We start from the raw sequence: 108,506 nt of genomic DNA on the forward strand, positions 1-108,506 counted from the left end.
TCCATGTCGAAGAGGAAGGCGGAGAAGCTGCGCTCGAAGAGCGGACGGGCGGAAGAGGACAAGGCGAGGACCTGCTGACTGGGAGGGGAGAATGCAAAGCGCGGCGGGACGTTCCGATTACCCCCTCCCGGGAGCGCAGGCAACCATGCCATGCCGTTGCGGCGGCGGGATGGCCACCCCATCTTTCTGTTGTTCTCCGATTTATGCGCCGGCGGGTGATTCCCCTCGGCAAAAAAATGCTCTAGCTCTCAGCCCATGCCGCACAAGGTCTTTCTCTCCCGCCTCAAGCTCACGGATTTCCGCAATTATGCGGGCCTGTCGCTGCCGCTCGACGGCCGGCATGTCGTACTGACGGGACAGAACGGCGCGGGCAAGACCAATCTCATGGAGGCCGTGTCCTTCCTGTCGCCCGGCCGGGGTCTGCGCCGCGCCGCCTATGGCGATGTTCCCCGCGCCGGCAGCGAGGGCGGCTTTTCCGTCTTCGCCACCGTCGAGGGCATGATGGACGAAGTCGATATCGGCACCGGCACGGAAGGCGGCGACGAGGGCCAGGCGCGAAAGCTCCGGATCAACGGCACGCCGGCCCGCACCGTCGACGAGCTGCTCGATCACCTGCGCGTGCTCTGGCTCACGCCCTCGATGGACGGCCTCTTCACCGGCCCTTCCGCCGATCGCCGCCGCTTCCTCGACCGGCTGGTGCTGTCGCTCGATCCCGAGCACGGCCGCCGCGCGACGGATTTCGAGAAGGCGATGCGCGGACGCAACCGGCTGCTCTCCGAACCCCGGCCCGATCCCGCCTGGCTGACGGCGCTGGAAAAGCAGATGGCCGAGCTCGGCATCGCCATGGCCCATGCGCGCCACGAACTCGTCGGCCTGCTCTCTGGCCTCGTCGAGGCGGCGCGCGACGACGGGCCTTTCCCTTCGGCCACCATGCGGCTCTCCGGCTTCCTCGACGGGGAATGGCAGCGTCCGGCCTACGAGATCGAGGACATCTATCTCGAAATGCTGAGGGAAGGGCGCTACCGCGACTCTGCCGCCGGCCGCACGCTGGACGGGCCGCACCGCGCCGACCTCGTCATTCGCCACCGCGAGAAGGACATGGAGGCCGAGCGCTGCTCGACGGGCGAGCAGAAGGCGCTGCTCGTCGGCCTCATCCTTGCCCATGCCGGCCTCGTGGCGAGCATGACCGGCCATGCGCCCGTCCTGCTGCTCGACGAGATCGCCGCCCATCTCGACGAGGGTCGCCGTGCCGCGCTGTTCGACCGCGTCGACGCGCTCGGCGGCCAGGCCTTCATGACCGGCACCGACCGGGCGATGTTCGATGCGCTCGGCGAACGCGCGCAGTTTCTCACCGTCTCGAACGGAGGCATCGTGACATGACCGATCCCCTGAAGCCCGAAGAGATCGACCGCTACCGCCGCCATATCGTGCTTGCGGAAATCGGCGGGGCCGGCCAGCAGAAGCTGAAGGCGGCGCATGTGCTGGTCGTCGGCGCGGGCGGCCTCGGTGCGCCGGTCATCCAGTACCTCGCCGCCGCCGGCATCGGCCATATCGGCGTCCTCGACGACGACACGGTCTCGCTCTCCAATCTCCAGCGCCAAGTGATTCACGACACGGCGGGCATCGGCACGCCGAAGATCGCCAGCGCCGAGGCCGCCGTCGGGCGGCTCAATCCGCATGTGCTCTTTACCGGCATCGACGAACGGCTGACGCCGGAAAACGCGCCGCGCCTGCTGTCCGGATACGACCTGCTTGTGGACGGTTCGGACAATTTCGACACCCGCTACGCCTCCGCCGATGCCGCGGAGGCATCCCGCATCCCGCTCGTCACCGGCGCTGTCGGCCGTTTCGACGGGTCGCTGACCGTGCTGAAACCCTATGAGGCCGGGCCGGACGGCACGCTCAACCCCGGCTACCGCGACCTCTTCCCCGCCGCTCCGCCGCCGGGCGTCGTGCCAGCCTGCGCCGAGGCCGGCATCGTCGGCGCGCTGACGGGCGTCATCGGCACGATGATGGCAATGGAGGTCATCAAGCTGGTGACGGGCGCCGGCGACCCGCTGGTCGGCCGCCTGCTGCTCTACGACGGATTGGCGGCGCGCTTCGAGACACTGAAGTACAGGCGGCGGAAGGTCTAAACCCGGCTCGGCAGCACGCGGTCCGGCGGCCGGTGGCCGTCGAAGAAGGTGCGGATGTTGATCACCACCTTCTCGCCCATGTCCACGCGGCCCTCGATCGTCGCCGAGCTCATATGCGGCAGCAGCACGACCTTGCCTTCGGCGGCGAGCTTCAGCAGCTTCGGGCTGACCGCCGGCTCGTTCTCGAAGACGTCGAGCCCGGCGCCGGCGATCTTTCCCTCGCGCAGGCACTTGATCAGCGCGGTTTCATCGACGATGCCGCCGCGCGCCGTGTTGACGAGGTAGCTGGTCGGCTGCATCAGCTCGAGCCGGCGGGCCGAGAGCAGGTGGAAGGTGGCGGGCGTCGAGGGGCAGTTGACCGAGACGATGTCGACGCGGGCGAGCATCTGGTCGAGGCTGTCCCAGTAGGTCGCTTCCAGCGCGTCCTCCGTGTCCGGGCGCACGCGGTTCCGGTTGTGGTAGTGGATGGAGAGGCCGAAGGCCTTGGCGCGCTTGGCGACGGCGGTGCCGATGCGGCCCATGCCGACGATGCCGAGGCGCTTGCCCCAGATGCGCCGGCCGAGCATCCAGGTCGGCGACCAGCCGGCCCATTCGCCCTTGCGGTCCGTCAGGATCTGCGCGCCTTCCGCAAGCCGGCGCGGCGCGGCGAGGATCAGCGCCATCGTCATGTCGGCGGTGTCCTCGGTGAGGACATTGGGGGTATTGGTGACGGTGATGCCCTTCCTGGCCGCCGCCTCCACGTCCACATTGTCGACGCCGTTGGAAAAGCAGGCGATCAGCTTGAGCTGCGGCCCCGCCTGCTCGATCAGCGCGGCGTCGATCCGGTCGGTCAGGGTGGGGACGAGGACGTCGGCGCTTTTCACGGCGGCGACGAGTTCGGGTTGGGTGCGTGGGCTGTCGTCGATGTTGAGTTCGGCGTCGAACAGTTCGCGCATCCGGGTCTCCACCACCTCTGGCAGGCGGCGGGTGATATAGACCTTCGGTTTTTTCTTCTGCGTCATGGGAGGTTCCGGCGTCCTGTTGACGGGTCCTTAACCAAGTTGGGCAAGGATTGCTTCATCAGGGGCATTTTCTACCAGACCCGGTCGCGAAGACAATCCGCCCAGTAGGTGGTTCCCGCGATTTGCCACCGCTGACCGGCACGGCAGCCCGATGTCCTCTCCAGTTTGTGCGGATTTTTCCATGCGTAACCTTGTCGTGCGTTTCAGACTTGCCGCCCTAGCGGGCATCCTCGTTTCCCTCACCGGCGCCGGCTTCGCCCACGCCCAGGCGGCCAAGGGCCCGAGCGGCCTGCCGCTGCCGCGCTTCGTCAGCCTCAAGGCCAAGAGCGTCAACCTGCGGGTCGGCCCCAGTGTCGACTACGCCGTCGCCTGGCGCTACCTGAAGTCCGGCGTGCCGGTCGAGATAATCCAGGAATATGACAACTGGCGCCGCATCCGCGATGCTGATGGTACGGAAGGCTGGGTCAACCAGGCGCTGCTCTCCGGCGAGCGTACCGCCGTCACCGCGCCGTGGATGCGCGGCAAGGGCGAGGACATCTATGTCAACATGCGCCGCGAGGCGCTGCCCAACGCGACGCTCATCGCCAAGATCCAGCCCGGCGTCGTCATCAAGGTCGGCGAATGCAACGGCGACTGGTGCCGTGCCGAAGTGGACGGCACGGCCGGCTGGGTCTCGCAGAACGAGATCTGGGGCGCCTATCCGGGCGAGGCCTTCAAATAAGGCCGGCCTTTCGGCCTTCCTCCGCCAGCGACAGCAGCGGACGGGGACCGACCTGCTGGATGACGAGACCGGCGGCAAGGCTGCCGAGCCGGCCGCAATCGGCCAGCGAGCGGCCGGCCGTATAGCCGTAGAGGAAGCCGGCGGCATAGAGATCGCCGGCGCCCGTCGTGTCCACCACGCGCGGAATGCTGATCGCGTCCACCTTCGTGCGCTCGCCCTTCGTCAGCACGACGGAGCCTTCCTCGCTCATCGTCACGGCGGCGAGCCGGCAATCCTGCGCGATGCGGGTCAAGGCTTCCTCGAAATCCTCGGTCTCGTAGAGCGCCAGCGCCTCGGCCTTGTTGGCGAAGACGATGTCGATCGTGCCGGAGCGCATGAGGTCGAGGAATTCGCCGCGGTAGCGGTTGACGCAGAAACTGTCGGACAGCGTCATCGACATCTCGCGGCCATTGGCGTGCGCGATGCGGGCGCATTCGCGGATCGCGTCCTTGGCGCGCGGCGGATCCCACAGATAGCCTTCGAAATAGGTGACCTTGGCCTCGGCGACGACATTCTCCTCGACGTCTTCAGGCCCGAGCTCCACGCAGGCGCCGAGATAGGTGTTCATCGACCGCTCGCCGTCGGGCGTGACGAAGATCATCGAGCGGGCGGTCGGCGGGGTGGCGGCGAGCGGTTTCGTCTCGAAATGCACGCCCTGGGCGCGGATGTCGTGGATGAAGATCTCGCCGAGCTGGTCGTTCGCCACTTTGCCGAAATAGGCGGCTTTCCCGCCGAAGCTGGCAACGCCCGAGGCCGTGTTGCCGGCGCTGCCGCCGGAGGCTTCCAGCGCAGGGCCCATGCGGGAATAGAGCAGTTCCGCCCGCTCGGCGTCGATGAGGTTCATCGCGCCCTTGATGATGCCGTTGTCGGTGATGAAGTTCTCGTCGCAGCGCGCGATGATGTCGACGATGGCATTGCCGACCGTCAGCACGTCGAATTTGGTCATGCGGAATTCCCGTCTCGGTTTGATAGAGCCGGGGTTCGGTCTTAACGGATTTTCCGGAAGTTGAAAGAAAAAAGCCGCCCGGCCGTTTCCGGCGGGCGGCTTGCGGGTTGCCCTTGGGCAAATCAGTCCTTGGCGCGCTCGACGTAGGAACCGTCTTCCGTCGCGATGACGACGCGCGTGCCGGCCGTGATATGCGGCGGCACCAGCGTGCGGATGCCGTTCGAGAGGATCGCCGGCTTGTAGGAGGAAGAGGCCGTCTGGCCCTTCACGACCGGTTCCGTCTCGGTGATCTCAAGCGTGACGTGGCGCGGCAGGTCGATGGCGATGGCGACGCCCTCGTGCACCGACAGGATGACCGTCATGCCTTCCTGGAGGTAGGCCTTCAGGTCGCCGATGTCTTCGTGCGACATGGTAAGCTGGTCGTAGCTCTCCGGGTTCATGAAGTGGTAGCCGTCGCCGTCCTCGTAGAGGAAGTTGTGCTCGCGGTCCTCGACGAAGGCGCGCTCGACCTGCTCGGTCGTGCGGTAGCGTTCGGAGACCTTCACGCCGTCGGAGATGCGGCGCATGTCGACCTGGGTGACCGGCGTGCCCTTGCCCGGGTGGAAGTTCTGCGCCGTCAGCACGACATAGAGCTTGCCTTCGACCTCGAGGACATTGCCCTTGCGGACGGAAGAGGCGATGATCTTTACCATAAGTCTTCCTTGTAACTGGATGGTTCGCGTCGTAGAGGACCGCCGTAAGACGCCTTCCCGGACGCTGGAAAATGTGTTTTCGGGACCGCGACTATCCTATATTCCGGCAAAACACCAGTCTCACCGCCGGCAAGGCCGAAGAAACCTGTCACATGAGCGCCACAAACCTGAAGCCCTCGCCCTGGTGGACGCCCGACGTCCATGCCGACCGCCGGCCGTTTCTGCTCGCGCGAAACCGCATTCAGGCGGCGCTGCGGACGTGGTTCGCCGAGCGTGACTTCATCGAGGTGGACACCGCGACCTTGCAGGTCTCGCCCGGCAACGAGGCGCATCTGCATGCCTTCGTCACGGCCGCCATCGGCCATTCGGGCGAGGCGACGCCGCTCTACCTGCACACCTCGCCGGAATTCGCCTGCAAGAAGCTGCTGGCGGCGGGCGAGCGGCGCATTTCGTGCTTCGCTCATGTCTACCGCAACCGCGAGCGCGGTCCGCTGCACCATCCGGAATTCACCATGCTGGAATGGTACCGGGCGGGCGAAACCTACGACGTGCTGATGGCCGATTGCGGCGAAATGCTTGCACTTGCCGCTGCGGTGACGGGCGCTGCCGTACTCGGTTTCCGCGGCGCGACCTGCGACCCGGCACTTGCCCCGGAGCGGCTGACCGTCGCCGATGCCTTCCGGCGCCATGCCGGCATCGACCTGCTCGCGACAATCGACCCGGATGGCTCGACGGACCGGCAGCGCCTCGCGTCCGCCATGCGGGCCGCCGGCCTGCGCGTTGCCGAAGACGACACCTGGGCGGACCTCTTCAGCCGCGTGCTGGTGGAAAGGGTGGAACCGGAGCTCGGCTTCGGCCGGGCCACCATCCTTTGCGAATATCCGGTCGCCGAGGCCGCGCTCGCGCGCCCCGCGCAGCACGACCGCCGTGTTGCCGAACGCTTCGAGCTCTATGCCTGCGGTGTGGAACTTGCCAATGCCTTCGGCGAACTCACGGACGCCGCCGAGCAGCGCCGCCGTTTCGAGCTGGAAATGGCGGAGAAGGCCCGCGTCTATGGCGAGACCTATCCGCTCGACGAGGATTTTCTCGCAGCGCTCGCCGTCATGCCCGAGGCGAGCGGCATCGCGCTCGGCTTCGACCGCCTCGTCATGCTGGCGACCGGGGCCTCGCGCATCGACCAGGTGCTCTGGGCGCCCGTCGCGGAGACGGCGCCATGACGGCGGCGCGCAGCCTGACGACGATCGACGAGCTCGCCGAGGCGGGCCTTCTTGCCGAGGATGAGCGCAGCGGCGCGGCCGCCGTTGCCGAGCGATACGCCGTCGCCGTCACGCCCGCGCTCGCCGCACTGATCGACGCGGACGATCCGCTCGATCCGATCGCCCGCCAGTTCATCCCCGATGCGGCCGAGCTCCTGACCCTGCCGGAGGAACGCGCCGATCCGATCGGCGACCTCGCGCACAGCCCCGTCGAGGGCATCGTGCACCGCTATCCGGACCGCGTGCTGCTGAAGGCCGTGCATGTCTGCCCGGTCTATTGCCGCTTCTGCTTCCGCCGCGAAATGGTGGGTCCCGAAGGGCTGGGCACGCTTTCGGCCAAGGCTCTCGACGCCGCCATCGCCTATATCGCGGCCTGGCCGGAGATCTGGGAGGTCATCCTGACCGGCGGCGACCCGCTCGTCCTGTCGCCGCGCCGCCTGCAGGCCATCATGGAGCGGCTCGCGGCGATCCCGCATGTGAAGATCGTTCGCTTCCATTCCCGCGTGCCGGTGGTCGACCCGGCGCGGATCGACGACGCGCTCGTCGCGGCGCTGAAGGCTTCCGGCAAGACGACCTATGTGGCGCTCCACGCCAACCATCCGCGCGAATTCACAGGCGAGGCCCGCGCCGCCATCGCCCGCATCGTCGATGCCGGCATGGTGATGATCAGCCAGACGGTGCTGCTCAAGGGCGTCAACGACGACGCGGCGGTGCTGGCCGAGCTGATGCGCACCTTCGTCGAGAACCGGGTGAAGCCCTATTACCTGCACCACCCGGACCTTGCGCCCGGCACGGCGCATTTCCGCCTGACGCTCGCCGAGGGCAGGGCGCTGGTCGAAAGCCTGCGCGGTCGCGTCTCCGGCCTCTGCCAGCCGGCCTATATCCTCGACATTCCCGGTGGCCACGGCAAGGTGCGGGCCGATTCCATGGCCGTGGAGGAGGCGGACGACGGCTGTTTTCGCCTGCGCGATTTCCGCGGCGAGACGCATGCCTATCCGCCGCAGGAGGGCTGAGGCCGGGCTTCGGCTTTCAGGCGCGCCTCAAAACTCTTCCCAGTCCCCGTCGTTTCCCTTGTCCTGCCGGACGCCGAGGGCTCCGGCGAGCTTTTCGCTAAGTGCGAGCGCCGGCGAGGTGACGGGGCGCGAGGCCGGGTTGGCCGGCTTGATGTTCCACTGGCCGGGCGACTTGCGGGCGACCTTGGCTTCCGTGGCAGGCGCGACAGGTGGGGCCGGCGTGGTGGCTGGCACGATGTGAAGGTGCGGCGCATGCACGGTGCGGCCGGAGGCGAGCGAGCCGCCGACATTGAAGCGGCCGATCAGCGCGTTGAGCGCCTGCACTTCCGAGGCGAGGCCATGGCTCGCCGCCGTCGTCTCCTCGACCATGGCGGCGTTCTTCTGCGTGCCCTGGTCCATCGCGTTGACGGCGGTGTTGATCTCCTGAAGGCCGGCCGACTGCTCGCGCGCCGCCTCGACGATCGCCTCGACGTGGCTGTTGATCTCCTGCACTTCGGCGACGATCGTCTGCAGCGAGCGTCCGGTATCGCCGACGAGCGACACGCCGCTGCGCACCTGTTCGCCTGACGTGTTGATCAGCGTCTTGATCTCCTTGGCCGCCTTGGCCGAGCGCTGCGCGAGTTCGCGCACTTCCTGCGCGACGACCGCAAAGCCCTTGCCGGCTTCACCGGCGCGGGCGGCTTCCACGCCGGCATTCAGCGCCAGCAGGTTCGTCTGGAAGGCGATCTCGTCGATCACGCCGATGATGCTGGTGATCTCGCTGGAGGACTTTTCGATTTCCTGCATGGCCGCGACGGCGCGGCGCACGATCTCGCCGGATTTCTCAGCGCCCGAGCGGGTGCGGGCGACGAGCGCGCCGGCCTCTTCCGCCCGCTTCGTGGAATCTTTGACGGTCGTGGTGACCTCTTCGAGCGCGGCGGCGGTCTCCTCGACCGAGGCGGCCTGCTGCTCGGTGCGGCGCGACAGGTCGTCGGCGGCGGCGCGGATCTGGCTGGCGCCGGCATCGATCGCCCGCGCATTCTCGCCGACCTCGCGCAGCGCATCGGCAAGGCGCGAGACGGAGGCGTTGAAATCCTCGCGCAGGCGGTCGAGATCGCCGTCGAAGGGCTTTTCGATGCGGCAGGTCATGTCGCCGCCCGCGAGCTTTCCGAGCGCGTCGGCAAGGCTTGCGACGGCCTCCTGCACGCGGCCGCTGTCGCGGGTGCGCTCGGCCTCGCGGGCCTGGCGTTCGGCCTCGGTGCGCCGGCGGTCGTCCTCGCTCTGGCGTTCCAGGCGCTGGCGGTCGGCGGCATTGTCGCGGAAGACGGCGACGGTGCCGGCCATTTCGCCGATCTCGTCCGTGCGGCCGGCATGGGGGATGGTGACGGCCGTGTCGCCCGCCGCGAGGCGCTTCATCGCGCCGGCAAGGCCGTTGAGCGGCGTCACCACGCGGCGGTTGACGAGGAAGATGGCGGCGATGGCAAGGCCCATGGCCGCGGTGAGCGAGGCCCAGGTGAGCGCGAAGGCGGTGTCCTCCTCGCCCCGGGCGGCGAGGATCGTTTCGTCCGTGACTTTCTGGGTGCGGGCGACGAGGTCGTTCAGCGAGGCGGTGATCGCATCGGCGCTCGCCTGCATCGGGCCCTTGTAGACGTCGAGCGCCGGTCCCTTGGCCGCGATGGCCGAGAACTGGATGAGCTTTGCGGAGTCCTCGACATAGGTCTTCAGCGTCGCCTTGATGCCGTCGATCTCGGCAAGCGTTGCGGCGTCGCCGCCATTGGCGGCCGCATAGCTGTCCACCATGCCGGCAAAGGCGTCCGTCCGTTCCTTGATGCGGCCCTCGATGCGGCCGATCTCGTCCGGATCCATCGACAGCAGGTGCTCGGAATAGGTCGCGTTGAGCTCGGAGAAGGCATGGCTCAGTTGCAGGATGGTGTTCATCTGCGGCATGCGGTCCGTGCCGATGCGCTCGATATGGCCGGTCATCGCCGAGAGCGAGCGGAAGGCGATGGCGCCCTGCAGGGCGCCCAGAACGACCATGAGAACGAAGAGCGCAGGCAGGAGCCTGCTGATCCGGACATTACGCATGACGGTTCCCTGATTTTCTGGCGGCACGGCTTCGTGCGAGTGCGCGAAAGTCTAGGAGCGGTCGTTTAACGCGGGCTTAATGCGCGGTGCCGAGCTCCTGCCTTGCCGGGCGCTTTTCCACACCCTACATGCGAGGCGAACAGGAGTTTTCGATGATCCTCGACGCAGCCCGGCTTTCGCTCGCCAATCTCTTCGCACCCGAGACGCGCGGCGTCTTCTGGAAGGTCCTGGGGCTCACCCTCCTTGCCCTCGTCGTCATCTGGTTCGGCCTGCGCGAGAGTTTCGTCGCCTTCGCCTGGCCATGGCTCCAGGGGGCCGTGATGCCGGACCTGCCGGAATGGGCGGGCTGGCTCACCTTCGTCTTCGGCATTGTCGCCAGCCTCGGCCTGGCGCTCGGCCTCGCCCTCCTGCTGGCCCCGGTGACCGCGATCATCGCCGGGTTCTTCCTCGACGACGTCGCCGAGGTCATCGAGAAGCGCGATTATCCGGCGGAGCCGCCGGGCATGGCCCTGCCGCTCGGCCAGGCGATCGCGGGGTCGATCAAATTCCTCGGCGTCGTCATTCTCGGCAACCTGATCGCGCTGTTCCTGCTGTTCATTCCGGGCGTCAACCTCGTCGCCTTCTTCCTCGTCAACGGATACCTGCTCGGCCGGGAATTCTTCGAATTCGCGGCGATGCGCTATCGCAGCCCGGCGGAGGCCCGCCTGTTCCGGGCCAAGCATGCCTCCACCGTGCTGATCGCCGGCCTGCTGGTCGCGGCCTTCCTGGCGATCCCGGTCGTCAACCTGATGACGCCGCTCTTTGCCGCCGGCCTTATGGTGCACCTGCACAAGGCGCTGAGCCGCAGGGATGCGGGCTTCTCACTGCGGCAGGACGGACGCGTCGTATAGCGCCGCATAGTCGGCACTCGGCGGGATCGGCTTGATCACGTCGATCATCACGCCATTCGGATCGGCGGTGATGAAATGGCGCTGGCCGAAATCCTCGTCCCTGATGTCGCGCAGGATCGGCAGGCCGGCGGCGCGCACGGCGTCATAGACCGTGTCGACGTCTTCCACCTCGAAGTTCAGGAGCAGGCCGGAGACCTTGCCGCGGCCGACGGCCGGGATCGTCTCGTGGCTGCCGTCGAGGACGGCAAGCGTCACCTTCTCGTCCTCCTTCGACTGGAGATGGATGTACCAGTCGCTGGTGAAGAGGGCCTCGAACCGGAAATGCGTCTCGTAGAAGGCGGCGGTGCCGGCCACGTCGTCGGTCATGATCACGGGATAGTAGCTGGTCGTTTTCATCTCTTTCCCTTTCCTCGAAATAAACATACAATCTGTATGTTTCTATCAATTAACATACGTACAGTTTGTATGTAAAGAGGAAAAATGGCACGCAGCAACAAGGAACGCACGGAGGCAACGCGCCTCGCTTTGATCGAGGCGGCGCGGCGTCTGTTCGTGGAGAAGGGCTATGCGGAAACCGCGACGCCGGACATCGTGGCGGAAGCCGGGGTGACGCGCGGCGCCCTCTACCATCACTTCGAGGACAAGAAGGCGCTCTTCCGCGCCACGCTGGAGCGTGAGGCGAAGGCGGTGGCGGCACATATCGAAAGGGTTTCGCGGCCGGCCGGCTCGCCGCGCGCGGCGCTGCTGTCGGGCGCCTCGGCCTATTTCGACGCGATGGCCGAGCCCGGCCGCACCCGCCTGCTGCTGCTCGAGGCCCCGGCCGTGCTCGGTTTCGAGGGCGCCGGCAGGATCGACCGGGAGAACGCCGAGGACGCGCTGAAGACCGGCCTTTCGGACCTGCTCGGCCCCGATGTGCCGGCCGGAAGGCTCCAGGCGCTGACCGACCTCCTGTCCGCCGCCTTCGACCGCGCGGCCATCGCGATCGAGGCGGGTGCCGACCGCAAGGCCTATGAGGACGCGATCGCCGGCCTCCTCGACGGGCTGGTCAGGGCGTAGGGCCGAAGAGCTGCGGCGGAAGCTCCACCAGCGGGGCCGGCACGTCTGAGGTCTTTTCCGGCGACTTGCAGAGGTCGGCAATGACGCAGTGCTCGCATTCGGGCCTGCGCGCCTTGCAGCAATACCGTCCGTGCAGGATCAGCCAGTGATGGGCGTGGTAGAGATACTCGTCCGGGATGATGCGGATGAGCTTGTCCTCCACCTCGTCCGGCGTCTTTCCGGGCGCAAGACAGAGCCGGTTGGCGATGCGGAAGATATGCGTGTCGACCGCCATCGTCGCCTGTCCGAAGGCCATGGAGAGCACGACATTCGCCGTCTTGCGGCCGACGCCCGGCAGCATCACCAGCTCCTCGCGGGTGCGCGGCACCTGGCTGTCGAACCGGTCGACCAGCATCCGGCTGAGCGCGATGACGTTCCTGGCCTTGTTGCGGTAGAGGCCGATGGTCTTGATGTAGTCGCGGACCTTCTCCTCGCCGAGGTCGAGCATCTTTTCCGGCGTGTCGGCGACCTTGAAGAGCGCGCGCGTCGCCTTGTTGACGCCGGCATCGGTCGCCTGCGCGGAAAGCGCGACGGCGACGACCAGCGTGAAGGGATTGACGTGTTCGAGCTCGCCCTTCGGCTCCGGCCGCTGGATGGAGAAGCGCCGGAAAATCTCCTTCAGCTCGTCCTGCGAATAGAGGCTTTTCACCCGCGCGGGCGCCTTGCGGCGGGGCGATGCGGGGCTGATCTTCTTTTTGCTCTTTCCGTTTTCCATGCTGCTTCTATAGTCATGCGTCATGACACAAGGCAACGCCGACCTCTCGATGAACGACCTGCCGGTCTTTTCCGCCGAGCTGCACCCCTATCGCTCGCTCGGGCGGAACGGGCATCGCATCTTCTTCATCATCGCGGGCGCCCTCAGCTTCGCCCATATGGCGGTTTTCATGATTTCCGGCGCCTGGCCGGTCGTCCTGTTCTTCGGCCTCGATTTTCTAGTGCTCTTCGGCGCCTTCTGGCTGAACAACCGGGCGGCCAGGGCGCGCGAGGTCGTGTCGCTCTCGCGCACCAGCATCTCGATCCGCAAGATCAGCCCGTCGGGGAGCGAGACGGAGCATGTCTTCAATCCGTTCTGGGCGCGCTTTCTCGTCTCCCGCAAGGCGAAGATCGGCATCACCGCCATGCATGTGACCGGCAGCGGGCGGCAGACCGATGTCGGCACCTTCCTGCCGCTCGACGACCGCGAGCGCTTCGCCTCCGCCTTTTCCGGGGCGCTGGCGCGGGTGAAGCGCGGCTACTGAAGCAATTCCAGCAAAGGTGTGCAGCGGTTTTGCGTCCGGAATTGCGTGAAACACAAGCAAGCAGGAATCGGGTGGCGATCACACCGGAGGCGTGCTTTTCTGGCGGCACAGGAGAAGAACGATGAACATTGCCGCGACTTTGCAAACCGACATCACGCCCGCGGGCGACGACTATACGACCGTCCGCCGCGTCATCGAGATGATCACCGAGGACTATCGCGATCAGCCCGGCCTCGACGATATCGCCGGCCGGCTCGGCCAGTCGCCGACGCAGTTGCAGAAGACCTTCACCCGCTGGGCCGGCCTTTCGCCGAAGGCCTTCCTGCAGGCCGTCACGCTCGACCATGCCAAGCGCCTCCTGCGCCAGGAGGAACTGCCGCTACTTGAAACGAGTTTCGAGGTCGGCCTTTCCGGCCCCGGCCGTCTGCACGATCTCTTCGTCACGCATGAGGCCATGTCGCCCGGCGAATGGAAGGCGCGCGGCGCGGGCCTGACGATACGCTACGGCCTGCACCCGTCGCCCTTCGGCCAGGCGCTCGTCATGATCACCGACCGGGGCCTTGCCGGCCTTGCCTTCACCGACGAGGCGGACGGCATGGATGCCTTCGAGGACATGTCGTCCCGCTGGCCGAATGCCGATTATGTCGAGGACCGCGAGGCGACGGCATCCTACGCGCAACGCATCTTCGATCCGAAGCGCTGGGACCCGAAGGAGCCGCTGCGCATCGTGCTGATCGGCTCGGATTTCCAGGTGCGCGTCTGGGAGGCGCTGCTGCGCATTCCGCTCGGCTGCGCCGTCACCTATTCGTCCATCGCCGAAAAGCTCGGCCAGCCGACCGCCTCGCGCGCCGTCGGCGCCGCCGTCGGTCGCAACCCCATTTCCTTCGTGGTGCCCTGCCATCGCGCGCTCGGCAAGAGCGGCGCGCTGACCGGCTATCACTGGGGCTTGACGCGCAAGCGCGCCATGCTCGGCTGGGAAGCGGGCAAGGCCTGAAAATGCAAAAGGCCGGCGTTTTCGCCGGCCTTCGTCTTTTGTCGTCGGCAGCGCTCAGTGCGCGCCGGACATGTCCCCGAGCACGTCCTTCGACTTCACGGTCGAATCCGCGTTCAGCACGTAGACCATCGGCACGCCGGTCGCGAGATTCAGCTTCAGGATCTCTTCCTTGGAAAGCTTGTCGAGCACCATGACGAGCGAGCGCAGCGAATTGCCGTGCGCGGCGACGAGCACCTTCTCGCCGCGCAGCACGCGGGGCAGGATTTCCGTCAGGTAATAGGGCCACACGCGGGCGCCGGTGTCGCGCAGGCTTTCGCCGCCCGGCGGCGGCACGTCGTAGGAGCGGCGCCAGATATGGACCTGCTCCTCGCCCCACTTGGCGCGCGCGTCGTCCTTGTTGAGGCCGGACAGGTCGCCGTAGTCGCGCTCGTTCAGCGCCTGGTCGCGGATCGTCTCGAGGCCCTGCTGGCCGATCTCGTCGAGGATGAGCGTCAGCGTCTTCTGCGCGCGGGTGAGGTCGGAGGTGAATGCGACGTCGAACTTGATGCCCGTCTCGGCAAGCGCCTTGCCGCCCGTCTTGGCTTCCTCGATGCCGAGCTCCGTCAGGTCAGGGTCACGCCAGCCGGTGAAGAGGTTTTTCAGGTTCCATTCGCTCTGGCCGTGGCGAACGAGGACGAGGGTTCCGCTCATGGGGTCTGTCTCCGATGGTTAGAGCATCGTTCCGAAACGTGGATAGCCGTTTCGGAAAAACGATGCGGCAGGAAAGTCAATTGAGCCCGAGCACGTCGAGCATGGAATAGAGGCCGGGCTTCTTGTCGCGCGCCCAGAGCGCCGCCTTGACGGCGCCGCGGGCGAAGATCGTGCGGTCGGTCGCGCTGTGCGACAGCGTCACCGTCTCGCCCTCGCCGGCGATCACCACCGAATGTTCGCCGATGACCGAGCCGCCGCGCAGCGTGGCAAAGCCGATCGTGCCCAAAGGCCGCGGGCCGGTATGCCCGTCGCGCACGCGCACGGAATTCTCCGCCAGCGAAACGCCGCGGCCACTGGCGGCGGCATTGCCGAGCAGAAGCGCGGTGCCGGAGGGGGCGTCGACCTTGTGCTTGTGGTGCATTTCCAGCACTTCGATGTCCCAGTCGTCGGGACCGAGCGCGCGCGCGGCTGTTTCCGTCAGCACGCCCAGAAGGTTGACGCCGAGGCTCATATTGCCGGATTTCATGATGCGGGCATGGCGGGCGGCGGCCTTGATCTTCTCCTCGTCCTCGGCCGAGCAGCCGGTCGTGCCGATGACATGGACGATGCGCGCCTGGGCGGCGAGGCCGGCAAATTCGATCGTCGCGGCCGGTGCGGTGAAGTCGAGCACGCCCTCGCCCGCGACGAAGGCTTCGAGCGGCTTGTCGGTGATGGCAACGCCGATCGGGCCGAGGCCGGCGAGCTCCCCGGCATCGCGGCCGACGAAGGGCGAGCCCTCCCGTTCCACGGCGGCGAACACCTCGGCGCCCTCGATGGCGTGGATCGTGCGGATCAGCGTCTGGCCCATGCGGCCGGCGGCCCCGACGACGACCAGCTTCATTGCGTTGCCGCTCATATCTCGTTCCTGTCCGTTGTTATTTGCCCGTGCTGCCGGCGGGCGCCTGAAGATTGTGGAGGCGAGCGTAAAGGCCGTTCTCGCGGGCCGCAAGCGCCTCGTGCGTGCCCTCCTCGGCGACCATGCCGTCCTGCATCACGATGATCTTGTCGGCGCGCACGACGGTTGACAGCCGGTGCGCGATGACGACGACGGTACGCCCGCTCATCGCCTCGTCCAGCGCCTTCTGCACGGCCTGTTCGGATTCGGTGTCGAGCGCTGAGGTCGCCTCGTCGAGCAGCAGGATCGGCGCGTTGCGCACCAGGGCGCGGGCGATGGACAGCCGCTGGCGCTGGCCGCCGGACAGCGTCACGCCGTTCTCGCCGACGGGCGTGTCGTAGCCGAGCGGCTGGGCGAGGATGAAATCGTGCGCATAGGCATGGCGCGCCGCTTCCTCGATCTCGGCGTCGCTCGCCTCGGGCCGGCCGTAGCGGATGTTGTCGCGGATCGTGCCCTCGAAGAGATAGGGCTGCTGGGAAACGTAGGCGATGGCGTTGCGGAGCGACTGCTTGGTCACATGCGCGATGTCCTGCCCGTCGATTAAAATTTCGCCGTCCACCGGATCGTAGAAGCGCGGAATGAGGCTGATGACGGTGGACTTGCCGGCGCCGGAGGGGCCGACGAGCGCCGTCGTCCTGCCGCCCTCGGCGGTGAAGGACACGCCCTTGAGGATCGTCTCGTTCTCAGAATAGCCGAAGCGCACGTCCTTGAAGGTGATGCTGGCGTCGGAAATGGCGAGCGGCCTTGCATCGGCAAGGTCGGCTTGGCGGGGCTTCAGGTCGAGGATCTCGTAGATCATGCGCGCATTGACGGCCGCGCGCTCCAGCGAGACCTGCAGGCGGGCGAGGCGGCGCGCCGGATCGTAGGCCATCAGCAGCGCGGCGACGAAGGAGAAGAAGGCGCCCGGCATCACGCCGCTGTAGATCGAGCGATAGGCCGCATAGGCGAGCACGCCGGAGATGGCGAAGCCCGCGAAGGTCTCGGTCATCGGCGCGGTGCGCTCGGTCAGCCGCGCGATGCGGTTCGAACGGCTTTCGGCCTCGTCGATGATCGCCTCGACCTTGCCCTTGAGCTGTGCCTCCATGGTGAAGGCCTTGACGATGCTGATGCCCTGGATCGTCTCCTGCATGGCGCCGAGCACGTGGCTGTTCAGCTCCACCGCCTCGCGCGTCGCGCTGCGCAGGCGCTTGGAGACGTAGCGCAGGCCCAGCAGCAGCGGCGGCGCGACGACGAAGACGAGCAGCGTCAGCAGCCAGTCCTTGGAGATCATCACGCCGATGAGCGCGACCAGCGTCAGCACGTCGCGGGCAAGCGAGGTGACGGTCATGTTCAGCACGTCCCTGATGCCGGTGACGTTCTGGCTGATCTGGGCGGCAAGGTAGGCCGAGCGCGATTCGTTGAAGAAACCGACGCTGAGCGCCATCAGGTGCGAATAGAGCCGGCGCTGGTAGCGCGCGACGATGTTGTTGCCGATCTTGGAGAGGATGACCGCTTCGTAATAGGTGGCGAAGCCGCGCAGCACGAAGGCGGCGAAGATCGCGCCGCAGATGAGCATGACGAGGTCGGCGCGCTTGTTGGCAAAGGCCTCGTTGACCACCGCTTCCATGATCCAGGCGGTGAACGCCGTCGTCAGCGCGACCACCATGAGGCAGCCGATGGCGATGGCATAGCCACGCACATGCTCGCGGCCGTTTTCGGCGATGACACGCTTGAGCACGGTGGCGACGGTGTCGGAGCTGACGGGATGGCGCTCGGTTCGACTCTGATCGGCCAATAACTTGACTTTCCTGCACGGTCTCGACGACGGCCGGCCAAGACCGGTCCGCCCGCCGCTCTATAGGGTGTCAGTCTGTCTTTGGCGAGTCCGGGCGACGGCAAAGCCTGCCGGGACGTCTCACCTTTTCCAGTGGCGTCCCTCGGTTGCAACACCGAAGCGATCCGGCATGCGGGCGAAGGCGGCAAGGCCGGCAAGGGCGGCGACCGGATGGGTGACCACATAGGTCGGGATGGATTTCAGGAGCGCGCTGTGCGGCGCCTTGTCCTCGAAGGCGGCGCGGAATTCCGGGCCGCGCAGGGCCGGCAGGATCTTCTGCGAGATGCCGCCGGCGAGGAACACGCCGCCCTTGGCCATGAAGATCATCGCCATGTCGCCGGCCACGCGCCCGAGATAGGTGGAAAACAGTGCAACGGTTTCGATCGCCGCGCGGTCCTCCTGCGAAAGCGCCTTTCCGGTGACGTCGGCCGGCTTTTCCAGCGGCGCATCGACGCCGTCGGCGGCCGAGACGGCGCGGTAGATGTTCATGATGCCGCGCCCGCAAAGCAACTGCTCGGCGGAGATGCGCCCCTCGATCGGCTCCAGGAAAGGCCAGATCTGGTAGTCGCGCTCGCTGCGTGGACCGACATCGACATGGCCACCTTCGCCGGGAACGGGAATCCAGCTGTTGCGGGCGTGGACGAGGCCGGCGACGCCGAGGCCGGTGCCGGGGCCGAGCACGGCGCGCGAGGAGGCCGGGCGCTCGATGCCGGGCCCGATCTTCTCGCGGTCGCTATCGCCGAGCGAGGCGACGGCAAGCGCCTGCGCCTCGAAGTCGTTGACGAGCAGCACGTCGTCGAAGCCGAGATTGGCGATCATGTCGCGCGGGCGCACCACCCAGGGGCAGTTGGTCAGCGGCACCTCGTCGCCCTCGATAGGGCCGGCCAGCGCCAGGATGGCCGAGCGCGGCTGCACCGAGCTCTTGTCGAGGATGCACTGCTGGAGCGCGTCGTCGATGTTCGGGAAATCGGCCGTCTGGACGATCGGAAACTGTTTCGGCTCGGCGAAGGCGTCGACCAGCAGCGCGAAGCGCGCATTGGTTCCGCCGATATCGCCGACGAGGATGGGGAAGGGGAGGTTTATGTCGTCGTTCGGCCGTGCCATCAAGCTGTCCCGTTCTTTTGCGCGGATGGTGCGCCTTGGCTATTCCAAGACGAAGGTTGCCGTCAATCGGTCGCGAAGTCGAGCAGGTCTTCCGCCGTCGCGCGGTTCAGCGCCATCGGGATGTCGTAGACGATCGCCAGCCGCATCAGTGCCTTCACGTCCACGTCGTGCGGCATGGGGGTGAGCGGATCGACGAAGAAGATGAGGAGATCGACCTCGCCGGTCGCGATCAGCGCGCCGATCTGCTGGTCGCCGCCGAGCGGCCCGCTCTTGAGGCGCGTCACGTCAAGGCCGGGACAGGCTTCCAGCACGCGCCCGCCGGTCGTGCCGGTGGCGACGATCTTCGCCTGCGCCAGCACCTTCTCGTTCTGCTGCGCGAAGGTCGCCATGTCGTCCTTCTTCTCGTCATGCGCGATGAGCGCAATGCATTTCCGGCGCGACATGGGCGTTCCTCGTGGCTCGACGGGGTTATTTAAATCGATTTGAACGCCTTATACAAAAGCGGCGGGACCTTGAAAAGCCCCGCCGCCGGATCGGTTACTGGAACGGCCGCGTAATGGGGATCGGCCCGATGGCCGGCAGCATCGTATCGGCGGCGATCACCGATTCGATCGTGCGGCCCGCATCGCCGCCGTTGCCGGAGAAGGCGAGCGCGGTCGAGACGCCGCCATTGCCCTGCCAGGTCACTTCCTCTTCGGAAGCCGGCGAGGGGCCGGCGAGGACCGTGCGGCAGGCCTTCGGCAGATCGGACATCTTGACGTACCAGGGCTTTACGGGCTTGGCGTCCTTCTTCGGTTTCGGCTTGGCCCACGGCTCCTTGGTGAACCACCAGGCAAGCGAGGCATCGCAGCCGTCGCCGGCCGGCACCCTTGCCTGCGGCTTGCAGCCCGACGCGCCCTCCGGGCACTTGATGCGGATGTGGAAATGCTCGTCGTGGCCGTAGATCGGCCGCACCTTGCCGAGCAGCGAACGGTCGCCCTGCCAGGTCTCGCAGAGCTTCTTCTTGATCGCCGGATTGACGAAGACGCGGTCGACCTGCGGGTAGCTCGCCGCCTTCATGACGAGCCTTGCATGGGTGGCCGTCCAGCGTCGCGAATCGACCGTCAGGAACTTGCGCTTGTCGAGCATGGAAGTGAAGGGCAGCTTTTCGCGCTCGGCGGCCGAAAGCCGCTGGTCGGGCATCGGCGTGAACCAGATGTCGGCGTCGAGGCCGACCTGGTGCGAGGCATGGCCGGACAGCATCGGCCCGCCGCGCGGCTGCGAGATGTCGCCGAGCAGTAGCCCCGGCCAGCCGAGCTGCTGCGCGTCCTGCGAGAACCGCTCCAGAAGCGCGATCATGTCGGGATGGCCCCAGCGCCGGTTGCGCGACAGGCGCATCGCCTGCCAGGCCGGCCCGTCGGTCGGGATCGCCACCGCACCGGCAATGCAGCCCTTGGCGTAGGAGCCATAGGGGCTCGCGGCGAGCTGTGCCGGCAGGCGCTTGGCCCCGAACAGCTCCTTGGCGGGTCGTTCCTCGGCGGCAAGCGGGGAGGCGAGCGCGCCGAGCGCAAGGCCGGCGGCGATCAGGCAGGTGGTCAGTCGGGAAAGCATGGGATGCGCTGGCATTGTCCGTCTCGAAAGTCGCAATCGTTGCAAAAGGCTAAAGGATCATCCTTTCGCAGAAGTGAATCCGCGGCCGGAATAGGCGCGGTAAAAACCGCCGCTTTGATGGCAGGCCTGTCAATTGCCCGGATTTTGCCTATTCTCTCAGCCATGCTTCGGCAAAGGATACGAAAGGGAATTGGCATGCATGCAGCCTTCGGAAAAATGGTGTTCACCACGGCGCTCGCCCTCTCGCTGGCGGTCGCGGCCGGTGCGAAGGCCGAGGAGCCGGTCTGGCGCACCGGCATTTCCACCATCGGCGAATTGAAGCGTCCCGACGGCTTTGCGCATTTCGACTATGTCAATCCCGACGCGCCGAAAGGCGGCGAGCTGAAACTGTCCGAAACCGGTACCTACGACACGTTCAACCCCATCCTTTCCAAGGGCCAGCCGGCAACCGGCGTCGCATCCCTCGTCTTCGACACGCTGCTGAAATCCGCCGAGGACGAGATCACCGCCTCCTACGGCCTGCTGGCCGAAGGCGTTTCCTATCCTGACGACATCTCCTCCGCGACCTTCCGCCTGCGGGCAGAGGCGAAATGGGCGGACGGCCAGCCGGTGACGCCCGAGGACGTGATCTTCTCCTTCGAGAAGTCGAAGGAACACAATCCGCTCCTCGCCAACTATTACCGGCATGTCGTTTCGGCGGAAAAGACCGGCGAGCGCGACGTCACCTTCCGTTTCGACGAGAAGAACAACCAGGAGCTTCCCAACATTCTCGGCCAGTTCCAGATCGTGCCGAAGCATTGGTGGGAAGGGACGGATGCGAAGGGCAACAAGCGCGATATCGGCCGCACGACACTGGAGCCGGTCATGGGTTCCGGGCCGTACAGGATCGCGTCCTTCCAGGCGGGCGGCTCGATCCGCTTCGAGCGGCGTGACGACTACTGGGGCAAGGACCTCAACGTGAATGTCGGCCAGAACAATTTCGGTGCGATCACCTATACGTTCTTCGGCGACAGGAACGTGGAATTCGAGGCGTTCCGCGCCGGCAATGTCGATTTCTACCGCGACAACAGCTCCAGCCACTGGATGACGGCCTATGATTTCCCGGCCGCGAAGGACGGCCGCGTCGTGCGCGAGGAGATCGAGAACCCGCTGCGCGCCACCGGCATCATGCAGGCCTTCGTGCCGAACCTGCGCCGGGAGAAGTTCAAAGACCAGCGGGTGCGCGAGGCGCTGAACTACGCCTACGATTTCGAGAGCCTCAACCGCAATCTCTCCTTCGGCCGGCTCAACCGCATCGACAGCTACTTCTGGGGCACCGAGCTTGCCTCCTCAGGCCTGCCGGAGGGCCGCGAGAAGGAGATCCTGGAAGAGTTGAAGGACAAGGTTCCGCCCGCCGTCTTCACCACGCCCTACACCAATCCCGTGGCCGGCGATGCCAAGAAGGCGCGTGAGAACCTGCGCAAGGCCATGACGCTCTTCAAGGAAGCGGGCTACGAATTGAAGAACAGGAAGCTGGTCAACGTGAAGACCGGCGAGCCCTTCGGCATCGAGATCCTCCTGTCCAACCCGTCGCAGGAGCGCACGGTCCTGCCCTATATCAAGAGCCTGACCGATATCGGCATCGATGCCCGCATCCGCACGGTCGATGCCTCGCAATACACCAACCGCGTGCGCAGCTTCGACTATGACATGATCTACGGCATCTGGGCGCAGTCGCTGGTGCCGGGCAACGAGCAGATCGACTATTGGGGTTCCTCCTCGGTCGACCAGCAGGGCTCGCGCAACTATGCCGGCATCGCCGATCCGGCGATCGACGAACTGATCCGCAGGATCATCTTCGCCCCGAACCGCGATGAACTGGTGGCGACCACCCATGCGCTCGACCGCGTGCTGCTGGCCCATCACTATCTCGTGCCGATGTTCTATTCCAAGTCGGTGCAGGTCGCCTACTGGAAGCACCTCGCCCGCCCGCAGGAACTGCCCTATTACGGCCTCGGTTTCCCGGATGTCTGGTGGTCGAAGAACGCGGCCAAGTGACATTGGTCAAATGAGCCGGGGCTTGCGCCGTGCGGCGTCCTCGGCTCCATATAGCGGTGACGAATCACCGCCGCGCCATGGCGGCGGAACAACGGAAGGGTTGGGCTTGAGCGACGGGACTGCGCCAGAACGGGAAGACCGGCAACGGGCTGTGGCGGGTAGCTGCTGATGGGCGCCTATATCCTGCGCCGCATCCTGCTGATGATCCCGACGATCTTCGGCATCATGGCGATTTCCTTCGCGATCGTGCAGTTCGCGCCGGGCGGCCCGGTCGAGCAGGTCATTTCCGACCTCACCAGCCAGGGCGGCGGCGACCGGCTCTCGGGCGGCGGCGACATGCTGCAGGAGGTTGGGCAGGACAGCGCCTATCGCGGCGCGCGCGGCCTCGATCCGGAATTCATCGCCAAGCTGGAAAAGCAGTTCGGCTTCGACAAGCCGCCGCTCGAGCGCTTCTTCACGATGATGTGGGACTATATGCGCTTCGATTTCGGCGAGAGCTTCTTCCGCAACGTCTCCGTGGTCGATCTCATCGCCCAGAAGATGCCGGTCTCCATCTCGCTCGGCGTGTGGATCCTCGTCTTTTCCTACGCCATCTCCATCCCGCTCGGCATCCGCAAGGCGGTGCATGACGGCTCGGCCTTCGACGTGTGGACCTCCGGCGTCATCATCGTCGGCTACGCGGTGCCGAGCTTCCTCTTCGGCATCCTCCTGATCGTGCTCTTCGCCGGCGGGTCCTTCCTCGACTGGTTTCCGCTGCGCGGCATCGTCTCGGACAATTTCGACAGCCTCGCCTGGTGGCAGAAGCCGCTCGACTACATGTGGCACATGACGCTGCCGCTGATCACGCTGCTCCTGTCCGCCTTCGCCACCACGACGCTGCTCACGAAGAACTCCTTCATCGACGAGATCAAGAAGCAGTACGTCACCACCGCCCGCGCGAAGGGCCTCACCGAGACGCAGGTGCTCTACGGCCACGTCTTCCGCAACGCCATGCTGATCATCATCGCCGGCTTCCCCGGCGCCTTCATCTCCGCCTTCTTCACCGGCTCGCTGCTGATCGAATACATCTTCTCGCTCGATGGCCTCGGCCGCCTCGGCTATGATTCCATCGTGCGGCGCGACTATCCCATCGTCTTCGCGACGCTCTTCATCTTCTCGCTGATGGGCCTCGTCGTCTCCCTCGTCTCCGACCTCATCTACACCTGGGTCGATCCGCGCATCGACTTCGAGCGGAGGGACGTGTGATGAGCGCGGTCACGGATATCAAACCGGTCGCCCCGCCTCGCAAGGGCCTGCTCTCGCCGACCAACCTGCGGCGCTGGGAGAATTTCAAGGCGAACCGGCGCGGCTACTGGTCGCTCTGGATCTTCCTCGTCATCTTCGTGCTCAGCCTCTTTGCCGAATGCATCGCCAACGACCGGCCGATCCTCGCCTCCTACAAGGGCGAGCTGCTCTTCCCCGTCGTCATCGACTATCCGGAGGAGAAGTTCGGCGGGTTCCTCGCCGAGACCGACTACCGCTCCGATTTCATCACGGAGGAGATCGAGGCGAACGGCTGGATGATCTGGCCGCCAATCCGCTATTCCTACAGCTCGACCAATTCCAACATCCCGCATTCCGCCCCGACGAAACCCTTCTGGCTGATGTCCGGGGAGGAGCGCTGCGCCGGCTATCCGAACGGCGCGGCGGACCCCAACTGCAACTGGAGCAACCTCAACTGGCTCGGCACGGACGACCAGGCGCGCGACGTGCTCGCCCGCGTCATCTACGGTTTCCGCATCTCGGTGCTGTTCGGCCTGGCGCTCACCATCGCCTCTGCCGTCGTCGGCGTGACGGCGGGCGCCATCCAGGGCTATTTCGGCGGCTGGACCGATCTTCTGATGCAGCGTTTCATCGAGATCTGGTCCTCGATGCCGGTGCTCTACATCCTGCTCATCATCGCCGCCATCCTGCCGCCCGGCTTCTGGATCCTGCTTTCCATCATGCTGCTCTTCTCCTGGGTCGGCTTCGTCGGCGTGGTGCGCGCAGAATTCCTGCGCGCCCGCAATTTCGAATATGTCAGGGCGGCGCGCGCGCTCGGCGTCGGCAACGTCACGATCATGTACCGGCACCTCCTGCCGAACGCGATGGTCGCCACGCTCACCTTCCTGCCCTTCATCCTCTCCGGCTCGATCACCACGCTGACCTCGCTCGATTTCCTCGGCTTCGGCATGCCGCCCGGCTCGCCCTCGCTGGGTGAATTGATCGCGCAGGGCAAGGAGAACCTTCAGGCGCCGTGGCTCGGCCTCACCGCCTTCGCCGTCATGTCCCTCATGCTGTCACTGCTGATCTTCGTCGGCGAAGCGACGCGTGACGCCTTCGATCCGAGGAAGACCTTCCGGTGAGCGCTCCCGAAACCATCCTTTCCGTGCGCGACCTCTCGGTCGCCTTCCACCAGGGCGGCAACACGTCGCTGGCCGTCGATCGCGTCTCCTTCGACATCCGCCGCGGCGAGGTCGTCGCGCTCGTCGGCGAATCGGGCTCCGGCAAGTCGGTGACGGCGAACTCGATCCTGAAGCTCCTGCCCTATCCGGCGGCGAGCCATCCCTCGGGCGAAATCGTCTTCAACGGCAAGGACCTCCTGAAGGCGTCGGATGCGGACCTGCGCGCGGTGCGCGGCAACGACATCACCATGATCTTCCAGGAGCCGATGACCTCGCTCAACCCGCTGCACTCCATCGAGCGGCAGATCGGCGAGATCCTCAAGCTGCACCAGGATATCGAGGGCCCTGCCGCGCGCGCCAAAACCCTGGAACTGCTGAACCAGGTCGGCATCCGCGAGCCGGAAAAGCGCCTCGCGGCCTATCCGCACGAGCTGTCCGGCGGCCAGCGCCAGCGCGTCATGATCGCCATGGCGCTCGCCAACCGCCCGGAACTCCTGATCGCCGACGAGCCGACGACGGCGCTCGACGTCACCGTGCAGGCGCAGATCCTCGAACTGCTGAAGACCCTCAAGGAAGAGCACGGCATGTCCATGCTCTTCATCACCCACGACCTCGGCATCGTGCGCAAGTTCGCCGACCGGGTCTGCGTGATGACCAAGGGCAAGATCGTCGAGACCGGCCCGGTCGAGGCGATCTTCACCAACCCGCAGCACGCCTATACCCGCCACCTGCTCGCCTCCGAGCCGAAGGGCCGGCCGCGCCCGGCCGATGACAGCCAGCCCGTCGTCATGGAAGCCGAGGACGTCAAGGTCTGGTTCCCGATCAAGGCGGGGTTCCTGCGCCGCGTCGTCGATCATGTGAAGGCAGTCGACGGCATCGACCTGAAACTGCGCGCCGGCCACACGCTCGGCGTCGTCGGCGAATCCGGTTCGGGCAAGACGACGCTCGGCCTCGCGCTGACGCGGCTCATCTCCTCGAAAGGCCGCATCGCCTTCGTCGGGCAGGACATTGCCGGCCACAGCTTCGCCGAGATGCGGCCGCTACGCCGGCGCATGCAGATCGTCTTCCAGGATCCCTTCGGCTCGCTGTCGCCGCGCATGTCGGTGGCAGATATCGTCGCGGAAGGCCTGAAGATCCACGAGCCGTCGCTTTCCGACGCCGAGCGCGACCACCGCGTCGCCTCCGCGCTGGAGGAGACCGGCCTCGATCCGGCGACCCGCTGGCGCTACCCGCATGAATTTTCCGGCGGCCAGCGTCAGCGCATCGCGATCGCCCGCGCCATGGTGCTGAAACCCGAATTCGTCATGCTGGACGAGCCGACATCGGCGCTCGACATGAGCGTGCAGGCGCAGGTGGTCGAGCTCCTGCGCGACCTGCAGGCAAAGCACAATCTCGCCTATCTCTTCATCAGCCACGACCTCAAGGTCGTCCGGGCGCTGGCCAACGATATCATCGTCATGCGCGGAGGGCGCGTGGTCGAGAAGGGGCCGGCGAAGGATGTCATCGAGCGGCCGGGCGAGGCCTATACCAGGGCCCTGATGGCCGCCGCCTTCAATCTCGAAGCCGTTCGCAGCGAGACGATCAGCCAGTAACAGGAAACAGCATGTCGGCGAAAAGCCCCGTCATCATCGATCTGAAGTTCGACCAGGAGCAGGTCGCCGCCGCGCTCAAGGGCGCTTTCCCGGATCGCGAGGTGATCAACCTGCTGCATCCGGCGAGCCGCAATCGCGACCTCTCGGGCATCGACTATGCCGTGGTCTGGAAGCCGGGGGCGGACCTCTTCTCGCGGGCGAAGGACCTCAAGGTGGTCTTTTCCGGCGGTGCGGGCGTCGATCATGTGCTGACGCTGCCGGGCCTGCCGGACGTGCCGCTCGTCCGGTTCGTCGACCACACGCTGACGACGCGCATGAGCGAATGGGTGGTCATGCAGTGCCTCCTGCACCTGCGTCAGTACCACGCCTACGAGGCGCAGCGGCAAAAGCGCGTCTGGCGCGAACTCGACCAGCCGGAGGCCGCGGAACTCACAGTCGGCATCATGGGCTTCGGCGTGCTCGGGCAGGATTCGGCGGCAAAGCTCAGGACGCTCGGCTTCAACGTTATCGGCTGGTCGAAGAGCGGCCGCAAGGTCGAGGGTTTCGAGGTTTATGACGAAAAGGGCCTCGATGCCTTCCTCGGCAGGACCGACATCCTCGTCGGCCTCCTGCCGCTGACGCCCGATACGAGGGGCCTTTACAATACCGGCCTCTTCTCCCGCCTCAGCCGGAAGGGGCCGCTCGGCGCGCCCGTCTTCATCAATGCCGGCCGCGGCGGCAGCCAGGTGGAGGCCGATATTGTCGCCTCGATCAACGACGGCACGCTGCGCGGCGCCTCGCTCGATGTCTTCGAGCAGGAGCCGCTGCCGCTCGAAAGCCCGTTCTGGTCGATGGACAAGGTCTTCATGACGCCCCACGCCTCCGCCGCCTCCGATGTCGCCGCGCTCTTCCGCCACGTCGCCGGGCAGATCGAGCGGCTGGAAAGCGGCAAGCCGCTGGAGCATCTGGTGGACCGCGGCGCGGGCTATTGATCCGCATCGCTGCCGCAAGCGAAAGACCCGGATGCAGGGACATCCGGGCCTTCGGGGAGGTCAGTCGGGGGCGGCTTACTTGCAGACCTTGATCTTCTTGATCACGACATTGCCGTAGTAATCGTAGGACTTCACCTTCTTGATGAAGCAGTGCGGCTTGTAGCCGTAGCTGTAGTAGCCGGCCTGCGAGGGGGCTGCGAAGGAAAGGGCGGCGACGGCGGCGATGGCGGCGGAAATGATGAACTTGCGCATGGGTCTCTCCTGATCATTTGGTGGGGACGAGCCTCTCTCGTCCGGTGATCAGAAGGTCTCACATCGACCCGCCCGCCGCTGTTCCGCCGGGAACAGGCTCAGTGCAGGCCGCCGACGCCGAGCAGGGTTTCCACCGTCTGCTGGTCGGCGGCGAGCGCCGCGGGCGTGCCCGTCCAGGCGATGCGGCCGCGTTCGAGGATGATCACCTCGTCGGCGAAGTCGAGCGCGCTCTGGATGCGCTGCTCCACCAGCAGGATCGTCATCTCGCCTGAGGCGGCGAGCGTGCCGAAGGCGGCCATCAGCTCCTCGCAGATGACCGGGGCGAGGCCCTCCAGCGGCTCGTCGAGCAGCAGCACGGAGGGCTGGCCGAGAATGGTGCGCGCCGTCGTCAGCATCTGCTGTTCGCCGCCGGAAAGCTGCGAGCCGAGGTTCCTGCGCCGCTCCTTGAGGCGCGGGAACATGGCATAGGCTTCCTCGATCGACGCGCGCGGCCGCGCCTTCAACCCGACGAAGAGATTTTCCTCGACTGTCAGCGTCGGGAAGACGTCGCGCGACTGCGGCACGTAGCCGAGGCCCTTCAGCGCGCGCGAGGAGCTGTCGATGCCTTCGATCGCCGTGCCGCCGAGGCGGATCTCGCCGCCATAGCGTTTCGTCTGGCCGGCGAGCGTGGCGAACAGCGTGGACTTGCCCATGCCGTTGCGGCCGAGCACGGCAAGGCGCCGGCCGGCCCCGGCGGAAAATGAAATGTCCTCGAGCACGCGTGTCGGCCCGTAGCCGGCGCAAAGGCCGGAGATTTCAAGCGACGCTGCGGGCATCGGCATAGCTCCCGAGATAGGCCTGGCGGACGCGGTCGTCCCTGGTCACGGCATCAGGCGATCCGTCAAAGATGATCTCGCCCGCCGCCAGCACGATGACACGCTTGGCGAAGCGGAAGACGAGGTCCATGTCGTGCTCGATCATCAGCACGGCAAGGTCCGCCGGCAGGTCGGCGATGGCCTGCTCGATGCGCGCCGTGTCGCTCTGCGGCACGCCGGCCGCCGGCTCGTCGAGCAGCAGCACCTTCGGCTTGAGGGCGAGTGCCAAAGCCAGTTCCAGCAGGCGCTGCTGGCCATAGGCGATCTCGCTGACCCTGTGGCGGGCGAGCGACGCGATACCGAGCCGCGCCAGCAGCGCATGCCCCTCGTCCATCACGTCGGGCATGGCGCGGTGGCTAGAGAACATCTTCCCCGAGCGCCCCTCGCGCTGCAGGATGGCGAGCGCGACATGCTCCTCCGGCGTCATCTCGGAGAAGAGCCGCGTCACCTGGAAGGAGCGCACGAGGCCGCGGCGCACGCGCTCCATCGGCCCGAGACGCGTCACGTCCTCGCCGCCCAGCGTCACGCTGCCGGAATTCGGCATGATATTGCCGGTGACGAGGTTGACGAAGGTCGTCTTGCCGGCGCCGTTCGGGCCGATCAGCGCGACCCGGTCGCCGGGGGCCATGGAAAGCGAGACGTCGTTGGTGACGGCGAGGCCGCCGAACATCTTCTTGAGGTTGCGGACGTCGAAGATCGCGCTCATTTGCCCTTCCTTCCGCGGCGTTCGTAAAAGGCGGCGAGCGAGCCGTAGAGCCCTTTCGGCGCGAAGAGCACGACGGCGATCAGGAGCGCGCCGACGATGGTGAGCCAGTGGAACGGGTTGGCCGCCGAGACGACGTCCTCGAACCACAGGAAGGCGAGGGTGCCGATCAGCGCGCCGTAGAGCGAGCCGGTGCCGCCGAGCACCAGCATGACGAGGGCTTCGGCCGACAGCGTGAAGGACAGGCTGTCGAGGCCGACGACCTGCGTCGAGATGGCGTTGAGCGCTCCGCCCGCGCCGGCGACGGCGCCCGAGATCGCATACATCTTGATCAGCGTGCCCTGCACCGAGCCGCCCATCGCGCGGATGCGCACCGGATCCTGCTTGATGCCGCGGCAGAGCATGCCAAAGGGCGAACGCACGATCTGGCGCAGCACGACGAAGGCGGCGACGAGCAGCACGATGCCGAAGACATAGGCGGTGCGGCCCCACAGGTCGAACTGCCAGATGCCGAAGACGGCGTCCGGCATGATGCCGGCAAGGCCGTCGCTGCCGCCGGTCCAGCCGGAAGCCTTGTTGGCGGCTTCATGCGCGAGGTGGATGATGGCGATGGACAACACGAGTTGTGGCAGGCCGTGTGCGCGCAGCACGACGACGCCCGAAACGAGGCCGGCAAGCGCGCCTACTACGATGCCGACGGCGAGCATGGCGATCGGGTCGGTGATGCCGAAATGCGCCGCCGCAATGCCCGCGCCATAGGCCCCGGCGCCGAAGAGGGCTGCATGGCCGAGCGTCGCCACGCCGCAATAGCCGGTGACGAGGTCGAGCGAGAGCACCAGCAGCGCGATGGCGGTGATACGGGTGAGCAGCGCCAGATTGTTCGGGAAGAGGAAGTAACCGAGGGCCGCTGCGGCGAGTATGACGAGGACGCCGAGGGCGTCGCGCGTCAGCCGGGCGCGGCGGTCGCCGGCGGCAGAGATCGTTTCGGAATCGGTTGCGAGCGCCATCACTTGGCCCTTCCGGCAAGGCCGCGCGGAAAGATCCAGACGATGGCGATGACCGCGAGATAGAAGAAGAATTCGCCGAATTCCGGCATCAGGTAGCGTCCCGTCGTGTCGATGGCGCCGAGCAACAGGCAGGCGGCGAGCGCGCCGGGAATGGAGCCGGCCCCGCCGACGGAGACGACGACGAGGAAGGTCACCATGTAGCGCAATGCGTAATAGGGCTCGATCGGCAGCAGTTCGGCGCCGACGACGCCGCCGAAGGCGGCAAGGCCGACCGCGACGGCGAAGCTGACGGCGTAGACGACCTGCGTCTTCACGCCGAGGGCGGCGGCCATGGCCGCATTGTCGACGGCCGCGCGCAGCTTCACGCCGAAGGCGGTGCGCTCGATGAAGTACCAGAGGCCCAGCGCCACCGCGACTCCGCAGGCGATGACGAACAGCCGGTGCGCCGAGACGGTGCGGAAGCCGAGGCTGACGGACTGGCGCAGCGTCTCCGGCGTCGGAATGGTCTTCAGCGTCGGGCCGAAGACATAGTTGGCGATGCCGATGATGCAGAAGGTGATGCCGATGGTCATCAGCACCTGCGTCAGCTCCGGCTGGCCGTAGATGCGGCGGTAGAGGAAGCGTTCGACCGGAATGGCGATGAGGATCGTGCCGAAGATGGCGATGAGGACGGCGAGCGCATAGGCAAGGCCGAGGTCGCGCGCCGCATAGGAGGCGATGTAGCCGCCGATCATGGCGAAGGCGCCATGCGCCAGGTTGACGACCCGCATCAGCCCCATCGTCACCGAAAGGCCGATGGAGATGACAAAGAGCACCATGCCATAGGCAAGGGCATCGACACCGATGCTGAAGACCGTTTGCATGTTCCTGTCCTGTATCGCCGGGGCTTGCGGCCGTTCATTCGTGTGTGGCGTGCGGGTGAGTGGATCCTCGGGTCGAGCCCGAGGATGACGGAGGGGAGAAAAGTGCTTCCCGTCTATCGGCATGAGGTGCGGTCGCCGTGATCCACCCGCTCCCCGCTTCTTTCGTCATCCTCGGGCTCGACCCGAGGATCCACCCGCACGGCACGCCGCCGAAGAAAGCCGCCTTACTTCGCCGCCGCAAGGCCCGGATCGCCCTGCTTCTCGAAGGTCTGGATCTCCTTGTTGTAATAGGTCCCGTCCTCGGCCTTTGCCACTTCGCGCAGGTAGATGTTCTGCGTGATATGGCGGCTTTCCGGATCGATCGTGACGGGTCCGCGCGGGCTTTCCCAGGAAAGGCCCTTCACGGCCTCGACGGCCTTTGCCGCATCCTGCTCGCCGCCGGTCGCCTCGATCATCTTGTAGATGACATGCATGCCGTCATAGGCGCCGACCGACGGGAAGGAGAGTTCGGCCGGATTGCCGATCGCCTTGGCTGCGGCCTCGACGAATTTTTTGTTCTCCGCGGAATCATGCGAGACCGCATAGTGGAAGGTGGTCTGAAGGCCGAGCGCCGCCTCGCCGAGGGCCGGCAGGTCGGATTCCTGCGTCAGGTCGCCGGGCGCGAAGAACTTGATGCCGGCATCCTTGAGGCCGTTCTCGTTGAAGGCCTTGACGAAGCCGAGCGTCGTCGGGCCCGAGGGCAGGAAGGCGAAGACGCCTTCGGCGCTCGAATCCTTGATGCTCTGCATGATCGGCGAGAAGTCGTTGGTCTGGAGCGGCATGCGGATCGCCTCGACGATCTCGCCGCCGGCCGCCTCGAAGCCCGCCTTGAAGGCGGCTTCCGCATCGACGCCGGGGCCGTAGTCGCTGACGACGGAGATGACCTTCTTCGTGCCGCCGTCGAAGGCGACCTTGGCGATCGGCGTCGAGGTCTGCCAGGTGGTGAAGGAGGTGCGCACCACATAGGGGCTCTTGGTGACGATGGCCGAGGTCGCCGCGTTCATCACCACCATCGGCACGTTGGCCTGTTCGAGGAGCGGCGTTGCGGCCATGGCGTCGGGTGTGAAGTAGAAGCCGGCGAGATATTGCACGCCTTCCTTCACGACGAGTTCCTGCGAGAGCGCTTTGGACTGCGCCGGGTCGGCCGTCGGGATGTCGCGGTAGATGATCTCGATCGTGTCGTCGCCGACCGTGTTGCCGTTGAGCGCCATATAGGCGTCGATGCCCGCCTTGAAGTTCTTGCCCTGCAACGCGAAGGGGCCGGAGAACGGCCCGACGACGCCGACCTTGATCGTATCGGCATGGGCAGCGCCGGCCATCAGTGCGGCGGCAAAGGCCGCGATCGCAAATTTCTTCATGTCTTCCTCCCTGAAAGGCCGGTCTCCCGCCGGCGCCCGGTCTTCGTCCAGACTGGTGTTTTGTCAGATTGCCAGATGAAACGGTGATGTAAAATGAAAATATCGGCCACTTTCATAACTTAAGGATTATGTGAAATGGGTGAATCCGTGCCGAGCTGCTCTATGGAGGACAGCAGCATGCCGGCGAGGCGAAGCGCCGCGCCGCAGGCGACCACCATCTGCGGCAGGATCAGCCATTCCAGCGTCCAGGCGGTGCCGGAACGCTCCTGTTCGTGCACCGCCGCCTGCGCCAGCCCGCCGAGCTGCGCGGCGTTGAAGCGGGCGAGCGTCACCAGCGCTTCCGCCGCGACGGGGTTCTGCTTGTGCGGCATGGCCGAGGAGCCGCCGCCGCCGGAAAGCACGATCTCGCCGCCGCGGTCGGCCATCAGGGCGATGTCCTGGCCGATCTTGCCGAGGCTGCCGGTGACGGCGGCCAGAAGGCCTGCCAGTTCCATGATGCGGTCGCGCTGGCTGTGCCATTGCGGCGTATCGGCAAGGCCGAGTTCGTCGGCAAGCGCGGCGCGCACGGTCTCGGCCTTGCCGCCCAGCTTGTCCAGCGTGCCGGCCGCGCCGCCGAACTGCACGGCAAGACCCTCCAGCGTGAATATCTCCAACCGTTCGACATGGCGTTCCAAGGGCGAACGCCAGGAGAGGAGCCGGTCGGCCACCGTGATCGGGATTGCCGCCTGCATGCGCGTGCGCCCCACCAGCCGCCGGCCCTCGAAGCGGACCGAGAGACCCATCAGATAGCCGATCAGCCTTTCCAACCGGTCTTCGAGCATGGGCAATGCGCGGGAAAGACGGAGCATCAGGCCGCTGTCGATGACGTCCTGGCTGGTCGCGCCGAAATGCAGGTGCATGGCGTGCGGCTCGCCGACGGCCGCCCGCAGTTGGCGCACGAGGTCCGGCACCACCACGCCGTCGCGGGCCGTGGCTTCGCGCAGGCTTGCGACATCGGGCGAGAAACGATGTGCTGCGCTCTCGATGGCGCGAGCGGCGGCGGGCGGTATCAACCCCTCGATCGCTTCCGCCTTCGCCAGCGCCACCTCGAAGGCCAGCATGGCTTCGAGCTCGGCGGCGGCGGAAAACAGCGACGCCACCTCCTCGTCGCCGAGGAGGCCGGAGAGATAGGGATGATCGAAGGGCGAAACGGTCATGGGGCGCTCTTTCGCGGGGGCGGTGGTCTGGCGGGCGGAAAGCCCACTATAGGCCATCGCCGGACACGCTGCCTCAAATATCGAAGAACACCGTCTCCTTCTCGCCCTGCAAATGGATGTCGAAGCGATAGGTATCGCCATCCATGGGTGCGATCAGCGTCGGCACGCGCACGCGGTGCTCGATGCGCGCCAGCACCGGATCCTCCGCATTGGCGGCCTCCTCGTCGCCGAAATACATCCGCGTGTTGAGGCCGAGATTGATGCCGCGGGCGACGACCCAGAACGAGATGTGCGGCGCCATCGGCCGGCCGTCCCGGAAGGGCACACGGCCCGGCTTGATCGTCTCGAAACGGTATTCGCCGGTCTCGCCATGGGTGGGGCAGCGACCCCAGCCTAAAAAATTCGGATCGGCGCTGCCGCGCAGCTCCGAAGGGCTGTTGTAGAGGCCGGCCGCATCCGCCTGCCAGATTTCGATCAGCGCGTCCTTCAGCGGCGTGCCGGTGCCGTCGAGCACGCGGCCGGTGATCGTGATGCGCCGGCCGAGCGTCTTGTCGCCCACCATCGTCGCGCCAAGATCGCCGCCATAGACGCCGCCTATGCCGGAGAAATTCGGCGTCAGGCCGATATGGACGTAGGGACCCGCGGTCTGCGAGGCGCTTTCCTTGAGGTAACCGAGCGGCTGGACCATCAGTTGCCCTCCATCCGGTTTTCGAACAGCGTCGAGCGGCGGCCGCGCAGCACGATGTCGAACTTGTAGGCGCGCGCATCCATGGGGATCGTGTTGCCCCAGTCGAGCGCCGCGACCAGTTGCTCGATCGCCGCCTTGTCCGGGATCGTCTGCACGATGGGACATTTCCAGATCATCGGGTCGCCCTCGAAATACATCTGCGTGATCAGCCGCTGGGCAAAGCCGTGGCCGAAGACGGAGAAGTGGATATGCGCCGGGCGCCAGTCGTTGACGCCGTTCGACCAGGGATAGGGGCCTGGCTTGACGGTGCGGAACGCGTAGCAGCCGTCCTCGTCCGTGATGGTGCGCCCGCAGCCGCCGAAATTGGGATCGAGCGGGGCGAGGTAGCTTTCCTTCTTGTGGCGGTAGCGCCCGCCGGCATTGGCCTGCCAGAATTCGAGCAGCGCGCCCGGCACCGGCCGCGCCCGCTCGTCCAGCACGCGCCCATGCACGATGATGCGCTCGCCGATGGCGCTTTCGCCCGCTTTCGCGAAATTGTGGATCAGGTCGTTGTCGAGTTCGCCCAGGATGGAATGGCCGAAGACCGGGCCGGTGATCTCGGAAATGGTGCCGTCGAGCGACAGCAGCGCCTTTTGCGGCGAGCGCAGCACGGAGGTCTTGTAGCCGGGGGTAAGCCCCGGCGGGTGCCAGAGCCGGTCACGGGAGAAGAAGGCGCCCGTCTCGGGCTTCTTGTTGGAAAGGTCCGTCATTTCTGCCTCAGGCCGCCTGTTCCGCGTCCAGCTCCTCGAAAACATGCTTGGCGACCTTGATCGCCCGGTTGGCCGCCGGCACGCCCGCATAGATCGCCACATGCAAGAGCGCCTCGGCGATGTCCTCGCGGCTCGCGCCGGTATTGACGGTCGCGCGCACATGCATTGCCACCTCCTCGTCATGGCCGAGCGCGGCGAGCAGCGCGATCGTCACGATGGAGCGCTCGCGCTTCGTCCAGCCGGGCCGCGACCAGACCGTGCCCCAGGCGCCCTCGGTGATCAGCTCCTGGAAGGGCTGGTCGAAAGGGGTGGCGGTGGAGGAGGCGCGGTCGACATGGCTGTCGCCGAGCACCGCCCGGCGGGTCATCATGCCCTGGCGGTAGCGGTCGGAAAAGGTATGGGCATCAGCCATGGGGCTCGTCTCCGGCAGGTAGGGTGGCGATGAAGGCGCGGATCATCTCGGTGAGGATTTCCGGCTGCTCGACGCAGGGAATGTGCCCGGCATCCTTGATGACCTCGTAGCGCGCGCCGGCAATCAGCCTTGCCATGGAGAGCACGAGGTCGGGCGGCGTCGAGCCGTCCTGGTCGCCGACGACGCAGAGCGTCGGCACGGAAAGGCGCTTCGTCTCTTCGGTGAGGTCCGCATCGCGCAGCGCCGCGCAGGTCGCGGTATAGCCGACGGCGGACTGGCGCGTCAGCATGTTGCGGTAGCCGTGATAGGCGGCATTCTCCGGCCGACGGAAGGCCGGGGTGAACCAGCGCTCCATCACGGCGTCGGCAAGGCTCTCGATGCCCTTCGCCTCGATGCTCTCGATGCGGGCGTTCCACATCTCCGTGGTGCCGATCTTGTGCGCCGTGTCGCAGAGCACGAGCCCCTTCACGAGGTCCGGGCGCTTCGATGCCAGCCCCTGCGCAATCATGCCGCCGACCGAAAGGCCGCAGATGACCGCATCCTTCACGGCGAGCCGGTCGAGCAGGGCGGCGAGGTCGAGCACATGGTCGTCGATGGAATAGGGCACCTGGCCGAGATCGGAGAGGCCATGGCCGCGCTTGTCATAGGTTATGATCGGGAAATCGCCGGCAAGGCGCACGACGACGTCGCGCCAGATTCGGAAGTCGGTGCCGAGCGAATTGGCAAAGACGATCACCGGCCGGCCGGCCGGGCCGCCGATCAGTTGGTGATGCAGGATGACGTCGTTGACAGTTGCGAATTGCACGGCTCTCTCCTCCCGTCCTTGCAGATTGATCGTTTGATCTGGTTAGGTAAAATGATATTTCATGCCGTTTCGTTAACTTGAGGGTTATGAAAAGCCGTGATCGACAGCCGTATCAAGTTCCGCCATCTGCAAACCTTTGTCGAGGTGGCGCGCCAGAAGAGCGTGATGAAGGCGGCCGAGCTGCTGCATGTCAGCCAGCCGGCCGTGACCAAGACGATCCGCGAACTGGAGGAGGTACTGGGCGTCGCCGTCTTCGAGCGCGACGGCCGCGGCATCAGGATTACTCGCTACGGCGAGGTGTTCCTGAAACATGCCGGCGCGACGCTGACGGCGCTGCGCCAGGGTTTCGATTCCATCTCGCAGGCGCTCTCCGGCGATGCCCCGCCGATCCGCATCGGCGCCCTGCCGACCGTTTCCACGCGCATCATGCCGAGGGCGATGATGCTGTTTCTGCAAGAGGGCACCGGCGCGCGGATCAAGATCGTCACCGGGGAAAATGCCGTGCTGCTGGAGCAGCTGCGCGTCGGCGACCTCGACCTCGTCGTCGGGCGCCTCGCCGCGCCGGAGAAGATGGCGGGCTTCTCCTTCGAGCATCTCTATTCGGAAAAGGTCGTCTTCTGCGTGCGCGCCGGCCATCCGCTGCTCTCTGGCGGCTCGGCCTTTGCCGGGCTCGACGCCTATCCCGTGCTGATGCCGACGCGCGCCTCGATCATCCGCCCCTTCGTCGAGCGCTTCCTGATCACCAACGGCATTGCCGGCCTGCCGAACCAGATCGAGACCGTCTCCGACGCGTTCGGCCGCGCCTTCGTGCGCGAAAGCGATGCGATCTGGATCATCTCCGAAGGGGTCGTCGCGGCTGACATCATGGAGGGTAAGCTCGCCGCGCTTCCGGTCGATACGGGTGAGACGAAAGGCCCGGTCGGCCTCACCATGCGCACCGACGCCGTGCCCTCCATGCCGCTCGCCATCCTCATGCAGACGATCCGCGAGGTGGCCGGCAAGGTGTCTCCGGCGGCTTGAGTGCCGCCGGTCCTTTCGCTACGACAGGCCATGGCCAGCGAACCCGACCTTTCCCGTGCCGCGATTCTCGCCGTTCATCCCGAGCTTGCCGATGCCGCGTTCCGCCCGCTGCCGGGCGGCTGGCATTCGCGTGCCGTCGCGGTGGACGACCGTCTCGTCTTCAAGTTTCCGCAGGGCGAGGAGGCGGAGCAGGCCTTGCGCCGCGAGGCCTCCATCCTGGCCGCCGTCCGCCCGCATCTTTCGATGCGCGTTCCCGACCTTCGCCTGCATGACGGAACGCCGCTCTTTTCCGAACACGCGATCATCCCCGGCGAACATCTGGAAACGGCGCAGTATCAGGCATTGCCCGAGCCGGCGCGGCAGGCATTGGGCGCGGCCATGGCCCGCTTCCATGCGGAGCTTCATGCGCTTGACCGCACCGCGATGGCGCGGGCGGGTGCCCGGCCCGTCGAGCGCTGGCTGGGGGCCGATGATATCGCGGCAAAGGCCCTGCCGCTCCTGCCGGAAGAACTGCACGCCTTTGCCAGGAAGACCATTGCCGACTGGCGCGCTCTGCCGCCCGATCCGCATGGCGAGACCTACGGTTTCTTCGACGGCCACGGCTGGAACATGGCCTTCGACCATGCGGCAGGCCGCCTCAACGGCGTCTACGATTTCGCCGATTCCGGCTTCGGGCCGCTGCATCAGGATTTCATCTATTCCAACTTCATCGACCCGGACCTCACCGCGCGCATCGTCGACAGCTACGAGCAGCTGACCGGCCGCCCGCTCGACCGCGCCCGCATTCATCTCCTGACCGGCGTGCACCGCCTCTGGGAGCTGGCGGCGCTGGCCGATACGCCGGAGCACCATGCGACGATGATCGCCTCGGTCGCCGCCTGGGCGGGGCGTCAGTAGGGCAGGCCGACGTAGTTTTCCGCCAGCACCGTCTCGGCGGCGCGCGAATGGGTGAGATAGTCGAGCTCGGCCTCCTGGATCTTCTGGTCGAAATCGTCCGTGCCGGGGAAGCGGTGCAGCATGGTCGTCATCCACCAGGAAAAGCGCACCGCCTTCCAGACTCGGGCGAGCGCCCGGGCAGAATAGGCGTCGATGCCGGCATCCGAGCGGTCCTGGTAGTGCTCCATGAGACCGGCGAAAAGGTAGTGCACGTCGCTTGCCGCAAGGTTCAGTCCCTTGGCGCCGGTCGGCGGCACGATATGGGCGGCGTCGCCGACGAGGAACAGCCGGCCGAAGCGCATCGGCTCGGCGACGAAGGAGCGCAGCGGCGCGACGGATTTCTCGAAGCTCGGCCCCGTCACCATCGCCTCGGCATGGTGTGAGGGCAGCCGGCGGCGCAGCTCGTCCCAGAAGCGCGAATCCGACCAGTCCTCGATCTTCTCGTCAAGCGCGCACTGGATGTAGTAGCGGCTGCGGCTGTGCGAGCGCATGGAGCAGAGCGCAAAGCCGCGCGGATGGTTGGCATAGATCAGCTCGTCGCTGACGGGCGGCACCTCGGCGAGGACGCCGAGCCAGCCGAACGGATAGACCTTCTCGAAGGTACGGATCGCGCCGTCAGGCACGGCCTTGCGGCTCGCGCCATGGAAGCCGTCGCAGCCGGCGATGAAATCGCAGTCTATGCGGTGCGTCACACCATCCTTCTCGTAGGTGACATAGGGCGCCTGCCCGTCGAAGGCGTGCGGCGTCACATGCGACGCCTCGTAGATAGTTCGCCTTCCGTCTGTCTCGCGCTGCTCGATCAGGTCGCGCGTCAGCTCCGTCTGGCCGTAGACCATGACGCGCTTGCCGCCGGTGAGGTCGAAGAGGTCGATGCGGTGGTCGCGTCCGTCGAAGGCGAGCGAAAAGCCGTCATGCGGCAGGCCTTCCCGGTGCATGCGGCCCCCGACGCCGGCCTGGTCCATCAGCCGGGCCGTGCCTTCCTCCAGCACGCCGGCACGCACGCGGCCGAGGATGTGTGCGCGGCTCGACCGGTCGAGGATGACGGTCTCGATGCCGGCATTGCCGAGCAACTGGCCGAGCAGCAGCCCCGACGGACCCGAGCCGATGATGGCGACCTGAACACGCATGAAAAATCCTCCCCGAACTGGCATTTCGCAAATTGTCGGTGAGAACGGCCGTATCGGACAATGGACGAAACGGTCCACGGATTGTACAAATCGAACATTGCGAACCGATGGTGCCGAGATGACCAGAACCGTCCCGACCTACGAGCTTTACGGCGAGCGCACCGGGAATGCGCCGGATTTCTGGTTGCACTGCGAAACGATCCCGTCACGCAGCAGCCTGCACCGCTACGAGATCGGCGTGCACCGGCATGAAAGCTTTTTTCAGATCCTGTACATTTCCGCCGGATCGGGCGACGCCCTGTTCGGAAACGAGCGGCTGACGCTTTCGCCGAGCGCTGTCGTCACGGTGCCGCCGGCCCTCGGCCACGGCTTCCGTTTTTCACGGGATATCGACGGCTACGTCTTCACCATGCTCGCCTCGCACCTGCGCCTTGCCGGCGCGGCGCGGCGCTTTGCGGCGGAGCCGCGCGTGACGCCGCTCGATCCCGGCGATCCGGACGGCGCCTTCGTCCTCTCGACGCTCGAACGGCTCGCCGCCGAATGGACGGGCCGGCGCAGCGGGCGCACGGACCTGATGGAGGCCTATCTGGCCTGCGTGCTGGCGCTGACGGCGCGGCTGTGGAGCCGGAACGATCCGGCCGAGGGCGCCGGCGAGACGGCGCGGCGCATGGAGCACCTGAATGGCCTCATCCAGCAGCATTTCCGCAGCCAGAAGCCGGCGAACTTCTATGCGCAGGAACTCGGCATCTCGCCGACGCACCTCAACCGCATCGTCAAGGCGGCGACGGGCATGACGGCCCATGCCTATATCGGCCGAAAGCTGGTCGACGAGGCAAGACGCGAGCTGGTCTTCACCGAAACGCCGGCGCAGGAAATCGGCCTTCGCCTCGGCTTTGCCGATCCCGCCTATTTCTCGCGTTATTTCCTGCGCGAGACGGGCGAGACGCCGCGCGCCTTCCGGCTGGCCGAGCGGGCGCGGCTTGCCGCTCAGTCGTCGGAATAGCGTTCCTCCGCCCAAGGGTCACCGCGCATGTGGTAGCCGTTGCGCTCCCAGAAGCCCGCCTGGTCGCCGGGCAGGAAATCGATGCGCGTCAGCCACTTGGCGCTCTTCCAGAAGTAGAGATGGGGCACGACAAGCCGCATCGGCCCGCCATGTTCGGTGGAGAGCGGGCTGCCCTCCCAATGGGTGGCAAGGATGGCGTCCTCGGCGGCGAAATCGGAAAGCGGCAGGTTGGTCGTGTAGCCGTCATAGCTCGTCAGCATCACGAAGTTCGCTTCCGGCCGCGGCATCACGCGGTCGAGAAGGTCGCGGGTCGCAACGCCCTCCCAGTGGTTGTCGTAGCGCGACCAGGTGGTCACGCAATGGATGTCGCTGAGTTTCCGGCTCTGCGGCAGGGCGAGGAAGTCCGCCCAGCCGAAGGACATGGGATTTTCCGCGCCGCCCTTTACGTCGAGCCGCCAGTTTTCCGGGCGGATCACCGGCTGCTGGCCGAGATCGAGCACCGGCCAGTCCTTCACGAGATGCTGGCCGGGCGGCAGGCGGTCGGTCTCCGGCCGCGCAACGCGTCCCGTCAGGAATTTTCCTTCGTCCGCCCAGCGGCGTTTGGTGCGGGTGAGCTTGCTCTCGTCGTCGCGCATGGCGGCCTCCTGTTGCGGCGCAAAAGGTGGGGCTGCGACCTGCCGTCTGTCAAGGATCGCTCAGGCGAGCAGCGACCGCAGCGCCGCCTGCACCGCGCGCATTTCTGGCAGGTAGCGCGCCACCATCTCCTCGGCCGCCGCATGGGCGGCCGGCGCGCCGATATTGAGCGCGGCGACCACCCGGCCGCGCGCATTCTCCAGGGGAACGGCGATGGAGCGCAGGCCGATTTCCAGCTCCTGGTCGATCAGCGCATAACCCTGCCGGCGCACCTCACAAAACTCCGCCATCAGGGCCTCCGGGTCGGTCTTGGTGAAGGGCGTGTTGGCCTTGCGGTCTGAGGCTTCGACAATGGCGCGCGCCTCGGCTTCCGGCAGGGCCGCCAGCAGCACGCGGCCCATCGAGGCGCAATAGGCGGGCAGGCGCGAGCCGGGCATCAGGCTGATCGACATGACGCGTTTCTGCGCAGCGCGCGCCACATAGACGATCTCCGTCCCGTCGAGCACGGAAACCGACGCGCTTTGCCCGACCGTTTCGGAAAGCTGGTCGAGATAGGGTTGCACCACCAGCGGCAGGGGCGTTGCCGAGAGATAGGCGTGACCAAGCCTGAGGATCCTCGGCGTCAGCTCGAAGAACTTCCCATCATAGGCGGCATAGCCGAGTTCGGCGAGTGTCAGCAGGCAGCGCCGCGCCGTCGCCCGGTCGAGGCCGGTTTCTTTCGAGACATCGGTGATGGTGAGGCGCGGCTTCGTCTCACCGAACGCCTCGATGACCTTCAGCCCCTTGGCGAACCCGCCGATGAAGTCCGTTTCGCGCATGCATCCCTCTCCAGCTCGCGGTGCATTTTGTGCGAATATTGAACAAAAGTCAAATAACGCACAAACAGGATTGCCGCTTTCCCCCTTCGGATTTACCTCTAGGCCGACAACGGGAGATTTTGCATGGACAAGACCATCGAAAGCCTGGAGGCGGCCGTCTCCGGCATTGGAGACGGCGCGACGGTGATGATCGGCGGTTTCGGCGGCTCCGGCGCGCCGATCGAGCTGATCCACGCCCTGATCGACAAGGGTCCGAAGGACCTCACCGTCATCAACAACAATGCCGGCAACGGCCGCATCGGCATCGCCGCGATGATCGATGCCGGCATGGTCAGGAAGATGATCTGCTCCTTCCCACGCTCCACCGATCCGCGCGCCTTCACCGATCGCTACCTCGCCGGCGAGATCGAGCTGGAGCTGGTGCCGCAGGGCACGCTCGCCGAACGCATCCGCGCCGGCGGCGCCGGCATCCCGGCCTTCTACACGCCGACGAGTTTCGGCACGGAACTGGCGAAGGGAAAGCCGACGGCCGAATTCGACGGCCGCATGTATGTGCAGGAGCGCTGGCTGAAGGCGGATTTCGCGCTGATCAAGGCTGAAAAGGCCGATACGCATGGCAACCTCACCTACAACAAGGCGGCCCGCAATTTCGGCCCGCTGATGTGCATGGCGGCGACGAAGACCATCGTGCAGGTTTCGAAACTGGTGCAGCCGGGCGGCATCGACCCGGAACACGTCGTCACCCCCGGCATCTTCGTCGACGGCGTCGTGGAAGTCGCGGACGCAAGGCAGGAAGAAGATCTCATCCGCGCAGGAGTGGTTTACGCATGACCGTCGAACTGGACACCCGCGAAGACATCAAACTCTCCAACGGCCAGATCGCCTGGCGCGCGGCGCAGGACATCGCCGACGGCGCCTATGTGAACCTCGGTATCGGCTTTCCGGAAATGGTCGCGCGCTACCAGCCGGAGGGACGCGAGGCGATCTTCCACACGGAAAACGGCATTCTGGATTTCGGCGAGGCGCCGCCGGAAGGCGAGGAGGACTGGGACCTGATCAATGCCGGCAAGAAGGCCGTGACGCTGAAGCCGGGTTCTGCCTTCTTCCACCATGCCGACAGCTTCGCCATGGTGCGCGGCGGCCATCTCGATGTGGCGATCCTCGGCGCCTATCAGGTGGCCGAGAACGGCGACCTTGCCAACTGGCGTGTCGGCTCCAAGGGCGTGCCGGCCGTCGGCGGGGCGATGGACCTCGTGCATGGCGCCAAACAGGTGGTCGTCATCACCGAGCACGTCACCAAGAAGGGCGAGCCGAAGCTTGTCGAGTGCTGCACCTTCCCGCTGACCGGCGTCGGCTGCATCACGCGCATCTACACCAGCCATGCCGTCATCGACGTTGCCAACGGCCGCTTCGTTCTGCGCGAGAAGCTGCCGGGTATGACGATCGAGGAATTGCAGGCGATGACCGGTGCGAAGCTGCATGTCGAAGGCCCCGTCGCCGATCTCGTCGTGCCGGAACTTTAGAGGCCCCCATGTCCGAAGCCTATATCTGCGACTATATCCGCACGCCCATCGGCCGCTTCGGCGGGGCGCTTTCCTCCGTTCGCGCCGACGATCTCGGCGCAATCCCGCTGAAAGCGCTGATGGCGCGCAACGCCGGCATCGATTGGGAAGCGGTCGACGACGTCATCTTCGGCTGCGCCAACCAGGCGGGCGAGGACAATCGCAATGTCGCCCGCATGTCCTCGCTGCTCGCTGGTCTTCCCGTCTCGGTGTCGGGCACGACGATCAACCGTCTCTGCGGTTCCGGCATGGACGCCGTCATCGCCGCTGCCCGCGCCATCAAGGCCGGCGAGGCGGAATTGTTGATCGCCGGCGGCGTCGAAAGCATGAGCCGCGCACCTTTCGTTATGCCGAAGGCGGAGACGGCCTTCTCCCGCAATGCCGAGATCTACGACACCACCATCGGCTGGCGCTTCATAAATCCGCTGATGAAGAAGCAATATGGCGTCGATTCCATGCCGGAGACCGGCGAGAATGTCGCCGAAGATTTTTCCGTCTCGCGCGAGGATCAGGACGCCTTCGCCGTTCGCTCGCAGGCGAAAGCCGCCGCGGCGCAGGCGAACGGCCGGTTGGCGAAGGAGATCACGCCCGTCACCATTCCGCAAAGGAAGGGCGACCCGGTCGTGGTTGAGAAGGACGAGCATCCGCGCGCAACGACCATCGAAGCGCTCGCCAAGCTCGGCACGCCCTTCCGCAAGGAGGGCGGCACGGTGACGGCCGGCAATGCCTCCGGTGTCAACGACGGCGCGGCGGCGCTGGTCATCGCCTCGGAGGCGGCGGTGAAGAAATACGGCCTCACCCCCATCGCCCGCATCCTCGGCGGCGCCATGGCCGGCGTTCCGCCACGCATCATGGGCATCGGCCCCGTCGCGGCAACGCAGCGCCTGTGCGCCCGGCTCGGCCTGACGGCGGCCGATTTCGATGTGATCGAGCTCAATGAAGCTTTCGCCTCGCAGGGCCTGGCGACGCTGCGTGAACTCGGCATCGCCGAGGGCGCGGAGCACGTCAATCCGAACGGCGGCGCCATCGCACTCGGCCACCCCCTCGGCATGTCGGGCGCGCGCATCACCGGCACGGCGGCGCTGGAATTGCAGCTCACCGGCAAGAGGCGCTCGCTCTCGACCATGTGCATCGGCGTCGGGCAGGGTATTGCCGTTGCGCTCGAGAGGGTCTGAGCATTGCTCCCCGGGCGGTTGACAAGCCGCCCGACATTTCGCACCCATGCAGGCCGAGATCATCGCATTATCGACGGCCCGCCATGTCCAAGACCACCCGCGCCACCCAGGCCCTCGCAAAGGCCGGCGTTTCTTTCACCGTCCATACCTACGACTACGACCCGACCGCCGACCGCGTCGGCATCCAGGCCGCCGAGGCGCTTGGGGAGAATCCGGCGCGGGTGCTGAAAACGCTGATGGCGGAAGTGGACGGCAAGCCGGTCTGCGTCATCGTGCCGTCGGACCGCGAGGTCAGCATGAAGAAGCTGGCAGGTGCTTTCAAGGGCAAGTCCGCCAATATGATGAAGCCGGCGGATGCCGAGCGGCTGACCGGCTTCGTCGTCGGCGGCATCAGCCCCTTCGGCCAGAAGAAACAAGTGCCGACCGCCATTGAGGAACAGGCGCTGGCGCATGACGCCGTCTACATGAATGGCGGCCAGCGCGGGCTTCAGGTGCGGCTTTCCCCGCGCGACGTGGTGACGGCGCTGAAGGCGATTGCCGCGCCCGTCGTCGCCTGACCTTCTCATCGCCGCTTCGGCGCACTAAGTTTCCCTCATCGATTTCAGAAAGACAGGCATATCATGACCACTCCCGTTGATCCCCAGAAGCTCGAAAAACTCGCCGAGGTCGCCGTGCGCGTCGGCCTCCAGCTCCAGAAGGGGCAGGATCTCGTGATGACCGCGCCGATCGCCGCGCTGCCGCTCGTGCGCCTCATCACCAAGCATGCCTATATGGCCGGCGCCGGCCTCGTCAGCACCTTCTATGCCGACGAGGAGGCGACGCTCGCCCGCTACCGCCACGCGCCGGACGAAAGCTTCGACCGCGCGACGGACTGGCTCTGCGAGGGCATGGCCAAGGCCTATGCCAACGGCGCCGCGCGCCTTGCCATTGCCGGCGACAACCCGATGCTGCTGTCGGCCGAGGACCCGGCCAAGGTCGCCCGCGCCAACAAGGCCAATTCCACCGCCTACAAGCCGGCGCTGGAGAAGATCGCCAATTTCGACATCAACTGGAACATCGTCTCCTACCCCAATCCCTCCTGGGCAAGGCAGGTCTTCCCTGATGACCCGGAGAACGTCGCGGTCGAGAAGCTCGCCAATGCCATCTTCGCCGCCTCGCGCGTCGATGTTGCCGATCCGGTCGGTGCCTGGGCGGCGCACAATGCCAATCTCGCCAAGCGCTCGGCCTGGCTGAACGGCCAGCGCTTCGCCGCCCTCCATTTCAAGGGGCCTGGCACGGACCTCACGGTCGGCCTTGCCGACGGCCACGAATGGCACGGCGGTGCGTCCACGGCGAAAAACGGCATCACGTGCAATCCGAACATCCCGACGGAAGAGGTCTTCACCACGCCGCACGCGCTGCGCGTCGAGGGCCATGTCTCGTCCACCAAGCCGCTCTCCCACCAGGGCACGCTGATCGACGACATCCAGGTGCGTTTCGAGGGTGGCCGCATCGTCGAGGCGAAGGCGTCGAAGGGTGAGGCGGTGCTGAACAAGGTGCTGGACACGGACGAGGGTGCGCGCCGGCTCGGCGAAGTGGCGCTGGTGCCGCATTCCTCGCCCATCTCCGCGAGCGGCATCCTGTTCTACAATACCCTGTTCGACGAGAACGCCTCCTGCCACATCGCGCTCGGCCAGTGCTATTCCAAGTGCTTCCTCGACGGCGCGAGCTTGTCGCCGGAACAGATCCGCGCCCAGGGCGGCAATGAAAGCCTCATCCACATCGACTGGATGATCGGCTCCGACAAGGTGGACATCGACGGCATCCGCGCCGATGGAAGCCGCGCGCCGGTGATGCGCGCGGGCGAATGGGCGTAGTAATCGGCATGTGAAAACGACGGGCCGGCATCCATGGATGCCGGCCTTTGCTATCGTGCCGGACGCGGCAGCGCGCCGGTGGCAGCGGCAGGCGCGGACTGCGCCCGCTGGCTGAGCCAGACGCTGCCCAGCACCACCACCATGCCGGCGATCTGCAACGGGCTGAGATCCTGCGCCAGCAGCGCCCAGCCGAGCACGACGGCGACCAGCGGGCTGAGGAAGCCGAGCGGCGAGACCGTGGCCGGATCGAGCCGCGACAGGCCGCGGAACCAGACGATATAGGTGAGGGCCGCGCCGATCACGCCGAGATAGAGAAAGCCGAGGAGATTTGCCGCCGTCGGCGCCGGCAGCGCCGGCTCGAAGAACAGCGCAACGGGCACGAGCAGCAGGCCACCGGCCGTGAGCTGCCACGCGGTGAAGGTCAGCGGCGGCACCGGCGGCTGCCAATGGCGCGACAGCACGGTGCCGAAGGCCATGGAGACGGCGCCGGCAAGGCCGGCGGCAATGCCGATCGGGTCGAGGGTGGCGGCCGGCGTCAGCACCAGCAGCGCGACGCCGCCGATGCCGGCAAGGCCGGCCAGCACCGAGAGCGGCCGGATCGCCGTGCCCATGACGGCGCGCGACAGCCCCAGCACGATCAGCGGCTGGATGGCGCCGACGGTCGCCGCGACGCCGCCCGGCAGGCGATAGGCCGAAACGAACAGCATCGCCCAGAAGAAGGAGAAGTTCAGTGCGCCGAGCAGGAAGGTGCGCGGCCACCAGATGCCCTTGGGCAGTGCCCGCACGAAGAGGAGAAGCAGGAGGCCGGCCGGCAGCGCACGCAGCATGGCGACGCTCAGCGGATATCCGGCGGGCAGAAGCTGCGTGGTGACGATGTAGGTACTGCCCCAGATGGCGGGCGCGGTGGCGGTCAGGAGAATGTCTGACGTGCGGGACATGAAATTGTCTCCATCAAAAGAATCTTGATATCAAGATATATCATTTTATCTTGACGTCAAGATAATATCCGCCTTTAGTCCCCGTATGGATCATGTCGATAGAATTCTGGAACAATGGAGCCGCGAACGGCCGGACCTCGACATCGCGCCGATGGGCCTGCTCGGACGCATCGCGCGTCTGCGCACCCATCTCGCCCGCGAGATCGAGAGGACGCTTGCGGCGCATGGGCTCAACTCGGCCAGCTTCGACGTTCTGGCGACGCTCCGCCGCTCGGGCCCGCCCTATCGGCTGTCTCCCGGCGATCTCATCGCCACGACCATGGTCAGCTCCGGCACGATGACCAACCGGCTCGACCAGCTCGAAAAGGCCGGCCTCATCGAGCGCTCGCACAATCCCGAGGATCGCCGCGGCATCATCATCGCGCTGACGCCGAAAGGGTTTGCGCTGGTGAACGAGGCGGTGACGGCCCATGTCGAGAACGAGCACAGGCTCGTCGAAAGCCTGGATGCGGGGGAGCGTGCGGCGCTGGATATGCTGCTCAGAAAGTTTTTGAAGGAGTTCGAATAGGTAGCTGGGGACCCCCCTCTGCCCTGCCGGGCATCTCCCCCTCAAGGGGGGAGATCGGCAAGCGGCAAAAACCTTTTTCAGCAACGCTGGTGATGGACGAAACAGCGCCCCATCCAATCTCCCCCCCTTTGAGGGGGAGATGCCCGGCAGGGCAGAGGGGGGTAACCCGGTGCTGCCGCTGACAATCAAGCTCAAATCCGGTCGACGAGCTTTTCCACCCGCGCCAGATGCGCCTTGCGCCTGGCCTCGCTGGCGCGGTCCATGTCGTAGAGATTGGCCAGCTTGAAATCGAGCCCCTTGGCGCAGAACGCCGCGATGCCGCGTTTCAGCAGGCGCTTGACCGGATTGCCCATGTAGAGATGCACCACCCACCAGGGCGAACCGGTGGTGGTGAAGGCCCAGAACAGGTGGATGTTGCCGAGCCGCGGCTGGATGCGCCCGCCGGCCGGATCGTTCTCGAAGGCGACGCCCGGCGCGAAGACCCGATCGAAGAAGCCCTTCAGGATGGCCGGGAAGTTGAACCACCATTGCGGAAAGACCAGCACCAGCCCGTCCGCCTGCTTCAGGCGGGAAACGAAGGGCTCGGCCTCGGACGGATCGTATCCCGGCTCGAAGTAGCGCGCCCGTTCGGACGGCGTCAGCCGCGGGTCGAAGCCCTCGCGGTAGAGGTCAAGAAGATCGACCGTATGGCCGTTCGCAGTCAGCTTGCGGCGCACCGTCTCCGCGACGCTTGCGGCAAAGCTGTCCTCCAGCGGGTGGGCGAGCACGAGGAGAATGCGCATGGCGGCCTCAGAACAGCGAGCCCTGGCGGGATGCGGGCTTTTCCGCCTCCGGTTCCGCCTTCGCCGCCTTCCTGCGCGGCGCCCCGCCTCCCGAGCCGGTGACCGCATCGACCGTGCCGTCGGCGAACTCGATGGCGATGGCGCGGCCCGGCCCCAGGCTCGCCGCGCCCTTCACCGGCGCGCCCTCCTCGTCGCGCACCAGCGCATAGCCGCGTTTCAGCACGTTGCGGTAGGACAGCGATTGCAGCATGCGGTCCTGCGCCTGGAGCAGGGCGCGGCGGCGCGAAAGATCGGCGGAGAGCGCGCTTTCCGCCCTGAGCGCCAGCCCCCTCAGCCGGTCGCCGGAACGCTCCGTCTGCGCCTTGATGCGGGCGGGGGTGGCGCGCAAGGAAACGTCGAAGGCGGAGAGGCGGGCGCGCATCTGGTCCAGCCGGCGCTCGACGATGCGCTCGGCCCGCAGGAGGCGATCCGTGACGCGCTGGCGGCGCTCGGCGATGCGGGTGAGGAGCATGTCTGGCCGCAGATGCGCGGCCGTGCGCTCGAAAGCGCGGCGCTTGCCCACCGTGTTCATCTGCAACCCGCGGCCGAGGCCCGCCGCCGCCTCGTCGAACCGGCGGCGGGGCAGTGCCAGAAGCTGGTCGAGCGAGGGCAGGGCGCGGGCGAGCGCGCGCGCACCCTGCCGGCGGTTGTCCATCTGCCGGGCCATGGCGCCGCGCAGCCGCGCGGCGAGCGAAGCGATTTCCGCGTCGAGATCGGCCTTCACGGGTACCGCCATTTCGGCGGCCCCGGTGGGGGTCGGTGCACGCCGGTCGGCGGCGTGGTCGATCAGCGTCCAGTCCGTCTCGTGCCCGACGGCGGAGATCAGCGGGATCGTCGAGGCCGCCGCCGCGCGCACGACGATCTCGTCGTTGAAGCTCCAGAGGTCTTCGAGGCTGCCGCCGCCGCGCGCGACGATCAGAACGTCCGGCCGGGGGATCGGCCCGCCGGGTGCGAATGCGTTGAACCCTTCGATGGCGGCTGCCACCTCCTGGCCGGACCCCTCGCCCTGCACCTTGACCGGCCAGACGACGACATGGACGGGAAAGCGGTCGGAGATGCGGTGCAGGATGTCGCGGATGACCGCGCCGGTCGGCGAGGTGACGACGCCGATGACATGCGGCAGGAAGGGCAGGGGCTTCTTGCGCTCCGTGTCGAAGAGCCCTTCGGCGGCGAGCTTGCGGCGGCGTTCCTCCAGGAGCGCCATCAGCGCCCCGGCGCCGGCCGGCTCCAGTGTCTCGATGACGATCTGGTATTTCGAGGAGCCGGGGAAGGTGGTGATCTTGCCTGTGGCGATCACCTCCATGCCCTCTTCCGGCTTGAAGCGCAGGCGCGAGAAGCTGCCCTTCCAGACGACCGCGTCGATGCGCGCCTTGTCGTCCTTCAGCGAGAAATAGGCGTGCCCCGAGGAATGCGGGCCGCGATAGCCGGAGATTTCGCCGCGCACGCGCACCTGGTCGAAGGCCTGCTCGACCGTGCGCTTGATGGAGCCGGAAAGCTCCGAGACCGAATATTCGGCAAGGTTGGAGGGCGAATCAGTGTCGGAAAAGAAGCTCATGGCGAAAGTGTAGTGCGTTTCGCCCCCGATGACAGGGCGCGGCGCGCGGCATCCCCAGTCCGCTTGCCCTCGGCGCCTATTGCGGCCGCACCCGGTAGAGCCGCAGCGGGGCGTTTTCGGTTCCCGCGATGGGTTCCAGATAGGCGGGCACCCTGCCCTTGAGGAGGTCGGCATAGAGGCCGCCCGGTTCGGCCTTCGCGAGATTGCGCGCCTGGGTGTCGCTTTCGCAGAAGGCGAGCAGCGTCACATGCGCGCCGCGCAGGAAGGCTTCCGCCTGGTGCGGATTGGAAAGGCCGATATGCAGCTCCGTCAGCATGCCGCCCTGGTTGCGGTGATAGGGCGCCGAAAGCGCGCGGTGGCCGGTATAGCGCAGGATCGCCGCGCCGAGATCCGACGAGCCGGCAACGACGCCGACGGGCTCGTCCGCAAGCGGCGCGATGGAGGCCGGGGCGATGCAGGACGGGCGTTCCTCCGCCGAAAGCTCGGATTTCAAGGTGTCCTGCGATCGGCCGGGTATGAGAGCGCCGGCGATGGCCCAACTGGCGGGAACGGACGCGAGCGTCAGGCCGATGAAGGCGAGCGCCGTCCTGACGTTTTTCGGGTTCGCATTTGCCGCGCGCCGGAGGTCCGCGATGGCGAAGCCGAGAGGCAGCGCCGACAGCATGTTGGAGAAGACCGAGCCCCGGATCTGGAACAGTGCGATGGCGAAGGCGACGCCAAGAAGGCCGAGCACCACGGCATGCGCTTCGGCCGCCTGTCCGCGCCATAGGCGCCAGAGGCAGACGATGACGGCCAGAAGGCCCGGCGCATAGAAGATGCCGACCGATGTCGGGTCGAGCCTGAACTGCGCGATAACCGATTGTGCCTCGATGATGCCGGACAGCCAGAATGTCTTGAGGAGCGGGTCGAGCGCGTCGAGCGGGTTGGAAAGGCAGCCGGGCGCGATGAGGAGCACAGAGGCGGCGATCACCAGGCCGGCGCCGGCCAGTGCCATGAGCCGCCCGCGGAACGTCAGGGCGCTGGCGAGCGAAGCCGTCAGGAAGAGCACGCCGCCGCCGAGGGTAGCGAGCGCGTAGAAACCGTAGGAAAGGCTGTCGCAGGTGACCTGCGTATAGTGCGAGGGCGCGACGGTGGCGAAGAAGGACAGCGTGACGGTCAGCGCCAGCGCCAGCCCGAAGCCGGCGGCGGCCTCGCGGAAGGCCGGCCCGTGCCACACCCAGCGCAGGACAACGATGAGGCAGACGGCGCCGATCAGCGGCGTCGTCTCCACGCCGATGGCGATGGCAAGGCCGGCCAAAAGGCCGGCGACGGCATGGTCCCGCGCCCGGTTCTGCGGGTCGAGCAGCATGGCGGTGATGCCGGCGACGAGCGCGAGCTGGACATTGTGATGGTCGATGGAGCCCGGCTGGAAGCGGTTGAGCGAGACCACGAAAAGGCAGGTCAGAACGAGCGCCGCATGCATGGCCGCGGTGCCGCCCAGCCGGTAGCCGGCAAGCCCCATGCTGAACAGCACCGGCACGACGAGCGAGACCGGCCAGACGGTAAGCGCGATCGCCTCCGCCTGTTCACGGCCGAAGAACATCGAGAAGAAGCCGATGAGATTGGCGATCGGCAGGTCGATGAAGCGCGACCAGTGCATCGGCGTGCCGCCAATAAGGCCGAGGCGGTACTGCGTCGTATCGAACCAGCTCTGGCCGGACATCAGGTCGCGTACCATGACGAGCCGCATGACGTCGTCATTGTCGGCCCCGACATAGTCGGTCGAAAAGGGCAGCGACAGGGCGAGCAGCAGGGTGATCGCGACGAGGGAATAAAGGGCGAGCACGCCTGGAGTCATGCCCTTGCGGCGCGGCGGTGTTTCCGATTGCGCGAAGGGGAGCGCTGCAGGCATGGATTCCGACACGTTTCGCCCTTTCGTCCGCCGTTCGAAGCCAGCCGAAACCTAGCCTTAACCTTCTCAAGAAATAGTAAAACCGGAGGTCGCATGAAGGCGGCCCCGGACGGGAGTACGCGCCGCATGTCGGAAGCCTTGCTGGAAGATCTCGATATCGCCGTGCTGCTGCCCTGCTACAACGAGGCGCAGACGATCGGCGACGTCGTGTCCGCGTTCCGCGCCGTGCTGCCGTCGGCGCGCGTCTATGTCTACGACAACAATTCCACCGATTCGACCGCGCTGCGCGCCGCGCTTGCCGGCGCGACGGTCGTGCGCGAGCGCCGCCAGGGCAAGGGCAACGTGGTGCGCCGCATGTTCTCCGACATCGAGGCGGACATCTACATCATGGCCGACGGCGACGGCACCTATGCCGCCACGGATGCGCCCGAACTCATCCGCACGCTGATCACCGAGGGCGCCGACATGGTGGTCGGCACGCGCCGCGGCGTGCATGCGGACGCCGGCCGCCAGGGCCACGCCTTCGGCAACCGCATCTTCAACACGCTGTTCCGCTCGCTCTTCGGTAACGATTTCTCCGACATCTTCTCCGGCTACCGCGCCTTCTCGCGCCGCTTCGCCAAGAGCTTCCCGGCCGTTTCCGGCGGCTTCGAGATCGAGACGGAAATGTCGGTGCATGCCTCGCGCCTGCGCCTGCCCGTCGCCGAACTTGAACTCGACTACGGCCGCCGGCCGGAAGGCTCCCATTCCAAGCTCTCGACCTTCCGCGACGGCGGCAGGATCCTCTGGATGTTTGCCATGCTGATGAAGGAGACGAGGCCATTCACCTTCTTCGGGGCGATCAGCGCCGGCTTCATGCTGCTCAGCCTCACCTTCATGGCGCCGGTGCTGGGAGAATATTTCCGCACCGGCCTCGTCGAGCGCATGCCGACCTGGGTCTTCTCGCTGGTGCTGATGATGATGTCCTTCCTCGTCTTCTCCGCCGGCATGATCCTCGATTCGCTCGCCCGCGCCCGGGCCGAGCAGTTGCGCATCCACTATATGAACCTGCCCGCCGGCCGGCATGTCAGGTCCGCCCGCAAGGCGGCGGACAGCACCGCGCGCCATCTCGCCGCCTGAGCCCAATCGTTGAGACCAGCCACATGAACCGGGAAACCACAAACCGCATCCGCTTCGTGATCGAGGACGTGCTGCCGCCGATCCTGCGCGATTCCGCGCTGTTCAGACAGGCCGCCAGCCTCGTCTGGGGCAAGCACATCACCAAGCTGGCAAAATTCCGCGAGCGCGCGCCCTTCCTCACCGCCGGGGAATACGAGGATCTCTATCGCGAGCATCCGCGCGTCCATGCCGGCACGGACAATTCGCAGGCCTGCATCGACCGCATCGTCGCCTCCATCGCCGGGAAAAGCGTCTGCGACGTCGGCTGCGGCACCGGCGCGCTGCTGAGCCATATCAAGGCGGGCAATCCGGACTTGAAGCGGCTGACGGGCGTCGATTTCGTCGTGGAGGATGCGGCCAACCTCGACGGCGTCGAATATGTCGCGGCGATGATCGAATCCCTGCCCTTCGCGGACGGCGAGTTCGACACGGTCGTCTGCACCCATGTCATCGAGCATGTGCTGGAATACCGCCAGGCGATCGCCGAGCTGCGCCGCATCGCGCGCCGCCGGCTGATCATCGTCGTGCCGCGCGAGCGGGAATACCGCTACAGCTTCAACCCGCATTTCAACTTCTTCCCCTATACGCATTCCTTCCTGAGGGCCGTGCACCCCGTGCCGGCACGCCATGTCTGCGTCGATATCGGCCGCGACATCTTCTACATGGAAGACCGCTCGGAGCCGGACGCGTGACCACGGGCGGCTACAGCCCCGCCATATGGGCGGGCCTCGTCGGCACGCCGCTGATGATCGCGGCGGGGCAGGTGCTCTTCAAGCTGACGAGCGGCACGACGGGCGAGTTCGGTCTCAAGGGCCTCGCCGCCTTGATGCTCAACCCGCTGCTGCTGGCGGCGCTCGCCATCTACGGCGCGGGCACGATCGTCTGGATCTTCGTGCTGAAGGCGGTGCCGCTGACCATCGGCTACTCCTTCATGGCGCTGACCTTCTGCTTCGTTCCGGTGCTGGCCAGCGTCTTTCTCGGCGAGGCGCTGACGCTGCGCTACGCCCTCGGCGCCGTCCTCATCGTCGGCGGCATGTTCGTCATCAACGGCTGACCGCGCCCTCGAAATGCGCCCGCGTTTCGGCATCGGCCGGAAAGAAGCTCTCGATCAATACGCCCTGCACCAGCGCATCCTGCGCCGATCCGAAGGAGGTCAGCGTGGTAATCCAGTTGAAGCGTTTTACCCCGATCTTCATCTCGATGGGCAGGATCGGCAACCGGTCGGTTTCCGGAAAGGCTTCCAGCGCGGCCCTGATATCCGACGCTGCCGCCAGCCGCTCGATGCGCTTCAAGAGCGGGCTGCGCGGGCCCTGTAGCCAAGCCTCTGCGCGGATGCGGTGCACCAGGTCGGCGGCCGATTGCGCCCAGTTGACGACGATGGAGCGCAGCGGCGTCTCGCCGAGATAGGCGTCGAGGAAGTTATCGCCCGGCGAGACCGCGATGCCCGCCATGCCGGCAAGGCCGAGGAACGCCTGGTTGGCGGCCAACACGTTGTATTCGTGGTCGAAGACGACGCCCGGATAGGGATCGTGACGCGCGAGGATGAGGCCGATCGCCTCCGCCACCGCCGGCGGAAAGGCGGCAAGGCTTGCCGCCGGCGATGTCGCGAAACGCGGACGGAAGCCGGCGGCGGAAAACAGCGCGCCCTGGTCGCGCGCCGGTATGTCGAGCACGGCGGAAAGACGGAGGATCATGCCTTCGGAAGGGCGGGAGCGGCCGGTTTCCAGAAAGGAGAGATGCCGTGAGGAAATGCCGGCCTCCGTCGCGAGCTCCAACTGGCTCATGCGCCGATGGCCGCGCCATTCCTTCAGATGCTCGCCGAATTCCATGGTCGTCTCCTTCTGCTTCCCGCGCACTAAACAGGAGGCGCCGCATGATTTCCATTACCTCCAAGGTAATTGGTTTGCCTCCCGGTCGCCGGCAGGATTGGTCCATCGACAACGAAAGGAGCCTGTCCATGTTCGCCACCCTCAACCGCAATCTCCTGAAATCCGTCATGCTCGCCGATGGTGTCTTCTCGCTTGCCACCGCCGCGGCGCTCTTCGCCTTCTCCGGCCCGATCGGCATCCTTGTCGGCCCGCATGCGACGCCAGCCGTCGTCCACGGCTTTGCCGCCTTCTTCTTCCTCTGGGGCGCTTTCCACCTCGCCGTCGGCCGGCCGGCGCGTCCGTCGCCCGCTGCCGTGCGCCTCGCCATCGCCGGCGACGCGCTGTGGGTGCTCGGCAGCATTGCCGTTCTCCTCGCGGCAAGGGAGGGGCTGACGCTGGCCGGCATGGGCCTCGTCACCGTCGCCGCCGTGGCGGTCGCCGATATCCTGCTGCTCAAGCAGATCGGCCTCGGCCGGCAGCAGCGCGCGGTCCTGACCTGAACTGCCTTCACACCGCGCCTTTCGCCTCCGCGACGAGCGGGGGCGAAGGGCATTTCCCCGCTTGGGCGAGCCGATACCTACCCCGCGGGAGAGATTCCCCTTCCGCCGAAAATGCTCTACCGTCGCGCCCGAATGAAAACGGGGAGCCCTTCATGCGCGTTATCTTTTCCGAGGACCACAAGCTCAGGAATGCTCGCAGCGAGCTTTACGGCGGCGAGCTGGTGCCGCCCTTCGAGGCGCCGTTCCGCGCGGAATGGATTCTGGCGGCGGTCAAGGATGCCGGCTTTACCGACGTGTCCGCGCCGGAACGCCATGGCCTCGAAACCGCGCTGAAGGTGCACGATGCCGGCTATCTCTCCTTCCTCGAAACGGCCTGGGACCAGTGGAAGGCCGCCGGCTACAACGGCGAGGCCATCGCCACCTCCTTCCCGGTGCGCCGCACCTCGCCGCGCATCCCGACGCAGATCGACGGCCTGCTCGGCTACTATTGCAACGCCGCCGAGACGGCGATCTCGCCCGGCACGTGGCAGGCGGCCGTCTCCTCCATGCAAACGGCGCTGACGGCGGCCGATCTCGTCGCGGGCGGCGACAGGGCCGCCTTCGCGCTCTGCCGCCCGCCGGGCCATCATGCTGGCATCGACAGTTTCGGCGGCTACTGCTTCATCAACAACGCCGCCGTCGCCGCCCAGCGCTTCCTCGACAAGGGCGCGGAGAAGGTCGCCGTCCTCGATGTCGATTTCCACCACGGCAACGGCACGCAGGATATCTTCTACGAGCGTGGCGATGTCTTCTTCGCTTCGCTGCACGGCGATCCGGCGGAAGCCTTCCCGCATTTCCTCGGCTATGCGGAGGAGACCGGCAAGGGCGCCGGGGCGGGCACCACGCTCAATCACCCCATGCCGCCCGGCACACCCTATCCCGTCTGGGAGGCCGCCCTTCAAGACGCACTGAAGCGCATCGCCGAATTCGGCGCCGAGGTCATCGTGCTCTCGCTCGGCGTCGACACGTTTGAGCAGGACCCGATCTCCTTCTTCAAGCTTACCTCGCCGGACTACATCACGATGGGCCGGGCGGTGGCCGCGAGCGGCCTGCCGGTGCTCGTCGTCATGGAGGGCGGCTACGGCGTGCCGCAAATCGGCCTCAACGTCGCCAACACGCTGAGGGGCATCGCCGGCTGACCCAGCATCAATTTCGTTGAAGCAAGGCGTCACGATTATCCATTTGTCGCAAGGCAGACCCTCCTCTAGGACTGGGTGCCGGGAGGGTCTTTCATGGCGGATCAGCAAGTCATATCGCAGCCGAACAATGCCGGGCTCTGGGGCGGCGTGCTGCTCTGTTTCGGCTCCATGTCGAGCATCCAGTTCGGCTCGGCCTTTTCGGCGACGGCGATCGATGCCTACGGGCCGTCCACCACGACCTTTCTGCGCCTCGTCATCGCGGCGGCGGTGCTGGCGCTGATCGTGCGCCCGCCGATGCGCTCCTACAGCCGCGAGCAGTGGAAGAGCGCGCTCAGCCTAGGCGCCACCATGGCGGCGATGACGCTCTGCTTCTTCGCGGCCATCGACCGCATTCCGCTCGGCCTTGCGGTGGCTATCGAGTTTCTCGGCCCGCTCGCCGTCGCCACCTGGTCGCTCGGCGCGGGCTGGCGGCTGGTCTGGCCGCTCGCCGCCTTCATCGGCGTCGTGCTGCTTTCCCATGACGGCGAAGGCTGGATCGGCGATCCCATGGGCGTGCTGTTCGCCTGCGGCGCGGGCGTCGGCTGGGGCGTCTACATCATCCTGATGAAGAAGGCCGGCAAGGTCTTCTCGGGTCTCCAGGGCCTTTCCATGTCGCTGATCGTCGCCGCGCTGGTTGCCGCGCCCTTCAGCCTGCCGCGCGCCCACGAGGCGATGACGCTCGACGGCCTCGGCATGATGCTCGGCCTTGCCCTTCTCGTGCCGCTCGTTCCCTATGCGCTGGAGATGATCGCGCTCCGCCGCATGCCGATGTCCGCCTTCGGCATCCTGATGAGCCTCGAGCCGGCCCTCGGCGCGCTTGCCGGTTTCCTCGTGCTCAGCCAGCCGATGACGCCGCTGCAGATGCTCGGCACGGGGCTGGTGGTCGCTGCAAGCGCCGGCGTCACCTCCGGCGGAAACGGCGATCCGTGAGCGAAAGCGGCTGCCCTTTCATGTTCCTGCCGCAATCGCTAGGTTGAAGCAGAATCATCGAAGCCGCATTACCAAGTCTCCGGGGACCATCATGTACAAGAAAGTTGCGCTCGTCGCGCTGGCCGCGACCTATCTCTCCGCCTGCACGACGACCGATCCCTATACGGGCGAGCAGAAGGTTTCCAACACGGCGGGCGGCGCGGCCATCGGCGCGGGCATGGGCGCCGTCGCGGGCCTGCTCATCGGCAACAATCCCGTCCAGCGTCGCAATGCGGCCCTGATCGGCGCGGGCGTCGGCGCGCTCGCCGGCGGCGCCATCGGCAACTACATGGACACGCAGGAATCCGAACTGCGCGCCCAGCTTCAGGGCACCGGCGTTTCCGTCACGCGCATGGGCGACCGCATCATCCTCAACATGCCGTCGAACGTCACCTTCGCGACGGACCAGGACCAAGTCATTCCGCCTTTCTATCCGACGCTCGATTCGGTCGCGCTGGTGCTGCGCAAGTTCGAAAAGACGCTGATCGACGTCGACGGCCATACCGATTCGGTCGGTAATGCCGGCTACAACCAGGATCTTTCCGAACGCCGCGCCAATTCGGTCGCCAACTATCTTGCCTCGCGCGGCGTCGATCCGCGCCGCATGTCCGCCATGGGATACGGACTGGAGCGCCCGATCGCCTCCAACGCATCGGAATCCGGCCGCGCGCAGAACCGCCGTGTCGAGATCGCCATCTCGCCGCTGCGCCAGTAACAGGCGCCCATTTTCACTGCGACGTTGCGAAGGGCCGTTTTACGGCCCTTCTCTGTTCGGGGCCCATTCCAGCCGCTTGTAGTCGAACCCGTATTTCAGCGTCGGCTTGACGATCTCGAAATAGGGCGAAAGGTCGAAGTCACGCGGCGTGTAGAGCGAGTGGTGGCGGATGTGCAGGATCTCGTCGCGCGAATAGGTCGAGGTCGCAGCGGCATGGCCGGGCGCGCGCGTCACGTCGGGCAGGATCGGGTAGCGGATGGTCTCGAAGGCTTGCGCGATCAGCGTCGAGCAGATCGCCCGCGTCGGATCGCCCGAGCCGAAGGCGATCAGGCGGCGGCGCCAGCGCACCGGAACGGGCGGCGCCGGCAGGAAATAGCGCAGCATGTCCGTGATGTTCTTCATGTCGTATTTCAGCCCGAGGCGGGAGACCATGAAGGCGATGAGCGCATCCCGGTCCTCCGGCGTGAGGCCGACGGGGCGGCAGATGCGCGTATTGTAGGTGCGGTACTTGGTGAGCGGCACGGTGACGCAGCCCTCGCCGAGATTGACCTCGATAAGCTGCGGCCGCTCGACCGCGGGAAGCGCCGCCTGGTCGAGCGTCAGCGGGATCTCGTCGCCCACGAAAAGCGCGGCATGCGACCAGGTCGATTGCGTCAGGTACTTGATCGCCGCCGAAACCTTCTGGTTGCCTTCGACGAGCAGCACGTCGCCGGGCCGCAGCGTGCGCGCCAGCGTGTCGGGGTCGGAAGGCGTATAGGGCTCGTAGCCGGAGGTCTGGTTCTGCAGCCGGTCGGCAAGGCGGCGGCCGAGGCGGTCGAGCAGCGTGTCGCGGCTGGCGGAAAGCGGCTTCAGTCCAGCGGTCACGGCGCGTCCTTCACGAGTCTCATGCCGCGCCACTCTAGCCTCAGCCGTTGCATCCTGTCGAGCTTGACCGGCGGCATCGCATTCCTATATTTAGAATAATTCTAAACTGGATATTTGCAGATGTTCTCCCGCCTCCTTCGTCCCGGCAAACGCAGCCTCGAATCCCTCAGCGAGCAGGAAATCCTCGCCCTTGCCATATCGTCCGAGGAGGATGACGGGCGCATCTACCTCGCCTATGCCGATGCGCTGAGGGACGCCTATCCCAATTCCGCCCGCGTCTTCGAGGAGATGGCGCAGGAGGAGAGCCATCACCGCCAGATGCTGATCGACCGGCATGTCGCGCGCTTCGGCGACCGCATCCCGCTGGTCCGGCGCGAATATGTGCGCGACTTTCCGGACAGGAAGCCAGACTGGCTGATCGCGAACATGTCGATCGAGAAGATCCGCGAGCAGGCCGAGGCGATGGAGGAGGCGGCGCATCGCTTCTACCTGACGGCCGCCGCCCGCACGCAGGACGCGGCGACCCGCAAGCTGCTCGGCGATCTGGCGCTGGCGGAGAAGTCGCACGAATCGCTGGCAAGGAGGCTCGGCGAGGAGCACACGCCCGTCGACGTGAAGGCGGAGGAGGGCCAGACCGCCCGGCGGCAGTTCGTGCTGACCTATGTGCAGCCCGGCCTTGCCGGCCTGATGGATGGCTCGGTCTCGACGCTGGCGCCGATCTTCGCCGCCGCTTTCGCCACGCAGGATACCTGGCAGACCTTCCTCGTCGGCCTCTCGGCCTCCGTCGGCGCCGGCATCTCGATGGGCTTCACGGAAGCCGCCCATGACGACGGCAAGCTGTCCGGGCGCGGCTCGCCGGTCAAGCGCGGCCTCGCCTCGGGCATCATGACGGCGCTCGGCGGACTCGGCCACGCGCTGCCCTATCTCATCCCGAATTTCATGCTGGCGACGACCATCGCCGTCTTCATCGTGTTCGTGGAGCTCTGGGCGATTGCCTTCATCCAGAACCGCTACATGGAAACGCCGTTCCTGCGTGCCGCGATGCAGGTCGTGCTCGGTGGCAGCCTTGTGCTGGCGGCGGGGGTGCTGATCGGCAATGCTTGAGGAGACGCGTTCGCCTATCGCGTCGGCCGGTTCATGTCGCGCACGACCCAGCGGAAGAAGAGATAGACACCCACGCCCATGGCGGCGAGGGGCAGGAGATTGGCAATAGAATCCATTTCGACCTCAGTACCCTCCCGAGAGAGGGAATTAAGGTCCCGCTAAATAATCTTCAATGCGCGAAGCGGTTACGGTGCGTTCACAAAAAGGAAAGCGGGGCGTTATCGCCCCGCTCCGATATTCATCACGCCCGCAGCGTGCCGCCAGTGGTCTTGACCACGTTGCCGACGATCTTGGCGGTCAGCGCCTCGAAATCCTCGTCGGTCAGCGTCTTGTCGGTCGGCTGGATGACGACCTCGATGGCGATGGACTTCTTGCCCTCGCCGATCGAAGCGCCCTCGAACAGGTCGAAGACGTTGACGGCCGCGATCAGCTTGCGGTCGGCGCCGGTCGCCGCGCGCACGATGGCGCCGGCTTCCACCGTCTTGTCGACCACGAAGGCGAAATCGCGCTTGACCGCCTGGAAGGGCGACAGGTCCAGCGCCGGCTTGGTGCGGGTCGCCTTCTTCTTGGGTTCCGGCATGGCGTCGACGAAGATCTCGAAGCCGCAGAGCGCGCCGGACACGTCCAGCGCACCGAGCGCCTTCGGATGGAACTCGCCGAAATGGCCAAGGGTGATCTTCGGCCCCATCTTGATCGTGCCGGATCGGCCCGGATGGTACCAGCCGGGCGCGCCGGGCTCGATCTGCACATTGCCCATCGGCAGGCCGCAGGCCTCGATGACGGCGAGCGCGTCCGCCTTGGCGTCGTAGACGTCGACCGGCTTGCCGCCGCCCTTGGCGGCATTCGACCAGAGACGGCCGGCGCCGGACAGCGAGGCGGTGCCGCGGCGCACGCCGCCGGCAACCCGGCGCTGGCCCTCGGGCCGGTCGTTCTCGTAGGTGCCGGAGACCTCGAAGAGCGCGACGTCACTATAGCCCTTGTCGGCATTGCGCTGGGCGGCTGCGAGGAGCCCCGGCAGCAGCGAGGGCCGCATGTCGGACATGTCGGATGCGATCGGGTTCGACAGCGCGAGCGAAGCCGCGCCGCCGCCGAAGAGCTCGGCATGCGCTTTGGGGATGAACGACCAGGTAACGGCCTCCATCATGCCGCGCGCGGCAAGCGCGCGTCTGGCGAGGCGCGAGCGGATCTGCAGCGTGGTCAGGATGCGGCCGTTGACGGCGCCATGGCTTTCGAGCGGCGCCGGGCGGATATTGTCGACGCCGTGGATGCGCATGACCTCTTCTACGAGGTCCGCCTTGCCGTCGACATCGGGTCGCCAGGAGGGAACCGCGACCGAGACGCGCTCGCCCGAACCCGTCACGGTGAAGCCGAGGCGGGTCAGGATGTCGACGCTCTCCTCCCGGGAGACGTCGAGGCCCGTCAGGCGCTTGACCTCGGAGAACGGAAAATCGACGACCTTGGCCGTATGGCCCCTGTAGCCGACGACATCGGTCTTCGCCGGCGTGCCGCCGCAAAGCTCCAGCACCAGTTCCGTGGCGCGCTCGAGGCCCGGCACCATGTATTCCGGATCGACGCCGCGCTCGAAGCGGTAGCGCGCATCGGTGATGATGCCGTGCGAACGGCCGGTCTTGGCGACGTTCATCGGGTCCCAGAGCGCCGATTCGATCAGCACGTCGACGGTGTTCTCGTCGCAGCCCGAATGTTCGCCACCCATGATACCGCCGATGGATTCGACGCCGTTCTCGTCGGCGATGACCACATTCGACGGGTTCAGCGTATATTCGCGCGTATCGAGAGCCAGAACCGTCTCGCCTTCCGCCGCGCGGCGCACGACGAGATTTCCCTTCACCTTCGCCGCGTCGAAGACGTGCAGCGGACGGCCCTGGTCGAAGGTCATGTAGTTGGTGATGTCGACCAGCGCGTTGATCGGGCGCAGGCCGATGGCCAGCAGCCGCTGCTGCATCCAGCGCGGGCTCGGGCCGTTCTTCACGCCGCGCACGAGGCGGAGCGCGAAGCCCGGGCACAGGTGATCGTCGCCGCCGAGGTCCAGCTTCACCTTCACCGGCGTCTCGCCTTCAACAGTGAAGGACGGGGCTTTCACGGGCTTCAGCGTGCCGAGGCCTGCGGCGGCGAGATCGCGGGCAATGCCGTGGATGCTGGTGCAGTCCGGGCGGTTCGGCGTCAGGTTGATCTCGATCACCGGATCGTCGAGGCCGGCATAGGCGGCATAGCTGGTGCCGACGGGTGCATCGGCCGGAAGGTCGATGATGCCGTCATGGTTGTCGGAGATTTCCATCTCCTTCTCCGAGCACATCATGCCGCGGCTCTCGACGCCGCGGATGGTGCCGACGGCGAGCGTCACGTCGATGCCGGGCACATAGGTGCCGGGCGCGGCAAACGCGCCGACGAGGCCGGTGCGGGCGTTCGGCGCGCCGCAGACGACCTGGATCGGCTCGCCCTTGCCGGTATCGACCATCAGGACGCGCAGCTTGTCGGCATTCGGATGCTGCTCGGCCGAAACCACCTTGGCGATGACGAAGGGCTTGAACGCCGCCTTGTCATCGACCTCTTCCACTTCCAGCCCGATCGCCGTCAGCTTCGCGCAGATGTCTTTGAGCGAAGCGTCGGTGTCGAGGTGGTCCTTCAGCCAGGAGAGCGTGAATTTCATGATGTTTCTCCTTGGATGCCGGTTACGCGCTGAGGCCGCCGAACAGGGTCGGCATGTCGAGCGGGCGGAAGCCGTAGTGGCTGAGCCAGCGGACGTCGGCGTTGAAGAAGTCGCGCAGATCAGGCATGCCGTATTTCAGCATGGCGATGCGGTCGAGGCCCATGCCCCAGGCAAAGCCCTGATATTCGTCCGGATCGAGCCCGCCGGCGCGCAGCACGTTCGGGTGGACCATGCCGCAGCCGAGGATCTCCATCCAGTCCGTGCCCTCGCCGAACTTGACGATGGGTCCCGACGAGCGGTCGCACTGGATGTCGACCTCGAAGGAGGGCTCGGTAAACGGGAAGAAGGACGGGCGGAAGCGCATGGTGACGCTGTCGACCTCGAAGAAGGCCTTGCAGAACTCTTCCAGCACCCAGCGCATGTTGGCGACATTCGCCTTCTTGTCGACCACGAGGCCCTCGACCTGGTGGAACATCGGCGAATGCGTCGCGTCCGAATCCTGTCGGTAGGTCTTGCCGGGAATGATGATGCGGATCGGCGGCTTTTGCGCTTCCATGGTGCGCACCTGGACGGGCGAGGTGTGCGTGCGCAGCACCTTGCGCTCGCCGCTCTCGTCCGCGGGGAAGAAGAACGTGTCGTGCATCTCGCGGGCCGGATGGCCCTCGGGGAAATTCAGCGCCGTGAAATTGTAGTAGTCTGTCTCGACGTCAGGACCCTCGGCGATGGAAAAGCCCATGTCGCCGAAGATCGCGGTGATCTCGTCGACGATCTGGCTGATCGGATGGATGCGACCGCGCTCGGCCGGCGAGGAGCGGACCGGCAGGCTGACATCGACCGTTTCGGCCGCAAGGCGCGCCTCGATGGCGGCATCGCGCAGAGCCGTCTTGCGCGCGGTAATGGCGTCCGTCACGCGCGTCTTCAGCGCGTTGATCGCCGCGCCGCGTGTCTGACGCTCTTCCGGCGGCATGGCGCCGAGCGTCTTCAGAAGTTCCGAGACGGAGCCCTTCTTGCCAAGCGCGCCAACGCGCACGGCTTCGATCGCCGCTTCGTCGGAGGCCGCGTCAACGTCGGAAAGGAGCTGCTTTTCCAGTGTGTCGAGTTCAGTCATCTTTACCTGCTTTGCTTGCGTCGGCCGGGCGGGGAGGCAGAAGAGCCTCGGACAGATAGCGGGTTGCGGCGAGGAAGCGTCGCAGATCACTACCCATGTGCACGCGCCCGATCAATTGGGTTGGCGATAAAAACTTGCCGAGAAACCGGAGCATTGCCGCCAGTTCCGCCTCGGCGGCGGAAGGCGCGTTGGTGCGCCAGGCGGCATAGGCCTTGTCGGCCGTCGCCTTGCCGAGCCGGGCGCGGTCGGTGAGCTGCAGAAAGAGCAGCCAGAGGTCGCGCGCCTGGGCGGTGGCGAGCGGCATGGCGGCCTCCGGCTCCTCCTCGAAATCCATGAAGCCGATGCGCCGCTCGCCGGCCACGAAGAAATCGCGCGGGTGCGGTCGCCCGTGGCAGAGGCCCTTGCCGTGCAGCGCGCCGAGATGGGCGGCGCAGGCGACGAGCAGGGCGTCATGGCCGGCGGGATCGGTGTCGCGCAACATGTCGAGGCGGGCCGTCACGGTCGGCGCGACGTCGGACAGCACCAGCGCGCTGCCGGACGAATAGAGCACCTGCGGCACCGGCACGCCCTTCTCGGCGAAGGTCTCGATGCGGCGGATTTCCCGCGCGATCATGCCTTTGCTGTCGAGATAGGGGGAGGGACGCAGGAACGGCTGGCCGAACAGGCCGGCGAGCGCCGTCTGCGCCTTCGTCCAGACCGGCGGGCGCTCGGTGCCGTAGCGCTTGATCCACACGGCGCCGAAGGAGAGCTCCACCCGCTCGACCCGGCGCGTCTCGCGGGTCAGCGCGGCAAGCAGCGTCTCGATATCCCCGTCCGTCATGTTGGGGATCGTCTCGAGCGCGGTAAGCCTGCCGTCCATGGCCGAAATCCTGATGTTAAAACAAAAACCCGCACCGGTTCCCCGGCGCGGGTTTCACAACGAAGCGAAGATGGTTGTGAGCGCCGGTTAGTTGACGGCGGCCTCAAACTCGTTCTTCGTGCCGGCGTCCTTGAGGTATTCCAGAGCCTTCTTGGAGGCAGCGACGAGCGCGCCGAAAGCTTCGGTCTCATGGATCGCCATGTCGGACAGCACCTTGCGGTCGACTTCGATGCCGGCCTTGTTCAGACCGTCGATGAAGCGGCCGTAGGTCAGGCCATGCTCGCGGACGGCAGCGTTGATGCGCTGGATCCAGAGCGCGCGGAAATTGCGCTTGTTGACCTTGCGGTCGCGGTAGGCGAACTGCTTGGAACGATCAACCGCTGCCTTGGCGGCGCGGATGGTGTTCTTGCGGCGGCCGTAGAAACCCTTGGCTGCCTTCAGCGTCTTCTTGTGCTTGGCGTGGGAAGTAACGCCGCGTTTTACACGTGCCATGTCATGATCTCCTTAACGTATCAAATGCTCGAGAAGTCTCAGAGACCGTTCGGCAGGTAGTTCTTGATGACCTTCTTGCCATCGGGCTCGGCCAGCACCATGGTGCCGCGCGCGTCGCGAATGAACTTGTTGGTACGCTTGATCATGCCGTGGCGCTTGCCGGCAGCGGCAGCGACGACCTTGCCGGTCGCGGTGATCTTGAACCGCTTCTTGGCAGACGATTTCGTCTTCATCTTGGGCATTTTGCTACTCCATTCTTCTTGAATTCGAACCGCGTGACGATGCGCGGCTCCAGCGTAAAGAACGGCCACGGCATGCCCTGCCGGACCGTTCGGACGGCGGCTTGTAACCGAAGTCCCCGAAAAGCGCAACCGGAATCCGAAATTCCGGCGGCGGAAAGGAAAAGCCGCCCGGAAAAGGCGGCTTTGATCCGTTCGGCACGAAAGGTGCCAGGGACGAGGCTCACCGAGGGGCGAGCACCATCATCATCTGGCGCCCCTCGAGCTTCGGCTCGGCTTCGACCTTGGCGATGGTCTGGGTGTCTTCCTTGACCTGCAGCAGGAGCTTCATGCCGAGTTCCTGGTGGGCCATTTCGCGGCCGCGGAACTTCAGCGTCACCTTGACCTTGTCGCCTTCTTCGAAGAAGCGGTTCATGGCCTTCATCTTCACGTCATAGTCATGCGTGTCGATGTTCGGGCGCATCTTGATTTCCTTGATCTCGACGATCTTCTGCTTCTTGCGCGCTTCGGCCGCCTTCTTCTGGTTGGCGTATTTCAGCTTGCCGAGGTCAAGGATCTTGCAGACGGGCGGTTCGGAGTTCGGCGAGATCTCCACGAGATCGAGGCCGGCTTCTTCCGCCATGCGGAGTGCCTGATCGGTGGGGACGGTGCCGTGGTTGTTGCCGTCGGCATCGATAAGCTGGACGCGGGGAATCCGGATTTCCTTGTTGGAACGCGGGCCGTCTTTGACGGGGGCTTCCGCTTTGAAGGGTCTGCGAATGGTCGTGTTCTCCTCGAACTGTTTCGACTGGTATGAATCTGTGCGTCGACCGGGCCGTTTTTGCCCGCCTTGCGGCGTTTGTCGGCAATGTGTTGATCGCGCTTGCGAAGTCAATAGCATGCCGCACGGAAAAAATCACCACCTGTCCTTGCACGCGCGAATCTGGTCTAGCTCTCGGCCAAAGGCCGGCGGACAGGCAGTTTGCGGGGCCGGGCGCACGAGAAGGAGATAGGCATGACAGCGACGAACGACAACGCCACCGCGGCGGATTTCATCGAGGTCGGCGAGGGAGCGGATGCACGGCGGATCGCCGTCGCGCTGCAGCCGCCCGCCGCCGGCAATACGCTCGCCCATCTCGTCTGGCTCGGCGGCTACCGCTCCGACATGGCGGGCACCAAGGCCGTCGAACTGGCGGGCCTTGCCGCCCGTCTCGGCACCGGCTGCGTGCGCTTCGACTATTCCGGCCACGGCGCTTCGGGCGGCGCCTTCGTCGACGGCACGATCTCGCGCTGGCTGGAGGAATCGCTCGCCGTCATCGGTCATGCCGGAAAGACCCTCGGCACCCGCCGCGTCGTGCTCGTCGGTTCGTCCATGGGCGGCTGGATCGCGCTGCGCGCCGTCGCGGAACTTGCCAGCCGCCAGGACATCGAGATCGCCGGCCTCGTTCTCATCGCCCCTGCGCCGGATTTCACCGCCGAGCTGATCGAGCCCAACCTGACGGAGGCCGAGCGCACGGCGCTGGCCGAGCGCGGCCAGTTCGAGGAGCCGACTCCCTACGGACCCGACCCGAACATCTACACGCTGAAGCTCATCGAGGACGGCCGCGCGAACCGCGTGCTCACCGGCGTCATCGAGACCGGCTGCCCGGTGCATATCCTCCAGGGCATGGCCGATCCCGACGTACCTTACGCCCATGCGGTGCGCCTGATGGAGCACCTTTCGGGCGACGACGTGGTCCTGACGATGATCCGCGACGGCGACCACCGCCTGTCGCGGCCGCAGGACATCGCCAAGATCCTCGAGGCGGCGGAGGTTTTGGCCCACGGGCAATGACGGCGGCTGGCGCCGGCCGCGCATTTTAACCATAATACGGCATCACGAATTCTGATGATTGACGAGAGGCCCTCCTCACCGTTAACTCTTTGTTAACGATTAGGGGACGTTTCATGGCACGAATGATTGGTGCGAAGGCTGGGGTTGCGGCGTTTCTCGCTCTCCTCGTTTCTTCTTCCTCGGCTTTCACTGCACCGGCATCGGCGTCTTCCATGAAGACGGGCGGCGTCACCTCGCAGCCGATCGGCCATTACGAGTTCTGCCAGACCTACAAGTCCGAATGCCGCGCCGGCGCGCGCAGCCAGGCGCCTGCCAAGGTGACGGAGTTCGGCTGGTCGGTGGTCCGCCAGATCAATGCGGGCATCAACCGCGACATCACCCCGATGACCGACAAGGAACTGCACGGCCGGGACGAATACTGGTCCTATCCTGACGGCGCCGGCGACTGCGAGGACTTCGTCCTCCTCAAGCGCAAGAAGCTGATGCAGAAGGGCTTTGCCGCCGGCGATCTCCTGATCACCGTCGTGCGCAAGCCGGATGGCGAGGGCCATGCCGTGCTGACGCTGCGCACCACCCAGGGCGACTATGTCCTCGACAACCTCAACAACGAGGTGAAGCTCTGGACCGAGACGCCCTACCGCTATCTCAAACGCCAGGCCTCGTTCCATGCTGGCCGCTGGGTCTCGATCGAAAACGGCGATGCCGTCATGGTCTCGTCAGTCGGCCAGTAAGCAGGCCGCATCCTGTATTTGAAAAGGCCGCGGAGCGATCCGCGGCCTTTGGTTTGTCCGTGACCTTTCCGGCGCTGAAGCTCAAACCGCCTCCCAGCCGTCTTTCTCGCTGGCGCGGTAGATGGCGTCGATGAGCTTCTGGTTGTTAACAGAGCTTTCGAGCGTCACCACCTCCTCGTTCTCGCCGAGCGCCGCCCTGGTGAAGGCTTCGGCCTGGCGCTTGTACTGGCGTGCGTCCTGGAAACGGAAGAGCTGGCTCTCGCCATGGCTCTGGTTGGTCAGCTCGATTTCCTCCGCGCCGTAGCGGTCGGCGTTGAACGGCGACTTCACCTCGATGAAGCCCTTGTCGCCGTGGAACACCATGACCTGGCGCTGGGCAAGCTGGGTGGAGATGTAGAAGGACAGCTCGAAGTCGCCGAAATCGGCGCGCACGCTCGAATAGATGTCGGTGCCGAAATCCGGGTCGCGGTCGGTGCTCGCCTGCACGCGCACCGGCTCCCTGCCGGTGACAAAGCGCGTGGTGATCGTCGGGTAGACGCCGATATCCGGCAGGCCGCCGCCGCCGAGCGCCGGCACGTTGCGCATGTTGCCGGGATCGCGGTTGAAATAGGTGAAGGCGCCCTGCACATGGCGCAGCCGGCCGATCGCCCCTTCCGCCAGCAGCGCGCGGACCTTGCGCCAGACGGGGCTGTAGGTGACCATGTAGGCCTCGCAGATCAGCACCTTGTTGCGCTCGCGCGCTTCGATCAGCGCGCCGATCTCACCGGCATCGAGGGCGATCGGCTTTTCGCACAGCACATGCTTGCCGGCATCCGCCGCCTTGATCGACCATTCCACATGCTGCGAGGTCGGCAGCGGGATATAGACGGCGTCGATCGTGTCGGAGGCCAGCATCTCCTCGTAGGAGCCGAAGGCATGCGGCACGGAGAAGCGGTCCGCCATGGCGCGTGCCTTGGCACGGTCGCGGCTGGCGATTGCGGCGACGACGCAGTTTTCCGCGTCCTGGATGGCCGGCACGACGAGTTCGCGGCCGATCTTGGCCGTCGACAGGATTCCGAAACGCAGCATGGTGATGTCTCCCTGATTGCGGCGGGGAGACTAGTCCCGAGGTACGTTCCTCGCAAGCGCGGGGCTCCGTAAAAAATCGGCCGCGCCGCGTGCAAAGACCTCCCCTTCACCCTATGTTGGGCAAAACCCTTTTCAGCACGAACCCCTTGGAGGTCCCATGCAGCTCCGCTCCCTCGGCAAGACCGGCCTGTCGATCGCGCCGCTCGTCTTCGGCGGCAATGTCTTCGGCTGGACGGCCGACGAGAAGACCTCCTTCGATCTGCTGGACGCCTTCACAGGCGCCGGCTTCAACGCCATCGACACGGCGGACGTCTATTCCCGCTGGGCGCCGGGCAACGCTGGCGGCGAATCCGAGGCGATCATCGGCAGGTGGCTGAAGCGCTCGGGCATTGCGCGCGACAAGGTGGTGATCATCACCAAGGTCGGCTCCGACATGGGGCAGGGCCGGCGGGACCTCGGGAAGTCCTGGATCGTCGAGGCGGTCGAGGCCTCGCTGAAGCGCCTTGAGACCGATCATATCGACCTCTACCTCTCGCACTGGCCGGACGATGAAACGCCCTATGAGGAAACGCTGGAAGCCCATGCAAGCCTCGTCGCGGCCGGCAAGGTGCGCGCTTTCGGCGCTTCCAATCTCGATGCCGGCCAGTTGCAGGCCTCCTTCGAGGCCGCCGACAAGGCCGGGCTGCCGCGCTATGGCGCGCTCCAGCCGGAATACAATCTCTACGACCGCGCCGGCTTTGAGGGCGCGCTGGCCGATCTCTGCGAGAAGGAGGATATCGGCGTCATCACCTATTACAGCCTCGCCTCCGGGTTCCTGACCAGCAAATACCGCACGAAGGCCGACACCGAGGGCAGGGCGCGCGGCGAGGATGTCGCCCGTTACCTCGATGAGAAGGGCCAGCGCATCCTTGCGGCGCTCGATCGGGTCGCGCCCGAAACGGGCGCAAGGCCGGCGGAGATCGCGCTTGCCTGGCTGATGGCGAAACCCGCCGTGACGGCGCCCATCGCCAGCGCCACCAGCCTGGCCCAGCTCGCCAGCCTGACCAAGGCGGCGGCGCTGACGCTCTCCACCGAAGCGGTTGCCGCGCTCGACAAGGCGGGGGCGTGACCATGGCCCTCACCATCCGCGATGCGGTCGAGAGGGACGAGGCGGCCTTTCGCAGGCTCTGGGCCGGCTACCTCGCCTTCTACAAGACCGATGTGCCGGAGGAGGTCACGGCCTTCACCTGGGCCCGCATCCTCGATGCCGGCTCGCGTGTCTCGATGCGCGTTGCCGAGGAGGACGGGAAGGTGCTGGGCTTCGCCATCCACCACTATCACGAGTCCACCTGGGACATTGCGCCGGAGGGCTATCTCGAAGACCTGTTCGTCGACGAGACCGCGCGCGGCAAGGGCATCGGCCGCGCGCTGATCGACGATCTCGTCGCCATCTCGAAACGCCACGGCTGGCGCGGCATCTACTGGCACACCCGCCACGACAACGCCGGGGCCCGCAGGCTCTACGACAGTTATGTCGAGACGGACGGGCATATCCGCTATCGCCTGCAGACCTAACCTTTATAGCGGAAGAAATCGACGAAGGCGCGCAGCGCCGGGCGCATCTGGCGGCGTGTGGGATAGTAGATCGAGAAGCCGTCGAAGGCCGGGCACCAATCCTCCAGCACCGGGACCAGCCGGCCCGCCGCGATGTCGTCGGCCACCCGCTGGTCGAAGACATAGGCAAGGCCCGCGCCGTCCATCGCCGCCGCCCGCATCAGTCGCTGGTCCGAGACGATCAGCGGCCCCTTGACGTCGACCGTCACCAGCCGTCCGTCCTTCTCCAGTTCCCAGCGGTAGATCCGCCCGCTCGAAAAGCGCCGGCGGATGCAGCGATGCTGCATCAGGTCGCGTGGCTGGAGGGGTTTCGGATGCGCCGCGAAATAGGAAGGCGCGCCGACGATCAGGCCCCGCCACGGCCCGCTCGCCCGCACCGCGATCATGTCCGCCTCCAGGTGCTCGCCCAGCCTCAGGCCCGCATCGAAGCCCTTTTCGACGATGTCCTCGAAGCGGTCGTCCGTGCGCAGCTCCAGCTCGATCTCGGGATAGGCGATGAGGAACGCGCCGAGGCGCGGCATGACGATGTCCTCGGCGGCGATCAGCGGCATGGTGATGCGCAGCGGCCCGGCGGGCCGGCTCTGCCGGTCGGCGAGCGCCTCCATGACGGTGCCGATGTCGGCAAGCGCCGGGGCGAGCGTGTCGAGCAGCAGCCGGCCCTCCTCGGTCGGCGCGACGCTGCGGGTGGTGCGGGCGATGAGCCGCACGCCGAGGCTCGCCTCCAGCGCCGAGATGGCATGGCTGACGGCGGAGGGCGCGATGCCGAGCTCGGCCGCGGCCTTGCGGAAGGAGCGCGCTTCCGCGACGATGGCGAGCACGGCGAGTTGCGAAAGCTGGGTGCGGTTCATTGTTCCAACAGATAGAACAACCCATTGGCTTTTGCAGCAATTTTCAGACGAAGCGCCGCGCCTTAGATTGCGCCTTGCCGGATGACGGCGGATCGCCCGCCGCCCGGTTCGCGGCCCGCTTCGGGTCCCAGAGAAGGATTTTGCCATGAAACACAGAAAACTCGGCACCCTCGACGTCTCCGCCCTCGGCCTCGGCTGCATGGGCATGAGCCACGCCTACGGTCCCTCGGCCGACGAGACCGCGGCCATCCGCACGCTGCACCGCGCCGTCGATCTCGGCGTTACCCTGTTCGACACGGCCGAGGTCTACGGCCCCTACAAGAACGAGATCCTCGTCGGCAAGGCGCTGAAGCCGGTGCGCGAGAAGGTGGCGATCGCCACCAAGTTCGGCTTCCGCATCGACGCCACCAAGCCGTCCGCCGAAATGATCGCCGGTACGGACAGCCGGCCGGAAAACGTAAAAGCCGTCGCAGAGGCCTCGCTGAAGCGGCTCGGCGTCGAGGTGATCGATCTCTTCTACCAGCACCGCGTCGATCCCGCCGTGCCGATCGAGGAAACGGTGGGCGCGATGGCGGACCTCGTGCGCGAAGGCAAGGTCAAGGCGCTCGGCCTCTCGGAGGCCGGCGCCGAGACCATTAGCAAGGCGCATGCCGTGCACCCGATCGCCGCCGTGCAGAGCGAATATTCGCTGTGGACCCGCGACGTGGAGGAGAACGGTGTGCTGGAGGCCTGCCGCGCGCTCGGCATCGGCTTCGTGCCGTTCAGCCCGCTCGGCCGCGGCGTGCTGACAGGCGCGCTGAAGAAGCTCGAGGGGCTCTCGGCCGACGATTTCCGCCGCTCGCTGCCGCGCTTCGACGCGGAGAATTTCGACGCCAACCTCGCGCTGGTGGCATTGCTGGAGGAGATGGCGAAGGAGAAGGACGTCGCCCCGGCGCAGCTTGCGCTCGCCTGGGTGCTGGCACAGGGCGATTTCATCGTGCCGATCCCCGGCGCCAGCAAGGTGCCGCATCTCGAACAGAACGTCGCCGCCGCCGACGTGGCGCTGACGGCCGAGGAAGCCGCCCGCCTCGGCGACCTCCTGTCGCCGGCCAAGGTGGCGGGCGGGCGCTACCCGCAGCGCATGGCCTCGATGGCGAACCGTTAGGACCGATCGCCCTCAGCCCATGCCGGCCTGAACTGAATGTCGATCGATCCTAGGCGTTTACGCGGCGTCCCCGATCCGCTTGTAGAAGAACGTCGTCGCGCAGTAGCGGCCGTCCGGATAGAGCGCATAGTCGGGGATGACGCCGGCGCGCTGCCAGCCGAGGCGCTCGTAGACCGTCTCGGCGGGGCTGCCGGTGGCAGTGTCGAGCACCAGCACGGTCTTGCCGCGGCGGGCGGCTTCCCGCTCCGCCGCGGCCATCAGCGCTCGGGCAAGGCCGCGCCCGCGCTCGCTTTCCATCACCAGCAGCTTCTTGATGTCCGCCCGGTGCGGCTGGTTCGGCATCTGGCGGATGCCGACCTGCACGGTGCCGACGATCCGGCCGTCCCGCTCGGCGGCAAGGAGCACCGTTGCCCCCTCGCCGACCGCCTCCGCGACGCCCTCCCAGAAGGGCAGGGCATCGGCCGGCCCATAGGGCGCCATGAAGCCGACGGAGGCGCCGCCGGCCACGCAGTCGGCCAGCACCGCGGCAAGTTCTCCCGTGCGGGCGCGGGCTTGCGCGTGGTCGAGCAGTTTGATGTCGCTCATCGTTTCCTCTCGGCTCAGGGTCTGCCGCGGTCCAGCACCACGGCATAATGCGCCGGCGCCTCGCCGGGATTTTCGAAGACATGGCCCTCGGTAATGCTCATATGGAGGCAGTCGCCGGGGCGAAGCGCGTGCACCGTTCCGGCGATCGTCATGCGCAGCGCACCGGAAAACAGCCAGACATGCTGCGTCATGCCGGCCCTCGCCGTCTCCGGCGGATAGGCGATGCGCGCGCCGGCGGGAAACTCCACCTCGATCACCTCGACCCGCGCGCCTGTCCCCGCCGGCGAGACGGCGCGGCGCTGGTAGCCCGTCTCCGGATCGCGCCAGACCGGCTGCGCCTCCCGCCGCGACAGGGGATCGCCGTCCCCTTGCGAAAAGGCGAAGAAGGCCGAGAGCGTCAGGTCCAGCGCCGCGCAGAGCCGCGAGAGCAGTTGCGCCGTCGGGCTGGCCTCGCCGCGCTCGATGCGCGAGATCATCGCGCGGCTGACGCCGGAGGAATTCGCGAGGTCGTCGAGCGTCTGGCTGCGCGCCAGGCGCAGCAGCCGCAGCCGCTCGCCGATGGCGCTTTCGAGAGGGTCGGTTTCATTTTCCATTATTGTGGAATAATTATCTCTTATGATGGAGTCAATCGGCATCACCCCATCTCAAAATAATTTCCCGCCATGCCGCTCCGGCGACAATGCGACATCACCCGGCCGGATAAGGTGGCGCGGCAGAATCGGGGAGCGCACGAATGACGGGTGAGACACAGCGGGCATCGTCGCTCTTTTCCATCACCGCCATTGTCGTCTCCATGACCTTCGTCGCCATCGGCAACGGCATCATGCTCGCCTATGTGCCCTATGTGCTGTCGCGCGCCGCCGCGCCCTCGTGGACGCCGGGCGCGGCCGTCACGGCCATCGCCTTCGGCGGGCTCATCGGCTGCGTCATCGCCGGCCCGGTCATCCGCCGCGTCGGCCATGCGCGCGCTTTTTCCTGCTCGCTGGCGCTCGTCATCATCGCCGCTTTCCTCGTGGCGCTCGGCGTCAATCCCATCCTCTGGGTGCTTGCCCGCGGCCTCTACGGCGTCGCCGGCAATTCCAATTTCATTATCGCCCAGAGCTGGCTCAACCACGCGGCCGACAACCGCTGGCGCGGCAAGGCCATGTCGTTCTTCTACATGGCCTATGTGCTGGGCCTCGGCGTCGGCGCATGGTTGTTCGGCCGCATGCCGGCGGACGGCAACCTCGCGCCGCTCGTCACCATCTTCGTCACCACCATCGCCCTCCTGCCCATCGGCCTGACCAAGTTGCCCACCCCGCCGCCGCCGGCCCGCGTCAATCTCGATTTCGCCATGGCCTGGCGCAATTCGCCGGTCGCGCTCATCGGCGTGCTCGCTGCCGGCGGGCTTTCCATGGTCGTGCAGGGTTTCACGCCGATCTATGCCGCCACCAACAATGTCGGCCAGACGGATGTGGCGCTGCTGATGTTCGTCATGCAGTTCGGGCTGATCTTCGTGCAATACCCGCTCGGCACGCTCTCCGACCGCATCGACCGGCGTATCGTGCTGATCTTCACCTGCCTGCTGATCGCGGGCACCGCGGTCGCCGCGCTCTTCGTCTCCTTCGGCGCTTTCCTCGTGCTGATGCTTGTCTTCGCGCTGTGGGCCGGCGCCGTCGAAAGCGTCTATTCCATCGCCAACGCCCATGCCAACGACCGCACCGACCCGGAAGATTTCGTGCCGCTCGCGTCCACGCTGCTGGTCGCCTGGTCCACCTCGGCGACCATCGTGCCGCTCGGCGTCACGGCCCTGACGCCCGTCTTCGGCCCGCAGACTTTCATCTATGCCGCGATGGCCGTCGCGCTGCTCTACGCCGCCTTCGTCGCCCATCGCCTGCGCCTGCGCGAGACGGTGCCGCCCGAGGCGCGGGAGGGTTTCGAGATCCGCAGCGCGCAGGTGCCGAATGCCGGCGCGTTGGTGGAAGGCGACAAGGCCCCGGAATAGCGGCGCTTGCGGCGCAGAAACCCTTCATTTACCGCTTTGCGGGAATCCTGCGCGCTGCTATATGGCGCGCATGAGCACCAATAATTCGACGCCCCTCGACCATATCCGCAATTTCTCGATCGTGGCCCATATCGACCACGGCAAGTCGACGCTTGCCGACCGGCTGATCCAGTCGACCGGCGGCCTTGCCGACCGCGAGATGTCGGAGCAGGTCCTCGACAACATGGACATCGAGCGCGAGCGCGGCATCACCATCAAGGCCCAGACCGTGCGCCTGCACTACAAGGCGAACGACGGCGAGACCTATGTGCTGAACCTCATCGATACGCCCGGCCACGTCGACTTCGCCTACGAAGTCTCGCGTTCGCTGTCGGCCTGCGAGGGCTCGCTGCTCGTCGTCGACGCGTCCCAGGGAGTGGAAGCCCAGACGCTCGCCAACGTCTATCAGGCGATCGACAACAACCACGAGCTCGTCACGGTCCTCAACAAGATTGACCTGCCGGCGGCCGAACCCGACCGCATCCGCGAGCAGATCGAGGAAGTCATCGGCATCGACGCGTCCGACGCGGTGCTGATCTCCGCCAAGACCGGCCTCGGCATCCCGGACGTGCTGGAAGCCATCGTCCAGCGCCTGCCCGCGCCCAAGAGCGAGGGCGGCGAGAAGGCGCCGCTGAAGGCGCTGCTCGTCGACAGCTGGTACGACACCTATCTCGGCGTCATGGTTCTCGTGCGCGTCATCGAGGGCCGGCTCACCAAGGGCCAGACCGTACGCATGATGGGCACGGACGCGAAATACACCATCGAGCGCGTCGGTGTGCTGACGCCCAAGATGGTCGCGGTGGATAGCCTCGGCCCCGGCGAGATCGGCTTCATCACCGCCTCGATCAAGGAAGTGGCCGATACCCGCGTCGGCGACACGATCACCGAGGACAAGCGCCCGACGGCCAAGGCCCTGCCGGGCTTCAAGCCGGCCCAGCCGGTCGTCTTCTGCGGCCTCTTCCCGGTCGATGCGGCCGATTTCGAGGACCTGCGCTCGGCGATGGGCAAGCTGCGCCTCAACGACGCCTCCTTCTCCTTCGAGATGGAGAGCTCCGCCGCCCTCGGCTTCGGTTTCCGCTGCGGCTTCCTCGGCCTGCTGCATCTGGAAATCATCCAGGAGCGCCTGGAGCGCGAGTTCGACCTCGACCTGATCGCGACGGCCCCTTCGGTTGTCTACAAGCTTTTCATGACCGACGGTTCAGAGCGCGAGCTGCACAACCCGGCCGACATGCCCGACGTCGTGAAGATCGCCGAAATCCACGAGCCGTGGATCCGTGCGACGATCCTGACCCCGGACGATTATCTCGGCGGCATCCTGAAGCTCTGCCAGGACCGCCGCGGCATCCAGATCGAGCTGACCTATGTCGGCACGCGCGCCATGCTGACCTACGACCTGCCGCTCAACGAAGTCGTCTTCGACTTCTACGATCGCCTGAAGTCGATCTCAAAGGGCTATGCCTCCTTCGACTACCAGATCACCGACCACAAGGAAGGCAATCTGGTGAAGATGTCGATCCTGGTGAACGGCGAACCGGTCGATGCGCTGTCAATGATGGTGCACCGCATGGCCGCCGAAAAGCGCGGTCGCGAAATGTGCGAGAAGCTCAAGGAGCTGATCCCCAAGCACATGTTCAAGATCCCGATCCAGGCTGCCATCGGCGGCAACGTGATCGCCCGAGAGACCATCTCGGCGCTGCGCAAGGACGTCACCGCCAAGTGCTACGGGGGTGACGCCACCCGCAAGCGCAAGCTGCTGGACAAGCAGAAGGCCGGCAAGAAGCGCATGCGCCAGTTCGGCAAGGTGGAGATCCCGCAGGAAGCCTTCATCGCCGCCCTCAAGATGGGCGACGAATGACAAAGGGCGGCCTCGGCCGCCCTTTCCTTTTGTGCCTCAATGGCCGGGATGCAGCGCGTCGCTCAGATACATGCAGGTCAGCATGGTGAAGACATAGGCTTGGATGACCGCCATCAGCAGCTCCAGCGCCGTCAGTGCCACCGTCATGGAAAAGGGCAGCACCGCTCCCAGCATGCCGAGCGTGCCGAGCCCGCCCATCGAGACGACGAAGCCGGCAAAGACCTTCAGCGTAATATGGCCGGCCAGCATGACGGCGAAGAGACGCACGGAGTGGCTGACGGGACGCGAGAGATAGGAAATCACCTCGATCGGCACGATGATCGGCGTCAGGATCAGCGGCACGCCCGTCGGCACGAAGAGCCGCAGGAAGCCGGCGCCGTGGCGGAACAGGCCGTAGAGCGTGACGGTTGCGAAGACCGTGATGGCCAGCGCGAAGGTGACGATGAGATGGCTCGTCACCGTGAAGGCATAGGGGAACATGCCGAGAAGGTTCGCGACGAGGATGAACATGAACAGCGAGAAGACCAGCGGGAAGAAGCGCATGCCCTCCTCGCCCGCATTGGCGCGCAGCGTCTTGGCGATGAATTCGTAGACAATTTCGGCGCTCGCCTGCCCGCGGCCGGGCACGAGGCTCCTTGCGCGCGTCGCAAGAAGCAGGAAGCCGGTGGCGGCGGCCACGGTCAGCGCCATGTAGGCGGAGGAATTGGTGAAGCTCAGGTCGAGCCCGCCGAGCTCGAAGGGGATCAGCGGCTTGATCTGGAATTGTTCAATGGGTCCGGCCATGGTCTGTCCTCGAAAAGGCGCCAGCATGCGGAACATAGGCCGCAATCGCCAAAGGGCGATGCACGGCGCGCGAAAACCGCAAGGCTGGTCTAGGAAGGGAGGGGTGGGAAGGGTTCAACGGGGCATCCTGATCTCGATTGCGAGAAAAGGGGCCGTCCCCGGAACGAACAAGGCGCAGGTCGTCCCGCGCAAGGGCTGTCTAGCCGCTGTGCCGGCCGAAGGCAAGCACCGGCGCGGCATTCTGTGTCGTCGCGCGCCTTCTCTCCTCCGTCATGCTGGAGGAGAGGAGAGCATTGGAGGCGGGGGGCGGGCGTGCCCACCGCGCGTATGGAAAAAACCCTCAGCCGCCCTCGTAGAGCCGTTGTCCCGCCAATAGTGCCGTATCGAGTCGGCCCTCTGCCGGAAAGATCGACAGGGTTTCCGGCTTCTCGACGCCGTCGATCAGCCGGTGGCAGGTTTGCGCCGTGCCGAGAACGGTGGTGACGGGGATGATGCCGGCCCAGATGGGCAGGGCAAAGTCCTCCTCGTCGTCGCCGACGCCCTTGGCACGTACCTTGGCGGCGGCTTCGTCGATCGGCATGGCGATGATCGTGGTGGCCTTGGCCTCCTGCGGCGTGATCGGGCGCAGCAGCGCGCTGCGCTCCGGGTAGAAGCGGTCGACGACGTCGCGCATCGCCTCGATCTTCTCGTCCGGGTCCTCGACCAGCCGCGCGGTGCCGAAGCACATGGCGGAGCGGTAGTTGGCCGAATGGTTGAAGCCGGAGCGGGCGAGCACCAGCCCGTCGAGATGGGCGACGGTGAGGCAGGCCGGCGTGCCGGTCTTGAGGTGGCGCAGCATGCGGCTGGCGGAGGAGCCGTGCCAGTAGAGCGTATCGCCCTTGCGCCAGAACAGCGTCGGCGTCGCATAGGGCTGGCCGTCGATGACATAGGCGACGTGACAGAGCATGGCGGCGTCAAGGATGGCGTGACCGGCGTCGCGGTCATAGCTGCCGCGTTCGTGCATGCGCTTGACGCGGTTGCGCGGGGTGACGGGGTAGGAACGGGTCTCGGCGGTCATGCGGTCTTGCCTTTCGAAGAAGAGGCCGCCATGGTGCGCCATGTCATTGGACCGGAAAAGCACCAATCAGAAGCCAAAAAATCGGACCAATCTTCCGGATTGGTCCCTGCTCGTGCCCGTCCTGCCGGCAGCCGGCAAGCGCACGCTGGCGCTCTATCGGGAACTGCGCCGCCTGATCGAGGCCGGTGCCATTCCGCCCGGCAGCAAGCTGCCCCCCTCGCGTGATCTCGCGCGGCGGCTGAAGACCTCGCGCGGCAGCGTGGTCGCCGCCTTCGAGACACTGATCGCCGAGGGCTTTGCCGTTGCCCGCACCGGCGCGGGCACCTTCGTCGCCGATCGCGTGCCGACCGTGAAGCCGACCGCCCCAAGGGAACCGGAAGCCGCGGAGCCGAAAATGCCGCTGCCCGGCACGCTCGGCGTCGCCATGGCCGACGCGCGCACCTTGAACCGTTTCCGCAGCCTGCTCACACGGCATCTGGCCCGTCCCGGCCCCGAGCACTTCCACTACGGCGATCCGCGCGGCGGCGAAGCGCTGCGCCAGGCAGTCGCCGCCTATCTTCGCCAGGCGCGCGGCGTGCGCTGCGAGGCGCGCTCGATCGTCATCACGACCGGCACGCAGCAGGGCATCGACCTCGTCATCCGCAGCACCCTGACGCTAGGCGACCGGGTGATGATCGAGGACCCGTGTTATCCGAGCGCCCGCGCCGCCTTCGCCGGTAGTGGCCTTGCGCTGTCCGGCCTTGCGGTGGATGCGGAAGGCGCGGACATCGCGCTTGCCGCACCGGGCGCCCGCGCGGTCTATGTGACGCCGTCGCACCAGTTTCCGCTCGGCGTTACCATGAGCATGCGCCGCCGGCTCGCCCTCATCGACTGGGCGCGGGAAACGGGCGGCTGGATCATCGAGGACGATTACGACAGCGAGTTCCGCTTCGCCGGGCCGCCGCTCGCCGCCATGCAGGGCATGGACGACAGCGGACGGGTGATCTATCTCGGCACCTTCTCCAAGGTGCTCTTTCCCGGCCTGCGCCTCGGCTATGCCGTGATCCCCGATCCGCTGCTGGAGACGGTCATGGCGCTGCGCGCCCGCACCGATCGCAGCCCGCCGACGCTGGCCGAAGCCGCGCTGACCGACCTCATCCGCGAAGGCCATTTCGCCGCACATCTGCGCCGCGCCCGCCGGCATGCGCAGGCGGCGCGCGATACGCTGGTTGCGGGGCTTGCGGCAGCGCCCGGCCTCTCGGTCACCGTGCCGGACCAGGGCCTGCACCTCGTCGCGGGCCTGCCGGCCGGGCTGGAGGATGTGGCGGCGGTGGAGATCGCCCGCCGGGCGGGGTTCGGCGTGCGTGCCCTCTCCACCATGGCCGTCACCAATCCGCCGCGGCAGGGCCTCGTGATCGGCTTTTCGGGTTTTGCACCCGATGTGCTGCATGAAGCGGCAAGGCGCTTCGCCATGGCGCTTGGCTAGGCGACGCGCCGGCTCTTGGCGGCGGTGATCGTCGCCACGAAGGCGCGGGCAAGGGCAAGGCCGGTGGCCTCGGCGCTGGGGCCGTATTCGGCGGCAAGGCTGGCGCGCCGCTCCAGCCAGCCGGGCGCCTGTTTCTCGATATAGTCCGGAAAGGTCGCCGCCCATTCCTCGACGACCGACCGGTTCGCCTCGAAATGGAACTGGGTGCCATAGACCGCCCGGCCGATGCGGAAGGCCTGGTTTTCGGCGCCGCCGCTGGTGGCGAGCCGCACCGCGCCGTCTGGCAGCGTGAACGTGTCGCTGTGCCACTGGAAGATCGGGAAGGAACCGGCGGCGGCCGAAAGCACCGGGTCGGCCGCGCCGTCCGCCGTCAGCGCCACGGAGCACCAGCCGAATTCCGGTGTGGTGCCGATATGGTTCTGCCCGCCATAGGCCCGGGCGAGAAGCTGGCTGCCGAGGCAGACGCCGAGCACCGACTTGTCCGCATCGCCGAAGCGGCGCATCAGCGCGGCGAGCGCCGGCAGATAGGTGTGGCTCTCGTCGTCCAGCGCATTCTGCGGCCCGCCCATGACGATGATGGCGTCGTGGGCGGTGTGGTCCGCGGGAATGGCGTCGCCGGCATGCGGGCGGCAGATGTCGAGCTCGGCGCCGGCCTCCTGAAGGGCGATGCCGATCTGCCCGAGCAGCGTCACCTTGTCGTTTTCCACCACCAGAACCCGCATGCGATACTCCCGATTTCAATGTCGGGCGAGACAATCACGCCCTTTCGCCGCATTCAAGAGCCGGAGACGGAAAGAACCCGGCTCTTGCGAGCCGGGCGAGGCAGGGAGGATCGGCGAAGGGCGGGATCAGCGGCAGACGCGGATCTTCTTGACGATGAGGTTGCCGTAGTAGTCGTAGGAGTGGATCTTCTTGACGAAGCAGGTCGGTTGGTAGCCGTAGCTGTAGTAGCCGGCCTGCGAGGGGGCGGCGAAGGAAACGGCGGCGATGACGGCGACGGCGGCGGAAATGATGAACTTGCGCATGGGGTCTCTCCTGATCTCTTGAAGGACGAGCCTCTCTCGTCCGGTGATCAGAAGGTCTCACATCGCCCTTCCCGCCGCTGTTTCGCGGGAAACAGAAGCCGCTCAGGGATAGATGACGCCCTTGCGCAGGATCACATTGGCATAGAGCCGCGGCTCGCTCGTCTGCACCAGCGTATGGGCGGCGCGCACGCGATCGTAGAAATCGGCGCCGACCAGCGGCACGACGGCGCGGGCCGGCTCGTGCCTCGCGCAGCAGGCGATGATCTCGCGGTGCACCGGCTCCAGCGTGTCGCGCTCCTGGCGAAAAGTGGAGCGGAAGATCGCCTCCTCGACGAAATCGTCGATAGGCATGACCGAGAGCACGGCATCGAGGGTCGGGATCAGCGCCACACCATCGAGGCGGATGAGGCGGCGGGCATGCTCGACGCCCGGATAGTTGCCGTCGACGATGGCGATCTCGTCGCCGTGGCCCATGGCGCGCAGCGTCGCCAGCAGCTCCGGGCTCAGGATCGGGTCGATACCTTTCAGCATTCAGGCAAGCTCCTTGAAGAGGACGTTGTGGTCGGGAAGATAGCGGGAGAACAGCGGCAGGCTCGCCCCGCCGATCGAGCGGGCGTTGCTGCCGACGGCACCCTCGACGATGTCGGGCAGGGTGACGCCCTGAAGGTCGAGCCGGGCGACGGCGGCGCGCGTCGCCGCGACGACCCGCTCGCGCACCCAGGCCGGAAAGCCGCCATCGATGATCACGGCGGAAAAGTCGATGACGGAGGCCGAGGCGACGACCGCCTGGGCGAGCGCCGCCGCCATGTCCTCGATCCATATCTCGAACGGCGCGCCGAAGTCGATCCAGCCGTCCGGCGAATACCACAGCGGCGTTGGATCGATGCCGTGCTCGCGCAGGAGATTTTCCAGCCGGTAGATCGAGGCGATCTTGAGAAGCTGTACCGTCTCGCCGTCGCGGCCCTGCACGGGCAGCGGGCCGATGGCGCCCGCCGTGCCGGTGCGGCCGGTGAACAGCGCGGAATTCAGCACCACGCCGCCGCCGATGAAGGAGCCGATGAAGAGATAGAGGAAATCGGGATATTGCGGCCCGAGGCCGAAGACGAGTTCGGCCGCGCAGGCGCTGGTGGCGTCGTTCTGCAGCGCGACGGTATAGGGCACGCGCCTGGCGATCTCGGCCTCGAGATCCACGCCGCGCCACTGGTCCATGTCGGCCTGCGGCGCGCCCACCTCGCGCGCCCAGCTCCACAGCTCGAAGGGGGCGGCGACGCCGAAGCCGGCAATGCGGCCGCGTTCTTCCGGCGTGATCGCCGCTTCCAGCTCGGCAAGCCCTTCCTCGATGAAGGCGAGCAGCGGGCCGGGCATGGGATAGGCATAGGTGCGGCGGACCTGCCGACGGATATTGCCGACGAAATCCATCATGACGAGGTCGGCGCTGCGCCGGCCGATCTTCAGCCCGAAGGAATAGACCGCGTCCGGATTGAGCAGCATGGGAACCGAGGGCTGGCCGACCTTGCCGCGCATCGGTTCGCCGCGCATCAGCAGTCCCTCGGCCTCCAGCGCCCGCATGATGACGGTGACGGTCTGGGCGGAAAGGCCGCTGCGCCGGGCGATCTCGGCCTTGGAAAGGCTGCCGTGCCGGCGCACCAGCGACATGACGAGGCGCTCGTTGTAGGCGCGCACGCGCACCTGGTTGGCACCCCCGCTCGGGTCGAGGATTTCGGCCGGCGACGCAGGTGCCGTCGCGGCAATTCTTGTCATCGTCTCCTCCCGTGCCGGCCGGGGCGTAACGCGCCCCTTACGGTCCTCTTATCGGCTGGCGCTCCGCTCTTCCACCGGAAACGATGCAGCCGGGGCTTGCGCCCGATCTTTCCCGAAGCATGACACATCGGATTAATAATTCAATTCGATTTATTTATTGACAGGCATTTCTTTTGGTGTTCTTCTCATGATCGGAAGCGCGGTTGGCTGGCGGAAGAGCCGTCCAGCCACCGGCGACCGGATGGCCCCAGGAGAGGGGTGCATCCCGTTTCGTCCTTGGGAGGATACCATGAAGAAGACGATGATTTCCGCCGCTCTCGGCGCGCTTGCGCTCGGCGTCGCCTTTGCCGCGCCGGCCTCTGCCGCCGATGTCGGCGCCTGCCTGATCACCAAGACCGACACCAATCCCTTCTTCGTCAAGATGAAGGAAGGCGCCGAGGCGAAAGCCAAGGAACTCGGCGTCACGCTGAAGTCCTATGCCGGCAAGATCGACGGCGATTCGGAAAGCCAGGTCGCCGCCATCGAGACCTGCATCGCCGACGGCGCGAAGGGCATCCTCATCACCGCATCGGACACGAAGGGCATTGTTCCCTCCGTGCAGAAGGCGCGTGACGCCGGCCTGCTCGTCATCGCGCTCGACACGCCGCTGGAACCGCTCGATGCCGCCGACATGACCTTTGCCACCGACAACCTGCTCGCCGGCGAACTGATCGGCAAGTGGGCCGCCGCGACGCTCGGCGACGGCGCCAAGGACGCGAAGATCGCGTTCCTCAACCTCACCCCCTCGCAGCCGTCGGTCGACGTCCTGCGCAACCAGGGCTTCATGAAGGGCTTCGGCATCGACGTGAAGGACATCAACAAGATCGGCGACGAGGACGATCCGCGCATCGTCGGCCATGACGTGACCAACGGCAACGAGGAAGGCGGCCGCACCGCCATGGAAAACCTCTTGCAGAAAGACCCGACCATCAACGTCGTGCACACGATCAACGAGCCGGCCGCTGCCGGCGCCTATGAAGCGCTGAAGGCCGTCGGCAAAGAGCAGGACGTGCTGATCGTATCGGTCGACGGCGGTTGCCCGGGTGTGCAGAACGTCATCGACGGCGTCATCGGCGCGACCTCGCAGCAATATCCGCTGGCCATGGCCGCCCTCGGCATCGAGGCGATCAAGAAGTTCGCCGACAGCGGCGAGAAGCCGAAGGCCACCGAAGGCAAGGACTTCTTCGACACGGGCGTCTCGCTCGTGACAGACAAGCCGGCCGCCGGCGTCGAGTCGATCGACACCAAGACCGGCAAGGACAAGTGCTGGGGCTAAGGCCCCGGGCCGGCCCGGCATGACCGGGCCGGCCATCCGCCACGGACGGATCGGGCGACGCAAGGCGCGCCTTGGCTTTTGACAATCGCGAAGAGACGTGGGCACCTTTCTCCTTGAGGAGCGGCCGTGATGGATCATGGCCCGCTCACGGGGGAGCCGCCCGCAGAAGGCGGCGGATGCGCACGATGCGCGCCGCGATGCGTCCGTGCATCATTTCATCCGGCAATGCCGCGACGGTCGGCACACGGAAGGGAGGAACAGGATCATGAGTGAGACAACGACGGCCTCGCAGCCCTCGCAGGAATTCGAGAAGGTGCTCACCGGCAGTTCGACGCAGGTCGCATCCTTCGATACCAACGACAAGACGCCCCTTCAGAAGTTCCAGCATTTCCTGCACGGCAGTCCTTCGGCCGTGCCGCTGATCGTGCTGGTCCTGTCGGTGGCGGTGTTCGGCGTCATCCTCGGCGGGAAATTCTTCTCCGCCTTCACGATGACGCTCATCCTCCAGCAGGTGGCGATCGTCGGCATTGTCGGCGCTGCGCAGACGCTGGTCATCCTGACCGCCGGCATCGACCTGTCGGTCGGCGCGATCATGGTGCTCTCGTCCGTCGTCATGGGCCAGTTCACCTTCCGCTACGGCCTGCCGCCCGTCGCGTCGGTCGCCTGCGGCCTCGCCTGCGGCGCGCTCTGCGGTTATGTCAACGGCCTGCTCGTCGCCCGCATGAAGCTGCCACCCTTCATCGTCACGCTCGGCATGTGGCAGATCATCCTCGCGTCGAACTTCCTTTATTCGGCCAACGAGACGATCCGCTCGCAGGACATCGCCAAGCAGGCGCCGCTCCTGCAGTTCTTCGGCAACAACATCCGCCTGGGCGGGGCGGTCTTCACCTACGGCGTCATCGCCATGGTGCTGCTGGTCGCGCTCCTCTGGTACGTGCTCAACCACACCGCCTGGGGCCGCCATGTCTATGCCGTCGGCGACGACCCGGACGCGGCGGAGCTCGCCGGCGTCAACGTCAAGCGCATGCTGGTCTCGGTCTATACGCTGTCGGGTCTCATCTGCGCGCTCGCCGGCTGGGCGCTCATCGGCCGCATCGGCTCGGTCTCGCCGACCGCCGGCCAGTTCGCCAACATCGAATCGATCACCGCCGTGGTGATCGGCGGCCTCTCGCTCTTCGGCGGGCGCGGCTCGATCCTCGGCATGATCTTCGGGGCGCTCATCGTCGGCGTCTTCTCGCTCGGCCTTCGCCTCATCGGCACGGACCCGCAATGGACCTATCTCCTGATCGGCGTCCTCATCATCTCGGCAGTGGCAATCGACCAGTGGATCAGAAAGGTAGCAGGCTGATGGCTCTCGAACCCATTCTTACCGCGCGCGGTCTCGTCAAGCGCTACGGCCGCGTCACCGCCCTCGACAATGCGGATTTCGACCTTTATCCCGGCGAGATCCTGGCTGTCATCGGCGACAACGGCGCAGGAAAATCCTCGATGATCAAGGCGATCTCCGGCGCCATCACGCCGGACGAGGGCGAAATCAGGCTGGAGGGCCAGCCGGTCAGCTTCCGCTCGCCGATCGATGCGCAGAAGGCCGGCATCGAGACCGTCTACCAGAACCTCGCGCTCTCGCCGGCTCTGTCCATCGCGGACAACATGTTCCTCGGCCGCGAGATCAGGAAGCCGGGCGTCATGGGCAGTGTCTTCCGCAAGCTCGACCGCGGGGCGATGGAAAAGTTCGCCCGCGACAAGCTGTCCGAGCTCGGCCTGATGACGATCCAGAACATCAACCAGGCGGTGGAGACGCTTTCGGGCGGCCAGCGCCAGGGCGTCGCGGTGGCCCGGGCGGCGGCCTTCGGCTCGAAGGTCATCATCCTCGACGAACCGACGGCCGCGCTTGGCGTCAAGGAGAGCCGGCGCGTCCTGGAACTCATCCTCGACGTGCGCCGGCGCGGCATCCCGATCGTGCTCATCTCGCACAACATGCCGCATGTCTTCGAGGTGGCCGACCGCATCCACATCCACCGGCTCGGCCGGCGGCTCACCGTCATCAACCCGAAGGACTACACGATGTCCGACGCCGTCGCCTTCATGACGGGGGCGAAGGTCCCGGCGGAGGCCGTCGCGGCATGATATCGCCCACCACGATCGTGGATGCCCTTCTGCGGCGCGCGGGGGACGCGCGCCGCTTCATGATCGGCATTGCCGGCCCGCCGGGCGCCGGCAAGTCGACGCTGGTCGAGGCGCTCCGGGAAAAGCTCCTTGCCCGCGGCGAGACGGCCGAAATCCTGCCGATGGACGGTTTCCACATGGACAACGGCATCCTTGCCGAACGCGGCTTGCTGCCGCGCAAGGGCGTGCCGGAGAGCTTCGACGGCCGCGGCTTCGTCGATATCGTTCAGGCGCTGAAGCGGGCGGACGGCGAAGTGCTGGTGCCGGTCTTCGACCGCTCGCGCGAGATCGCCATCAATGCGGCCCGCGCCATCGCGCCGCAGACGCGCTTCATCCTCGCCGAAGGCAATTACCTGCTCTTCAGGGATGCGCCCTGGGACCGGCTCGAGGGCGTCTTCGATTTCACCATCTTCGTCGGCCCGCCCTATGCCGTGTTGGAGGAGCGCCTGCGCCGGCGCTGGCTGGACTACGCACTGCCGGAAGACCAGATCCACTGGAAGCTCTACGGCAACGACCTGCCGAACGGAAAGCGCATCCTGGAGAACTCGCGCCCGGCCGATCTCACCATCGACCTCTTCTGAGGAATTGTCCGTCGTCTCTTCCGGTGCTATCGCAACCCGTGAAGACGGGAGAGACTGCGATGACCACTGAACTCACCATCCGCCGGCCGGACGACTGGCACCTGCACCTGCGCGACGGGGCCATGCTGGAAGGCGTGATCGGCGACACCAGCCGCCATTTCGCCCGCGCGATCATCATGCCGAACCTCGTGCCGCCCGTCGTCACCACGGCGGACGCCGCCGCCTACCGCGACCGCATCCTCGCCGCCCTGCCCGATGACGACCGGTTCGAGCCGCTGATGACGCTCTATCTCACCGAGAACACGAACCCCGACGATGTGGAAGCCGGCTTCAGGAGCGGGCTGATCCGCGCGGTAAAGCTCTATCCGGCGGGCGCGACGACGAACTCCCATGGCGGCGTGCGCGATATAAGCAAGGCGATGCCGGTGCTGGAGCGCATGGCGAAGATCGGCCTGACGCTCTGCGTGCACGGCGAGGTGACGACGCCGGAGGTCGATATCTTCGACCGCGAGGCCGTGTTCATCGAGACGGTGCTGGATCCGCTACGCACGCGTCTGCCGGAGCTGCGCGTCACCATGGAGCATGTGACGACGAAGAACGGCGTCGACTACATCAAGGCCTCGAAGGAAAACCTCGCCGGCTCGATCACCACGCATCACCTGATCATCAACCGCAACGCCATCCTCGTCGGCGGCATCAAGCCGCACTATTACTGCCTGCCCGTCGCCAAGCGCGAGGAGCACCGGCTGGCCCTGCGCGCCGCCGCGACGTCCGGAGACAGGCGCTTCTTCCTCGGCACGGATTCCGCGCCGCATGTCGATCCGCTGAAGGAATGCGCCTGCGGCTGCGCCGGCATCTACACCTCGATCAACACGATGAGCTGCCTTGCCCATGTCTTCGAGGAGGAAAGTGCGCTCGACAGGCTGGAAGCCTTCGCCTCGCTGAACGGTCCCGCCTGGTACGGCCTGCCCGCCAACGAGGAGACGATCCGCCTCGTCAAGCGGGCAGCCCCCGTTTCCTTCCCGGCGAAGATCGAGACGGGCGCGGGGCCGGTGACGGTGTTCGACCCGATGTTCCCGTTGCATTGGGACGTCGCGTAAGCGACCAGATCTAGATGAAGGGCCGCGGCCCGCGCGGCAGCCCTTCCCATCCCGCCAGCGCCTGAAGGCCGTCCGGATCGATGATCTCGCAGCCGCGGTCCTGCCAGCGCATCAGCTTGCGGTCGGCGAGCTTGCGCAGCGTCTTGTTGGTGTGGACGAGGGACAGGCCGAGCGTATCGGCGACATGCTGCTGGGTGATCGGGATGACGCGCCGCCCGCCGTTGACGCCGGCCACATGGGCGCGCTGGTGCAGGAACGAGATGAGATAGGCAGTGCGCTCCAGCGCCGTGCGCCGGCCGATGCTGAGCAGGTGCTCGTCGAGGATGCGCTCCTCGTGCGCGGCGATCCAGGTCAGGTCGTAGGCGAGCGAGGCGTGGCGCTCGAAAAGCCGCTCCAGCTTGGAGCGTTCGAAGACGCAGAGCGTCACCGGCGTCAGCGCCTCGACGGAATGATCCATCTCGCCCATCAGCGTGCCCTGCAGGCCGATGAGGTCGCCTGGCAGCACGTAGTTCATGATCTGCCGCCGCCCGTCCGGCAGCAGCTTGTAGCGGAAGGCCCAGCCGGAAAGCACGGTGAAGAGATGCGCGCTGTGCATGCCCTCGACGAGGATCGTGGCGCCGCGTTCGGTGAGAAGTTCCCCGCTCTTGAACTGCGAGACGAAATCCAGCTCCTTGGCCGAGAAATCGCGAAAACCGGGAAGCTCGCGCAGGGGACATTGATGGCAGGGCGTGCGCCATTTCGAGGGATGGTTACCCGTCGAGCTGCTTGCCATATTGTCTTCGCCCCATTCGTTGCCAGCCCTCGGACCGGGGCTGGCCAATGGAACGCGGTGCGGCCGCGCTTGTTCCGTACGGCCGATCCCTATGTCTTATTTAAATGACACTCCTTGGGTCCGGGCCCACAGTCCGCCTCCCGAACCGCCCTGATTCCGGCGGTTCCACATGGAATGAGGAGTGCGGCACCATGGAACCCTTTCTTCCGCACATCTTGATCGCCGAACGCGAGTTCCTGATCGCGCTGGACGCGGAATACCTGATCAAGGCGGCGCTCGATTGCCGCATCACGCTGCTCCGGCCGGAACAGCTCGACCAGTGGGACGCGGCCGCGCTGGCGGATGTCGACCTGTGCCTTTTCGACGTGCCGCTGAACGCGGTGCCGGTCGCGTTCCGCATCGAGAGGATGCTCGAAGAGCAGGTGCCCTTGCTCTTCACAACGGTCGGAGAGATCCATGTCGATGGCGTCGCGGGCTTCGAGACCATTCCCGTCGCCCGCAAGCCCTATGACGGCGAGATATTGGCCGCGCTCGTCAGGGAACGGCTGCGGCAAAGGCCGGAGCCGTCCGGGACGGCCGATCAGAACTGACGGCCGAGCTTCGCGTCCACCGAGTGGCTGTTGCCGCCGCGGATGACGAAGAAGAACATGATCAGCGCCCAGAGGATCGACTTTTCCGCGCCCATCAGGCCTTCGCCCTGCACGACGCCGTGGAAATAGACGGTGACCGCGAGCACGATCATTGCCGCGAAGGCGGCGGGGCGCGTGAAGAGGCCGATCGCGATCAGGATGCCGCCGAAGAATTCGGTGGCGGAAAGCAGCGGCGACCAGAAGACGCCGGGATAGAAGCCGAGGCTCTCGACCATGCCGCTCGCGCCGAAGGGGTTGAGGATCTTGCCGTAGCCGTGGGTGACGAGCAGCAGGCCGGCGGCGACGCGAAGGATCGTCTCGGCGCTGTCGTGCAGCGCCGCATAGAGGCCGCCAAGCGCGGGGATGATGAGGCGGGATCGGGTGGTGGCAAGCTCTGTCATGGGGTCTCCTGTCGGAATGTTGCAGTGCAACACCTCTCCGACAGGATTTCGGCTGCGACAAGATGTCCGCCGACAAAACATGATGAATTAAGTTGACATTTACGTGAAGCGATCGCGACGGGCAGCGTGCCAAAGGACGCGTGACGTTATATGCTGCGGCCTCGATACGGGGAGATTGCCATGTCCGCAGAAAAGCCGCGCGTTTCCATTCTCTATTGCACCCAGTGCAACTGGCTGCTGCGGGCCGGCTGGATGGCCCAGGAGCTTCTGTCGACCTTTTCCGACGCGCTCGGCGAAGTGGCCCTCATTCCCGGCACCGGCGGCAATTTCGAGATCCGTGTCGGCGAGGCGCTCGTTTGGGAGCGCAAGCGCGACGGCGGCTTTCCGGGGCCGAAGGAATTGAAGCAGCGGGTGCGCGATGTCATCGAGCCCGGCCGCGACCTCGGTCATACCGATCGGGCGGACGATACGCCCGGCTGAAGCAGAAACGGCGGGCCGAAGCCCGCCGTTCCCGTGATCGTTTTCCGACAGCCCGGCTTACCGGTAGGGCGAATAGCAGGACCGGTAGATACCGCCGCCGGCATGGTAGCGGTTGGTGTAGGGGTCGTAGGTGCGGTAGCGGTTCATGCACCAGCGCACATGTGCGTTGCGCCCGCCGCCATAGTAGCGTGGCCGCTCATAGCGCGGACGGTAGTAGCGGCGCTCATAGCCATAATACGGACGATGATGGCGGCGATAGTAGCGCGGACGGTCGCAGCCGTAGCCCACGCAGAATTCCACCTGCGCCCTCTGCACGTCGCTTTTCGTCTGCACCTTCATGTCCGGCACGGCAAGCGGGACGGCTTGCGCCGCCCCCATGGGGGCGATTGCGGAGGCGATGCCCATCGCGCAACCGAAAACGAGATTTCGAATCTTCAACATGTGATCCTCACTGTTTCTGGCGGGATATTTCCCGGTCACGTCCCTGCTGGCATTACGTTCACGCATTTTGTTTTATTCATGATTGCGGGTGTACAACAACGGATGTATCGCCGGATTTTCGATCCGCAAGAGCGTGAGGGAAATGCATGAGCCTGAAATTCGGAACCAGCGGCCTGCGGGGGCTTTCGGTGGACCTCGAAGGGCCGGCGAGCGCCCTTTATGCCACGGCTTTCGCTCGCCATCTCCTGGCGGCGGGAATCGCACAGCCGGGCGACGAGATCCTGATCGGCCGTGACTTCCGCGCTTCCAGCCCGGCCATTTCGGCCATCGCCATCGCCGCGCTGCGCAAGGCCGGACTTACCCCGCGCGATTGCGGCGATCTGCCGACGCCCGCGCTCGCCCTGCTCGGCCTCGCCCGCAAGGCCGCCTGCCTGATGGTGACGGGTTCACATATCCCCGCCGACCGCAACGGCATCAAGTTCTACCGGCCGGACGGCGAGATCGACAAGGCGGACGAAGCCGCCATCACCACCGCCGCCGCGGCGATCCGCGCCGAAGGACTCATCTTCGATGCCGCGCAGGAAAGCGCCGAGAGCCTGCACGACGCCGCCATAGCGCTCTATGGCGAGCGCAATCGCACGCTCCTGCCGGACGGCGCCCTCAACGGCCTTCGGGTCGGCGTCTACCAGCACTCGACCGTGGCGCGCGACCTCTTCGTCTCGGTGCTTGCCCACTACGGCGCGGACGTGGTGGCGCTCGGCCGCTCGGAAAGCTTCATTCCCGTCGATACGGAGGCGGTCTCCAGCGAGACGGTCGCGCTGCTGCAGGGCTGGGCCGTGCAGCACGGACTGCACGCTATCATATCCGCCGACGGCGACGGCGACCGGCCGCTGATCACCGACGAGACCGGCACGCCCATCCGCGGCGACCTCGTCGGCCTCATCGCCAGCCGTTTCCTTGGCGCCACCGCGATCGCGACGCCCGTCACCTCCAATTCCGGCATCGAGGCGGCCGTGGAGGGCACGGTGCTGCGAACGAAGGTCGGCTCGCCCTTCGTGATCGCCGCGATGAACGAGGCGGTCGCAGCGGGCGAAACCGCCGTTGCCGGCTTCGAGGCCAATGGCGGCACGCTGACGGCGACGCCCTTCACCGTGAACGGCCAGCGGCTCGCGCCGTTGCCGACCCGCGACAGCCTGATGCCGGTGCTGGCCGTGCTGGCGCTGCGCGCGGCCGGGGAGCAGCCGCTATCGCGGATCGCTGCCGGATTCGCCCTGCCGGCCGCGGCGAGCGACCGGCTGGAGAACTTCCCGGTCGAGACCAGCGCCGCGCTGATGGCCGAGCTGCGCTCGGGCGCCGGCGCGCTTTCCGCCTTCCTGGCGCCGATCGGCGTGCCGCAGAAGGTGAGCGACATCGACGGGCTGCGCGTGACGCTGGAGGACGCAAGCGTCATCCATTTCCGCCCCTCGGGCAATGCGCCGGAAATGCGTTGCTATGTGGAGGCGGCCGACGAGGCCGCCGCCGTGCGGCTTCTCGAGGTCGGGCTGCAGCGCATCCGCGATTGGGCAATGAGCCGCTAAGGATTTTTCGCTCGGGCGGTGCCGCGGTAAAACCGCCCCCGGTTTTCGCGCCGCATGCAGTTTTCGCCAAGCTGTTGCGAAAACTTCAAAAAGCCTGTTGACACCGGAGGGCGCTCCTTCTACATGCCTCTCCGTCGCCCAGATGGCGGAATTGGTAGACGCGCCAGCTTCAGGTGCTGGTACTCGAAAGGGTGTGGAGGTTCGAGTCCTCTTCTGGGCACCAAATTCCATCCGGATTTCCGGATCTCATAAAAAAGCCCGGCCTTGCCGGGCTTTTTTATTGCCTGGTCGGCCGGCTCGAAATTCTGGCGCAAACACTTCCATATCAAGCGGACGGCCGGATGAGCTTCAGGCTCAATAGCCGAAGGCCGGCGGATGAACCGGCCGTCGGCGAGGATGGCGGTGTTCCAGCCAGCCGGTGACCTCGTTGCGCAGCGAGAAGGCGATGATCAGGAACATGTAGATGCCGAGGGAGGTCGAGCGCGCCAGTTCGTTTTCGATCAGGTTTCCGAGCGTGAACATGTTGAGCACGGCGAAGGCGAGGATCGTTCCCGGCGCGCGGATGCTGCCGATGGCGATCAGCGCCAGCAGGTAAAGTCCGAGAAAGCCGGTGATAAACAGCGTGAAGCCGATCAGCCCGGTTTCGACGAGCAGGGTGATGTAACCGTTGTGAAAATTGTCCAGCTCCCAGCTGTAGATATCCTGAAAGGCGGTCAGCCGCTCCGGCGTCCAGAAACTGTCCATGCCGAAGCCCGTCAGCATACGCCCTTGCGCATGCATGTATTCGAAGCCGAACTGCCACAGCTTCATGCGGCTGTTGGTGTCGACCGTCAGCCCCAGCACGCTCAGCTTGTCGCCATCGACGGAAAACGAGGCCAGCACCAGAAAGAGGAGCGGGATGGAGAGCGCGATCCCGATGAGCAGCGATGCGCGCTGCACGGCGTGCGGCATGCGGGCGATCGCCATCGAGCCGAGCCCGGCCATGGCCAGCATCAGCCCGCCGCGCGAGCCGGATTTGTAGACCGCCACGAAGCAGAGCGCGACGAGGAGAAGGCGCAGGCAGAACGCGGCGCACCGCCGCAGCGGCGTCGGGCGTGGGGCGAGCGGCAGGCCGACGCCGAGCACCGCGGCATAGGCTGCATAGGCGGCAAGCCCGTTCTTCTGGCCGGCAATGCCGCGCCACTTGCCCGCATGTTCCCAGGTCTGGTCGACCCCGATTGACGGCCACAGGAACACGACAGCCACGCAGATCACGATGAAGGTGGCGAGCGCATAGAAGACGATCGCCAGCGCGCGTTCCAGCGGCAGCATGCTGGCGATGCCGAGCGCTGTCATCAGCGCGGTCAGCACCAGCACGCTCTTGATATAGCTGTCGGCCATCTGCGAGCCCCAGAGCGCCGAGGCCGCATAGAAGAGAAAGAACAGCGCCAGCAGCGTCGTTTCGAGACCGGCAGGGATCCTGAGCCCGAAGCGGATATGGGACATCAGCGCGATGGCGGCGGCGATCGCCACGAAGGCGAGATAGCGGGCAGCCTCCATCCAGCCGGGCGCCGCGAGCTGCTCGCTCGGCACCGCCATGGAGAGGAGCGCCAGAAAATACAGCGCAAGGCTGGTTGTCCTTTGAAGCATCGTGCGACCCGCGAGCTTTTCCGTTCTGCCGGCGCCGAAAGGAACCGTTAAGCATGGCGGTTAACATTTCACGGATGCCCTAACCAACCATTAAGTTCAGTGCGTAAAAATACACGCAATGCACGAATTCAACCGGACGGCGGTCCGCCTATATCGCCTTCCCCTCCCGATGCCGCGCAAACGGGCGCGCGCCGCGGCTCCACAGCCGTCCCGGTTCCTCGATATACCGGAAGGTCAGCACGGCAAGGCAAATGGTCGCCAGGAGCATGAGAATCTGAAGCACGTTGCCAAGCCAGAGCGAGCCGCCGATGGACAGCAGGCGCGGTACTTCGCCGTTCGCAAGAGGCGGCAGTTCCATGAAGAAGGAGAGGCCCGTCGTCTTCTCCAGCACCATGGCGATCGCACGGGCGACGGCACGCACGAACGCATGTACCATATAGATCGAATAGGACAGCGCGCCGACCAGCAACAGCGGACGCACCTTTAGCGCCCGGCTGAAAAAACCCTTTTCACGGGCAAAGAGCAGCACCAGACTGGCGAACAGCACCGGCGTCGCGACGGCTGCGGCGCTGTGTCCGTCGAGCATTGCAAGACACAGGCAGAGCAGGACGACGGCCGCGCCTTCGGCCAGGGTGTCGGCATAGCGACCGAGAGGCTTGTCGAGCCAGAGGAACCGCGCGCGGACGCCGAAACACAGGACACCGAGGGCGAAACCGTAGAGGCAGCGGGCGAGGCCGTAGTCGTAGGTCGAATCCATTCGAAGCGGACTGATGAAGATCAGAATGGCCGAACCGACGATCGCGATCACGATCCAGGGAAGCATCCTCGGCCCGAGCCAGGGCGTGACCAGCGCAAAGACGATATGGGCGACGAATTCGGCGCTGATGCTCCAGCTGGGAAAGTTCAGCCACAGACCGGAATTGATGCCGGTGCCATGCAGCAGCAGCGTATTCGTCACGACGGCGCGCAGGAGCTGGAGGCTTACCCCGTCCTTTGCGATGTCGATGGGGATGAACAGCGCCATGGTGACGAGGTGAAGAGGGTAGATGCGCCCGAGCCGCAAAAACAGGAACCTTCCGGGTCCGAAGCCCTGCGCCAGCCGTGCCTGATAGTTCGCGGCGATAACGAAGCCGCTGAGCACGAAGAAGAAATCCACGAAGAGATAGGCGTTCTGGACGATCCTTGCCGACTGGATGTGGCTGAAGACGTTGAAATGGAACAGCGCCACCATGCAGGCGCACAGGCCGCGCCAGCTATCCAGCGCTTCAAATCGACGAGCTTGCATCCGGTTTTCCCTATCGGCGTTATCCTGGAGATTGCCCGATAAGATTGCATTTGAATGGGAAATATAAACTTAAAGTTACAGAGCATGCCTTGATAACCCATGGGGTTGTCCGGCTTTTTATCGCCCCGCCTGCTTTCCTTCCGGCGAAACAGAATCTTCCGTTTGTGCCCTTGCGTGATCGGCGCGATAGGCACATAAGCCTCCAAATTAGTCATTTGCCTTTTTACAATCAGGATCATCGTGGCCCCATCTCAACACGATGCCCATAAATCGGGCATTCTGTCCAAATTCCGGCTGTTCACACCCATTCTGGCCGGCGCCACGCTCAAGGAACGCCTCATCGGTTGCCTCGGGGCCCTGATCGGCATTTGCCTCACCGGCCTCGTCTGCGGCCTCTTCATGGGCAACGATCCGCATCTGCCGTTGATCGTCGCACCCATCGGCGCTTCCGCCGTGCTGCTCTTCGCCGTGCCCGCCAGCCCGCTCGCCCAGCCCTGGTCGATCGTCGGCGGCAACACCATCTCCGCCTTCGTCGGCGTGACCGTCACGACGCTTGTCACGGACCCGGCGATCGCCATCGGCCTTGCCGTCGCGCTGGCGATCCTCGTCATGTCGCTGACCCGCTCGCTGCATCCGCCGGGCGGCGCCGCCGCACTCACCGCCGTCATCGGGGGCGCTGCCGTCACCCGCGCCGGCTTCTGGTTCCCGCTCGTGCCGATCGCGATCAATTCGCTGATCCTCGTCGCCATCGGCATGCTGTTCCACAAGCTTGCCGGCCGGCAATATCCGCACCGCCAGGCGGTGGTGCCCGTCAATACGCACAAGACGGCCGATCCGCCGGCCGCCTTCCGCGTCGGCTTCAACACGGAAGACATCGACGCCGCCATCACCAGCCTCAACGAGACGCTCGACATCAGCCGCGCCGACCTCGACACGCTGCTGCGCCAGGTCGAACTACAGGCGCTCTTGCGCCAGCGCGGCGAGCTTACCTGTGCCGACATCATGTCGCGCGACGTGGTGACGGTGCCGGCCGATGCGACGGCGGACGTGGCGCGCGCGCAACTGCTCGATCACGACATCCGCACGCTGCCCGTGCTCGACGGCGAGGGCCGGCTTGCCGGCACCGTGGGCCTGCGCGAGCTCGCCGCCATGGCCCCCGCCGCGCTCCTGCCCATTTCCGAAGCGGCGACGGCCAGCCCCTCCGACCCGGCGATCGGCCTTCTGCCGCGCCTGACGGACGGCATGATCCATGCGGTCGTCGTGGTCGACGATGCGCGCCGCGTCGTCGGCATCATCTCCCAGACCGATCTTCTGGCCACGCTCGCCAAAAGCCTGTCGCAGGTCGGTTCGCCCGGCCTGATGAGCGGCCACGGGCACGGGATCTGACCATGCCCGCACGATGTCACCCGGGCCGGCCGGCGCCAGGCCGGCGGCCCTTCCAGGAAATGTGAGACCGAGACGAAAGGAGTGTCGCCATGGCGACTGTCGACGAGAAGCTTGAACCGATCCTTGCCCAGGTGCTGCAGCGCAACCCGGCGGAACCGGAATTCCATCAGGCGGCGCGCGAGGTGCTGGAAAGCCTCGGCCTCGTCGTCTCCAAACATCCCGACTACCTGAAGGACGCGCTGATCGAACGCATCAGCGAGCCGGAGCGCCAGATCATCTTCCGCGTGCCGTGGGTCGACGACAAGGGCCAAGTGCAGATCAACCGCGGTTTCCGCGTACAGTTCAATTCGGCGCTCGGTCCCTACAAGGGCGGCCTGCGTTTCCACCCGTCGGTCAATCTCGGCATCATCAAGTTCCTCGGCTTCGAGCAGATCTTCAAGAACGCGCTGACGGGCCTGCCGATCGGCGGCGGCAAGGGCGGCTCGGACTTCGATCCGAAGGGCCGGTCCGAGGGCGAGATCATGCGCTTCTGCCAGTCCTTCATGACGGAGCTGCACCGCCATCTCGGCGAGCACACGGACGTTCCGGCCGGCGACATCGGCGTCAGCGGCCGCGAGATCGGCTGGATGTTCGGCCAGTACAAGCGCCTGACCAACCGCTTCGAGGCCGGCGTCTTCACCGGCAAGGGCCTCAGCTACGGCGGCTCGCTTGTGCGCAAGGAAGCGACCGGCTACGGCGCGGTCTATTTCACCCGCGCCATGCTGGAGAGCAGGGGCACCGGATTCGAGGGCAAGCGGGTCACCGTCTCGGGCTCCGGCAACGTGGCGATCTACGCCATGGAACAGGCGATCAAGTACGGCGCCAAGGTCGTCGCCTGCTCGGACAGCAGCGGCTACCTCGTCGATGAAGACGGCATCGACCTCGCCCTCGTCAAGGACATCAAGGAAGTGCGCCGCGAGCGCCTGTCGCAATATGCCGGCGTCAAGACGAAGGGTGTGCATTTCATCGCCACCGGCAAGGGCTCGATCTGGGATGTACCCTGCGACGTCGCGCTGCCCTGCGCCACGCAGAACGAGCTGACCGGCAAGGATGCCAAGACGCTGATCAAGAATGGCGTCATCGCCGTCGCCGAGGGCGCCAACATGCCCTCGACGCCGGAAGCCGTGCGCGCCTTCCAGGATGCGGGCGTGCTCTTCGGCCCCGGCAAGGCGGCCAATGCCGGCGGCGTCGCCACCTCGGCGCTGGAAATGCAGCAGAATGCCAGCCGCGACAGCTGGAGCTTCGAGACGGCGCGCGAACGCCTCGGCCAGATTATGCAGGGCATCCATGACCGCTGCGCCGAGACGGCGGAGGAATATGGCGCCAAGGGCAACTACGTGCTCGGCGCCAACATTGCCGGCTTCATCCGCGTGGCCGAAGCCATGCGCGCGCAGGGCGTGATCTGACGGGTCCTTGCCCGCTCCTATGCCGCCGACGGCCCTGGACCCTGTCCGGGGCCGTTTTCGTTGGCGGGGGTGAAGGCGCGTTCGGCAAGCCCGCCGGCAATCAGCCGGAAGGGCGGGCGCGCCGCCGGTCGGGGCGCCTTTGCCGCCACCGGCTGGAAGAGCACTTTTTCGAGCACGATCCAGTCGTGCCGGCCCTCCGGCCGGGCAAAGCCAATGCCTTCGCCTTCCCTGAGCCCCAGCAATGCGAGGCCGTAGAAGGTGGTGATCGGCAGGAAGGCGCTGCCGGGCGTGTAGGTGCCGGGAAGGCAGAGCGTGCGCGTATCGGTGAGCCCGCTGGCGCAGCGGAACGACAGGCGCGCGTCGATCGTCGCCAGATCGCCGGGAACCGGGGCATCCGGCGGCAGGCAAGGCCTTGAAAGCTTGCGCCTGAGCAGCGCCAGCCATTCCTCCGTCAGCGGCGGCCAGTCGCAAGATATCTTTTCCAGCACGTAGAAGTCCCGTGCCGTGAGCATGCCGGGATCCTGTCCCATCGTCTTTCTCCATCCTGCCCGCCGTTTCGGGCGGGGGTGCAAGGGTCATGGTGGAGACGCCCCCTGGCCGCGCTTGCGGCGCAGGGGGTCACGATCCTGCGACGAGGCAACCTCCGATGCGCCCGGACGAAGGGAAGGACAGGAATTTCATGCGCGAAGCCTCAGGATGCGCGGGCGGTGTTCGCGACGCCGTCCCGGACGGCGATCACGCTGAGGCGCCGTGCGCGCCCGTCGCGCGCCGACCATTCGATCGACTGGCCGGCGGAAAGGCCGAGCAGCGCCGCGCCTACCGGCGTCAGCACGGAAATGCGCTGGCGGGAAATGTCGGCATCCCCAGGGAAGACCAGTTCGGCGGTCTGCGGCGCCTCGTCGTCGATGCGGAACTCGGCGATCGAGCCGATGCGCATCACGCCGGGCGCCATGCGCGCGTCGTCGACGACCTTGGCGCGGTCGAGCTCGGCGGCGAGCTGCCCGGCGGCGTGCGGATCGCGTTCCGCCAGCATGTCGGCAAGGTTCGAAAGGCGTTCGTATTCGGAACGGGCGATGGAGATGGCGGGCAGGCGGCCGGCCTTGGCTCTGGTGGTCATGGAAACCTCACGACATGCGGTCTCGCGGCCCTTGAGGCACGCGGAAAAATCAGGATTGGGGGATCATGTCGCGCTGGTCTGGCGCAGTCCCGCATAATTTTACGGAACCGCTATCGCCCCACGGCCGGGGCGCGACGCGACCAAGCCGGGGGCTAGTATCCTGCGAGAGGAAACAACCGTTTCAGAAATCGGGCAAGGTCGTGCGTCGTCATCATGCCCCTATGATGGAGGGAGGGCATGGGGAAAGTCAAGCCGCATCGTCCCGGCGCGTCCGCATGCCGCCCCTGCGACGGACCGTCGGTTTGACACAAGCCAATTGCGGGCGGATAGCTCCGGCATCCTTCACAAGCGGAGACCTGTCATGATCGAAGACCTTTTCGCCAGGAACAAGGTGTGGTCCGCCGAGCGCAAGGCGGAGAAGGCCGACTATTTCGAGCGCCTGTCGACGCTGCAGCAGCCGGAATATCTCTGGATCGGCTGTTCGGACAGCCGCGTGCCGGCCAATGTGATCGCCGGGCTCGAGCCGGGCGAGGTGTTCGTGCACCGCAACGTCGCCAACCTCATCCACCCGGCCGATCTCAACATGCTGTCGGTGGTGGAATATGCCGTGCATCAGCTCGGCGTGAAGCACATCATCATCTGCGGGCACTACGGCTGCGGCGGCATCCGCGCGGCGGTCAGCGGCGAGCGCTTCGGGCTGATCGACCATTGGCTGCAACCCGTCCGCGACGTGGCGGACGCGCGCTTCGAATGCCGGGAAAGCTGGAATGACGCGGATCTCGACCGTCTCTGCGAGTCCTCCGTTGCCGCGCAGGTCGAACGCCTCTCCCGCACCCCGACCCTCCAGGCGGCCTGGCAGGCGGGTCGGGACGTGTCGATCCACGGCTGGGTCTACGGCTTGCAGGACGGCCTCCTTTCTGATCTCAAATGCACGGTGAGCGGAAACCCGGGAGGCTAGGCCGTGCCCGTACACATCAAGCGCATCTATGACGAGCCCGAGGCGGGCGACGGCGAGCGCATCCTCGTCGATCGGCTCTGGCCGCGCGGCCTTTCGAAGGAGAAAGCGGCTTTCGACGAATGGATGAAGGACGTCGCGCCGACATCCGCCCTTCGCAAGTGGTTCGATCACAAGCCGGAACGCTGGACGGAATTCCAAGAGCGCTACCGCGAGGAGCTGCGCGGCAACCCGGCAGTAGATGCCCTGCGGGACCGTGTTTCGGCGGGAGCCGTCACGCTGCTTTACGGTTCGCGCAACCGTGAATTCAACCATGCCGCCGTGCTGGCCGATTTCCTAGCGGAAAAACGGTAGAGACTTTCCGCATGAGTGCAAAATTCTTGCAGTCAGGCAGCAATAGAATTCGTTTGTCAGCCATCATCATCCCCGCCATTTTCCTCACCTAACATGAGGAGCAGCACCGATGTCCGAGCGAACGGCGATGGAAGTTCAACCGGAAACCGTTGCGGCCGCGCATGGCGTGGCCGTCGATACCGCCTTCGGCGCGGTGGCGCCGCCGCTCTATCTGTCCAGCACCTATGAATTCGCCGATTTCGACACGCCGCGCGCCTATGATTACGGCCGCGTCAGCAACCCGACGCGGGATCTCCTCGGCGAGGCGATCGCCAGGCTGGAGGGCGGCGCGGGCGCGGTGCTGACGCCGAGCGGCATGGCGGCGGTCGATCTTCTCGTCGGGCGGCTCGCCGTCGGGAGCCTCGTTCTCGCACCGCACGACTGTTACGGCGGCACGATGCGGCTCCTGAAGGCTCGGGCGGAGCTCGGCCAGATCCGGCTCCGGCTGGTGGATCAGTCGGATATCGAGGCCTTCAAGGCGCGGCTCTGGGATTATCCGGTGCTCGTGCTGATCGAGACGCCAAGCAACCCCCTGATGCGCGTCGTGGACATCGCTGCCCTTTCTGCCCTCGCCAAGGCGACGGGGGCGAAGGTCGCCGTCGACAACACCTTCCTGTCGCCGGCCTTGCAGAGGCCGCTGGCGTTCGGCGCCGATTACGTGCTGCATTCGACGACGAAGTTCCTCAACGGCCATTCGGACGTCATCGCCGGCGCGGTGGTGGCCGCCGACGGCGACGAGGCGCGCGACCTGAAGCGCTGGGCCAATGTGACGGGGTCGATCGCCGCCCCCTTCGATTCCTGGCTGACGCTTCGGGGCCTTAGAACCCTCTTTGCCCGCATGGCGGCGCAGGAGCGCAATGCCATGGCGATCGCCGAACGGCTCGCCGCCCATCCCGCCGTCACCCGCGTGCACTATCCGGGCCTTGCCGACCATCTGGATCATGCACTTGCCGGAAGACAACAGCAGGGCTTCGGTGCCATGATGAGCTTCGAGCTTGCCGGCGGCGTGCCCGCGGTGCGGCGCTTCGTGCGGGCGGTGCGCATCTTCACGCTCGCCGAATCGCTCGGCGGCGTGGAAAGCCTGGTGGCGCATCCGGCGACGATGACCCATGTCGACATGGGCGCGGACGCCCGCGCGCGCGCCGGCATCAGCGACGGGCTGCTGCGGCTTTCCATCGGGCTCGAACATGTCGATGATCTCACCGCCGGGCTCGAAGCGGGCCTTTCGGCCTGCTGAGACGATCAGGGAGGCAAGCGATGGCCGACGACGACACACCCGCGACCTTCGCCTCGCCGGCCTGTTTCCTGCACGAGGTCGATCCGGCCTATGCCGGCCTGCCGGGCCCGCTCGACCTGCAGGCCTGGACGGACGTGAAGCGCTGGCGCAGAAACGAACGCGAGCGCCTCATCGCCGAACGTCTCGCCGTGCCGGCCGAGTTGCGCGCGCGCCAGGGAGAGGCGATCGCGACCGGCGTGCTTGCGCAGATCGGCGATGTCGCCGGCCGTATCGTCAGCGCCTACTGGCCGTTTCGCGGCGAGCCGGATCTGCGTGCGTTCATGGAAGAAATCGCCGCGCGCGGCGGACGGACCGCCCTGCCCGTGGTTACGGAAAAGGGGCGGCCGCTGGAATTCCATCTCTGGCAGGTGGGCGAGGCGCTGTCGCGCGGCGTCTGGAATATCCCGATACCTGCCGCGCAACGGCCCTGCGTACCCGACATCGTGATCGCCCCCGTCGTCGGTTACGATGCGGCCTGCTACCGGCTCGGTTACGGCGGCGGCTTCTTCGACCGCACGCTGGCCGCCCTGCCGGCAAAACCGCGCGTCATCGGCGTCGGCTACAGCGCGGCCAGGCTCGCGACGATCTATCCGCAGATGCACGATATCCCGATGGACCTGATCGTCACGGAGGCCGGCGTGGTTCGTCCTCAGGACGTCTCCACCGTGCGCGCATTGACGTAGAGCGCCCGCCCGGCGAACCAGCCGTTTACCGCCGCCCCGAGGCCGAGCAGCACGAAGAGCACGGCGCTCCAGGCAAAGCTGCCGGTCCAGCCGCGTATGAGGCCGACGACCAGCGGCCCGATGGCGGCGAGCAGGTAGCCGACGCATTGCGCCATGCCGGAAAGGTGCGCCGCCACATGCGGATCGCGGGTGCGCAGCACGATGACAGTCATCGCCACCGCGATCAGCCCGCCCTGGCCGATGCCCTGCAGCACGGCCCAGAACCAGACCGACCAGAGCGGCGCGAAGAGCAGGCCCAGCAGGGCGACGACGGCGAAGGCGCAGAGCGCCACGTTGATCACCCGCTGGTCCTTGCCGCGTACGGCAAGATGTGGCGCGAGGAGGCAGGCGCCGGCCTGCACCATCACCGACACCGAGACGATCGCCCCGGCGGTGACGCCGTCGAGCCCGCGTTCGCGCAGGATCGGCACCAGCCAGCCGAAGACGCAATAGGCAAGCGCCGATTGCAGGCCCATGAAGAAGGTGACGTGCCAGGCGAGCCGGTCGCGCCAAAGGCCTTCCACGCGAAAGCCGGTGCGCTTGACCTGCGAGCGGGTGGCAAGGACCTGCGGCAGCCAGAGGGCGCCGACGACCAGCGCCGGTACGGCCCAGACCGCCAGCGCGCCGTCGAGCGAGCCGCCGAGCGCATGCTCGATCGGCAGCGTCAGGCCGGCGGCGCCCGCCGCGCCGGCGCACAGCGCCATCGTGTAGCAGCCGGTCATCAGCGCCGCCTTGTCCGGGAAGTCGCGCTTGACGAGGCCGGGCAGCAGCACGTTGCCGACCGCGATGCACGCGCCGGCGAGCGCCGTGCCGAGGAAGAGCAGCGGAATGGAGGAGAGGCCGCGCATCGCCGTGCCGAGCGCCAGCAGGAGGATGACGGCGAGCAGCGTGCGCTCCGTGCCGATGCGTTGGGCAAGGCGCGGCGCGAGCGGCGAGAACAGGCCGAGGCAGACGACGGGCAGGGTGGTCAGCAGGCTCGCCCCGGTCGGCGAGAGGCCGAGCACGGCGCGGATTTCCGGCAGCAGCGCCGAGGCGCTGGAAAAGACCGGCCGCAGGTTGAAGGCGATGAGCACGAGGCTGGCGCCGAGCAGGAAGCGCGCCAGCGGCGTCGGGGGCCGGTGCGGCTCGGGTGCGGGCACGCTGTCGGCTTCGGCGTCGATCAGGTCGATGGCGCCGGGATCGTTCGGGGCGGGATGGGTCATGACAGCAGCAACCGGTCGAGAGCGGCAAGGACGGGCGCCATGAAGCGGCGCACGGCGGCATCGGCGGCATCGGGAGCGCCGCTTTCGATGGCGTCGATAATCGCGGCATGGGCCGCCATGTCGGGTTCCGGCAGGTCCTCGCGCAGGCTTGCCTCAATCGTTTCGGCAATCAGCGTGGAGAAGAAATCGTACATGCCGATCAGCACCGCGTTCTGCGAGGCGGCGATCACCGCCTGGTGGAAGGCGAAGTCGCGGGCGATGAACGTGTCCTTATCGCCGCCTTCATAGTTGCCGCGCGCGGCGAGCAGCGCGCGCAGTCCGGCGATCACGGCCGGGGTCTGGCGCAGGGCCGCCAGCCGCGCCGCCTCCGCATCGAGCGCCAGCCGTGCCTCGAACTGGTCGCGCAGCCCAGCGCGGCGGGCCATGGTCAGCGGGCGCGTCGTATCGGCCGCCGACAGCACATAGGTTCCGGAACCCTGCCGCGTTTCGAGATAGCCCTGCGAGACGAGGACGCGCACCGCCTCGCGCACGGTGCCGCGGCTGACGGAGAGCATGGCCGACAAGGTCGCCTCGTTTGGCAGCTTCTCGCCGATGACCCAGCGGCGGGCGAGGATTTCGGCACGGATGGTCTCGACGGCGGTGTCGGCCAGATTGGTCTTGCTGAGGGAATGCATGATAGTAATCACCAAGTCATCGGATGACTTGGTGATTAGCGCGATTCCATCTCCGCGTCAAACTCCTCCGGCCGGCACCCGGAAAGTGCCGGCCGGACGGCTGTCATTGCTTGCGCGGCCAGGTATCAGCAAGGCGATAGCCGGCCGGCCACGGATCGTCCGGGTCGAGCATGACCTGGCTCGTGCCGGTGATCCAGGCGCGGCCGGAGATTTCCGGCACGATGGCCGGGCGGCCGCCGACCGTCGTCTCGCCGACGATGCGGCAGTCGAAGCGCGAATCGATGATCGAGTAGCCGGAGAAGGGCTGGCCGACCTTGATCTGGCCGCGGGCATGCAGCACCGCCATGCGGGCCGAGCAGCCGGTGCCGGTCGGCGAGCGGTCGAGCTTGGCCGGCTGGATGACGACCGTGTTGCGGCCGTGCAGCGCGCCGTCGCGCTCCTCGACCGGCAGGGTGAGCTGGCAGAAGGAGATGTGGTTCCATTCCGGGTTTTCCGGATGGGTGAAGCCGAGCTGTTCGTTCGCGGCCTTCGTGATGCGGATGCCGGTTTCGGCAAGCTCGCGCGCTTCGTCCGGCGTCACCGAAAAGCCGAGCGCGCGGGCATCGGCGAAGACGAAGCTGTCGCCGCCATAAGCGGTGTCGACGGTCAGCGTGCCGAGGCCTTCCACTTCCAGCGTCGCATCCAGCTTGTCGGCGAAGGAGGGCACGTTGGTGACGGTGATCCGCTCGGCCTTGCCGTTGCGGCAGGCGGCGACGACATTGACGAGGCCGCCTGGCGCTTCCAGCACCATGCGGGTCTCCGGCTCGACCATCGGCACGATGCCGCTGTCGAGCAGCACGGTGGACACGCAGATCGAGTTGGAGCCGGACATCGGCGGCGTGTCCTCCGGCTCCATGATGATGAAGCCCATCGTGGCGCGCGGATCCTTCGGCGGCACCAGGAGGTTGATGTGGCGGAAGACGCCGCCGCGCGGCTCGTTCAGCACGAAGTTGCGCAGCGTCTTGTCCTCGGCGATGAAATTGCGCTGTTCCCACAGCGTCGCACCGGGCGGCGGCGCGACCCCGCCGACGATGACGTCGCCCACCTCGCCCTCGGCGTGGCAGGAGACGATGTGGATGACCTTGCTGCTGCGCATGGCGTTCTCTCCGTTCTGGCTGGATTGCGCCGAGGGTGCATGCCGTCGACGCCGATGGTCTTTCATAGAAAAATTGGATCCAATATACAATACTGCTCCATCGGGTGCCGTTTGGTGTGTGCTTGTTGCCCCGCTGCCGGTTTCGACCTATGACCGATCTCTCCATTGTCAGGGGCTGGACGTGATGAAATTTGCTGCCGTCGATGTCAGGCAGGCGGCCTCGGCCGCGGACATCGTCTATGAGGCCATTCGCAAGGCGATCATCGAGGGCGATCTTGCCGAGGGCGAAAGCCTCCGGCAGGAGGAGCTCGCGCAGATGTTCAACACCAGTCGCATCCCCGTGCGCGAGGCGCTGTCCCGGCTGGAGCAGCACGGCCTCATCACCACCCGGCGCTACAAGGGCGCGGTCGTCGCGGGCCTCTCCATCGAGGAGATCGAGGAGATCTTCGAGTTCCGGGCGTTGATCGAGGCCGAGGTCATTCGGCTTGCCGTGCCAAATCTCGACCGGGCGGCGCTTGAGACGGCGCGGCGTTATTGCGACGCCTTCGACAGGGAGACCGACCCGCACCGCTGGAGCGAGATCAACCGGCAATTCCACTATAGCCTCTACGAGGCCTCGCGCCGCCCCTATTACCTGCAGAATGTGCGCTCCTCGCTCGACCGGATCGACCGCTATCTGCGCGCCCAGCTCACCTTCACCAACGGCGTGCCGCGCGCCGGCCGCGAACACGAGGCGATCCTTTCCGCCTGCGAGAAGGGCGACGCCGATCTCGCCTGCCGGCTGACCCGCGCCCATATCCTCGATGCGGGAAAATCGCTGGTGACGTTCCTCCGGGAGCAGCGGACGTAGGTGCGGGCGGGTTTTCCCACCCTTTCTTTTTCGACCTGTCCCCTTGGCCACTTGACGGCACTTTCGTCAAAATGCCCACTTTAAACGATTGATAGCGTCGACGGAGAATTGTATTTCTTTTGTCGACAAGAGGATTTTCGATGACCGACACCGATTCCAGCTCCCTGCCCGAGCGCAAGCGCGGCTCCGGCGTAAAAATGGTCTACGACCTTCTGCGCGACGAAATTCTCGACCTGAAGCTCGCCCCCGGCAGCCCCATCGACGAGGTGCAGCTTGCCGAGCGGTTCAAGATGTCGCGCACGCCGATCCGCGAGGCGCTGGTGCGGCTGGCCGGCGAGGGGCTGATCGAGACCCTGCCGAACCGCTCAACCATGGTGTCGAGCATCGATTTCCTGAACCTGCACACCTTCTTCGATGCGCTGGTGCTGATGTACCGCGTGACGACGCGGCTTGCGGCGCAGAACCACCGTCCGGAAGATCTCACCACTATCAGAGGTTTCCACGAGGACTATGCGGCGGCGCTGGCGGTGCGCGATTCCCTGACGATGATCGCCACCAACGCGGCCTTCCACGCCGCCATCGCCGAGGCCGGTCGCAATCCCTATTTCACCAGCCTGTTCCGGCGGCTGCTCGACGAGGGCCGGCGCATCCTGCAGCTCTATTACCAATCCTACGAGGAACAGTTCCCGCAGCGCTTCGTGGATGAGCACGCCGCCATCATCGCCGCGATCGAGGCGCGCGACATCGAAGAGGCGGACCGGCTCGGCAAGGCCCACGCCGAGGCGATCGTCGCCCAGGTACAGAAGCTTTTCAGTCGCAACGACAGGCTCGACATCGCGCTCTGAGCTTTTGTATTTTTCTTGTCGACAAATAAAATACAAGGTGCTATATCCACCATCAGAGAGGGGGAGGCCTGGTTTCGGCCGCCCGCCTGAGCGAACCGCCAAAAGGAGATCGACATGAAGGCCAAGATTTTTTCCGGTGTCATTCCCGCCCTGATGACGCCCTGCAAGGACGACCGCAGCCCCGATTTCGACGCGCTGGTCCGCAAGGGCAAGGAACTGATCGGCAAGGGCATGTCCGCCGTCGTCTATTGCGGCTCCATGGGTGACTGGCCGCTGCTCACCGACGAGCAGCGCATGGAAGGCGTCGAGCGCCTCGTGAAGGCTGGCATCCCGGTCATCGTCGGCACCGGCGCCGTCAACACCGCTTCGGCCGTCGCCCACGCCGCCCACGCTCAGAAGGTCGGCGCGCAGGGCCTCATGGTCATCCCGCGCGTCCTGTCCCGCGGCTCGGTCGTCGCTGCCCAGAAGAACCACTTCAAGGCGATCCTGTCCGCCGCCCCGGACCTGCCGGCCGTCATCTACAACAGCCCCTACTATGGCTTCGCCACCCG

General features: G+C 66.2%; 115 protein-coding genes and 1 tRNA gene (2 of these 116 only partly in view). 57 read left to right on the forward strand and 59 right to left on the reverse strand.

What is annotated here, in order from left to right; all coding sequences use genetic code 11:
• Positions 1-62, reverse strand: the beginning of a protein-coding gene (locus Q9316_RS19380; protein WP_306033189.1) for an HAD-IA family hydrolase. It extends 616 nt beyond the left edge of the window; 62 of the gene's 678 nt are visible here — the first part of the coding sequence; it begins with the start codon at positions 60-62; its stop codon lies off the left edge, out of view.
• A gap of 193 nt (positions 63-255) precedes the next feature.
• Here Q9316_RS19380 and recF point away from each other — a divergent pair, with 193 nt between their 5' ends.
• Entirely contained in the window at positions 256-1,380 is a 1,125-nt protein-coding gene (gene recF / locus Q9316_RS19385; RefSeq protein WP_306033190.1) for a DNA replication/repair protein RecF, read from the forward strand.
• Positions 1,377-2,135 (forward strand): molybdopterin-synthase adenylyltransferase MoeB, encoded by a 759-nt coding sequence (gene moeB / locus Q9316_RS19390; protein ID WP_306033191.1) that lies wholly within the window; start codon positions 1,377-1,379, stop codon positions 2,133-2,135. The genes recF and moeB overlap by 4 nt, the downstream gene beginning before the upstream one ends.
• Here moeB and Q9316_RS19395 read toward each other — a convergent pair.
• Positions 2,132-3,136, reverse strand: coding sequence for a 2-hydroxyacid dehydrogenase (locus Q9316_RS19395; protein WP_306033192.1), 1,005 nt, complete (start codon positions 3,134-3,136; stop codon positions 2,132-2,134). The two genes, moeB and Q9316_RS19395, sit on opposite strands and share 4 nt — an antisense overlap.
• Positions 3,137-3,317: 181 nt before the next feature.
• Here Q9316_RS19395 and Q9316_RS19400 point away from each other — a divergent pair, with 181 nt between their 5' ends.
• Positions 3,318-3,857 carry an SH3 domain-containing protein gene (locus tag Q9316_RS19400; protein ID WP_306033193.1) on the forward strand — a complete coding sequence of 180 codons (540 nt, stop codon included), beginning with the start codon at positions 3,318-3,320 and terminating at the stop codon, positions 3,855-3,857.
• Here the strand turns inward: Q9316_RS19400 and Q9316_RS19405 are convergent.
• Positions 3,850-4,842 carry an adenosine kinase gene (locus Q9316_RS19405; protein ID WP_306033194.1) on the reverse strand — a complete coding sequence of 331 codons (993 nt, stop codon included), beginning with the start codon at positions 4,840-4,842 and terminating at the stop codon, positions 3,850-3,852. The two genes, Q9316_RS19400 and Q9316_RS19405, sit on opposite strands and share 8 nt — an antisense overlap.
• Before the next feature lie 122 nt (positions 4,843-4,964).
• Positions 4,965-5,534 (reverse strand): elongation factor P, encoded by a 570-nt coding sequence (gene efp, locus Q9316_RS19410; RefSeq protein ID WP_024270973.1) that lies wholly within the window; start codon positions 5,532-5,534, stop codon positions 4,965-4,967.
• Positions 5,535-5,686: 152 nt separating this feature from the next.
• Between efp and epmA the strand changes: the two genes are divergently transcribed.
• On the forward strand, positions 5,687-6,751 hold the full coding sequence (gene epmA, locus Q9316_RS19415) for an EF-P lysine aminoacylase EpmA (protein WP_306033195.1): 1,065 nt from the start codon (positions 5,687-5,689) through the stop codon (positions 6,749-6,751).
• On the forward strand, positions 6,748-7,803 hold the full coding sequence (locus Q9316_RS19420) for a lysine-2,3-aminomutase-like protein (RefSeq protein WP_306033196.1): 1,056 nt from the start codon (positions 6,748-6,750) through the stop codon (positions 7,801-7,803). The genes epmA and Q9316_RS19420 overlap by 4 nt, the downstream gene beginning before the upstream one ends.
• Before the next feature lie 27 nt (positions 7,804-7,830).
• Here the strand turns inward: Q9316_RS19420 and Q9316_RS19425 are convergent, their stop codons facing one another.
• The gene (locus tag Q9316_RS19425; protein ID WP_306033197.1) at positions 7,831-9,867 is read right to left on the reverse strand and encodes a HAMP domain-containing methyl-accepting chemotaxis protein; all 2,037 of its coding nucleotides are present in this window, start codon (positions 9,865-9,867) and stop codon (positions 7,831-7,833) included.
• Between the two features lie 152 nt (positions 9,868-10,019).
• Between Q9316_RS19425 and Q9316_RS19430 the strand changes: the two genes are divergently transcribed.
• Entirely contained in the window at positions 10,020-10,757 is a 738-nt protein-coding gene (locus Q9316_RS19430) for a sulfate transporter family protein (RefSeq protein WP_306033198.1), read from the forward strand.
• Here the strand turns inward: Q9316_RS19430 and Q9316_RS19435 are convergent.
• On the reverse strand, positions 10,728-11,153 hold the full coding sequence (locus Q9316_RS19435; protein WP_306033199.1) for a VOC family protein: 426 nt from the start codon (positions 11,151-11,153) through the stop codon (positions 10,728-10,730). The two genes, Q9316_RS19430 and Q9316_RS19435, sit on opposite strands and share 30 nt — an antisense overlap.
• An 84-nt stretch (positions 11,154-11,237) precedes the next feature.
• Here Q9316_RS19435 and Q9316_RS19440 point away from each other — a divergent pair, with 84 nt between their 5' ends.
• Positions 11,238-11,813, forward strand: coding sequence for a TetR/AcrR family transcriptional regulator (locus Q9316_RS19440; protein WP_306033200.1), 576 nt, complete (start codon positions 11,238-11,240; stop codon positions 11,811-11,813).
• On the opposite strand, the gene nth is transcribed toward Q9316_RS19440, so the two are convergent.
• The gene (nth, locus tag Q9316_RS19445; RefSeq protein WP_371877937.1) at positions 11,803-12,567 is read right to left on the reverse strand and encodes an endonuclease III; all 765 of its coding nucleotides are present in this window, start codon (positions 12,565-12,567) and stop codon (positions 11,803-11,805) included. The two genes, Q9316_RS19440 and nth, sit on opposite strands and share 11 nt — an antisense overlap.
• Positions 12,568-12,589: 22 nt before the next feature.
• Here nth and Q9316_RS19450 point away from each other — a divergent pair, with 22 nt between their 5' ends.
• Together Q9316_RS19450 and Q9316_RS19455 are read left to right on the forward strand one after the other, a co-directional pair.
• On the forward strand, positions 12,590-13,090 hold the full coding sequence (locus Q9316_RS19450) for a DUF2244 domain-containing protein (RefSeq protein ID WP_306033202.1): 501 nt from the start codon (positions 12,590-12,592) through the stop codon (positions 13,088-13,090).
• A 121-nt stretch (positions 13,091-13,211) separates the two neighbouring features.
• On the forward strand, positions 13,212-14,084 hold the full coding sequence (locus tag Q9316_RS19455) for a bifunctional helix-turn-helix domain-containing protein/methylated-DNA--[protein]-cysteine S-methyltransferase (RefSeq protein WP_306033203.1): 873 nt from the start codon (positions 13,212-13,214) through the stop codon (positions 14,082-14,084).
• A gap of 54 nt (positions 14,085-14,138) precedes the next feature.
• Here Q9316_RS19455 and Q9316_RS19460 read toward each other — a convergent pair whose 3' ends face one another.
• The 6 genes from Q9316_RS19460 to mepA form a co-directional block, all read right to left on the reverse strand.
• Positions 14,139-14,774: a 2,3-bisphosphoglycerate-dependent phosphoglycerate mutase gene (locus tag Q9316_RS19460; protein WP_306033204.1), complete on the reverse strand. Its 636-nt coding sequence runs from the start codon at positions 14,772-14,774 to the stop codon at positions 14,139-14,141.
• A 76-nt stretch (positions 14,775-14,850) separates the two neighbouring features.
• The gene (dapB, locus tag Q9316_RS19465) at positions 14,851-15,669 is read right to left on the reverse strand and encodes a 4-hydroxy-tetrahydrodipicolinate reductase (RefSeq protein WP_306033205.1); all 819 of its coding nucleotides are present in this window, start codon (positions 15,667-15,669) and stop codon (positions 14,851-14,853) included.
• Between the two features lie 19 nt (positions 15,670-15,688).
• A complete protein-coding gene (locus Q9316_RS19470; protein ID WP_306033206.1) occupies positions 15,689-17,482 on the reverse strand; it encodes an ABC transporter ATP-binding protein in 1,794 nt (597 codons plus the stop codon).
• Positions 17,483-17,602: 120 nt separating this feature from the next.
• Complete coding sequence (locus tag Q9316_RS19475; protein WP_306033207.1) at positions 17,603-18,625, reverse strand: glucokinase; 1,023 nt, start codon at positions 18,623-18,625, stop codon at positions 17,603-17,605.
• 62 nt (positions 18,626-18,687) lie between these two features.
• Positions 18,688-19,068 (reverse strand): methylglyoxal synthase, encoded by a 381-nt coding sequence (locus Q9316_RS19480; RefSeq protein ID WP_306033208.1) that lies wholly within the window; start codon positions 19,066-19,068, stop codon positions 18,688-18,690.
• A gap of 94 nt (positions 19,069-19,162) precedes the next feature.
• Entirely contained in the window at positions 19,163-20,230 is a 1,068-nt protein-coding gene (mepA, locus tag Q9316_RS19485; RefSeq protein WP_306033209.1) for a penicillin-insensitive murein endopeptidase, read from the reverse strand.
• Between the two features lie 201 nt (positions 20,231-20,431).
• Between mepA and Q9316_RS19490 the strand changes: the two genes are divergently transcribed.
• The 5 genes from Q9316_RS19490 (at position 20,432) to Q9316_RS19510 (ending at position 27,238) form a co-directional block, all read left to right on the forward strand.
• Complete coding sequence (locus Q9316_RS19490) at positions 20,432-22,252, forward strand: extracellular solute-binding protein (RefSeq protein ID WP_306035362.1); 1,821 nt, start codon at positions 20,432-20,434, stop codon at positions 22,250-22,252.
• A 168-nt stretch (positions 22,253-22,420) separates the two neighbouring features.
• The gene (locus Q9316_RS19495) at positions 22,421-23,497 is read left to right on the forward strand and encodes a microcin C ABC transporter permease YejB (protein WP_306033210.1); all 1,077 of its coding nucleotides are present in this window, start codon (positions 22,421-22,423) and stop codon (positions 23,495-23,497) included.
• A complete protein-coding gene (locus Q9316_RS19500) occupies positions 23,497-24,636 on the forward strand; it encodes an ABC transporter permease (RefSeq protein WP_306033211.1) in 1,140 nt (379 codons plus the stop codon). The genes Q9316_RS19495 and Q9316_RS19500 overlap by 1 nt, the downstream gene beginning before the upstream one ends.
• On the forward strand, positions 24,633-26,267 hold the full coding sequence (locus tag Q9316_RS19505) for an ABC transporter ATP-binding protein (protein ID WP_306033212.1): 1,635 nt from the start codon (positions 24,633-24,635) through the stop codon (positions 26,265-26,267). The genes Q9316_RS19500 and Q9316_RS19505 overlap by 4 nt, the downstream gene beginning before the upstream one ends.
• 11 nt (positions 26,268-26,278) lie before the next feature.
• A complete protein-coding gene (locus Q9316_RS19510) occupies positions 26,279-27,238 on the forward strand; it encodes a 2-hydroxyacid dehydrogenase (protein WP_306033213.1) in 960 nt (319 codons plus the stop codon).
• 75 nt (positions 27,239-27,313) lie between these two features.
• Here Q9316_RS19510 and Q9316_RS19515 read toward each other — a convergent pair whose 3' ends face one another.
• The 11 genes from Q9316_RS19515 to pcaD all read right to left on the reverse strand — a co-directional run bounded on the left by Q9316_RS19515 (position 27,314) and on the right by pcaD (position 36,164).
• The gene (locus Q9316_RS19515) at positions 27,314-27,490 is read right to left on the reverse strand and encodes a hypothetical protein (RefSeq protein ID WP_306033214.1); all 177 of its coding nucleotides are present in this window, start codon (positions 27,488-27,490) and stop codon (positions 27,314-27,316) included.
• Positions 27,491-27,588: 98 nt separating this feature from the next.
• Entirely contained in the window at positions 27,589-28,305 is a 717-nt protein-coding gene (locus tag Q9316_RS19520; protein WP_306033215.1) for an ABC transporter ATP-binding protein, read from the reverse strand.
• A complete protein-coding gene (locus Q9316_RS19525; RefSeq protein WP_306033216.1) occupies positions 28,286-29,050 on the reverse strand; it encodes an ABC transporter ATP-binding protein in 765 nt (254 codons plus the stop codon). The genes Q9316_RS19520 and Q9316_RS19525 overlap by 20 nt, the downstream gene beginning before the upstream one ends.
• Positions 29,047-30,054, reverse strand: a complete 1,008-nt coding sequence (locus Q9316_RS19530; RefSeq protein WP_306033217.1) for a branched-chain amino acid ABC transporter permease — start codon at positions 30,052-30,054, stop codon at positions 29,047-29,049. The genes Q9316_RS19525 and Q9316_RS19530 overlap by 4 nt, the downstream gene beginning before the upstream one ends.
• Entirely contained in the window at positions 30,054-30,917 is an 864-nt protein-coding gene (locus Q9316_RS19535; protein WP_306033218.1) for a branched-chain amino acid ABC transporter permease, read from the reverse strand. Before Q9316_RS19535 ends, Q9316_RS19530 begins: the two co-directional genes overlap by 1 nt.
• Before the next feature lie 224 nt (positions 30,918-31,141).
• Positions 31,142-32,314: an ABC transporter substrate-binding protein gene (locus Q9316_RS19540; protein WP_306033219.1), complete on the reverse strand. Its 1,173-nt coding sequence runs from the start codon at positions 32,312-32,314 to the stop codon at positions 31,142-31,144.
• A gap of 119 nt (positions 32,315-32,433) precedes the next feature.
• Positions 32,434-33,510, reverse strand: a complete 1,077-nt coding sequence (locus Q9316_RS19545; protein WP_306033220.1) for a 3-carboxy-cis,cis-muconate cycloisomerase — start codon at positions 33,508-33,510, stop codon at positions 32,434-32,436.
• A 73-nt stretch (positions 33,511-33,583) separates the two neighbouring features.
• Positions 33,584-34,198, reverse strand: coding sequence for a protocatechuate 3,4-dioxygenase subunit alpha (gene pcaG / locus Q9316_RS19550; protein WP_306033221.1), 615 nt, complete (start codon positions 34,196-34,198; stop codon positions 33,584-33,586).
• A complete protein-coding gene (pcaH, locus tag Q9316_RS19555) occupies positions 34,198-34,947 on the reverse strand; it encodes a protocatechuate 3,4-dioxygenase subunit beta (RefSeq protein WP_306033222.1) in 750 nt (249 codons plus the stop codon). Before pcaH ends, pcaG begins: the two co-directional genes overlap by 1 nt.
• A gap of 7 nt (positions 34,948-34,954) precedes the next feature.
• The gene (gene pcaC / locus Q9316_RS19560; RefSeq protein ID WP_306033223.1) at positions 34,955-35,359 is read right to left on the reverse strand and encodes a 4-carboxymuconolactone decarboxylase; all 405 of its coding nucleotides are present in this window, start codon (positions 35,357-35,359) and stop codon (positions 34,955-34,957) included.
• Positions 35,352-36,164 carry a 3-oxoadipate enol-lactonase gene (pcaD, locus tag Q9316_RS19565; protein WP_306033224.1) on the reverse strand — a complete coding sequence of 271 codons (813 nt, stop codon included), beginning with the start codon at positions 36,162-36,164 and terminating at the stop codon, positions 35,352-35,354. Before pcaD ends, pcaC begins: the two co-directional genes overlap by 8 nt.
• A gap of 96 nt (positions 36,165-36,260) precedes the next feature.
• Here pcaD and pcaQ point away from each other — a divergent pair, with 96 nt between their 5' ends.
• The gene (pcaQ, locus tag Q9316_RS19570; RefSeq protein WP_306033225.1) at positions 36,261-37,184 is read left to right on the forward strand and encodes a pca operon transcription factor PcaQ; all 924 of its coding nucleotides are present in this window, start codon (positions 36,261-36,263) and stop codon (positions 37,182-37,184) included.
• 30 nt (positions 37,185-37,214) lie between these two features.
• Positions 37,215-38,081 carry a phosphotransferase family protein gene (locus tag Q9316_RS19575; RefSeq protein WP_306033226.1) on the forward strand — a complete coding sequence of 289 codons (867 nt, stop codon included), beginning with the start codon at positions 37,215-37,217 and terminating at the stop codon, positions 38,079-38,081.
• Here the strand turns inward: Q9316_RS19575 and pobA are convergent.
• Positions 38,075-39,247: a 4-hydroxybenzoate 3-monooxygenase gene (pobA, locus tag Q9316_RS19580; RefSeq protein ID WP_306033227.1), complete on the reverse strand. Its 1,173-nt coding sequence runs from the start codon at positions 39,245-39,247 to the stop codon at positions 38,075-38,077. The two genes, Q9316_RS19575 and pobA, sit on opposite strands and share 7 nt — an antisense overlap.
• A 118-nt stretch (positions 39,248-39,365) precedes the next feature.
• Between pobA and Q9316_RS19585 the strand changes: the two genes are divergently transcribed.
• Positions 39,366-40,250 (forward strand): helix-turn-helix domain-containing protein, encoded by an 885-nt coding sequence (locus tag Q9316_RS19585; protein WP_306033228.1) that lies wholly within the window; start codon positions 39,366-39,368, stop codon positions 40,248-40,250.
• On the opposite strand, the gene Q9316_RS19590 is transcribed toward Q9316_RS19585, so the two are convergent.
• Positions 40,235-40,885 carry a sulfite oxidase-like oxidoreductase gene (locus Q9316_RS19590; protein ID WP_306033229.1) on the reverse strand — a complete coding sequence of 217 codons (651 nt, stop codon included), beginning with the start codon at positions 40,883-40,885 and terminating at the stop codon, positions 40,235-40,237. The two genes, Q9316_RS19585 and Q9316_RS19590, sit on opposite strands and share 16 nt — an antisense overlap.
• Positions 40,886-40,945: 60 nt before the next feature.
• On the reverse strand, positions 40,946-41,701 hold the full coding sequence (locus Q9316_RS19595) for an IclR family transcriptional regulator (RefSeq protein ID WP_306033230.1): 756 nt from the start codon (positions 41,699-41,701) through the stop codon (positions 40,946-40,948).
• A gap of 123 nt (positions 41,702-41,824) precedes the next feature.
• Here Q9316_RS19595 and Q9316_RS19600 point away from each other — a divergent pair, with 123 nt between their 5' ends.
• From Q9316_RS19600 to Q9316_RS19620, 5 genes are all read left to right on the forward strand, one after another.
• Positions 41,825-42,532, forward strand: a complete 708-nt coding sequence (locus Q9316_RS19600) for a 3-oxoacid CoA-transferase subunit A (RefSeq protein ID WP_306033231.1) — start codon at positions 41,825-41,827, stop codon at positions 42,530-42,532.
• Complete coding sequence (locus Q9316_RS19605; protein WP_306033232.1) at positions 42,529-43,224, forward strand: CoA transferase subunit B; 696 nt, start codon at positions 42,529-42,531, stop codon at positions 43,222-43,224. The genes Q9316_RS19600 and Q9316_RS19605 overlap by 4 nt, the downstream gene beginning before the upstream one ends.
• Positions 43,225-43,232: 8 nt before the next feature.
• Positions 43,233-44,438, forward strand: a complete 1,206-nt coding sequence (gene pcaF / locus Q9316_RS19610) for a 3-oxoadipyl-CoA thiolase (protein WP_306033233.1) — start codon at positions 43,233-43,235, stop codon at positions 44,436-44,438.
• Between the two features lie 83 nt (positions 44,439-44,521).
• Positions 44,522-44,995: a Cys-tRNA(Pro) deacylase gene (gene ybaK / locus Q9316_RS19615; protein ID WP_306033234.1), complete on the forward strand. Its 474-nt coding sequence runs from the start codon at positions 44,522-44,524 to the stop codon at positions 44,993-44,995.
• Between the two features lie 63 nt (positions 44,996-45,058).
• Positions 45,059-46,294, forward strand: a complete 1,236-nt coding sequence (locus Q9316_RS19620) for an aminopeptidase (RefSeq protein ID WP_306033235.1) — start codon at positions 45,059-45,061, stop codon at positions 46,292-46,294.
• Between the two features lie 50 nt (positions 46,295-46,344).
• Here Q9316_RS19620 and Q9316_RS19625 read toward each other — a convergent pair whose 3' ends face one another.
• A complete protein-coding gene (locus tag Q9316_RS19625; RefSeq protein WP_306033236.1) occupies positions 46,345-47,232 on the reverse strand; it encodes an EamA family transporter in 888 nt (295 codons plus the stop codon).
• Positions 47,233-47,317: 85 nt separating this feature from the next.
• On the opposite strand from Q9316_RS19625, the gene Q9316_RS19630 reads away from it, so the two are divergent.
• On the forward strand, positions 47,318-47,800 hold the full coding sequence (locus Q9316_RS19630) for a MarR family winged helix-turn-helix transcriptional regulator (RefSeq protein WP_306033237.1): 483 nt from the start codon (positions 47,318-47,320) through the stop codon (positions 47,798-47,800).
• 191 nt (positions 47,801-47,991) lie between these two features.
• Here the strand turns inward: Q9316_RS19630 and Q9316_RS19635 are convergent, their stop codons facing one another.
• From Q9316_RS19635 to Q9316_RS19645, 3 genes are all read right to left on the reverse strand, one after another.
• Positions 47,992-48,582 (reverse strand): NAD(P)H-dependent oxidoreductase, encoded by a 591-nt coding sequence (locus tag Q9316_RS19635; protein ID WP_306033238.1) that lies wholly within the window; start codon positions 48,580-48,582, stop codon positions 47,992-47,994.
• Between the two features lie 7 nt (positions 48,583-48,589).
• Positions 48,590-50,176 carry an exodeoxyribonuclease VII large subunit gene (gene xseA / locus Q9316_RS19640; RefSeq protein ID WP_306033239.1) on the reverse strand — a complete coding sequence of 529 codons (1,587 nt, stop codon included), beginning with the start codon at positions 50,174-50,176 and terminating at the stop codon, positions 48,590-48,592.
• Between the two features lie 76 nt (positions 50,177-50,252).
• A complete protein-coding gene (locus Q9316_RS19645; protein WP_306033240.1) occupies positions 50,253-52,067 on the reverse strand; it encodes a hypothetical protein in 1,815 nt (604 codons plus the stop codon).
• 126 nt (positions 52,068-52,193) lie between these two features.
• Between Q9316_RS19645 and Q9316_RS19650 the strand changes: the two genes are divergently transcribed.
• Genes Q9316_RS19650 through Q9316_RS19660 form a run of 3 tightly spaced genes read left to right on the forward strand, consistent with a single transcriptional unit; the run spans position 52,194 to position 54,279 of the window.
• A complete protein-coding gene (locus tag Q9316_RS19650) occupies positions 52,194-53,186 on the forward strand; it encodes a glycosyltransferase (RefSeq protein WP_306035363.1) in 993 nt (330 codons plus the stop codon).
• 23 nt (positions 53,187-53,209) lie between these two features.
• Positions 53,210-53,917, forward strand: coding sequence for a class I SAM-dependent methyltransferase (locus Q9316_RS19655; RefSeq protein WP_306033241.1), 708 nt, complete (start codon positions 53,210-53,212; stop codon positions 53,915-53,917).
• Entirely contained in the window at positions 53,914-54,279 is a 366-nt protein-coding gene (locus Q9316_RS19660) for a transporter (protein ID WP_306033242.1), read from the forward strand. The genes Q9316_RS19655 and Q9316_RS19660 overlap by 4 nt, the downstream gene beginning before the upstream one ends.
• Here the strand turns inward: Q9316_RS19660 and Q9316_RS19665 are convergent.
• Positions 54,269-55,054, reverse strand: a complete 786-nt coding sequence (locus Q9316_RS19665) for a helix-turn-helix domain-containing protein (RefSeq protein WP_306033243.1) — start codon at positions 55,052-55,054, stop codon at positions 54,269-54,271. The genes Q9316_RS19660 and Q9316_RS19665 overlap by 11 nt on opposite strands.
• A 128-nt stretch (positions 55,055-55,182) precedes the next feature.
• On the opposite strand from Q9316_RS19665, the gene Q9316_RS19670 reads away from it, so the two are divergent.
• From Q9316_RS19670 to Q9316_RS19685, 4 genes are all read left to right on the forward strand, one after another.
• Positions 55,183-55,593, forward strand: coding sequence for a hypothetical protein (locus Q9316_RS19670; RefSeq protein WP_306033245.1), 411 nt, complete (start codon positions 55,183-55,185; stop codon positions 55,591-55,593).
• Between the two features lie 152 nt (positions 55,594-55,745).
• Positions 55,746-56,771: a histone deacetylase family protein gene (locus tag Q9316_RS19675; protein ID WP_306033246.1), complete on the forward strand. Its 1,026-nt coding sequence runs from the start codon at positions 55,746-55,748 to the stop codon at positions 56,769-56,771.
• Positions 56,772-56,864: 93 nt separating this feature from the next.
• The gene (locus tag Q9316_RS19680; RefSeq protein WP_306033247.1) at positions 56,865-57,740 is read left to right on the forward strand and encodes an EamA family transporter; all 876 of its coding nucleotides are present in this window, start codon (positions 56,865-56,867) and stop codon (positions 57,738-57,740) included.
• A gap of 91 nt (positions 57,741-57,831) precedes the next feature.
• Positions 57,832-58,494 (forward strand): OmpA family protein, encoded by a 663-nt coding sequence (locus tag Q9316_RS19685; RefSeq protein ID WP_306033248.1) that lies wholly within the window; start codon positions 57,832-57,834, stop codon positions 58,492-58,494.
• Positions 58,495-58,533: 39 nt separating this feature from the next.
• Here the strand turns inward: Q9316_RS19685 and Q9316_RS19690 are convergent, their stop codons facing one another.
• Entirely contained in the window at positions 58,534-59,358 is an 825-nt protein-coding gene (locus tag Q9316_RS19690) for a lipo-like protein (RefSeq protein ID WP_306033249.1), read from the reverse strand.
• A 120-nt stretch (positions 59,359-59,478) separates the two neighbouring features.
• Here Q9316_RS19690 and mbfA point away from each other — a divergent pair, with 120 nt between their 5' ends.
• Positions 59,479-60,462, forward strand: a complete 984-nt coding sequence (gene mbfA / locus Q9316_RS19695; protein WP_306033250.1) for an iron exporter MbfA — start codon at positions 59,479-59,481, stop codon at positions 60,460-60,462.
• Positions 60,463-60,703: 241 nt separating this feature from the next.
• On the opposite strand, the gene pheT is transcribed toward mbfA, so the two are convergent.
• From pheT to infC, 6 genes are all read right to left on the reverse strand, one after another.
• Positions 60,704-63,130: a phenylalanine--tRNA ligase subunit beta gene (pheT, locus tag Q9316_RS19700; protein WP_306033251.1), complete on the reverse strand. Its 2,427-nt coding sequence runs from the start codon at positions 63,128-63,130 to the stop codon at positions 60,704-60,706.
• 22 nt (positions 63,131-63,152) lie between these two features.
• Complete coding sequence (pheS, locus tag Q9316_RS19705; protein WP_306033252.1) at positions 63,153-64,238, reverse strand: phenylalanine--tRNA ligase subunit alpha; 1,086 nt, start codon at positions 64,236-64,238, stop codon at positions 63,153-63,155.
• Positions 64,231-65,097 (reverse strand): lipopolysaccharide kinase InaA family protein, encoded by an 867-nt coding sequence (locus tag Q9316_RS19710; RefSeq protein ID WP_306033253.1) that lies wholly within the window; start codon positions 65,095-65,097, stop codon positions 64,231-64,233. The genes pheS and Q9316_RS19710 overlap by 8 nt, the downstream gene beginning before the upstream one ends.
• Positions 65,098-65,184: 87 nt before the next feature.
• Positions 65,185-65,589: a 50S ribosomal protein L20 gene (gene rplT, locus Q9316_RS19715; RefSeq protein WP_069060325.1), complete on the reverse strand. Its 405-nt coding sequence runs from the start codon at positions 65,587-65,589 to the stop codon at positions 65,185-65,187.
• Positions 65,590-65,627: 38 nt separating this feature from the next.
• On the reverse strand, positions 65,628-65,831 hold the full coding sequence (gene rpmI, locus Q9316_RS19720) for a 50S ribosomal protein L35 (RefSeq protein WP_024270153.1): 204 nt from the start codon (positions 65,829-65,831) through the stop codon (positions 65,628-65,630).
• A 220-nt stretch (positions 65,832-66,051) separates the two neighbouring features.
• Positions 66,052-66,588 carry a translation initiation factor IF-3 gene (infC, locus tag Q9316_RS19725; protein WP_306035364.1) on the reverse strand — a complete coding sequence of 179 codons (537 nt, stop codon included), beginning with the start codon at positions 66,586-66,588 and terminating at the stop codon, positions 66,052-66,054.
• Between the two features lie 234 nt (positions 66,589-66,822).
• Between infC and Q9316_RS19730 the strand changes: the two genes are divergently transcribed.
• Both Q9316_RS19730 and Q9316_RS19735 read left to right on the forward strand, forming a co-directional pair.
• A complete protein-coding gene (locus Q9316_RS19730; protein ID WP_306033254.1) occupies positions 66,823-67,641 on the forward strand; it encodes an alpha/beta hydrolase in 819 nt (272 codons plus the stop codon).
• A 113-nt stretch (positions 67,642-67,754) separates the two neighbouring features.
• Entirely contained in the window at positions 67,755-68,372 is a 618-nt protein-coding gene (locus Q9316_RS19735) for a transglutaminase-like cysteine peptidase (protein WP_306033255.1), read from the forward strand.
• A gap of 81 nt (positions 68,373-68,453) precedes the next feature.
• Here the strand turns inward: Q9316_RS19735 and Q9316_RS19740 are convergent, their stop codons facing one another.
• Positions 68,454-69,440: a Gfo/Idh/MocA family protein gene (locus Q9316_RS19740; RefSeq protein WP_306033256.1), complete on the reverse strand. Its 987-nt coding sequence runs from the start codon at positions 69,438-69,440 to the stop codon at positions 68,454-68,456.
• 157 nt (positions 69,441-69,597) lie between these two features.
• Here Q9316_RS19740 and Q9316_RS19745 point away from each other — a divergent pair, with 157 nt between their 5' ends.
• Both Q9316_RS19745 and Q9316_RS19750 read left to right on the forward strand, forming a co-directional pair.
• On the forward strand, positions 69,598-70,548 hold the full coding sequence (locus Q9316_RS19745; RefSeq protein WP_306033257.1) for an aldo/keto reductase: 951 nt from the start codon (positions 69,598-69,600) through the stop codon (positions 70,546-70,548).
• Between the two features lie 2 nt (positions 70,549-70,550).
• A complete protein-coding gene (locus Q9316_RS19750) occupies positions 70,551-70,994 on the forward strand; it encodes a GNAT family N-acetyltransferase (protein WP_306033258.1) in 444 nt (147 codons plus the stop codon).
• On the opposite strand, the gene Q9316_RS19755 is transcribed toward Q9316_RS19750, so the two are convergent.
• Positions 70,991-71,881: a LysR family transcriptional regulator gene (locus Q9316_RS19755; RefSeq protein WP_306033259.1), complete on the reverse strand. Its 891-nt coding sequence runs from the start codon at positions 71,879-71,881 to the stop codon at positions 70,991-70,993. The two genes, Q9316_RS19750 and Q9316_RS19755, sit on opposite strands and share 4 nt — an antisense overlap.
• Positions 71,882-72,026: 145 nt before the next feature.
• On the opposite strand from Q9316_RS19755, the gene Q9316_RS19760 reads away from it, so the two are divergent.
• Positions 72,027-73,025: an aldo/keto reductase gene (locus Q9316_RS19760; RefSeq protein ID WP_306033260.1), complete on the forward strand. Its 999-nt coding sequence runs from the start codon at positions 72,027-72,029 to the stop codon at positions 73,023-73,025.
• A gap of 57 nt (positions 73,026-73,082) precedes the next feature.
• Here Q9316_RS19760 and Q9316_RS19765 read toward each other — a convergent pair whose 3' ends face one another.
• Together Q9316_RS19765 and Q9316_RS19770 are read right to left on the reverse strand one after the other, a co-directional pair.
• On the reverse strand, positions 73,083-73,610 hold the full coding sequence (locus Q9316_RS19765) for a GNAT family N-acetyltransferase (RefSeq protein WP_306033261.1): 528 nt from the start codon (positions 73,608-73,610) through the stop codon (positions 73,083-73,085).
• A gap of 14 nt (positions 73,611-73,624) precedes the next feature.
• Positions 73,625-74,203 carry a helix-turn-helix domain-containing protein gene (locus Q9316_RS19770; protein WP_306033262.1) on the reverse strand — a complete coding sequence of 193 codons (579 nt, stop codon included), beginning with the start codon at positions 74,201-74,203 and terminating at the stop codon, positions 73,625-73,627.
• Between the two features lie 140 nt (positions 74,204-74,343).
• On the opposite strand from Q9316_RS19770, the gene Q9316_RS19775 reads away from it, so the two are divergent.
• Together Q9316_RS19775 and lepA are read left to right on the forward strand one after the other, a co-directional pair.
• Positions 74,344-75,594: an MFS transporter gene (locus tag Q9316_RS19775; protein WP_306033263.1), complete on the forward strand. Its 1,251-nt coding sequence runs from the start codon at positions 74,344-74,346 to the stop codon at positions 75,592-75,594.
• Positions 75,595-75,655: 61 nt separating this feature from the next.
• Positions 75,656-77,488, forward strand: a complete 1,833-nt coding sequence (gene lepA / locus Q9316_RS19780) for a translation elongation factor 4 (protein ID WP_306033264.1) — start codon at positions 75,656-75,658, stop codon at positions 77,486-77,488.
• A gap of 36 nt (positions 77,489-77,524) precedes the next feature.
• On the opposite strand, the gene Q9316_RS19785 is transcribed toward lepA, so the two are convergent.
• Positions 77,525-78,271 carry a F0F1 ATP synthase subunit A gene (locus tag Q9316_RS19785; RefSeq protein WP_306033265.1) on the reverse strand — a complete coding sequence of 249 codons (747 nt, stop codon included), beginning with the start codon at positions 78,269-78,271 and terminating at the stop codon, positions 77,525-77,527.
• A gap of 340 nt (positions 78,272-78,611) precedes the next feature.
• Positions 78,612-79,328 carry a pyridoxamine 5'-phosphate oxidase family protein gene (locus Q9316_RS19790; protein ID WP_306033266.1) on the reverse strand — a complete coding sequence of 239 codons (717 nt, stop codon included), beginning with the start codon at positions 79,326-79,328 and terminating at the stop codon, positions 78,612-78,614.
• Positions 79,329-79,440: 112 nt separating this feature from the next.
• Between Q9316_RS19790 and pdxR the strand changes: the two genes are divergently transcribed.
• Positions 79,441-80,793, forward strand: a complete 1,353-nt coding sequence (pdxR, locus tag Q9316_RS19795; RefSeq protein WP_306033267.1) for a MocR-like pyridoxine biosynthesis transcription factor PdxR — start codon at positions 79,441-79,443, stop codon at positions 80,791-80,793.
• On the opposite strand, the gene Q9316_RS19800 is transcribed toward pdxR, so the two are convergent.
• The 4 genes from Q9316_RS19800 to Q9316_RS19815 form a co-directional block, all read right to left on the reverse strand.
• The gene (locus Q9316_RS19800; protein WP_306033268.1) at positions 80,790-81,515 is read right to left on the reverse strand and encodes a type 1 glutamine amidotransferase; all 726 of its coding nucleotides are present in this window, start codon (positions 81,513-81,515) and stop codon (positions 80,790-80,792) included. The genes pdxR and Q9316_RS19800 overlap by 4 nt on opposite strands.
• Before the next feature lie 126 nt (positions 81,516-81,641).
• On the reverse strand, positions 81,642-81,818 hold the full coding sequence (locus tag Q9316_RS19805) for a hypothetical protein (RefSeq protein WP_306033269.1): 177 nt from the start codon (positions 81,816-81,818) through the stop codon (positions 81,642-81,644).
• Positions 81,819-81,920: 102 nt separating this feature from the next.
• A complete protein-coding gene (locus Q9316_RS19810) occupies positions 81,921-82,349 on the reverse strand; it encodes an RbsD/FucU family protein (RefSeq protein WP_306033270.1) in 429 nt (142 codons plus the stop codon).
• Positions 82,350-83,579 carry an ROK family transcriptional regulator gene (locus tag Q9316_RS19815; RefSeq protein WP_306033271.1) on the reverse strand — a complete coding sequence of 410 codons (1,230 nt, stop codon included), beginning with the start codon at positions 83,577-83,579 and terminating at the stop codon, positions 82,350-82,352. It abuts the gene before it with no gap.
• A gap of 289 nt (positions 83,580-83,868) precedes the next feature.
• On the opposite strand from Q9316_RS19815, the gene Q9316_RS19820 reads away from it, so the two are divergent.
• The 5 genes from Q9316_RS19820 to pyrC all read left to right on the forward strand — a co-directional run bounded on the left by Q9316_RS19820 (position 83,869) and on the right by pyrC (position 88,741).
• On the forward strand, positions 83,869-84,894 hold the full coding sequence (locus Q9316_RS19820; RefSeq protein WP_306033272.1) for a sugar ABC transporter substrate-binding protein: 1,026 nt from the start codon (positions 83,869-83,871) through the stop codon (positions 84,892-84,894).
• 265 nt (positions 84,895-85,159) lie between these two features.
• Entirely contained in the window at positions 85,160-86,242 is a 1,083-nt protein-coding gene (locus Q9316_RS19825; protein ID WP_306033273.1) for an ABC transporter permease, read from the forward strand.
• On the forward strand, positions 86,242-87,021 hold the full coding sequence (locus Q9316_RS19830; RefSeq protein ID WP_306033274.1) for an ATP-binding cassette domain-containing protein: 780 nt from the start codon (positions 86,242-86,244) through the stop codon (positions 87,019-87,021). The genes Q9316_RS19825 and Q9316_RS19830 overlap by 1 nt, the downstream gene beginning before the upstream one ends.
• Positions 87,018-87,641, forward strand: a complete 624-nt coding sequence (locus Q9316_RS19835; protein ID WP_306033275.1) for a nucleoside triphosphate hydrolase — start codon at positions 87,018-87,020, stop codon at positions 87,639-87,641. Before Q9316_RS19830 ends, Q9316_RS19835 begins: the two co-directional genes overlap by 4 nt.
• Before the next feature lie 59 nt (positions 87,642-87,700).
• A complete protein-coding gene (pyrC, locus tag Q9316_RS19840) occupies positions 87,701-88,741 on the forward strand; it encodes a dihydroorotase (protein ID WP_306033276.1) in 1,041 nt (346 codons plus the stop codon).
• Positions 88,742-88,751: 10 nt separating this feature from the next.
• On the opposite strand, the gene Q9316_RS19845 is transcribed toward pyrC, so the two are convergent.
• Positions 88,752-89,513: a Crp/Fnr family transcriptional regulator gene (locus tag Q9316_RS19845; RefSeq protein ID WP_306033277.1), complete on the reverse strand. Its 762-nt coding sequence runs from the start codon at positions 89,511-89,513 to the stop codon at positions 88,752-88,754.
• A 191-nt stretch (positions 89,514-89,704) separates the two neighbouring features.
• Here Q9316_RS19845 and Q9316_RS19850 point away from each other — a divergent pair, with 191 nt between their 5' ends.
• Positions 89,705-90,103 (forward strand): hypothetical protein, encoded by a 399-nt coding sequence (locus tag Q9316_RS19850; protein ID WP_306033278.1) that lies wholly within the window; start codon positions 89,705-89,707, stop codon positions 90,101-90,103.
• On the opposite strand, the gene Q9316_RS19855 is transcribed toward Q9316_RS19850, so the two are convergent.
• Entirely contained in the window at positions 90,094-90,543 is a 450-nt protein-coding gene (locus tag Q9316_RS19855; RefSeq protein ID WP_306033279.1) for a DoxX family protein, read from the reverse strand. The two genes, Q9316_RS19850 and Q9316_RS19855, sit on opposite strands and share 10 nt — an antisense overlap.
• A gap of 180 nt (positions 90,544-90,723) precedes the next feature.
• Between Q9316_RS19855 and Q9316_RS19860 the strand changes: the two genes are divergently transcribed.
• Entirely contained in the window at positions 90,724-91,023 is a 300-nt protein-coding gene (locus Q9316_RS19860; RefSeq protein ID WP_306033280.1) for a SelT/SelW/SelH family protein, read from the forward strand.
• Positions 91,024-91,080: 57 nt separating this feature from the next.
• On the opposite strand, the gene Q9316_RS19865 is transcribed toward Q9316_RS19860, so the two are convergent.
• Complete coding sequence (locus Q9316_RS19865) at positions 91,081-91,464, reverse strand: BA14K family protein (RefSeq protein ID WP_306033281.1); 384 nt, start codon at positions 91,462-91,464, stop codon at positions 91,081-91,083.
• Between the two features lie 146 nt (positions 91,465-91,610).
• Here Q9316_RS19865 and Q9316_RS19870 point away from each other — a divergent pair, with 146 nt between their 5' ends.
• Both Q9316_RS19870 and Q9316_RS19875 read left to right on the forward strand, forming a co-directional pair.
• Positions 91,611-93,041 carry a phosphomannomutase gene (locus Q9316_RS19870; protein WP_306033282.1) on the forward strand — a complete coding sequence of 477 codons (1,431 nt, stop codon included), beginning with the start codon at positions 91,611-91,613 and terminating at the stop codon, positions 93,039-93,041.
• Between the two features lie 136 nt (positions 93,042-93,177).
• Positions 93,178-93,264: transfer RNA gene (locus Q9316_RS19875), tRNA-Leu, on the forward strand.
• A 131-nt stretch (positions 93,265-93,395) separates the two neighbouring features.
• On the opposite strand, the gene Q9316_RS19880 is transcribed toward Q9316_RS19875, so the two are convergent.
• Together Q9316_RS19880 and Q9316_RS19885 are read right to left on the reverse strand one after the other, a co-directional pair.
• Entirely contained in the window at positions 93,396-94,670 is a 1,275-nt protein-coding gene (locus Q9316_RS19880; RefSeq protein WP_306033283.1) for an O-antigen ligase family protein, read from the reverse strand.
• Between the two features lie 148 nt (positions 94,671-94,818).
• Positions 94,819-95,955 (reverse strand): acyltransferase family protein, encoded by a 1,137-nt coding sequence (locus Q9316_RS19885; RefSeq protein ID WP_306033284.1) that lies wholly within the window; start codon positions 95,953-95,955, stop codon positions 94,819-94,821.
• 234 nt (positions 95,956-96,189) lie between these two features.
• Here Q9316_RS19885 and Q9316_RS19890 point away from each other — a divergent pair, with 234 nt between their 5' ends.
• Both Q9316_RS19890 and gdhA read left to right on the forward strand, forming a co-directional pair.
• Complete coding sequence (locus Q9316_RS19890; protein WP_306035365.1) at positions 96,190-97,341, forward strand: HPP family protein; 1,152 nt, start codon at positions 96,190-96,192, stop codon at positions 97,339-97,341.
• Positions 97,342-97,430: 89 nt separating this feature from the next.
• Positions 97,431-98,786 carry an NADP-specific glutamate dehydrogenase gene (gene gdhA / locus Q9316_RS19895; RefSeq protein WP_306033285.1) on the forward strand — a complete coding sequence of 452 codons (1,356 nt, stop codon included), beginning with the start codon at positions 97,431-97,433 and terminating at the stop codon, positions 98,784-98,786.
• A 17-nt stretch (positions 98,787-98,803) separates the two neighbouring features.
• Here the strand turns inward: gdhA and Q9316_RS19900 are convergent, their stop codons facing one another.
• Together Q9316_RS19900 and rnk are read right to left on the reverse strand one after the other, a co-directional pair.
• Complete coding sequence (locus tag Q9316_RS19900; protein ID WP_306033286.1) at positions 98,804-99,316, reverse strand: hypothetical protein; 513 nt, start codon at positions 99,314-99,316, stop codon at positions 98,804-98,806.
• A 161-nt stretch (positions 99,317-99,477) separates the two neighbouring features.
• Complete coding sequence (rnk, locus tag Q9316_RS19905) at positions 99,478-99,903, reverse strand: nucleoside diphosphate kinase regulator (protein WP_306033287.1); 426 nt, start codon at positions 99,901-99,903, stop codon at positions 99,478-99,480.
• Positions 99,904-100,264: 361 nt separating this feature from the next.
• Between rnk and Q9316_RS19910 the strand changes: the two genes are divergently transcribed.
• The 4 genes from Q9316_RS19910 to Q9316_RS19925 all read left to right on the forward strand — a co-directional run bounded on the left by Q9316_RS19910 (position 100,265) and on the right by Q9316_RS19925 (position 103,210).
• Complete coding sequence (locus Q9316_RS19910) at positions 100,265-100,861, forward strand: carbonic anhydrase (protein ID WP_306033288.1); 597 nt, start codon at positions 100,265-100,267, stop codon at positions 100,859-100,861.
• Between the two features lie 3 nt (positions 100,862-100,864).
• A complete protein-coding gene (locus tag Q9316_RS19915; RefSeq protein ID WP_306033289.1) occupies positions 100,865-101,212 on the forward strand; it encodes a DUF488 domain-containing protein in 348 nt (115 codons plus the stop codon).
• A gap of 109 nt (positions 101,213-101,321) precedes the next feature.
• The gene (gene metB / locus Q9316_RS19920) at positions 101,322-102,488 is read left to right on the forward strand and encodes a cystathionine gamma-synthase (protein WP_306033290.1); all 1,167 of its coding nucleotides are present in this window, start codon (positions 101,322-101,324) and stop codon (positions 102,486-102,488) included.
• A gap of 20 nt (positions 102,489-102,508) precedes the next feature.
• Complete coding sequence (locus tag Q9316_RS19925) at positions 102,509-103,210, forward strand: 5-formyltetrahydrofolate cyclo-ligase (protein WP_306033291.1); 702 nt, start codon at positions 102,509-102,511, stop codon at positions 103,208-103,210.
• Here Q9316_RS19925 and Q9316_RS19930 read toward each other — a convergent pair.
• The 3 genes from Q9316_RS19930 to Q9316_RS19940 all read right to left on the reverse strand — a co-directional run bounded on the left by Q9316_RS19930 (position 103,177) and on the right by Q9316_RS19940 (position 106,260).
• On the reverse strand, positions 103,177-104,451 hold the full coding sequence (locus Q9316_RS19930) for a CynX/NimT family MFS transporter (RefSeq protein WP_306033292.1): 1,275 nt from the start codon (positions 104,449-104,451) through the stop codon (positions 103,177-103,179). The genes Q9316_RS19925 and Q9316_RS19930 overlap by 34 nt on opposite strands.
• Complete coding sequence (locus Q9316_RS19935; RefSeq protein ID WP_306033293.1) at positions 104,448-105,125, reverse strand: FadR/GntR family transcriptional regulator; 678 nt, start codon at positions 105,123-105,125, stop codon at positions 104,448-104,450. The genes Q9316_RS19930 and Q9316_RS19935 overlap by 4 nt, the downstream gene beginning before the upstream one ends.
• 103 nt (positions 105,126-105,228) lie before the next feature.
• On the reverse strand, positions 105,229-106,260 hold the full coding sequence (locus Q9316_RS19940) for a trans-3-hydroxy-L-proline dehydratase (protein ID WP_306033294.1): 1,032 nt from the start codon (positions 106,258-106,260) through the stop codon (positions 105,229-105,231).
• A gap of 184 nt (positions 106,261-106,444) precedes the next feature.
• Here Q9316_RS19940 and Q9316_RS19945 point away from each other — a divergent pair, with 184 nt between their 5' ends.
• The 3 genes from Q9316_RS19945 to Q9316_RS19955 all read left to right on the forward strand — a co-directional run.
• Positions 106,445-107,110 carry a GntR family transcriptional regulator gene (locus Q9316_RS19945; RefSeq protein ID WP_306035366.1) on the forward strand — a complete coding sequence of 222 codons (666 nt, stop codon included), beginning with the start codon at positions 106,445-106,447 and terminating at the stop codon, positions 107,108-107,110.
• A 140-nt stretch (positions 107,111-107,250) separates the two neighbouring features.
• Positions 107,251-107,955, forward strand: a complete 705-nt coding sequence (locus tag Q9316_RS19950; RefSeq protein ID WP_306033295.1) for a GntR family transcriptional regulator — start codon at positions 107,251-107,253, stop codon at positions 107,953-107,955.
• Positions 107,956-108,069: 114 nt separating this feature from the next.
• A protein-coding gene (locus Q9316_RS19955; RefSeq protein WP_306033296.1) for a dihydrodipicolinate synthase family protein crosses the window boundary here: on the forward strand, positions 108,070-108,506 show its 5' end (the start). The gene runs 526 nt beyond the window's last position; only the first 437 of its 963 coding nucleotides appear in the window; it begins with the start codon at positions 108,070-108,072; its stop codon lies off the right edge, out of view.

Origin of the sequence: Shinella zoogloeoides (assembly GCF_030733845.1) — a bacterium.
GTDB classification, from domain to species: domain Bacteria; phylum Pseudomonadota; class Alphaproteobacteria; order Rhizobiales; family Rhizobiaceae; genus Shinella; species Shinella zoogloeoides_C.

Excerpts from the sequence above, each read along its gene's own strand:
- Q9316_RS19645 (WP_306033240.1), bottom strand. The coding sequence starts at position 52,067 with ATGCCTGCAGCGCTCCCCTTCGCGCAATCGGAAACACCGCCGCGCCGC.
- Q9316_RS19600 (WP_306033231.1), top strand. The coding sequence starts at position 41,825 with ATGGACAAGACCATCGAAAGCCTGGAGGCGGCCGTCTCCGGCATTGGA.
- Q9316_RS19535 (WP_306033218.1), bottom strand. The coding sequence starts at position 30,917 with ATGCAAACGGTCTTCAGCATCGGTGTCGATGCCCTTGCCTATGGCATG.
- Q9316_RS19865 (WP_306033281.1), bottom strand. The coding sequence starts at position 91,464 with ATGTTGAAGATTCGAAATCTCGTTTTCGGTTGCGCGATGGGCATCGCC.
- Q9316_RS19670 (WP_306033245.1), top strand. The coding sequence starts at position 55,183 with ATGTTCGCCACCCTCAACCGCAATCTCCTGAAATCCGTCATGCTCGCC.
- Q9316_RS19785 (WP_306033265.1), bottom strand. The coding sequence starts at position 78,271 with ATGGCCGGACCCATTGAACAATTCCAGATCAAGCCGCTGATCCCCTTC.
- pcaC (WP_306033223.1), bottom strand. The coding sequence starts at position 35,359 with ATGGCTGATGCCCATACCTTTTCCGACCGCTACCGCCAGGGCATGATG.
- Q9316_RS19420 (WP_306033196.1), top strand. The coding sequence starts at position 6,748 with ATGACGGCGGCGCGCAGCCTGACGACGATCGACGAGCTCGCCGAGGCG.
- Q9316_RS19685 (WP_306033248.1), top strand. The coding sequence starts at position 57,832 with ATGTACAAGAAAGTTGCGCTCGTCGCGCTGGCCGCGACCTATCTCTCC.
- Q9316_RS19710 (WP_306033253.1), bottom strand. The coding sequence starts at position 65,097 with ATGGACGGCAGGCTTACCGCGCTCGAGACGATCCCCAACATGACGGAC.
- Q9316_RS19935 (WP_306033293.1), bottom strand. The coding sequence starts at position 105,125 with ATGCATTCCCTCAGCAAGACCAATCTGGCCGACACCGCCGTCGAGACC.
- Q9316_RS19800 (WP_306033268.1), bottom strand. The coding sequence starts at position 81,515 with ATGCGGGTTCTGGTGGTGGAAAACGACAAGGTGACGCTGCTCGGGCAG.
- Q9316_RS19745 (WP_306033257.1), top strand. The coding sequence starts at position 69,598 with ATGCAGCTCCGCTCCCTCGGCAAGACCGGCCTGTCGATCGCGCCGCTC.
- Q9316_RS19405 (WP_306033194.1), bottom strand. The coding sequence starts at position 4,842 with ATGACCAAATTCGACGTGCTGACGGTCGGCAATGCCATCGTCGACATC.
- Q9316_RS19765 (WP_306033261.1), bottom strand. The coding sequence starts at position 73,610 with ATGAGCGACATCAAACTGCTCGACCACGCGCAAGCCCGCGCCCGCACG.
- rplT (WP_069060325.1), bottom strand. The coding sequence starts at position 65,589 with ATGGCACGTGTAAAACGCGGCGTTACTTCCCACGCCAAGCACAAGAAG.
- Q9316_RS19475 (WP_306033207.1), bottom strand. The coding sequence starts at position 18,625 with ATGGCACGGCCGAACGACGACATAAACCTCCCCTTCCCCATCCTCGTC.
- pobA (WP_306033227.1), bottom strand. The coding sequence starts at position 39,247 with ATGCGTGTTCAGGTCGCCATCATCGGCTCGGGTCCGTCGGGGCTGCTG.
- Q9316_RS19430 (WP_306033198.1), top strand. The coding sequence starts at position 10,020 with ATGATCCTCGACGCAGCCCGGCTTTCGCTCGCCAATCTCTTCGCACCC.
- Q9316_RS19520 (WP_306033215.1), bottom strand. The coding sequence starts at position 28,305 with ATGCCCGCAGCGTCGCTTGAAATCTCCGGCCTTTGCGCCGGCTACGGG.
- ybaK (WP_306033234.1), top strand. The coding sequence starts at position 44,522 with ATGTCCAAGACCACCCGCGCCACCCAGGCCCTCGCAAAGGCCGGCGTT.
- Q9316_RS19540 (WP_306033219.1), bottom strand. The coding sequence starts at position 32,314 with ATGAAGAAATTTGCGATCGCGGCCTTTGCCGCCGCACTGATGGCCGGC.
- Q9316_RS19440 (WP_306033200.1), top strand. The coding sequence starts at position 11,238 with ATGGCACGCAGCAACAAGGAACGCACGGAGGCAACGCGCCTCGCTTTG.
- rpmI (WP_024270153.1), bottom strand. The coding sequence starts at position 65,831 with ATGCCCAAGATGAAGACGAAATCGTCTGCCAAGAAGCGGTTCAAGATC.
- Q9316_RS19630 (WP_306033237.1), top strand. The coding sequence starts at position 47,318 with ATGGATCATGTCGATAGAATTCTGGAACAATGGAGCCGCGAACGGCCG.
- Q9316_RS19450 (WP_306033202.1), top strand. The coding sequence starts at position 12,590 with ATGACACAAGGCAACGCCGACCTCTCGATGAACGACCTGCCGGTCTTT.
- Q9316_RS19775 (WP_306033263.1), top strand. The coding sequence starts at position 74,344 with ATGACGGGTGAGACACAGCGGGCATCGTCGCTCTTTTCCATCACCGCC.
- mbfA (WP_306033250.1), top strand. The coding sequence starts at position 59,479 with ATGTTCTCCCGCCTCCTTCGTCCCGGCAAACGCAGCCTCGAATCCCTC.
- rnk (WP_306033287.1), bottom strand. The coding sequence starts at position 99,903 with ATGACCACCAGAGCCAAGGCCGGCCGCCTGCCCGCCATCTCCATCGCC.
- Q9316_RS19515 (WP_306033214.1), bottom strand. The coding sequence starts at position 27,490 with ATGCGCAAGTTCATCATTTCCGCCGCCATCGCCGCCGTCGCCGCCCTT.
- Q9316_RS19575 (WP_306033226.1), top strand. The coding sequence starts at position 37,215 with ATGGCCAGCGAACCCGACCTTTCCCGTGCCGCGATTCTCGCCGTTCAT.
- Q9316_RS19435 (WP_306033199.1), bottom strand. The coding sequence starts at position 11,153 with ATGAAAACGACCAGCTACTATCCCGTGATCATGACCGACGACGTGGCC.
- Q9316_RS19950 (WP_306033295.1), top strand. The coding sequence starts at position 107,251 with ATGACCGACACCGATTCCAGCTCCCTGCCCGAGCGCAAGCGCGGCTCC.
- Q9316_RS19500 (WP_306033211.1), top strand. The coding sequence starts at position 23,497 with ATGAGCGCGGTCACGGATATCAAACCGGTCGCCCCGCCTCGCAAGGGC.
- Q9316_RS19740 (WP_306033256.1), bottom strand. The coding sequence starts at position 69,440 with ATGCTGCGTTTCGGAATCCTGTCGACGGCCAAGATCGGCCGCGAACTC.
- Q9316_RS19455 (WP_306033203.1), top strand. The coding sequence starts at position 13,212 with ATGAACATTGCCGCGACTTTGCAAACCGACATCACGCCCGCGGGCGAC.
- Q9316_RS19510 (WP_306033213.1), top strand. The coding sequence starts at position 26,279 with ATGTCGGCGAAAAGCCCCGTCATCATCGATCTGAAGTTCGACCAGGAG.
- Q9316_RS19885 (WP_306033284.1), bottom strand. The coding sequence starts at position 95,955 with ATGCAAGCTCGTCGATTTGAAGCGCTGGATAGCTGGCGCGGCCTGTGC.
- Q9316_RS19655 (WP_306033241.1), top strand. The coding sequence starts at position 53,210 with ATGAACCGGGAAACCACAAACCGCATCCGCTTCGTGATCGAGGACGTG.
- pheT (WP_306033251.1), bottom strand. The coding sequence starts at position 63,130 with ATGAAATTCACGCTCTCCTGGCTGAAGGACCACCTCGACACCGACGCT.
- Q9316_RS19825 (WP_306033273.1), top strand. The coding sequence starts at position 85,160 with ATGAGTGAGACAACGACGGCCTCGCAGCCCTCGCAGGAATTCGAGAAG.
- Q9316_RS19810 (WP_306033270.1), bottom strand. The coding sequence starts at position 82,349 with ATGCTGAAAGGTATCGACCCGATCCTGAGCCCGGAGCTGCTGGCGACG.
- dapB (WP_306033205.1), bottom strand. The coding sequence starts at position 15,669 with ATGAGCGGCAACGCAATGAAGCTGGTCGTCGTCGGGGCCGCCGGCCGC.
- Q9316_RS19820 (WP_306033272.1), top strand. The coding sequence starts at position 83,869 with ATGAAGAAGACGATGATTTCCGCCGCTCTCGGCGCGCTTGCGCTCGGC.
- xseA (WP_306033239.1), bottom strand. The coding sequence starts at position 50,176 with ATGAGCTTCTTTTCCGACACTGATTCGCCCTCCAACCTTGCCGAATAT.
- Q9316_RS19605 (WP_306033232.1), top strand. The coding sequence starts at position 42,529 with ATGACCGTCGAACTGGACACCCGCGAAGACATCAAACTCTCCAACGGC.
- gdhA (WP_306033285.1), top strand. The coding sequence starts at position 97,431 with ATGGCGACTGTCGACGAGAAGCTTGAACCGATCCTTGCCCAGGTGCTG.
- Q9316_RS19945 (WP_306035366.1), top strand. The coding sequence starts at position 106,445 with ATGAAATTTGCTGCCGTCGATGTCAGGCAGGCGGCCTCGGCCGCGGAC.
- pcaG (WP_306033221.1), bottom strand. The coding sequence starts at position 34,198 with ATGGTCCAGCCGCTCGGTTACCTCAAGGAAAGCGCCTCGCAGACCGCG.
- Q9316_RS19400 (WP_306033193.1), top strand. The coding sequence starts at position 3,318 with ATGCGTAACCTTGTCGTGCGTTTCAGACTTGCCGCCCTAGCGGGCATC.
- pyrC (WP_306033276.1), top strand. The coding sequence starts at position 87,701 with ATGACCACTGAACTCACCATCCGCCGGCCGGACGACTGGCACCTGCAC.
- Q9316_RS19815 (WP_306033271.1), bottom strand. The coding sequence starts at position 83,579 with ATGACAAGAATTGCCGCGACGGCACCTGCGTCGCCGGCCGAAATCCTC.
- Q9316_RS19395 (WP_306033192.1), bottom strand. The coding sequence starts at position 3,136 with ATGACGCAGAAGAAAAAACCGAAGGTCTATATCACCCGCCGCCTGCCA.
- Q9316_RS19665 (WP_306033243.1), bottom strand. The coding sequence starts at position 55,054 with ATGGAATTCGGCGAGCATCTGAAGGAATGGCGCGGCCATCGGCGCATG.
- efp (WP_024270973.1), bottom strand. The coding sequence starts at position 5,534 with ATGGTAAAGATCATCGCCTCTTCCGTCCGCAAGGGCAATGTCCTCGAG.
- Q9316_RS19835 (WP_306033275.1), top strand. The coding sequence starts at position 87,018 with ATGATATCGCCCACCACGATCGTGGATGCCCTTCTGCGGCGCGCGGGG.
- lepA (WP_306033264.1), top strand. The coding sequence starts at position 75,656 with ATGGCGCGCATGAGCACCAATAATTCGACGCCCCTCGACCATATCCGC.
- Q9316_RS19650 (WP_306035363.1), top strand. The coding sequence starts at position 52,194 with ATGTCGGAAGCCTTGCTGGAAGATCTCGATATCGCCGTGCTGCTGCCC.
- Q9316_RS19595 (WP_306033230.1), bottom strand. The coding sequence starts at position 41,701 with ATGCGCGAAACGGACTTCATCGGCGGGTTCGCCAAGGGGCTGAAGGTC.
- mepA (WP_306033209.1), bottom strand. The coding sequence starts at position 20,230 with ATGCCAGCGCATCCCATGCTTTCCCGACTGACCACCTGCCTGATCGCC.
- Q9316_RS19900 (WP_306033286.1), bottom strand. The coding sequence starts at position 99,316 with ATGGGACAGGATCCCGGCATGCTCACGGCACGGGACTTCTACGTGCTG.
- Q9316_RS19755 (WP_306033259.1), bottom strand. The coding sequence starts at position 71,881 with ATGAACCGCACCCAGCTTTCGCAACTCGCCGTGCTCGCCATCGTCGCG.
- pcaH (WP_306033222.1), bottom strand. The coding sequence starts at position 34,947 with ATGACGGACCTTTCCAACAAGAAGCCCGAGACGGGCGCCTTCTTCTCC.
- Q9316_RS19805 (WP_306033269.1), bottom strand. The coding sequence starts at position 81,818 with ATGCGCAAGTTCATCATTTCCGCCGCCGTCGCCGTCATCGCCGCCGTT.
- Q9316_RS19530 (WP_306033217.1), bottom strand. The coding sequence starts at position 30,054 with ATGGCGCTCGCAACCGATTCCGAAACGATCTCTGCCGCCGGCGACCGC.
- pheS (WP_306033252.1), bottom strand. The coding sequence starts at position 64,238 with ATGACTGAACTCGACACACTGGAAAAGCAGCTCCTTTCCGACGTTGAC.
- Q9316_RS19460 (WP_306033204.1), bottom strand. The coding sequence starts at position 14,774 with ATGAGCGGAACCCTCGTCCTCGTTCGCCACGGCCAGAGCGAATGGAAC.
- Q9316_RS19770 (WP_306033262.1), bottom strand. The coding sequence starts at position 74,203 with ATGGAAAATGAAACCGACCCTCTCGAAAGCGCCATCGGCGAGCGGCTG.
- Q9316_RS19830 (WP_306033274.1), top strand. The coding sequence starts at position 86,242 with ATGGCTCTCGAACCCATTCTTACCGCGCGCGGTCTCGTCAAGCGCTAC.
- Q9316_RS19545 (WP_306033220.1), bottom strand. The coding sequence starts at position 33,510 with ATGACCGTTTCGCCCTTCGATCATCCCTATCTCTCCGGCCTCCTCGGC.
- Q9316_RS19845 (WP_306033277.1), bottom strand. The coding sequence starts at position 89,513 with ATGGCAAGCAGCTCGACGGGTAACCATCCCTCGAAATGGCGCACGCCC.
- Q9316_RS19790 (WP_306033266.1), bottom strand. The coding sequence starts at position 79,328 with ATGACCGCCGAGACCCGTTCCTACCCCGTCACCCCGCGCAACCGCGTC.
- Q9316_RS19675 (WP_306033246.1), top strand. The coding sequence starts at position 55,746 with ATGCGCGTTATCTTTTCCGAGGACCACAAGCTCAGGAATGCTCGCAGC.
- moeB (WP_306033191.1), top strand. The coding sequence starts at position 1,377 with ATGACCGATCCCCTGAAGCCCGAAGAGATCGACCGCTACCGCCGCCAT.
- Q9316_RS19750 (WP_306033258.1), top strand. The coding sequence starts at position 70,551 with ATGGCCCTCACCATCCGCGATGCGGTCGAGAGGGACGAGGCGGCCTTT.
- Q9316_RS19525 (WP_306033216.1), bottom strand. The coding sequence starts at position 29,050 with ATGAGCGCGATCTTCGACGTCCGCAACCTCAAGAAGATGTTCGGCGGC.
- epmA (WP_306033195.1), top strand. The coding sequence starts at position 5,687 with ATGAGCGCCACAAACCTGAAGCCCTCGCCCTGGTGGACGCCCGACGTC.
- pcaF (WP_306033233.1), top strand. The coding sequence starts at position 43,233 with ATGTCCGAAGCCTATATCTGCGACTATATCCGCACGCCCATCGGCCGC.
- Q9316_RS19490 (WP_306035362.1), top strand. The coding sequence starts at position 20,432 with ATGGTGTTCACCACGGCGCTCGCCCTCTCGCTGGCGGTCGCGGCCGGT.
- Q9316_RS19870 (WP_306033282.1), top strand. The coding sequence starts at position 91,611 with ATGAGCCTGAAATTCGGAACCAGCGGCCTGCGGGGGCTTTCGGTGGAC.
- Q9316_RS19425 (WP_306033197.1), bottom strand. The coding sequence starts at position 9,867 with ATGCGTAATGTCCGGATCAGCAGGCTCCTGCCTGCGCTCTTCGTTCTC.
- Q9316_RS19635 (WP_306033238.1), bottom strand. The coding sequence starts at position 48,582 with ATGCGCATTCTCCTCGTGCTCGCCCACCCGCTGGAGGACAGCTTTGCC.
- Q9316_RS19760 (WP_306033260.1), top strand. The coding sequence starts at position 72,027 with ATGAAACACAGAAAACTCGGCACCCTCGACGTCTCCGCCCTCGGCCTC.
- Q9316_RS19940 (WP_306033294.1), bottom strand. The coding sequence starts at position 106,260 with ATGCGCAGCAGCAAGGTCATCCACATCGTCTCCTGCCACGCCGAGGGC.
- Q9316_RS19590 (WP_306033229.1), bottom strand. The coding sequence starts at position 40,885 with ATGCGCGACGACGAGAGCAAGCTCACCCGCACCAAACGCCGCTGGGCG.
- nth (WP_371877937.1), bottom strand. The coding sequence starts at position 12,567 with ATGGAAAACGGAAAGAGCAAAAAGAAGATCAGCCCCGCATCGCCCCGC.
- metB (WP_306033290.1), top strand. The coding sequence starts at position 101,322 with ATGTCCGAGCGAACGGCGATGGAAGTTCAACCGGAAACCGTTGCGGCC.
- Q9316_RS19855 (WP_306033279.1), bottom strand. The coding sequence starts at position 90,543 with ATGACAGAGCTTGCCACCACCCGATCCCGCCTCATCATCCCCGCGCTT.
- Q9316_RS19620 (WP_306033235.1), top strand. The coding sequence starts at position 45,059 with ATGACCACTCCCGTTGATCCCCAGAAGCTCGAAAAACTCGCCGAGGTC.
- Q9316_RS19480 (WP_306033208.1), bottom strand. The coding sequence starts at position 19,068 with ATGTCGCGCCGGAAATGCATTGCGCTCATCGCGCATGACGAGAAGAAG.
- Q9316_RS19925 (WP_306033291.1), top strand. The coding sequence starts at position 102,509 with ATGGCCGACGACGACACACCCGCGACCTTCGCCTCGCCGGCCTGTTTC.
- Q9316_RS19730 (WP_306033254.1), top strand. The coding sequence starts at position 66,823 with ATGACAGCGACGAACGACAACGCCACCGCGGCGGATTTCATCGAGGTC.
- Q9316_RS19585 (WP_306033228.1), top strand. The coding sequence starts at position 39,366 with ATGACCAGAACCGTCCCGACCTACGAGCTTTACGGCGAGCGCACCGGG.
- recF (WP_306033190.1), top strand. The coding sequence starts at position 256 with ATGCCGCACAAGGTCTTTCTCTCCCGCCTCAAGCTCACGGATTTCCGC.
- Q9316_RS19860 (WP_306033280.1), top strand. The coding sequence starts at position 90,724 with ATGTCCGCAGAAAAGCCGCGCGTTTCCATTCTCTATTGCACCCAGTGC.
- Q9316_RS19735 (WP_306033255.1), top strand. The coding sequence starts at position 67,755 with ATGGCACGAATGATTGGTGCGAAGGCTGGGGTTGCGGCGTTTCTCGCT.
- Q9316_RS19850 (WP_306033278.1), top strand. The coding sequence starts at position 89,705 with ATGGAACCCTTTCTTCCGCACATCTTGATCGCCGAACGCGAGTTCCTG.
- Q9316_RS19930 (WP_306033292.1), bottom strand. The coding sequence starts at position 104,451 with ATGACCCATCCCGCCCCGAACGATCCCGGCGCCATCGACCTGATCGAC.
- Q9316_RS19495 (WP_306033210.1), top strand. The coding sequence starts at position 22,421 with ATGGGCGCCTATATCCTGCGCCGCATCCTGCTGATGATCCCGACGATC.
- Q9316_RS19910 (WP_306033288.1), top strand. The coding sequence starts at position 100,265 with ATGATCGAAGACCTTTTCGCCAGGAACAAGGTGTGGTCCGCCGAGCGC.
- Q9316_RS19880 (WP_306033283.1), bottom strand. The coding sequence starts at position 94,670 with ATGCTTCAAAGGACAACCAGCCTTGCGCTGTATTTTCTGGCGCTCCTC.
- Q9316_RS19680 (WP_306033247.1), top strand. The coding sequence starts at position 56,865 with ATGGCGGATCAGCAAGTCATATCGCAGCCGAACAATGCCGGGCTCTGG.
- Q9316_RS19625 (WP_306033236.1), bottom strand. The coding sequence starts at position 47,232 with ATGTCCCGCACGTCAGACATTCTCCTGACCGCCACCGCGCCCGCCATC.